This is a genomic window from Sinobaca sp. H24 (assembly GCF_023845525.1).
In genome coordinates, this window is sequence record NZ_JALBWT010000022.1 from 1 (window position 1) to 81,328 (window position 81,328).

The 81,328-nt window shown below is 44.1% G+C and carries 71 protein-coding genes, 20 pseudogenes and 1 other annotated feature; of the genes and pseudogenes, 75 read left to right on the plus strand and 16 right to left on the minus strand.

The annotated features are described in order from the left end of the window. Positions 1-39 precede the first annotated feature (39 nt). From MMY81_RS22020 to MMY81_RS22035, 4 genes are all read left to right on the plus strand, one after another. Entirely contained in the window at positions 40-1,659 is a 1,620-nt protein-coding gene (locus tag MMY81_RS22020; RefSeq protein WP_252314547.1) for a putative polysaccharide biosynthesis protein, read from the plus strand. A 71-nt stretch (positions 1,660-1,730) separates the two neighbouring features. Further along, a complete protein-coding gene (gene ftsW, locus MMY81_RS22025) occupies positions 1,731-2,867 on the plus strand; it encodes a putative lipid II flippase FtsW (protein ID WP_252314548.1) in 1,137 nt (378 codons plus the stop codon). A gap of 57 nt (positions 2,868-2,924) precedes the next feature. After that, a complete protein-coding gene (locus MMY81_RS22030) occupies positions 2,925-3,581 on the plus strand; it encodes a hypothetical protein (protein WP_252314549.1) in 657 nt (218 codons plus the stop codon). Beyond that, complete coding sequence (locus tag MMY81_RS22035) at positions 3,578-4,285, plus strand: pseudouridine synthase (protein WP_252314550.1); 708 nt, start codon at positions 3,578-3,580, stop codon at positions 4,283-4,285. The genes MMY81_RS22030 and MMY81_RS22035 overlap by 4 nt, the downstream gene beginning before the upstream one ends. Positions 4,286-4,363: 78 nt before the next feature. On the opposite strand, the gene MMY81_RS22040 is transcribed toward MMY81_RS22035, so the two are convergent. Both MMY81_RS22040 and cysK read right to left on the minus strand, forming a co-directional pair. Continuing rightward, positions 4,364-4,582: a DeoR family transcriptional regulator gene (locus MMY81_RS22040; protein WP_252314551.1), complete on the minus strand. Its 219-nt coding sequence runs from the start codon at positions 4,580-4,582 to the stop codon at positions 4,364-4,366. A 239-nt stretch (positions 4,583-4,821) separates the two neighbouring features. Further along, on the minus strand, positions 4,822-5,754 hold the full coding sequence (gene cysK / locus MMY81_RS22045) for a cysteine synthase A (RefSeq protein ID WP_252314552.1): 933 nt from the start codon (positions 5,752-5,754) through the stop codon (positions 4,822-4,824). Between the two features lie 75 nt (positions 5,755-5,829). On the opposite strand from cysK, the gene MMY81_RS22050 reads away from it, so the two are divergent. The 3 genes from MMY81_RS22050 to MMY81_RS22060 are packed head-to-tail and all read left to right on the plus strand — an operon-like array spanning position 5,830 to position 7,872. Continuing rightward, positions 5,830-6,195 (plus strand): CidA/LrgA family protein, encoded by a 366-nt coding sequence (locus MMY81_RS22050; RefSeq protein ID WP_252314553.1) that lies wholly within the window; start codon positions 5,830-5,832, stop codon positions 6,193-6,195. After that, positions 6,188-6,877, plus strand: a complete 690-nt coding sequence (locus MMY81_RS22055; RefSeq protein WP_252314554.1) for an LrgB family protein — start codon at positions 6,188-6,190, stop codon at positions 6,875-6,877. The genes MMY81_RS22050 and MMY81_RS22055 overlap by 8 nt, the downstream gene beginning before the upstream one ends. A 50-nt stretch (positions 6,878-6,927) precedes the next feature. Then, positions 6,928-7,872, plus strand: coding sequence for a hypothetical protein (locus MMY81_RS22060; protein WP_252314555.1), 945 nt, complete (start codon positions 6,928-6,930; stop codon positions 7,870-7,872). 24 nt (positions 7,873-7,896) lie between these two features. On the opposite strand, the pseudogene purU reads toward MMY81_RS22060, so the two are convergent. Further along, a pseudogene (purU, locus tag MMY81_RS22065) lies at positions 7,897-8,762 on the minus strand (formyltetrahydrofolate deformylase). Positions 8,763-8,867: 105 nt separating this feature from the next. Between purU and MMY81_RS22070 the strand changes: the two are divergent. From MMY81_RS22070 to MMY81_RS22110, 9 genes are all read left to right on the plus strand, one after another. After that, the gene (locus tag MMY81_RS22070) at positions 8,868-9,803 is read left to right on the plus strand and encodes a hypothetical protein (protein ID WP_252314556.1); all 936 of its coding nucleotides are present in this window, start codon (positions 8,868-8,870) and stop codon (positions 9,801-9,803) included. Next, entirely contained in the window at positions 9,760-11,019 is a 1,260-nt protein-coding gene (locus MMY81_RS22075; protein WP_252314557.1) for an alpha-amylase family protein, read from the plus strand. Before MMY81_RS22070 ends, MMY81_RS22075 begins: the two co-directional genes overlap by 44 nt. 41 nt (positions 11,020-11,060) lie before the next feature. Beyond that, a complete protein-coding gene (locus tag MMY81_RS22080) occupies positions 11,061-11,909 on the plus strand; it encodes a phosphotransferase family protein (protein ID WP_252314558.1) in 849 nt (282 codons plus the stop codon). A 68-nt stretch (positions 11,910-11,977) separates the two neighbouring features. Further along, on the plus strand, positions 11,978-12,919 hold the full coding sequence (locus MMY81_RS22085; RefSeq protein ID WP_252314559.1) for a carbohydrate kinase family protein: 942 nt from the start codon (positions 11,978-11,980) through the stop codon (positions 12,917-12,919). Positions 12,920-12,937: 18 nt separating this feature from the next. Continuing rightward, positions 12,938-13,579 (plus strand): tRNA (guanosine(46)-N7)-methyltransferase TrmB, encoded by a 642-nt coding sequence (gene trmB / locus MMY81_RS22090; RefSeq protein WP_252314560.1) that lies wholly within the window; start codon positions 12,938-12,940, stop codon positions 13,577-13,579. Positions 13,580-13,658: 79 nt separating this feature from the next. Further along, positions 13,659-14,504, plus strand: coding sequence for a YtnP family quorum-quenching lactonase (locus MMY81_RS22095; RefSeq protein ID WP_252314561.1), 846 nt, complete (start codon positions 13,659-13,661; stop codon positions 14,502-14,504). 228 nt (positions 14,505-14,732) lie between these two features. Further along, positions 14,733-15,488 carry a DeoR/GlpR family DNA-binding transcription regulator gene (locus tag MMY81_RS22100; protein WP_252314562.1) on the plus strand — a complete coding sequence of 252 codons (756 nt, stop codon included), beginning with the start codon at positions 14,733-14,735 and terminating at the stop codon, positions 15,486-15,488. Beyond that, entirely contained in the window at positions 15,485-16,399 is a 915-nt protein-coding gene (gene pfkB, locus MMY81_RS22105; RefSeq protein WP_252314563.1) for a 1-phosphofructokinase, read from the plus strand. Before MMY81_RS22100 ends, pfkB begins: the two co-directional genes overlap by 4 nt. Positions 16,400-16,428: 29 nt before the next feature. Continuing rightward, on the plus strand, positions 16,429-18,345 hold the full coding sequence (locus tag MMY81_RS22110; protein WP_252314564.1) for a PTS fructose transporter subunit IIABC: 1,917 nt from the start codon (positions 16,429-16,431) through the stop codon (positions 18,343-18,345). A gap of 75 nt (positions 18,346-18,420) precedes the next feature. On the opposite strand, the gene MMY81_RS22115 is transcribed toward MMY81_RS22110, so the two are convergent. Next, positions 18,421-18,726 (minus strand): PepSY domain-containing protein, encoded by a 306-nt coding sequence (locus MMY81_RS22115; protein ID WP_252314565.1) that lies wholly within the window; start codon positions 18,724-18,726, stop codon positions 18,421-18,423. Positions 18,727-18,875: 149 nt separating this feature from the next. On the opposite strand from MMY81_RS22115, the gene MMY81_RS22120 reads away from it, so the two are divergent. Together MMY81_RS22120 and MMY81_RS22125 are read left to right on the plus strand one after the other, a co-directional pair. Next, complete coding sequence (locus MMY81_RS22120; protein ID WP_252314566.1) at positions 18,876-19,949, plus strand: M42 family metallopeptidase; 1,074 nt, start codon at positions 18,876-18,878, stop codon at positions 19,947-19,949. Between the two features lies 1 nt (position 19,950). After that, complete coding sequence (locus MMY81_RS22125) at positions 19,951-20,457, plus strand: DUF84 family protein (RefSeq protein ID WP_252314567.1); 507 nt, start codon at positions 19,951-19,953, stop codon at positions 20,455-20,457. 42 nt (positions 20,458-20,499) lie between these two features. On the opposite strand, the gene MMY81_RS22130 is transcribed toward MMY81_RS22125, so the two are convergent. After that, positions 20,500-20,940, minus strand: a complete 441-nt coding sequence (locus MMY81_RS22130) for a YtoQ family protein (RefSeq protein ID WP_252314568.1) — start codon at positions 20,938-20,940, stop codon at positions 20,500-20,502. 130 nt (positions 20,941-21,070) lie between these two features. On the opposite strand from MMY81_RS22130, the gene MMY81_RS22135 reads away from it, so the two are divergent. From MMY81_RS22135 to ccpA, 16 genes and pseudogenes are all read left to right on the plus strand, one after another. Further along, on the plus strand, positions 21,071-22,081 hold the full coding sequence (locus MMY81_RS22135; RefSeq protein ID WP_252314569.1) for a PTS sugar transporter subunit IIC: 1,011 nt from the start codon (positions 21,071-21,073) through the stop codon (positions 22,079-22,081). 17 nt (positions 22,082-22,098) lie between these two features. Further along, complete coding sequence (locus tag MMY81_RS22140) at positions 22,099-22,425, plus strand: thioredoxin family protein (RefSeq protein WP_252314570.1); 327 nt, start codon at positions 22,099-22,101, stop codon at positions 22,423-22,425. Between the two features lie 85 nt (positions 22,426-22,510). Further along, positions 22,511-23,311 carry a DUF1444 family protein gene (locus MMY81_RS22145; RefSeq protein WP_252314571.1) on the plus strand — a complete coding sequence of 267 codons (801 nt, stop codon included), beginning with the start codon at positions 22,511-22,513 and terminating at the stop codon, positions 23,309-23,311. A 69-nt stretch (positions 23,312-23,380) separates the two neighbouring features. Continuing rightward, positions 23,381-24,013: a YtpR family tRNA-binding protein gene (ytpR, locus tag MMY81_RS22150; RefSeq protein WP_252314572.1), complete on the plus strand. Its 633-nt coding sequence runs from the start codon at positions 23,381-23,383 to the stop codon at positions 24,011-24,013. Positions 24,014-24,116: 103 nt separating this feature from the next. Continuing rightward, positions 24,117-25,817: a DNA translocase FtsK gene (locus tag MMY81_RS22155; RefSeq protein ID WP_252314573.1), complete on the plus strand. Its 1,701-nt coding sequence runs from the start codon at positions 24,117-24,119 to the stop codon at positions 25,815-25,817. Then, positions 25,798-26,124: an FtsK/SpoIIIE domain-containing protein gene (locus MMY81_RS22160; protein WP_252314574.1), complete on the plus strand. Its 327-nt coding sequence runs from the start codon at positions 25,798-25,800 to the stop codon at positions 26,122-26,124. Before MMY81_RS22155 ends, MMY81_RS22160 begins: the two co-directional genes overlap by 20 nt. Further along, a complete protein-coding gene (locus tag MMY81_RS22165; protein ID WP_252314575.1) occupies positions 26,075-26,320 on the plus strand; it encodes a hypothetical protein in 246 nt (81 codons plus the stop codon). Before MMY81_RS22160 ends, MMY81_RS22165 begins: the two co-directional genes overlap by 50 nt. Before the next feature lie 136 nt (positions 26,321-26,456). Then, positions 26,457-26,600, plus strand: coding sequence for a hypothetical protein (locus MMY81_RS22170; protein ID WP_252314576.1), 144 nt, complete (start codon positions 26,457-26,459; stop codon positions 26,598-26,600). A 202-nt stretch (positions 26,601-26,802) separates the two neighbouring features. Continuing rightward, positions 26,803-26,955, plus strand: coding sequence for a hypothetical protein (locus tag MMY81_RS22175; protein WP_252314577.1), 153 nt, complete (start codon positions 26,803-26,805; stop codon positions 26,953-26,955). Between the two features lie 190 nt (positions 26,956-27,145). Continuing rightward, complete coding sequence (locus MMY81_RS22180; RefSeq protein ID WP_252314578.1) at positions 27,146-28,246, plus strand: nicotinate phosphoribosyltransferase; 1,101 nt, start codon at positions 27,146-27,148, stop codon at positions 28,244-28,246. 17 nt (positions 28,247-28,263) lie between these two features. Further along, positions 28,264-28,923, plus strand: a complete 660-nt coding sequence (locus MMY81_RS22185) for a hypothetical protein (protein WP_252314579.1) — start codon at positions 28,264-28,266, stop codon at positions 28,921-28,923. A 122-nt stretch (positions 28,924-29,045) separates the two neighbouring features. After that, positions 29,046-30,334, plus strand: a pseudogene (gene murC / locus MMY81_RS22190) (UDP-N-acetylmuramate--L-alanine ligase); the annotation flags it as partial. 210 nt (positions 30,335-30,544) lie between these two features. After that, positions 30,545-31,003, plus strand: coding sequence for a DUF948 domain-containing protein (locus MMY81_RS22195; RefSeq protein WP_252314580.1), 459 nt, complete (start codon positions 30,545-30,547; stop codon positions 31,001-31,003). 5 nt (positions 31,004-31,008) lie between these two features. After that, the gene (locus MMY81_RS22200; RefSeq protein WP_252314581.1) at positions 31,009-31,458 is read left to right on the plus strand and encodes a YtxH domain-containing protein; all 450 of its coding nucleotides are present in this window, start codon (positions 31,009-31,011) and stop codon (positions 31,456-31,458) included. 216 nt (positions 31,459-31,674) lie between these two features. After that, on the plus strand, positions 31,675-32,751 hold the full coding sequence (locus MMY81_RS22205; protein ID WP_252314582.1) for a bifunctional 3-deoxy-7-phosphoheptulonate synthase/chorismate mutase: 1,077 nt from the start codon (positions 31,675-31,677) through the stop codon (positions 32,749-32,751). A gap of 264 nt (positions 32,752-33,015) precedes the next feature. Continuing rightward, a pseudogene (gene ccpA, locus MMY81_RS22210) lies at positions 33,016-34,019 on the plus strand (catabolite control protein A). A gap of 65 nt (positions 34,020-34,084) precedes the next feature. Here ccpA and MMY81_RS22215 read toward each other — a convergent pair. From MMY81_RS22215 to MMY81_RS22225, 3 genes and pseudogenes are all read right to left on the minus strand, one after another. After that, positions 34,085-35,256: pseudogene (locus MMY81_RS22215) on the minus strand (acetoin utilization protein AcuC). Then, positions 35,256-35,897: an acetoin utilization AcuB family protein gene (locus MMY81_RS22220; protein ID WP_252314583.1), complete on the minus strand. Its 642-nt coding sequence runs from the start codon at positions 35,895-35,897 to the stop codon at positions 35,256-35,258. The pseudogene MMY81_RS22215 and the gene MMY81_RS22220 overlap by 1 nt, the downstream one beginning before the upstream one ends. Positions 35,898-35,919: 22 nt before the next feature. Further along, positions 35,920-36,552, minus strand: coding sequence for a GNAT family N-acetyltransferase (locus MMY81_RS22225; protein ID WP_252314584.1), 633 nt, complete (start codon positions 36,550-36,552; stop codon positions 35,920-35,922). Positions 36,553-36,784: 232 nt separating this feature from the next. Here MMY81_RS22225 and acsA point away from each other — a divergent pair, with 232 nt between their 5' ends. Continuing rightward, complete coding sequence (acsA, locus tag MMY81_RS22230; protein ID WP_252314585.1) at positions 36,785-38,503, plus strand: acetate--CoA ligase; 1,719 nt, start codon at positions 36,785-36,787, stop codon at positions 38,501-38,503. Between the two features lie 172 nt (positions 38,504-38,675). On the opposite strand, the gene MMY81_RS22235 is transcribed toward acsA, so the two are convergent. Continuing rightward, positions 38,676-41,897 carry a transglycosylase domain-containing protein gene (locus tag MMY81_RS22235; RefSeq protein WP_252314586.1) on the minus strand — a complete coding sequence of 1,074 codons (3,222 nt, stop codon included), beginning with the start codon at positions 41,895-41,897 and terminating at the stop codon, positions 38,676-38,678. 338 nt (positions 41,898-42,235) lie between these two features. Continuing rightward, positions 42,236-42,436: a binding site (T-box leader), on the plus strand. A gap of 76 nt (positions 42,437-42,512) precedes the next feature. On the opposite strand from MMY81_RS22235, the pseudogene tyrS reads away from it, so the two are divergent. After that, positions 42,513-43,786, plus strand: a pseudogene (gene tyrS, locus MMY81_RS22240) (tyrosine--tRNA ligase). A gap of 223 nt (positions 43,787-44,009) precedes the next feature. Here tyrS and rpsD read toward each other — a convergent pair. The 3 genes and pseudogenes from rpsD to hisJ form a co-directional block, all read right to left on the minus strand. Continuing rightward, a complete protein-coding gene (rpsD, locus tag MMY81_RS22245; RefSeq protein ID WP_120192627.1) occupies positions 44,010-44,612 on the minus strand; it encodes a 30S ribosomal protein S4 in 603 nt (200 codons plus the stop codon). Between the two features lie 247 nt (positions 44,613-44,859). Next, positions 44,860-45,321 (minus strand): GAF domain-containing protein, encoded by a 462-nt coding sequence (locus MMY81_RS22250; RefSeq protein ID WP_252314587.1) that lies wholly within the window; start codon positions 45,319-45,321, stop codon positions 44,860-44,862. A gap of 11 nt (positions 45,322-45,332) precedes the next feature. Beyond that, positions 45,333-46,150 (minus strand): annotated as a pseudogene (gene hisJ, locus MMY81_RS22255) (histidinol-phosphatase HisJ). A 279-nt stretch (positions 46,151-46,429) separates the two neighbouring features. Here hisJ and MMY81_RS35645 point away from each other — a divergent pair. The 10 genes and pseudogenes from MMY81_RS35645 to tpx all read left to right on the plus strand — a co-directional run bounded on the left by MMY81_RS35645 (position 46,430) and on the right by tpx (position 54,440). Continuing rightward, positions 46,430-48,117 (plus strand): annotated as a pseudogene (locus MMY81_RS35645) (septation ring formation regulator EzrA). A 175-nt stretch (positions 48,118-48,292) separates the two neighbouring features. After that, positions 48,293-49,386 (plus strand): annotated as a pseudogene (locus MMY81_RS22270) (cysteine desulfurase family protein). Beyond that, positions 49,387-49,836 (plus strand): THUMP domain-containing protein, encoded by a 450-nt coding sequence (locus tag MMY81_RS34455; protein WP_308215442.1) that lies wholly within the window; start codon positions 49,387-49,389, stop codon positions 49,834-49,836. Beyond that, a complete protein-coding gene (locus tag MMY81_RS34460) occupies positions 49,827-50,591 on the plus strand; it encodes a tRNA sulfurtransferase (protein WP_308215443.1) in 765 nt (254 codons plus the stop codon). The genes MMY81_RS34455 and MMY81_RS34460 overlap by 10 nt, the downstream gene beginning before the upstream one ends. 23 nt (positions 50,592-50,614) lie before the next feature. Further along, on the plus strand, positions 50,615-51,247 hold the full coding sequence (locus MMY81_RS34465) for an amidohydrolase family protein (RefSeq protein ID WP_308215444.1): 633 nt from the start codon (positions 50,615-50,617) through the stop codon (positions 51,245-51,247). A 202-nt stretch (positions 51,248-51,449) separates the two neighbouring features. Further along, a pseudogene (locus MMY81_RS34470) lies at positions 51,450-52,192 on the plus strand (amidohydrolase). Between the two features lie 59 nt (positions 52,193-52,251). Next, the gene (gene sppA, locus MMY81_RS22285) at positions 52,252-53,265 is read left to right on the plus strand and encodes a signal peptide peptidase SppA (RefSeq protein WP_252314590.1); all 1,014 of its coding nucleotides are present in this window, start codon (positions 52,252-52,254) and stop codon (positions 53,263-53,265) included. Positions 53,266-53,280: 15 nt separating this feature from the next. Next, complete coding sequence (locus MMY81_RS22290) at positions 53,281-53,631, plus strand: RDD family protein (protein WP_252314591.1); 351 nt, start codon at positions 53,281-53,283, stop codon at positions 53,629-53,631. Between the two features lie 2 nt (positions 53,632-53,633). Further along, positions 53,634-53,753 carry an RDD family protein gene (locus MMY81_RS22295; protein WP_252314592.1) on the plus strand — a complete coding sequence of 40 codons (120 nt, stop codon included), beginning with the start codon at positions 53,634-53,636 and terminating at the stop codon, positions 53,751-53,753. Positions 53,754-53,939: 186 nt separating this feature from the next. Then, positions 53,940-54,440: a thiol peroxidase gene (gene tpx / locus MMY81_RS22300; RefSeq protein ID WP_252314593.1), complete on the plus strand. Its 501-nt coding sequence runs from the start codon at positions 53,940-53,942 to the stop codon at positions 54,438-54,440. Here the strand turns inward: tpx and MMY81_RS22305 are convergent. Further along, positions 54,437-54,913: a PRC-barrel domain-containing protein gene (locus MMY81_RS22305; protein ID WP_252314594.1), complete on the minus strand. Its 477-nt coding sequence runs from the start codon at positions 54,911-54,913 to the stop codon at positions 54,437-54,439. The two genes, tpx and MMY81_RS22305, sit on opposite strands and share 4 nt — an antisense overlap. Beyond that, positions 54,901-55,152: a hypothetical protein gene (locus tag MMY81_RS22310; protein ID WP_252314595.1), complete on the minus strand. Its 252-nt coding sequence runs from the start codon at positions 55,150-55,152 to the stop codon at positions 54,901-54,903. The genes MMY81_RS22305 and MMY81_RS22310 overlap by 13 nt, the downstream gene beginning before the upstream one ends. Before the next feature lie 302 nt (positions 55,153-55,454). Between MMY81_RS22310 and MMY81_RS22315 the strand changes: the two genes are divergently transcribed. The 13 genes and pseudogenes from MMY81_RS22315 to argH all read left to right on the plus strand — a co-directional run bounded on the left by MMY81_RS22315 (position 55,455) and on the right by argH (position 63,192). Continuing rightward, entirely contained in the window at positions 55,455-55,676 is a 222-nt protein-coding gene (locus tag MMY81_RS22315) for a class I SAM-dependent methyltransferase (RefSeq protein WP_252314596.1), read from the plus strand. Between the two features lie 32 nt (positions 55,677-55,708). Further along, positions 55,709-56,077, plus strand: a complete 369-nt coding sequence (locus tag MMY81_RS22320; RefSeq protein WP_252314597.1) for an N-6 DNA methylase — start codon at positions 55,709-55,711, stop codon at positions 56,075-56,077. 82 nt (positions 56,078-56,159) lie between these two features. Next, complete coding sequence (locus MMY81_RS22325) at positions 56,160-56,495, plus strand: class I SAM-dependent methyltransferase (RefSeq protein WP_252314598.1); 336 nt, start codon at positions 56,160-56,162, stop codon at positions 56,493-56,495. A gap of 75 nt (positions 56,496-56,570) precedes the next feature. Then, a pseudogene (locus tag MMY81_RS22330) lies at positions 56,571-57,754 on the plus strand (acetate/propionate family kinase). Positions 57,755-58,025: 271 nt separating this feature from the next. Then, entirely contained in the window at positions 58,026-58,280 is a 255-nt protein-coding gene (locus MMY81_RS22335; RefSeq protein WP_252314599.1) for a Lon-like protease helical domain-containing protein, read from the plus strand. A 71-nt stretch (positions 58,281-58,351) separates the two neighbouring features. Next, positions 58,352-58,507, plus strand: a complete 156-nt coding sequence (locus MMY81_RS22340) for a hypothetical protein (RefSeq protein ID WP_252314600.1) — start codon at positions 58,352-58,354, stop codon at positions 58,505-58,507. A gap of 59 nt (positions 58,508-58,566) precedes the next feature. After that, positions 58,567-58,788 (plus strand): hypothetical protein, encoded by a 222-nt coding sequence (locus MMY81_RS22345; RefSeq protein WP_308215445.1) that lies wholly within the window; start codon positions 58,567-58,569, stop codon positions 58,786-58,788. A gap of 37 nt (positions 58,789-58,825) precedes the next feature. Beyond that, positions 58,826-59,305: an ATP-binding protein gene (locus MMY81_RS22350; RefSeq protein WP_252314602.1), complete on the plus strand. Its 480-nt coding sequence runs from the start codon at positions 58,826-58,828 to the stop codon at positions 59,303-59,305. A 60-nt stretch (positions 59,306-59,365) separates the two neighbouring features. After that, positions 59,366-59,458 (plus strand): annotated as a pseudogene (locus tag MMY81_RS35650) (Lon-insertion domain-containing protein); the annotation flags it as partial. Between the two features lie 34 nt (positions 59,459-59,492). Beyond that, entirely contained in the window at positions 59,493-59,876 is a 384-nt protein-coding gene (locus MMY81_RS22355) for a hypothetical protein (protein ID WP_252314603.1), read from the plus strand. A 13-nt stretch (positions 59,877-59,889) separates the two neighbouring features. Beyond that, positions 59,890-60,252 carry a hypothetical protein gene (locus tag MMY81_RS22360; protein ID WP_252314604.1) on the plus strand — a complete coding sequence of 121 codons (363 nt, stop codon included), beginning with the start codon at positions 59,890-59,892 and terminating at the stop codon, positions 60,250-60,252. 361 nt (positions 60,253-60,613) lie between these two features. Beyond that, positions 60,614-61,827 (plus strand): annotated as a pseudogene (locus tag MMY81_RS22365) (argininosuccinate synthase). Beyond that, positions 61,824-63,192, plus strand: a pseudogene (argH, locus tag MMY81_RS22370) (argininosuccinate lyase). The pseudogenes MMY81_RS22365 and argH overlap by 4 nt, the downstream one beginning before the upstream one ends. Positions 63,193-63,529: 337 nt before the next feature. Here the strand turns inward: argH and MMY81_RS22375 are convergent. Further along, positions 63,530-63,988, minus strand: coding sequence for a universal stress protein (locus tag MMY81_RS22375; RefSeq protein WP_308215446.1), 459 nt, complete (start codon positions 63,986-63,988; stop codon positions 63,530-63,532). A 176-nt stretch (positions 63,989-64,164) separates the two neighbouring features. Here MMY81_RS22375 and MMY81_RS22380 point away from each other — a divergent pair. From MMY81_RS22380 to MMY81_RS22390, 3 pseudogenes are all read left to right on the plus strand, one after another. Continuing rightward, a pseudogene (locus MMY81_RS22380) lies at positions 64,165-64,922 on the plus strand (SDR family oxidoreductase). A 78-nt stretch (positions 64,923-65,000) separates the two neighbouring features. After that, positions 65,001-65,677 (plus strand): annotated as a pseudogene (locus MMY81_RS22385) (metal-dependent hydrolase). 238 nt (positions 65,678-65,915) lie between these two features. Continuing rightward, positions 65,916-67,219 (plus strand): annotated as a pseudogene (locus tag MMY81_RS22390) (DRTGG domain-containing protein). Between the two features lie 108 nt (positions 67,220-67,327). On the opposite strand, the gene MMY81_RS22395 reads toward MMY81_RS22390, so the two are convergent. Further along, entirely contained in the window at positions 67,328-67,609 is a 282-nt protein-coding gene (locus MMY81_RS22395) for a YtpI family protein (RefSeq protein WP_252314605.1), read from the minus strand. 87 nt (positions 67,610-67,696) lie between these two features. Between MMY81_RS22395 and MMY81_RS22400 the strand changes: the two genes are divergently transcribed. The 13 genes and pseudogenes from MMY81_RS22400 to MMY81_RS22460 form a co-directional block, all read left to right on the plus strand. Then, a complete protein-coding gene (locus MMY81_RS22400) occupies positions 67,697-67,885 on the plus strand; it encodes a DHH family phosphoesterase (RefSeq protein WP_252314606.1) in 189 nt (62 codons plus the stop codon). 108 nt (positions 67,886-67,993) lie between these two features. After that, positions 67,994-68,644, plus strand: a complete 651-nt coding sequence (locus MMY81_RS22405; protein WP_252314607.1) for a DHH family phosphoesterase — start codon at positions 67,994-67,996, stop codon at positions 68,642-68,644. Positions 68,645-68,785: 141 nt separating this feature from the next. Beyond that, complete coding sequence (locus MMY81_RS22410) at positions 68,786-71,176, plus strand: DNA polymerase III subunit alpha (RefSeq protein WP_252314608.1); 2,391 nt, start codon at positions 68,786-68,788, stop codon at positions 71,174-71,176. After that, positions 71,140-72,093: a helix-hairpin-helix domain-containing protein gene (locus MMY81_RS22415; RefSeq protein WP_252314615.1), complete on the plus strand. Its 954-nt coding sequence runs from the start codon at positions 71,140-71,142 to the stop codon at positions 72,091-72,093. Before MMY81_RS22410 ends, MMY81_RS22415 begins: the two co-directional genes overlap by 37 nt. A 136-nt stretch (positions 72,094-72,229) precedes the next feature. After that, positions 72,230-73,436: pseudogene (ystJ, locus tag MMY81_RS22420) on the plus strand (NADP-dependent malic enzyme). A 173-nt stretch (positions 73,437-73,609) separates the two neighbouring features. Further along, positions 73,610-74,457: pseudogene (accD, locus tag MMY81_RS22425) on the plus strand (acetyl-CoA carboxylase, carboxyltransferase subunit beta). Between the two features lie 25 nt (positions 74,458-74,482). Further along, positions 74,483-75,472 (plus strand): acetyl-CoA carboxylase carboxyl transferase subunit alpha, encoded by a 990-nt coding sequence (gene accA / locus MMY81_RS22430; protein WP_252314610.1) that lies wholly within the window; start codon positions 74,483-74,485, stop codon positions 75,470-75,472. Positions 75,473-75,579: 107 nt separating this feature from the next. Continuing rightward, the gene (gene pfkA / locus MMY81_RS22435; protein ID WP_252314611.1) at positions 75,580-76,539 is read left to right on the plus strand and encodes a 6-phosphofructokinase; all 960 of its coding nucleotides are present in this window, start codon (positions 75,580-75,582) and stop codon (positions 76,537-76,539) included. Between the two features lie 36 nt (positions 76,540-76,575). After that, entirely contained in the window at positions 76,576-78,330 is a 1,755-nt protein-coding gene (gene pyk / locus MMY81_RS22440) for a pyruvate kinase (protein ID WP_252314612.1), read from the plus strand. Between the two features lie 90 nt (positions 78,331-78,420). After that, positions 78,421-78,810 (plus strand): FxsA family protein, encoded by a 390-nt coding sequence (locus MMY81_RS22445; RefSeq protein ID WP_252314613.1) that lies wholly within the window; start codon positions 78,421-78,423, stop codon positions 78,808-78,810. Between the two features lie 114 nt (positions 78,811-78,924). Continuing rightward, positions 78,925-79,395 (plus strand): DUF441 domain-containing protein, encoded by a 471-nt coding sequence (locus MMY81_RS22450; RefSeq protein WP_252314614.1) that lies wholly within the window; start codon positions 78,925-78,927, stop codon positions 79,393-79,395. 316 nt (positions 79,396-79,711) lie between these two features. Next, positions 79,712-80,806 (plus strand): annotated as a pseudogene (citZ, locus tag MMY81_RS22455) (citrate synthase). 116 nt (positions 80,807-80,922) lie between these two features. Continuing rightward, positions 80,923-81,328, plus strand: a pseudogene (locus MMY81_RS22460) (isocitrate/isopropylmalate family dehydrogenase); the annotation flags it as partial.

Sequence of the window (81,328 nt, forward strand, 5' to 3'; positions counted from 1 at the left end):
CTCAAGGATGAGATTTAGTAACTAATTGGAGATGAATGTATGACCGACTCGAAATTATTACGTGGTACGATGATTCTAACGATGGCAACTTTCGCCTCAAGGATTCTTGGCATGGTGTATGTATTCCCGTTTGTCGCAATGGTAGGACAGCAGGGACTGGCTCTTTATCAGTATGGCTATCAGCCCTATGTGATTCTTCTCAGCCTGGCAACGCTCGGTGTGCCGATGGCTGTTTCAAAATTTGTTTCCAAATATAACGCAATGGGAGATTATAAAACAGGGCAGCGTCTGTTAAAAACCGGTATTTTATTTATGAGTATGACCGGCTTCCTGGCATTTTTAGCATTATTTTCGATGGCTCCTGTTATATCCGGATGGATTATCAGTGATCCAAGTGATTTAGACGGAAATTCCCTGACAGATGTTACTTTCGTTATCCGCATGGTCAGCGTAGCCTTGCTTATTATTCCCGTGATGGCAGTAGTCCGTGGATTTTTTCAAGGAAATCAGTCAATGGGACCGACAGCTGTCTCTCAGGTACTGGAACAGCTTGTTCGTATTGTATTTATCCTAAGCATGGCTTATTCTGTTCTTTACATAATGGATGGAGACCTTGGTACCGCAGTAGGGTTTGCCACATTCGGCGCCTTTGTGGGAGGCCTCGGAGGTTTAGCAGTTCTGCTGTTTTATTGGAAAAAAAGAAAATATTTTATCCGGCAGCAGGTAGAGGAAAGTACGGTAGATCACAATCTCCCATTAACAAAGATGTATAAAGAGCTTATTATGTACGCTCTGCCTTTTTCTTTTGTAGGACTGGCGATTCCGCTTTTTCAGCTGGTGGACTTGTTTACGTTTAACAACGCCCTTACTGCTTCCGGCTACACGCTCGGACAGGCAGAAACGATGTACGGCGTATTCTCTGGTTCGGCGCATCGTTTAATTCTTATTCCAGTAGCTATTGCAACAGCAATGAGTATTACGTTAATTCCAGCTATCACCAAATCTTTTACAAGCCAGAATGATGAGGTGCTGCAAAACCAGATCACCCAGGCTTTTCAAGTTATTATCTTTTTGGCAGTACCAGCTTCAGCCGGCCTGATGATATTGTCTTATCCTACATTTGCGCTTTTGTTTGGTTTAGATGATATTGAGGTTGGCGGCTATATTCTTCGTTACTATGCACCAGTGGCTATTCTATTTTCGCTTTTCTCTGTGAGCGCGGCAATGCTCCAGGGCATTAACCAGCAGCGCTTTGCGGTGCTTTCCCTTATAGTGGGAATTGTAATAAAGCTGATTTTAACTTATCCGCTGTTACTCGCTCTTGGTTCGATGGGAGCTATTATCAGTACATTTGTCGGCTTTACCGCAGCGATTATATTTAACTTAGTGATTATCGCTAAATATGCTGACTTTAACTTTCTTCCGTTAATCAAACGGACCATTTTAATTGTTGCCGTAACGCTTGTCATGAGCCTTGGGGTAATCATCGTAAAGGAAGGCGCAGAGCAGCTGTTTCCACTTGTTTCCTGGACAAACGCCCTCTTAGTGGAAGTATTTGCTATGATCACAGGCATTCTTCTTTACTTTGTCCTTACGGTAAAAATTGGTTTAGCCGGCCATATACTTGGCGACAGATTTTCCATTTTAAAAAAAAAATAGCAGAGCGTAAACGTACGTGATTTCCATGCTATACTCTAAAAAAAGAAGGGCCTTCGAGGTGAATAATCAACGTGCAAAAATATAAAAATTACGATTGGTGGATGATTGGTGCAACGTTTGCACTGGCTATTTTCGGGATGATTATGATCTACAGCGCCAGCTTTCCACTTGCTATTGATTTATATGACAACCCTGCGCACTTTTTTCAAAGACAGCTTATCTTTTTTATTCTGGGCACCGTGTTCTTTATTTTCTTTATGCACTTTCCCTACAGACGGTTTCAGCTATTTATTCCTTTTATGATGCTGGCATCCATTCTGTCACTTGTTCTCGTACTGCTTATAGGCAATGAAGTCAACGGGGCGACAAGCTGGTTTAATGTAGGGCCGTTTACCATTCAGCCTGCTGAATTTGTTAAAATAGCTGTGATTATTTACCTTGCTTATGTATATTCAAAAAAACAAACATATATTAATCGTTTAGTTACCGGCGTGATGCCGCCGCTTGTGATGATTGTCATCGTTTTTGCTCTTATTGCCCTTCAGCCTGATATAGGAACGGCCGCTTCGATGATAATGACGACGGGGGTTATCGTTTATCTGTCGGGAGCGAAATTAAAGCACATTGCGGGACTTGGGGCAGTCGCGGTGGTGGTTATTGGTATTCTTGCTGCAATTGAACCTTACCGGGTTCAGCGTTTGACAGCGTTCCGTGATCCTTTTGAAGTAGCAGAAGCAGCCAGCGGAAGCGGCTATCAGCTTATTCAATCGTATATCGCTTTTGCGCACGGAGGCCTGTTTGGAACGGGACTGGGGCAGAGCGTGCAGAAAATGCATTTTCTGCCGGAGCCTCATACAGACTTTATCCTTGCAGTCGTAGCAGAGGAACTGGGCATTTTCGGTATTGGTTTTATTCTTTTGTGTCTTGGGACGATAGCGTGGAGAGGTTCGTTGATTGGTATCCGCAATCGGAACCAGTTCGGCACGCTGCTGGCATTTGGCATTGTTTTTCAGCTTCTCAGCCAGGCTATTATTAATGCCGGAGCTGCCACAGGGTTAATGCCGATTACCGGTCTTACTTTTCCGTTAATGAGTTATGGCGGATCCTCGCTGCTCGTAACGATGGTTCTACTGGGCATCTTAGCTAATATATCAAAATACACATCACTGGACCGGAAAAAGTCCGTAGAGGAAACAAACGCTATCTAGGTTCATTCAGGTAGCGTTTTTCCTTTTACCATTTGTTTAAATAAAGGAGAATCCGTTATGTTAATTATAGGATTTGGAAAACTCGCAAAAATGATAGTAAATGTTCACCCGGATAAACCACTTCCGGTATACAACAGGACGAAACAGCATGTGGAAGAAGATACAAATGCTTACTATGTGCCAACAGAATCATTTTCAGAATATATGAATGCCATAATAGCCCTGCCGGAGGAAGCGACTTTATCTTTTCTGGAAGCTCATATTCACGAATTTCCGAAGCAGGCGGCAATTTATATTACGTCCACATCGATCCAGACCGAAGAAATAGCGGATCAGTATCCTGATTACAACATTGTCTCTTCAAAATTTGCAGGGCATGCGCTTCAATCTGATCTGGAAAAAAGCGGAGGAACGTTTGTCATTCCACCGGCCTTCTTAAAAGAAAAGAAATACATTGAAAAATGGCTTCAGGACGCTTTTCACGTAGTACACGGAGAAGAAGCAGACGTGCTGGAAGCCAATCAGACAGCGGTAGAGGAAACAGTGGAACTTATTTTGCAGCTGGAGAAAAAGCTTAAAGAGAAAAAACATCCCGGAACCGATAAGAACTGCCGTTATGAAGCAGATTCCGGCGGGAGTGATCCATGCGCACATCCGCGGAGAGCACGGAGGTTTTGTAAAGAAAATCTGGAAGCAGAAGGAGGAGGAGTATGAGGATTGATAAACTCCTGGCCCACACAGGCTATGGTACGAGAAAAGAAGTAAAGAAGTTAGTAAAACAGGGGGCTGTTGAGGCAGACGGCATAAAGATAAAAAGCTTTTCTGCGCAGGTGAACCCGGACAAAGAAGTCATTACAGTAAAAGGGGAGACCGTAGAATACCGGGAATTTATCTATTTAATGATGAATAAGCCGCCGGGTGTGATCTCGGCTACAGAAGATGATATGCATGAGACAGTCGTTAATATATTGGAACTGGAAGATATAGTGCGGCAGCCTTTTCCAGTAGGGCGGCTGGATAAAGATACGGAAGGCCTTCTGATTTTGACGAATGATGGAAAGTTTGCCCATGGCATTACGTCCCCTAAAAAGCATGTGTCGAAAGTATATGAAGCGGTGCTGGATCAAACAGTTACAGAGGAAGATAAAAAACGATTTGCAGAAGGTATTGTTCTCGACGATGGATATGAGACGAAGCCTGCCCGTCTGGAGCAGATAGACAGCGAAAAAATGCTGGTGCATATTACCATTTCGGAAGGGAAGTTTCATCAAGTGAAGAGAATGTGCCATGCTGTAGGTAAGGAAGTGCTGTTTTTAAAAAGAATTCAAATCGGCGGCATTGTGCTCGATCCTAAACTTGAAACCGGGGAATACAGAGATTTACGGGATGAAGAAATCGAGGAACTGCAGAATTCATAACAGACAGCAACCCTCCGGCTGCGCGCAGGAGGGTTGTGTGCTTTACAATCAGTTTAGGATAAATCAGCTTTCGGTGTGTCAGGATGCTTTAACGCGCTTTCGGGTAGTTGCCCACTTTCCTCTGGAAGGACTGTGAACAAGATCATTGTACTCCAAAACATTTAAATCTCTCTGAATCGTCCGCTGTGTGATTCCGAACTCATCAACCAATTCTGTCGTTGTCACTGTCCCTTTCTGCTTAATATAAATATAGATGGACTTTACTCGTGTGATCATACGGTCGGTTGAAGTTCTCAAAAAACCACTCCTTATCCATGATTTATAAAGCGCTGTGTACAGGGAGCTGCTTTACGTAATAGATCGATGGGTTATGGGTCTGCTGGTATAATTAGAGTGTAGGCAATAGAGAATTGGTAGTACATTTTACAAAAAATAGCACCCTTTACTCTTTTATTGTACAATAATTCCGAAGCATTTCCAATTTTCTAAAAAAAACTCCATATAATCTTAATATATGGAGTCTTTTTACATATCATTTATTCAAATTCAAACAAATCAGTGCTTAAATATCGTTCTCCGGTATCACATGCAATGGCAATAACCATTTCATCAGAAGAAAGCGTCTTTGCTTTTTCCAAAGCGGTATAGCAGGCTGCGCCTGATGAAGGACCAACAAGAATCCCTTCTTCTTTGGCCAGTCTTCTTGTGATATGATAAGCATCTTCATCGGTAACTGTATCGATCCGGCTGTAAACCTCCTGATTGAGTATCGGGGGAATAAACCCTGGACTAGTACCGACCAGCTTGTGTGGACCTGGTTTTCCACCTGAAAGAACGGGTGATCCAAAGGGCTCCACAACCAGCACATCAAGTTCCGGATAGAATTCCTTTAATTTTTCGCCGGTGCCAGTAATGGTTCCGCCGGTACCGGAAGCGGCAACAAACGAAGCCAGCGGCCTGCCTATTTCTTCCACAGCCGCCCGGATTTCCAATGCGGTCGTCCGGCGGTGGGCGTCCGGGTTGGCTTCGTTTTCAAACTGCATAGGCATATAGGCATTAGGAATTTCGCTTACAAGCTCATGGGCGCGTTCAATAGCGCCCGGCATTTTTTTGTCTCCTGGTGTGAGCTCCACCTTTGCTCCATAAGCCTTGAGCAGGTTAATACGTTCGAGTGACATGGTATCCGGCATTACTAAAATAGATTGATAGCCTCGGGCTGAGGCGGTCATAGCAAGTCCGATTCCGGTATTGCCGGATGTAGGTTCAATGATTACGGTATCCTTATGGATGAGACCCTGTTCTTCTGCCGTTTTAATCATATTTAAAGCCGCCCGGTCTTTTACGCTGCCGCTTGGATTCTGATATTCCAGCTTTAAGTACACTGCAGCGCCCCCTGGATCGGGCAGTCTGTTTAATTTAACGAGTGGCGTGTTTCCTACCAATTCTGATACATTGTTTACAACAAGCATGCAATCCCTGCTTTCTACACATTTTATCAAGACTTCAACAGAATTTTACCATATCGTAAAGAGGTGTCCCACTAAATGGCTTTATTTCGCGTTATTCTGCATGTTGCTGTTCTATTTCTATTTTTTGGTGCGGGCTCTCTGCTTCAGCAGTGGCTTCAGCTGCCCGTACCAGGAAGCATACTTGGTATGATTCTGTTATTTTTGGCATTTTCGGCACGTCTCCTAGACCCACGCTGGATACGGGAAGGAACCGCATTGGTCCTTCGGAATATGCCGCTTATTTTTCTCCCGGTTACTGTCGGTATCATGCAGTATTATTCTTTGTTTACAGGATCGGGTCTATGGCTCATAATCATAACGCTTGCGAGCACGTTTATCGTAATGGCTCTTACAGGTGTCACCGCACAGCAGCTGATGGGGAGGAAGCAAAAACATGAATGACGTAGTAACTGCTGTCATAATGATCGTATTGACGATAGGGATGTATTTAGCAGCAAAACAGCTGTATAAACGCTTTCCATCCCCTTTTACGCTTCCTGTTCTTATAGGAACTATACTCATTATTGTCGTGCTGGAAACGGGAAATGTGACATACACGGTTTATATGGAGGGAGGACGGTGGATTGAATATTTTCTTGGACCTGCCGTTGTCGCTCTGGCTTATCCGCTTTACAGTCAAAGAGAAGTATTGAAGCGCTATTTGATTCCTATCCTCTGCAGTTCCGCGGTAGGAGCTGCTGCAGGAACGGCCTCAGGATGGGGTCTCTCTATATTAGTCACGAGGGAGCAGGAGCTGCTTGCTTCTGTTCTGCCTAAATCTGTTACGGCCCCCATTGCAATGAGTGTAGCAGAATCTCTGGAGGGCATACCAGCCCTGGCTGCGGTCTTTGTAATGATAGCCGGGATCGGAGGCGTCATGATGGCACCGTACGTTACCAAATGGTTTCATATCACCCATCCATTTGCCAAAGGCATGTCAATGGGAAGCGGTGCGCATGCTATCGGAACTGCTAAAGCTCTTGAAAACAGCGAAGAGGAGGGGGCGGCCAGCTCTGTTGCCATGACTGTCAGCGCAATTATCGTTTCTATTATTGCGCCTTTACTTGCTTTTTTGGTTTTTTGAATAGTCAGAGGGAAGATTGTGTATACTATATATAAGAGAGGAGAGCGATTATGGCCCAGCTTTTAAAACTATCTGATTATGCCTCGCGGTATGAGCTTGATATGTACCATTATTCCAGCCAGTTCTCCAGATTCAAACAGGAACGCTGGAAAAAAATGAAGGCGGCCTGGCTTGAAGCCAATACTTCTTCTATTAATGAAACATTGGAGGAACCGGAAGCGGTTGAAGAGGAATGGCCCGAATCTAAAACTGGATTTTTCAGGCGGACAATTTTAAAGAAACGCCGCCGGGCGGCTGAACAACCTGCTTTATTGGTAAATACACCGCCAGCTCAGGATAAACTTGCTTTTTACCGCGGGAAAACAAAAGAACAGCTTATAGAAGCATTTTACGAAGAATTGTTTCAATCCCAGCTGCGCTGGGCAAGCTCTTCTCTTCTGGAAGAGTCCACGATCGCACCGGTGCTGCGTTATAACCAGCATCTGAAATATTTCTTAAGGGAATGGCCGGATAATTTCTTTGTGTTATTCCGTCCCGTTTTCTATGTAAAAAATGCGCCGGTAGAATTGGATATTATTGTGATAACCCCAACAGAGATCATCTGTATGTTTTTACTGGAAGGGAAAATGAACAGCGTATTCGATACATCCACAGGGAGATTTTGGAACGAATACGCAGAAGGAAAGATTACAAAAACCCTTAATCCGGCTATCCCGATGCAGCGGATGAGCAGTATGGCGGCGACGATTATGGAAGCCGATGGGATTGAACTGCCGATTCGAAAAGAAATCATTGCTCCCGGATCTATTATTGACCGGAAAGGATACGCCGGATCGTCTGAATTAATAGATAAGCAGACGCTTCCCGCCTGGCTGGAAGCAAAAAAAAGAAACCCGGCTCCTGTGAAACTCGCTCAGATCCAGGCTGCAGAAGCTCTTTTTAAACACACGTCCACGCAGTCGCGTATGAAAATTCGGCCGCCCTCTAATCAATAAAAGAGGACGGCCGATTTATCATATTTATGGGAATACAATGGTTTTATTCTGGTTTACGAGCACTTTGTCTTCCGTGTGCCATTTTACCGCACGGGCGAGAGCCAGTTTCTCTGCATTTCTGCCTGCTACTCTTAATTCTTTTACAGAATAGCGGTGGTTTACGCGGAGAACATCCTGCTCAATAATAGGGCCTTCGTCCAAGTCATTCGTTACATAGTGGGCAGTGGCACCAATTAATTTAACGCCGCGGTCAAACGCTTTCTGATAGGGATTGGCGCCAATGAACGCCGGAAGGAAAGAATGATGAATATTAATGATTTTATTTTCCAGCGATTCTACAAAAGACTCGCTGAGAATCTGCATATAGCGTGCAAGAACAACGACATCGATCCGGTGGGACTCAATTAATTTTAGAGCTTCAGACTCCGCAGACTGTTTATTCTTTTTATCAACAGGTATATGATAAAAAGAAATACCATAGCTCTCCGCGACATCTTTCATCGTTTCATGATTGCTGATGATAAGGGGGATTTCCACATCCAGTTCACCGGAACGCCAGCGCCATAACAGTTCGAGAAGACAATGATCTTCTTTTGATACGAATATGGCTATTCTCTTTTTATTTGTGCATCTTCAAGACGCCAGTCCATCTGAAACGGAGCCGCGACTGTGGAAAAAGCTTCCCGAAGCTCCTGGACAGATGCTTTCTGATTTGTATCAAGTTCAATCCGCATAAAAAACATACCGTTTTCCGGATCGGTCGTATATTGGTCTGACTGAACGATATTAGCTCCCTGTGAAAAGAAAAAATCGGATACAGCGGCTACAATACCGGGCTGATCGGTGCACGAAATAAGAAGCCGTGCTCTATGCTGAGATGATTTACTCATAAATATCCTCCTGTTTGCTGGAACTGCATTTTTATAATGGAACGGATAATACTATATCACTCTTTCTATAGAAAAAAAAGATTATCATATAAGGAGCAAAAGAAGATGAATGCATCTGCTGCGACAGAGAGTCAAACGATTAGAGCCTTCATGAACGACATGCAGACCATTACGATTATTCCTGCCTCAGGAATCAACAGCGAAGCGCTTTACATCACACAGGAGTTTCAAAACCTTAAGCTCGAAATAGAAAAGGTGGAAAGTGTGGAAGAACGAGCTATTTTCTATTTAGTGGATGAGCTTGAAGCCGGAACGGTATATAGAGTTCGATCAGAAGAAGATGAAGAGCTGAATATTATGGTGGAAACAGGAGAGAGCCCAAGATCACAGGCTTTTGAAGAGAAATACTATTACGATGGCGAAGACCTGGGGGCTTTTTGTGAAAAAAACAGAACCACTTTTGCTGTCTGGACACCGGTAGCAGAAGAGGCGTACGTTCTGTTAGTAAGTCTGGACAATACGGATATCGTACTTGAAAGGCTTCCGATGAAGCGAACGGAAAAAGGGGTGTATCGTTTTTCTACTATCCGCTCTCTTCACGAAGCCGCTTATCAGTACGAAGTGCTTATTAATGGAGAGTATAAACGAACTGCAGATCCATACGCCATATCCTCAACAGTGAACGGCCGTGCCTCTGTCGTGGTGGATTCTGAAAAGCTGGGACTAGGAAAACCTGTTTCTCTTCCTGCCTTTTCCAGTCCTGTTGATGCCGTTATTTACGAAGTGCATATGAGAGACTTCAGCGCTCATTATAACAGCGGAATGTATCAAAAAGGAAAGTACGGAGCCTGGACAAACATGGGCAAAAATAGAGAGGCAGTCTCTCCCGGTCTGACTTATATTAAAGATTTAGGAATTACCCATGTGCAGATTCTGCCGCTGCAGGATTTCGGCAGTATAGACGAAGCAGAATATCCGCCGGCCTATAACTGGGGATATGATCCGATTCACCATTTTCGTGCCGGAAGGGAGTTACGCTGACGATCCTCTTGATCCGACGGCCAAGGTTGAAGAATGCTGGAAGTTTATTAACCATCTCCATGCTCATGGGCTTCGGCTGGTGCTGGATGTTGTATATAACCATTTTTATGATGAAAAAACGTCACCGCTTTCGCTTCTCGTTCCCGGCTATTATTTCAGATATACGGAAACGGGAGAGCTTTCCAACGGCACAGGCGTTGGAAACGATACGGCATCTGAACGTGGAATGATGCGCAAATATATATTAGACAGTTTGAAGCATTGGATGGATTTTTATCACGTTGATGGATTTCGTTTTGATCTTATGGGCATCCACGACATGGAAACGGTACGCCAGGCGAAGGAACTTGTATCTGCACGCAAAAAAGACAGCTTATTTTATGGAGAAGGCTGGGATCTTGATACAAGTCTTCCGCCGGAGCAGAGAGCCACTCTTCATCACGCCGGAGAGCTTTCGGATGTTGGTTTTTTCAATGATGGCCTGAGGGATTTTTCCAAAGGAAGCCACATGGACATGGAAACACCCGGATTTGTAAATGGATCTGGGGAGAATGCGGCAGGTCTTCCCTTTTATTTAAGCGGTTCGGTATTGGAAGAAATGGATCAAGGCCCATTGTTTCAGTTTCCTATGCAGTCGATTAATTATGTGGAGTGCCATGACAACTATACCCTTTGGGATCAGCTTACTAAGTCCAGGCCCGATCTGGCAGAGGAAGATATTAAACGTATGCATAAACTGGCCTCTGCTCTCGTTATCCTATCGCAGGGCGTTCCTTTTCTTCATGCGGGCCAGGAGTTTTACCGGACCAAGTTTGAAGTGGAAAACAGCTATAAATCCCCTATTTGGATTAACCAGCTGGACTGGGAGCAGAAAGAACGCAATGGAGACGCCGTGAGCTTTATTAAAAACCTGCTTGAGATACGAAAAAAGTACGAGGTTCTGCGGCTTAATCATAAAGAAGACATCCGTGATGCCTTTGAGATATTGTCCACTGAAAATGGCTGTACGGCAGTGAAATGGGAGAATGCAGAAGAAGAGCTGCGGCTGTTTTTCAATGCTTCCCCGTTTGAACAGACCCTGCCGCTTGAAGAAGAGAAAACGTTTCATATGATCGTTGACGGAGATATAGCTTCTTTGATACCATTAAGAACGATTCGCTCTAATAGGATAACGATACCGCCATTAAGTACGGTAGTTCTTGCTGTGCACGTATAAAATAAGCCTCTACAGGCGAATAAATAATAAAGGATTCCATTATGAAAAACTCAGATGACACAAACAAAACGAGAGTGAATATATTGGAATTTCAATTAGGAGACGGATGGAACGTAAAGCCGGCAGGAGGATCAAGCGGAGAAGCCTATATTGCCTGGCTGGGCGAACGGAAAATTTTTCTAAAAAGAAATTCCTCCCCTTTTCTGGCTGTTCTTTCTGCGGAAGGCATTGTTCCGAAGCTTCTGTGGACAAAGCGTCTGGAGAATGGAGATGTCATTACAGCACAGAAGTGGGTTAACAGTAGAGAGCTGCGGGCAAAAGATATGGGCGAACCGCAGGTGGCGGAACTTCTCTCCAAAATTCATTCATCGGCAGAACTGCTTGATATGTTTCAGCGGATTGGCAATAAGCCGAGAACGCCGGAACTTATCGTCAGAGAACTGGAAAACAGTTACAAGAATCTTGTGGAAAAGCACCCGGCGATGGCAGAGGCCCTGTCTTATATGAAAGAAGAACTTCCCCATATAACCCCGGCTAAAATGGTCGTATGTCACGGAGATATGAACCATAATAACTGGATCGTCAATGGGCGGGGAGACCTTTATCTTATAGACTGGGACAGCGCTTCAGTAAGAGACCCGGCCTATGATGTCGGTCTGCTGCTTCATGAGTATATTCCCGAGAAAGAATGGACCGCCTGGCTTGATCATTACGGTTTATCGTTGACAGAAACCCTGAAAACAAAAATGAACTGGTATGTTGTGTCGCATGCTCTTGAGCAGGCAATAGAGCATCAGCGGAAAAATGATCTGCTGACTGCCTCGCAGTGGGTTACGTATTTACAGACTGCTTCTTTTAAAACAACCGCAGAAAAAAAGCGGGAACAATAATAATATCTATGCCTCTCTGATTTTCAGAGAGGCATATTTTCCAGAATCATACATAAGGGGGAGCTTTAATGAAAAAAGGCGTTATTTGTTTAGGTGAAGCACTAATTGACTTTATTCCTGCAGACAGCAGCAATTCTCAATTTATAAGAAGCCCGGGGGGCGCTCCGGCCAACGTGGCTGTAGGTCTTGCAAAAATGGGGATCGATTCCTATTTTGCCGGGAAGCTTGGAAACGATGTAATGGGAAGATTTTTATTTGATACGCTGCAGCATTTCGGCGTCAAAACAGATATGATTTCTTTTACCGAAAAAACAAAAACGGGCGTCGTTTTCGTTACCAACAGCAGCAGCGGTGAAAGATCGTTTGATTTTTATATTAACCCCGCTGCCGATCAGCTGCTTGAAGAAGCAGACATTAGCGAAGAGCTGTTTGAACAGGCGTCTGTTCTGCATTACGGCTCTATTTCATTAATAGGGGAAAGCACCCGCCTTGCCACGTATAAAGCAGTCAATACAGCGAAAGAAAAGCAGATGCTGCTTTCGTTTGATCCCAACATCCGACCAGCCCTATGGCCGTCAATAGAAGAAGCCGTGAAGCGGATTAAAGATATGCTCCCTCAGGCAGATATCGTTAAAGTGTCAGAAGAAGAGCTGGAGCTGATCAGCGGAGAGCCGGAAGAGGAGCAGGCTCTTCGACAGATGGAGATGTATAACATCCCGGTTCTTATTATTACAAAAGGGGAGCTGGGCAGCACACTTGTAACAGGAGGAGAAAGATGGGATATTCCTGTTGAAAAAGTAGATGCGGTAGATACAACAGGAGCAGGGGATGCCTATGTATCCGGACTGCTGAGTGCCATCATTGAACAGGGCCGTCCTCTTGCAGAATTATCAAAAGAAGAATGGCTGGATATTGCCCATGCGGCAAGTGTATCCGGCGGCCTGGCCGCTTCGGTTAAGGGAGCGATGGCGGCTCTTCCAACAAAAGAAGACGTCAACAGCCGTAAATAAAAAAACAAGGAGTATGCTATGAGATTACGATATAAGCCGTGGGCTTCAGATTATATAAACGAAAATAAAAAGTATGTAAAACTAGCTGAAGATGCGCCCGCAGGCCGGTGGAAAGAAGAGTTTGGAAATGAGCGGCCGCTTCATGTGGAAGTTGGGACCGGCAAGGGAAAATTTTTAAATGACATGAGCCTGGCCAATCCGGATATTTCTTATGTTGGCGTGGAAGTGTACGACAGTGTGCTTGTAACTGGTGTACAGCGTGCAGTTGAGGAAGAACCGGATAACCTATGTTTTATTAATGGGGATGTGTTTTTTTTAGAGGACATGTTTGCTGAAAACGAAGTGGACCAGCTGTACATTAACTTTACGGATCCGTGGCCGAAAAAGAGGCATGAAAAGCGAAGGCTCACCTATTCTTTATTTTTAGAACTTTATAAGAAGGTGCTGAAATCGGATGGTATCATTCAATTTAAAACCGATAATCAAGGGCTTTTTGAGTACTCGCTGGAAAGCATGAGCCAGTTTGGAATGAAGCTTGAAACCGTGAGGCTGGATCTGCATCATAGTGAAGAGGCGGAAGGCAACATAATGACAGAATATGAAGCTAAATTTTCTGAAAAAGGACAGCCGATTTATATGGTGCGTGCCCGTTTTCAATAGATTGGGAGAGGCTTAGGCCTCTCTTTAATGATATACTAATTAATGTTAACGATTACATATAAAGAAAGGGGACAGCCATATGGAAACACTTCATATTGGAGATTATACATTAACCTGGCTCCGCGGCGGCGTCACGCATCTGGACGGAGGAGCAATGTTTGGGGTCGTACCGAAAGCCCTGTGGTCTAAAAAATATCCGGTTAACGAAAAAAACCAGATTGAATTAAGGTCCGATCCGATACTTATTCAGGGACACGGAAAAAACATTCTGCTGGAAGCTGGGCTTGGTAATGGAAGATTTAATGAAAAACAAATGAAAAACCTTGGTATTACAGAAGAATCCTTCGTAGAAGAAGATTTAAAGTCTCTTGGGCTGAAGCCGGAAGACATTGATGACGTATTAATGACACATATGCACTTTGATCACTGTGCGGGACTGGTGAAGTGGGAAAATGATAAAGAAGTACCCGCTTTTGAAAAAGCAGAAGTTCATATTTCACGACCAGAGTGGGAGGAACTCACAAATCCAAATATTCGTTCAAGAAGTACTTATTGGGAACATAACTGGAAGCCTATTGAACATCAGGTGAAGCTTTTTGATACAGAGCTTGAACTGCTGCCGGGATTAAAACTCGAGTGGACAGGCGGACACAGTGCAGGTATCAGCCTGCTGACAATCGAGCAGAAAGACGATATGCTGATTCATATGGCTGATAACATGGGCACCCATGCCCATCAAAATGTATTATGGGTCATGGCCTATGATGATTATCCAATGGATTCCATTGCTGTAAAGCAGAAGTATATGGATATAGGCTATAACAATGAAGCGTGGTTTACTTTTTATCATGACTACAAGTACCGGGCCATCCAATATGACAGCAGCGGACAGCCTAAACAGATGATAGAAAAAGAGATTAAATAAAAGCCTCTACTCCGGAACAGTCATTCGACTGTTCTTTTTTTGATTAAATACTGGCTGTTTTTGAATGAAAATGAATGATATTTAAAAATAATTATGTATATTTGATTATTTTTGATTGATTTTGATTGAAAGTGATGCTATTATCTTTTTAAGAGTTCATTAATTCATGCAGAGGATCAAAAAGTAAACGCTTACTTTATGAGAGCTGTATGTGAAGGAGAGAAAGAAATGCTGCACGCTCAGAGAAAAGAAGCGATCATTCAAGAATTAAAGCTCAAAGAAGTCGTGTCTATTCAGGACCTGGTTGATAAAACAGGTGCTTCGGAGTCAACGATAAGAAGAGATTTAAATGATCTTGAATCAGAGAACTTCATTAAACGCGTGCATGGCGGTGCTTCTTTATCCCGACAAAAAATATACGAACCGACGATCGCAGAAAAAGAAGCCGCGAATCAGCCGGAAAAATATAAAATTGCTGAATGGGCTGCTTCGCTGGTAAAAGAAAAGGAAAGTATATTTCTTGATGCCGGAACAACGACGCTTGCACTTATTCCTTTTCTGGAAAACAAACAGGTGACCGTTGTTACCAATGGCATCACTCACGTTCCGCTTCTTTTACAGTATAATATTCGAACGTATGTGACCGGAGGCCTCGCTAAACCCGGAACAGCAGCGCTGGCAGGCGAAAAAGCAGCTTCCTCCCTGAAGGAATTCCGATTTGATACAGCATTTGTAGGCATTAATGGCATTCATCCATATTACGGGTATTCCACTCCGGATCCTGATGAAGCTCTTGTCAAAAACGCGGCAATTTCTTATTCTACAAGGTCAGTGGTTATTGCAGATCATTCAAAAATCTACGACGTTTCTTTTGCAAACGTAGGGAAGCTTTCAGAAGCCCAGATTGTCACCAGCAGCTATGCAAATAAAGATCAGCTCAGAAAAATTCAGCAGGAAACTAGAGTAAAGGTAGTGGACATATGATTTATACAGTTACGCTTAACCCCGCAGTCGATTATGTTATTGAAGTACCTCATTTTAAAGAGGGAAGCGTCAACCGGACAAGCCGGGAATGGAAGTACCCCGGTGGTAAAGGAATTAACGTATCGAGGGTGCTTCAGAGAATGGGCGCGCCGAGCAGAGCACTGGGTTTTGTCGGCGGCTTCACCGGTGGATATGTCGAGAAGGCTCTGGCTGCAGAAGATATTACATCCTCCTTTATTCAAGTAGAAGGGGATACCCGCATTAATATAAAAATCAGCGGGGACACGGAATCTGAAATAAACGGAGCTTCTCCTGATATTTCAGACCGAAATAGAAAAGAGCTGGAAGAACAGCTTTCCGGATTAACATCCGACGATAGTGTGGTTCTGGCAGGCAGCGTCCCGGCCAGCCTTCCAAAAACAATCTATAAAGAAATGATCACCTTGTTAAAAGAGAGAGAGATTACCTGCTACCTGGATACGAGTGGAGAAGCCTTGAAGGAAGCATTAAAAGCAGGACCTGATTTTGTAAAGCCCAACCATCATGAACTGGCGGAGCTGTATGACGCGGAAGTGGAAACGATGGAGGAGGCTGTTCACTACGGTAATAAGCTTCGGGAAGACTTCGGTGTGAGCCATGTAGTGATCTCTATGGCAGGAGAAGGAGCTTTGTATTTGCATGACGGAGGCCGTCTTATCGCAAAGGTGCCGCCTAGAAAGCCGCTTAATTCAGTAGGAGCCGGAGACTCACTTGTAGCGGGGTTCATTTATGAGCACCAGAAAAAGGGGACGCCGGAAGATATTATCTCCTTTGCGGTCGCGACAGGAAGTGCCACTGCATTTTCAGAGACGTTTTGTACGAAAGAGCAGGTAGAAGAACTGTTAAAACAGATGGAGTGTACCACGGTATAACATTAAGTAACTTGGAGGGGTGAAAGGTTATGAAAATTACAGAACTATTAAAGAAAGATACGATTATTCTTGATCTGCGGTCCACAGAAAAAAGCGGAGTCATCGATGAGTTAGTGCAAAAACTTGACGACGCCGGCCGTCTGAGCGACAAAGAACGTTACCGTGAAGCTATTTTAACCAGAGAAAGCGAGAGTACTACAGGAATTGGGGAGGGCATTGCGATTCCTCATGCGAAAACAAGCGCTGTGCAGACGCCTTCTATTGCTTTCGGACGTTCAAAAGGCGGTACCGACTATGAATCTCTTGATGGCCAGCCGGCTCACTTGGTATTTATGATCGCTGCAAGTGAAGGCGCGAATGAAAGTCATTTGCAGACACTTTCCAGGCTTTCCACGTTATTAATGGATGAGGGCTTCCGCGAGACGCTGCTTCAGGCGTCCAGTGAAGAAGAAATTCTGGAAGCGGTAGACCAGAAAGAAAAAGAAAAGCTTGGAGAAGATGAAGCAGAACAGACGGCCCAGGCGTCCTCTGCAGGAGATGCAGCGGATACTACGGTGCCGACTTACCTGGCAGTAACAGCATGCCCTACCGGTATTGCCCATACGTATATGGCAGCTGACTCTCTAAAAGCAAAAGCCAAAGAGATGGACATGCGTCTGAAAGTAGAAACAAATGGATCGGACGGTGTAAAAAACCGCCTGACGGATGAAGATATTGCTAACGCGGATGCGATTATTGTAGCGGCTGATACAAAAGTAGAAATGGACCGCTTTGATGGAAAGCCCGTTATTTCTGTACCGGTAGCAGACGGTATCCGTAAGCCGGAGCAGCTGCTTAACCGTGCCAAACAAAAAGACGCTTCTATCCATAGATCTTCGGGATCTGATGTAAAATCAGAAAACACCGGTGAAAAACGCGGCGTGATTAATACGATTTACCGTCACTTAATGAACGGTGTTTCGAATATGCTTCCGTTTGTTGTCGGTGGTGGTATTTTAATCGCTATCTCCTTCTTATGGGGTATTGAGCCGGAGAATACCTTTGCTGTAGCACTGAACGCCATCGGCGGCCAGTTTGCCTTCGGACTCTTTATTGCTGTACTTGCTGGATTTATTGCAATGAGCATTGCTGATCGTCCAGGCTTTGCCCCGGGTATGATCGCTGGTTTAATGGCAACCCAGGGAGTCGGGGAAGATCCGGTTACAGCTGGATTTCTCGGTGGACTGATTGCTGGTTTCCTTGCAGGTTACATGGCCCTTGGTATCAAGAAGGCGCTTGCCGGCCTTCCGAGAATCTTTGATGGTATTAAAACGATTTTGTTCTATCCTGTTCTAAACATTATGATTACCGGCTTGATTATGTACTTTATCATTATCCCTCCAGTAGCTACTTTGAACCTATTTCTTCAGGATTGGCTCGGTGGACTGGGTACAGGAAATATTATTCTTCTCGGTATTCTTCTCGGTGGAATGATGGCAGTCGATATGGGCGGCCCGATTAACAAAGCAGCCTTTACATTTGGTATTGCCATGATTACAGCAGGCAATTTCGCTCCTCATGCAGCCGTTATGGCTGGAGGCATGGTTCCGCCAATCGGAATCGCGCTTGCTACGACCTTCTTTAAAAACCGTTTTACAAAAGAACAGAGAGATGCAGGTTTCTCCAACTATTTGATGGGCGGATTCTTTATTACAGAAGGGGCCATTCCCTTCGCAGCAGCAGACCCGGCACGGGTTATTCCAGCAGCTGTGGTTGGTTCGGCTACAGCCGGCGGGCTGGCAATGTTCTTTAATTCAGAACTGCTTGCTCCCCACGGCGGATTTATCGTATTCTTCCTGAATGCTGTACAGGGTGGCGGTCCATGGCTGTATGCCTTGTCGATCTTAATCGGTTCCGTTGTAACGATGATTTTGCTTGCGATTCTTAAAAAACCAATACGTGCATAAGAAAAAGAGCTTCCTATCGGAAGCTCTTTTTTTGCATAGAAAATCCTCCCCTGCGAAGGGAGGATCATTGTTTATTTATGAAGAAAGTTCAAGAATAGTGCCTGTTTTGGCATCTACAATAAAGTCCATCTGGTTGGTTCTGCCTTCTTTAGTGCTGGAAAGGCCGCCGCGGTAAACACGGTACTCCAGCTGATCTTTCTTGTAGTTCTCCGGCGTCATGTGAATCCAGGAACCGTTAATGGAAATATGATCTTTCACATTTTCCTTCACCTTTTTTAAAGCTTTTTCGGGCGAGATTTGGTCCTTTGCAGTGCATTCACTTAAAGCATAGCCGGCTACAATTCCAACGCCAACCCCTACTAGAATATCGCTTGTTTTCATTATTCAAACCTGCCTTTCCTCTTCTCGTTTCCACTTATTATAGCGTATGGAATGATTTTTTCCAATGTCTATATATTCCCAAGGTAGATAAAAAGTTAAACCTTCGGTAAAATAAAACCAAATCGTTAGAGTCACGAAAGGGGTCCAACATGAATCAGGAAACAATGGATATGTTTAAAACACTGACAGAACTGCCCGGTGCTCCGGGATTCGAACACCAGATCAGAGACTTTATGAAGACAGAGCTTTCCAAATACAGCGAAGAAGTTATCCAGGATAATCTGGGCAGTGTTTTCGGCGTAAAAACAGGAAATTCAGATGGGCCTAAGGTGATGGTGGCCGGGCATATGGATGAAGTAGGTTTTATGGTAAAGTCCGTAAACGAAAAAGGAATGATACGTTTTCAAACGCTGGGCGGCTGGTGGAGCCAGGTGCTTCTGGCGCAGCGCGTGCAGGTTCTTACTGAGAACGGTCCGGTTACCGGAGTAATAGGTTCGACGCCGCCTCACCTTCTCGAGGAATCCCAGCGGTCCAAGCCAATGCCTTTAAAAAGCATGTACATAGATATTGGAGCAGATGATAAAGAAGATGCGGAGCAGATTGGTATCCGCCCCGGTCAGCCGATCCTTCCGATCTGCCCATTTACACCTATGGCCAATCCGAAGAAAATTATGGCAAAAGCGTGGGATAACCGCTACGGAGTGGGTTTATCCATTGATTTACTAAAAGAACTGCAGCATACCGAGCTGCCTAACCGGTTATATTCCGGCGCTACGGTCCAGGAAGAAGTAGGACTTCGTGGAGCGGCCACTGCATCACAGATGATCAAGCCGGATGTGTTTTATGCGCTGGATGCGAGTCCGGCCAACGATGCCACTGGAGGTAAAGACGCATTCGGACACCTTGGAAAAGGAGCCCTGCTTCGATTGTTTGATCGGACGATGATCACCCACCGCGGCATGCGCGATTTTGTATTGGATACTGCAGAATCGAATAATATTCCTTATCAATTTTTCATGTCACAGGGTGGAACGGACGCTGGACGAGTGCATACATCAAACGAAGGAGTTCCCTCTGCCGTCATCGGCGTCTGCTCGCGTTATATTCATACCGCAGCATCAATCATGCATATAGACGATTACGCAGCAGCAAAGGAGCTGATCGTAAAACTGGTCCAAAATACCGATCAGTCCACACTTGATACGATCAGGAACCAGTCATAACATGGTACCGGCTTCATTGATTACCGTCGGTTCGTTAAATGAAACAAAGATCCAAGCCGTTCGTTCAGTATATCCGGATTCTTTTAACGTAATAGGAAGAGACGTAGAGGTAACGATCAGTGAACAGCCGATGAGCGACCAGGAAACGAGGCAGGGAGCGATTGAACGGGCTGAAGCATGTTCCGGGAAAGACAGCATCGGAATCGGCCTGGAGGGTGGAATAATGGTCATTGAGGGCACGTTGTATTTATGCAGCTGGGGCGCTCTAGCTGAGGGGAGCCGAATCGTTACAGCATCTGGTGCCAGGCTGGCTCTGCCCGATTCTTTTTATGCTTCTCTTCTAGAGGGCAGAGAGCTTAAAGATGTTATGGATAGCTATACCGAACGCAGTGGTGTGAGCCATAAAGAAGGAGCTGTAGGCGTGTTTACGAATGGGCTGATTTCAAGAACGTCTATGTTTTCCCATATCGTGCAGCTGCTCGAGGGCCAAAGACAGTATCACCAATAGTAAAAAACGCTCCTCTTTATAAAGGGAGCGTTTTTTCGTCGTTTAATCGAAAACGTAAGCCAGTGCCTGCAGCGCCTGTTCCGGTGTTTCCACAACTGCATTGGCTTTATTGGCTAATTCTTTAACAGGGTGGTGCAGTTCTTTCGGACGTATAATAATCAGCGGTTTCTGCATTGTCAAAGCCGCACTTGCATCCATGGCGGTATTCCACTGCTTGTACTGCTCGCCAAACAGAGCAACCACTACATCGGCTTTTTGCATCAACAGCTGGGTCCGCAGGTTGTTAAAGCTGGAAGCTGCCTCGTCTTTTGCTATTGAATCTGCCTGCTCTCCCAGAATTTCTTCTCCAATATTATCAGAGCGGTGATGATTTTCCATTGGGCCGTAAAAAGTAAGCGGCAGGTTTTTTTCTTCTGCTTTTTGGCGAAAAGATTCTCTCCAGTTACTGTGAATCTGTCCTGCCAGATATACGTTTAGTTTCATGAAAACATTCCTCCTTCTGTCTCTTTCTATTCATAGCCTTTATCCAATTATATAAAACCTGCTTGTAATCCGGCTGACGGATTATTATAATGGAGAAGCTGAAGAAAAGTAAATGACAGGAGGCTCTTAGATGAAGTCCTTTTTTTTGCGTAAGGGTGTAAATATATCTGTAAAGACATACGGGGTTACGGCACTGAGCTACATGGCTTTAGGATTATTTTCCTCCCTTATTATCGGTTTAATTATTCAAACTGTTGGTGAACAGTTAAATTGGCCGTTTTTTGTAGACATGGGTACTCTTGCCATGGGGCTGATGGGGCCGGCTATTGGAGCCGCAATTGCTTACGGCTTAAAAGCACCGCCGCTCGTTTTGTTTTCGGCCGTAGTAACAGGAGCCGCAGGCGCTGAGCTCGGCGGTCCTGCCGGAGCCTTCATAGCTGCGCTGCTGTCTATAGAAATCGGAAAACTTGTTTCGAAAGAAACCAAGCTTGATATTATTGTAACGCCGTTCGTAACCATTGCGTCCGGATTTACGGTCGCTTCGTTTATCGGGCCGGCTCTGCAGAGTGCGCTTGTCTCTTTCGGTGAGTTGATTATGTGGGCAACAGCCCAGCAGCCGTTTATAATGGGAATATTAGTGGCTGTATTAATGGGACTTGCGCTTACGGCTCCTATTTCAAGTGCGGCGATAGCTATTATGCTAGGTTTGGAAGGAGTAGCAGCTGGAGCTGCCACTGTTGGATGTGCCGCACAGATGGCAGGGTTTGCTGTAAGCAGCTACAGGGAAAATGGTGTAAGCGGCCTGGCGGCTCTTGGAATTGGAACCTCTATGCTGCAGGTACCAAATATTATTAAAAACCCATTAATACTCATTCCGCCTACAGTAGCCGGAGCAGTATTTGCTCCTCTATCAACAATGGTATTTTTAATGGAAAATAACGCTGCCGGAGCGGGGATGGGGACAAGCGGCCTGGTAGGACCTATTATGACGCTGGAGAGCATGGGCTGGACGTGGGGAGTTGTCGGTCTCATTTTTCTACTGCAGATTGCAGGACCGGCGGTAATAAGTCTCAGCCTTTCTGAGTGGATGCGAAAACGAAATTGGATTAAACTAGGGGATATGAAAATAGATCAAGGATAAAAGGAGTGCCGCAAAAAATGAAAAATATACAAACGAGAGACGAATGGAACAGTGCGATTCAGGATGAAGCCGCCGTTATTATGTTCTCAGCCGGATGGTGTCCGGACTGCCGTGTTATTGAGCCGGAGCTTCCGGCTATTGAAAAGGAATATTCTTCGTTTACTTTCTATCATGCAGATCGCGATGAACTTATTGAGATCTGCCAGGAACAGGGAGTTATGGGGATTCCAAGTTTTTTAACATTTTCAAAAGGTAAAGAATTACACCGGTTTGTAAGCAGAGACCGGAAAACGCCTGAAGAGATCAAGCAGTTTCTGGATGAATCTTTAAAAGAAAAAGCGTAAAATAAAGAATAGGATAAACGGCGCTCTCAACAGCAGGTTCTGTGAAGCGCCGTTTGTATGTAATAAGGTCAAGGAGGCCGTTAGTATGGAAATTAATGAATTGAAATCAATACTTGAAAAAGAGCTGGCCGGCAAAAACCGTGTCATGTCTTATGATGAAGAAACAACGACCCTGCGTGTAGATCACACGACGATTAAAAAAGGGGTGGAGCTGGATCTGAATAAATGGCTCGCCAAGCATGGAGAAAAAGCGGAGGAATCAGTAGAAGATGCGGTGCGATTCATTACTGTTTCTTTAGAAGCAATGGAAAAAGATATTAAAATCAAAGGCCGCGAATCTTACATTTATCCAGTTATCCGCTCCACTTCCTTTCCAATGGAAAAAGGGACCGGGCAGGAGCTGCTGACATCGGAGCATACTGCAGAAACGAGAGTGTATTACGCGCTGGATATGGGAGAAGCCTATACACTTCTTGATAAAGAAGCGTTAGCGGCAGAAGGGTTGTCAGAACAGTCCATTAAAGAAGCAGCGCTGTTTAACCTGCGTTCTCTTGATGTGTCCTACAAGACGGAAACCGTAGCAGGAAACACATTTTATTTTGTGAATGCAAAAGATGGATACGATGCAAGCCGGGTGCTGAACGAAAAATTTCTTGAAGAAATGGACGTAAAAACGTCAGGTGAACTTGCAGTAGCTGTGCCGCATCAGGACAGTCTGATTTTTGCTGATATTCAAAATGAACAAGGTTTTGACGTGCTGGGTCAGATTGTTTTCCGCTTTTTTCACGACGGCAAGGTGCCGATAACGGCACTCTCATTTACCTATGCCGCCGGAAAGCTCGAGCCTGTCTTTATTCTGGCCAAAAAGAAGCCTGACCGCAATTAAAGGCTTACCTTTCAGCAGAGCTGTGATACAATATGGAACGAATGTGCAGAAAAAGGAGAGCTTATAATCATGAACGTTTTTTATAACAAGCAGGGTATAGGAGACACACTACTCGTCTCTTTAAAAGAAATTGCGAAAGAAAAAAGAAAAACAGAAGTACATGGTAATGTAGCAAGGCTGTATCATGAACAAACAAAGGAAACGACCGGGTATACGATCTTTTCCGCTTCATCGTATGGCGCTATTCATGGAGAAGGAATGCTCGCTGTAGATGCTGAACTTATAGCTTTAATTCAAAAAGCGCTCGATGAAAATGATATTAATGAAACGGCAGCCTTACCGGAGGCGCCTTCCTTTGTGGTGGGATACCTTGAGGAAATTGAAAAGCATCCGGATGCAGATAAGCTGAATGTATGTCAGGTGAATATAGGAAATGGTACAACGCAGATTGTCTGCGGGGCTTCTAATATTGAAGAAGGACAGAAGGTACCTGTTGCTCTTCCCGGCGCCTATATGCCGACTGGAATGAAAATAAAAAAATCAAAACTCCGCGGCGTTGCGTCCAATGGAATGATCTGTTCTGCTAAAGAACTTGTTCTGCCGTCCCATCTCCAAAAAGAAGGAATTTATATTCTGGATGAGGAGTATGTGACCGGAGAAGACTTTTTATCCCAATATCATGCAAAAAAAAGTGAAAAATAATGAATAAATCCACTAGCGGGGCTAGTGGATTTTTTGCTGCTCCTTTACAATAGAGAAAGAACGGCTGATACTTAAGCTTAACACTGACAGGAGTGAGATATAAATGGCCGGATCATTTCAAAGATGGATGCAGTCCATTCAATCATTTTTTCTTGGCGAAGATGAAAATGAATATATAGAAGAAAAAAAGGAAAAACCAAAAAATGAACCTACCCAGGAAGCCCGCACAAAGCAGCCTCCTTCAACTCCTATAAATATGGCAGATAAAAAAACGAAGCACGCTGAACCGATAGAACCGTTTAAAAGAGAAGAAAAAGAACAGCGGGTGCTCCACCACTATCCACAGAAGGGACAGTTTCGTTTCCCTTTAACTCTGGATCATTCAGAGGCAGAAATGGAACCGCAGGATTCGGGAAAGCAGGACGTAAGCGAGGCTCCGAGACAACGCAGGCAGAATGTATACGATACTCCCGCGTTTGAGCGGAATAATAAAGACCGCCCGTCGTTTGTACCGAAAGCGGAAAAACGTTCTTCTAATAGAGCAGAAAAGCGTCCAACAGAGCCCTACCAAAAACCAAAACGTCCGGAAAAACGGGCAGAGTCAGTTAAAGAGCCCGCAGCTTCCGAGAAGCTGGAATCCGGATATTTTCAGGGAAGGGACTTTAAAGCCCGTCACATTCCTTCTCCTGTATTCGGTTATGAGAATTTTCCCCTTCACCGTGATTCGTTAAAGAAAAAGCCGGAGCATAAAGAAGAAAGCATTCCGGAATTTGAGTCTGTAAATACTTCGGAGAATTTTCAGAAGGAGAAAGCAGCTCATTCTGCTTTCGAAGAGAAGGAACTTAAAAAAAAAGCTTATCATTATCCGGAGGAACAAGAAGAGCCGCCTTCCGAACCACCCGCCGCTGAAAAAATAGAAATACCAAAACCGAATGAAAAGCGAAAGATAGAAGCCCGGCGGGCCCCGGTAATTGAAGTGAAAGATGAAGTGAATGATCAGACAGGCAGAAAAGAGGAGTCTAAAGTACGGACTTTATCTTTTGAAGAAACCGGAAGCCGGGAAAACCAGAAACCCGGTGAAATGAAAAAAAAACTGGAAAAACAGGAGAAAAACCCGTATAACGTACTGATGCCTGCCAAACGCCGCTTGAGCCAGCAGCCAGCAGATAGAAAAAACAAAAGTGGTTATATCTATCCTTCGCTGTCCTTGTTAAATCCTCCGCCTCGGGCAACAAACGATGATGAGGCATCCCTGGCAGCGCAGCAGGAGCAGCTGGAAGCCGCTCTCCGCAATTTCAACGTAAAGGCTACTGTATCTGAAGTGACGAAAGGTCCTTCTGTTACGAGGTTTGAGGTGCAGCCTGCACCTGGAGTGAAAGTTAATAAAATCACCAACCTGACCGATGATATTAAGCTTGCCATGGCTGCAAAAGACCTTCGTATGGAAGCGCCGATCCCGGGAAAAAATGCTATTGGTATAGAAATACCCAATGCTGAAAGCCAGCCTGTATTTTTAAGGGAGATTCTGCGCCGCGATGTCTTTATCCGCAGTGCCTCTCCTTTAACGGTAGCACTCGGGCTTGATATATCAGGCGCACCGATAACAGCAGATCTGCAGACAATGCCGCACGGCTTAATTGCGGGAGCAACCGGCTCCGGTAAAAGTGTCTGCATAAACTCTATATTAATAAGCCTGCTCTATAAATCGTCACCTGAAGATTTAAAGCTGATGCTGATCGATCCAAAATGGTGGAGCTTGCTGCCTATAAAGACATTCCTCATTAGTGACACCGGTGATTCATGATGCAAAAGAAGCAACCGCCGGTTTAAAATGGGCGGTTCAGGAAATGGAAGATCGCTATAGAAAGCTGGCTCATGAAGGTGTGAGAGACAGCAGGAAATACAATGAAAAGATGGCAGAGCAGGGAAACTATGCTTCTAAAATGCCATACATTGTTATTGTCATTGATGAGTTGGCTGACTTGATGATGGTATCTCCTCAAGAAGTAGAAGACTCTGTCTGCCGTATTGCGCAGAAAGCGAGAGCATGCGGCATTCATCTTGCTTGCCACTCAGCGTCCGTCTGTAGACGTTATTACCGGTTTAATTAAATCCAATATTCCTTCCAGAACAGCCTTTGCGGTTTCATCCCAGATTGATTCCCGCACGATTCTTGATATGGGAGGCGCAGAGAGACTGATCGGTAAGGGTGATATGTTATTTTTATCCGAACGGCGCACCAAAGCCGATGCGGGTTCAGGGGACATTGTGACAGATGAAGAATCGAAGCTGTTACGGACTTTGTGAAAAATCAAAGCAGCCCGCGATTAATTTTATCGAACAGGATGAACTTATTAAGCAGACGGAAACGGTTTGAAGTTCAGGATGACTTGTTCGAGAGGCCTGCTTATTTGTAAGCGAGCACCGCGGTGCTTCTTCTTCTTTGCTGCAAAGAAAATTTTTCGATAGGAATAATAGAGCTGCCAAGCTGATTGATTTGATGGAGCAAAAGGGTTGGTATCGGAGGCAATGGGAAGCAAGCCGAGAAAAGTACTGGTATCTCCAGAGAACTCGAAAATACCAGTAACTCCTAACCGGTATGTATAATCCGGATTCCCCCTTTTAAATGCAAAGTCTTGTCAATTACTTTAAGGTTCTATATGATAAGAGGTAACAAACGTAACAACCAATTTCCTAAGGCTTCAAACAAACAGGCAGAGCCGCTCCAGCGGAACTGCCGCCATGCTTTCCAGGCAAGCTGATTTCTTACAACCAGGGAGGGAGCTCTTATGGAACAGATTCAGCTCGATATTCTTTTGGAGTTTGTTTATCCAGAGGTTTTGGCTTTGTTAACTGATTACGAAAAAAATATTTCGATTGTGCTGCAGTATGGATTTGGCAGTGTAAAACTAGAAGACGCACAGGAAATAGTAGAAGCATAATTATGGGAACAAGGAAAACCGCCTTGATTCACTAAAAAAATATGATTAGGCGGGCGCCATATTCAGTATGCTGCCTATAAATCAAATGAAGTCCGCGGCCTTATGCGCGGACTTCATTTTGAGATTATCCATTAAATAACGATACGGTCCGTAAGTAATGATAAAGGTCCAGTATACAAGGAGTCTGTTTATGCCAAAAGAAATAGAATATAAGATGCGCGGAGAGATCAGCCGATTAACAAATAAGACATTTAAATTTGATGAACGGGTGGGCGAAGGATGGTTCTCTGCTGTTTATTTTTTGAAAACAAGAGAAATCGCCAAAAAATATAAAACCAATGATATCGTTACTACCCAGTTTTTCCAGAAAGAAAATGCTGTCCTCTGCGGTACAGACGAAGTGATTGCCTTGATTAAAACCTTTGCTGAGGATCCGGAGAATCTGGAAATTATGTCCTTAAAAGATGGAGACAAAATTGCTCCTTATGAGACAGTGCTTTCCGTTACCGGACCTTATCAGAATTTTGGATTTTTAGAAGGGGTTATCGATGGCATTTTCGCCAGAAGAACTTCTGTTGCTACAAACGTATATGATGTCGTAAAAGCAGCAAGACGCTCCGGCTCTCAAAAACCTGTTATCTTCATGGGAGACCGGGATGATCATTTCACACAACAGGCAGGAGACGGTTATTCAGCTCATATTGGCGGGTCTACCGCTCAGGCGACACACGCGATGAGCGAATGGTGGGGAAAAAAGGGAATGGGAACTATGCCCCACGCGTTGATCCAGCTTTTCCGCGGTGATATTGTAGCTGCCACACAGGCGTATAAGGAAACATATCCGGAAGACGAATTGATGGCGCTGGTTGACTACAATAATGATGTAATTACAGATGCTTTAAAAGTAGCGCGGGAATTTGGAGCGGACTTAAAAGGGGTGCGTGTGGACACATCTAATGGAGTGGTGGATCAGTACTTCTGCAGAAATCCGGAAGTGATGGGTGCCTTTGATCCCCGTGGTGTTAATCCCGAGCTCATATTTGCCCTGAGAGAAGCGCTCGATGCGGAAGGCTATCAGCATGTGAAAATTGTGGCAAGCGGCGGCTTTACAGTCGATCGTATTGCTATGTACGAGGATCAGCAGGTTCCGATTGACATGTACGGTGTTGGAGGAAGCCTCCTTAAGATTCATATTGGTTTCACAGGAGACAACGTGCTCCTAAACGGAGAACACGAAGCAAAATCAGGAAGAAAGCACCGTCCGAATCCACGATTGGAAAAAATTAATTAGAAAAGCAGGGGTGTCTCATGTCAAATGAAATTCCTGATTTTCAAGCATACAAAAAACAGCAGCAGGCGGAAGCCGATGATGCCCTCTTATCCCTGCAGATACAATTTTCTAAATGGACCGATCTGCATATTAACCTGCGTGAAAAAGTAAGGGCAAAGCATTTATTTGAAGACTGGACAGGCTGTCCAACTGCTTTTTTGGAAGAGGGACCTTGGAACACATATTTTTTGGACTGGATGAAATATGACTACAAAAGCGTGGCAGGCTCCCGGCTGTTTGATCAGTTTATTAAAGCAGAAGCTGCTTCGCTCTATTCCGTACAGCGCCAGCTTGCTGCATTGATTATGGTATCAGCCCTGGAACCATTTAAAATAGAAACGTGCGAAGAGTCCGTTATTAAAGGGCGCTTTTTTCTGGATAACGCTTCCACGTCAACGGTACATCTTTTTTCGTATGGGAAAGAAAAACCCCGGTCTGGTTCAATAGTTTTGGTAAGGGCGATTACATACCGTGGCAAAACATATTCCATCCATACGCCGGCGCCGGCTTATTTAAATGAAACAGAAGCAGATTATTTTTGGTCTGAAGAAAAAAGCGGACGTTCTTCAGCAGAGTTCAAGAGACTTTTTGCAAAAGATCATGGTATTATATGGTACAGACATGTTCTAGGTCATTAGCAGGATTATAGGGAGTTTTATTGGACGCAGAACGCCTATCTGCTATAATGATGAAGTGTTTGTCCAATGTTTGATTTAAAGGTCCCTGCCCTACAGCAGGATGAATACTGGAGGTATTTAACATGAATACGCACCATCTAATTGGAATTAAAGGATCAGGAATGAGTGCTCTGGCACAAATCCTGCATGATATGAAGATACCAGTACAAGGCTCAGATGTAGAAAAGCCTTTCTTTACCCAGCTTCCTCTCGAAGAAAGAGGAATTCCTATTTACCCTTTTCAGGAAGAAAATATTAAAAAAGGGCAGGTACTTATCTCTTCAGCTGCTTATGGTGAAAAGCATGAAGAAGTAAGACGGGCAAAGGAATTAGGTATGACCGTTATGGAATATCCAGTATTTCTTGGAGAGTTTGCAAACCGATTTACATCTATTGCAGTAGCAGGTTCTCACGGAAAGACATCAACGACAGGACTTCTTGCCCACGTACTTAGAGCATATAAGCCGACTTCTTATTTGATAGGCGATGGAACCGGAAAAGGGGAAGAAAACAGTGCTTTTTTTGCTTTTGAAGCCTGTGAATACCGCCGCCACTTTCTCGAATACCAGCCGGATTATGCAATTATGACAAATATTGATTTCGACCATCCTGATTATTTTAAAGATGTAGACGACGTAGTGGATGCTTTTCAGGAAATGGCTCAAGGCGTCAAAAAAGGAATCGTAGCCTGTGGCGATGATGAGCATCTGCAGACCCTGCACGCCTCTGTGCCGATCATGTATTATGGTATTGACGGCAAATACGACTTTAATGCAGACAACATTCAGACGAGCGAAGCAGGTACTTCATTTGATGTTCATATTAGGGGAGACCGCTACGGCACATTCTCCATTCCTGGTTTTGGACGCCATAATGTACTTAACGCGCTTGGAGTCATTGCTCTGTGCCACTATGAGGAAATGCCCGCTGATCTGATAAAAAAGCAGCTGGAGAGTTTTGGCGGTGTGAAACGCCGATTTTCAGAGAAAAAAGTCGACAACCAGATACTCATTGATGACTATGCACATCATCCAACTGAAATTAAAGCGACAATTGAATCAGCCAGACAAAAATACAGCAGCAGAGAAGTTATCGCTGTTTTCAACCCCATACGTTTTCAAGAACCCAGGCATTTCTAGATGATTTTGCGGAATGTCTGAAACAGGCAGATCATGTTTATCTTTGCAGCATTTTTGGATCTGCCCGTGAGCAGGATACAGAATTAACCATTGAAGACCTTCAGAATAAAATTCCAGGGGCTTCACTAATTTCCGAAGAAGATATGGATCAGCTCTCCAAACATGAAAATGGCGTCATTTTATTTATGGGTGCCGGCGATATCCAGAAGTTTCAAAAGGCTTATGAGAACGTAGCAACGTCTCAGAGTAAAAATCAGGCACTTGCTGCGAAGCAGGTGCTTTTTTCAGTGGGGAAGATAAAGGCCGCCATTCAAAAAAAAGATAAAACCTTCTTTTCTTATAAGAAAATTTAGTTACAATAGAGAAAGAATGATAATATTAATGTTTCACTTTCCACTAAGAGTGGTATTAAAAATAGGTAAAGAAGGAGGTGCAGTACGTTTATGGAAATCTTACTCTACATAAGCGCATTAATCGTTGCAATCGCATTTGCTGTGCTTGTGATATTCATTGTCCAGACGCTGAAAGCTGCTTCAAGCACCATGAAAAATGTAGCAGGTACGCTGGATCGTGTAGAAAAACAGGTAGAGGGCATCACAACGGAGTCGGAACATCTGGTACAGAAATCTACACTCATTGTGGATGATGTTCAGCAAAAATCCCAATCTTTAAATGGATTGTTTGAGTCGTTAAAAGATGTAGGAGATTCGGTGCAATCTATAAATTATACTTTTAAAGAAATGTCAGACACAGTGACGCTGCAGTCCAAGCAGCAGTCCGAACAGGTGGCCCGCGCAATGCAGTGGGGTAACGCTGCGATTGATCTGTATACGAGATGGCAGGCTAGACAGCCGGATCCTGAGGCAAAAGCTCAAAATACAAATACGACGACAGGGGGATGAATAATATGGCAGATACTAATTCAAAAGACTTTTTGATTGGAACGCTGATCGGCGGTATTGCAGGCGCCTGCGCAGCACTGCTGCTTGCGCCTAAGTCGGGCAGTGAGCTGCGGACAGATATTACTGACAGCACAAAGTCAGCTACATCCAAGACGTCAGATTTTACTACTACGGCTTATGACAAAGGATCCCAATGGGCTTCATCAGCTAAAGAAAAGTCGTCAACTATTGCTAAAAGCGTTAGTGAAAACTCCAATGAGTTTTACGACAAGGTAAAAACAGCTGCAGCGGATGCAGCAGGCAACGTAAAGCAGGATACGGAGAAAACAGCAGATGAATTGGCTGATGAATTAACAGAGGAACTCGAACATGCAGACAGCGAGCAGTCCTCAAAAATTAAATCAGAAGTAGAAAAGCTCCAATCCAATATCAATAATAACAAACCATCAAACTAAACAGAGAAACCCGCATTGAGAGATGCGGGTTTTGTTATGGAAAAACAACAAAATATAAAAAATATTTAATGAAAAGTCCGATAAATAAGCACAAAATACTTTAGTGCTTAAAAGCGTCTAATTAATAAAGAAAAAAAGGCTGACATCGTAAAGAACTTCGTTTATAATAGCAATATAATCATAAAAAGCAGAAAAGACTAGGGAGTGGAGCATGTTATGAGTAACGAACAGCTGGATGCACTAAGAGACGAGCTAGATAAGGTAAATCTTCAAATTTTGGATTTGATTAACGAAAGAGCCACTTTGGCTAAAGAAATCGGCCAGGTGAAAAATACAGCAGGTCAGAAAAGGTTTGATCCGGTAAGAGAGAGAAATATGCTGGATTTAATTGCTGAAAACAACAAAGGTCCTTTTGAAACCTCAACGGTTCAGCATCTGTTCAAGCAGATTTTCAAAGCGAGCCTGGAAATTCAGGAAGATGATAATCGTAAAGCACTTCTTGTATCACGTAAAAAGAAGCAGGAAGATACCATTGTTGATCTTAAAGGAGAAATGATTGGGGACGGCAATCAGCGCCTGATTCTTGGACCATGTTCAGTAGAAAGCTACGAACAGGTATACGAAGTAGCGAAAGCAATGAAGGAACAGGGCTTGAAGCTGCTTAGAGGCGGAGCGTTTAAACCAAGAACATCTCCTTATGATTTCCAGGGGCTTGGTAAAGAAGGCCTTGAAATCCTAAAAAGAGTAGCTGATGAGCTTGATATGGTTGTCATCAGTGAGATTGTAAGCCCAAAAGACGTACAAATGGCTACAGAGTACATTGACGTCATTCAAATTGGTGCAAGAAACATGCAGAACTTTGAGCTCTTAAAAGAAGTGGGCGGAGTAGATAAGCCTGTTCTTCTAAAAAGAGGACTGTCTGCCACTATTGATGAATTTGTTAATGCCGCAGAATATATTATCTCGAAAGGTAATTCGAATATTATGCTTTGTGAGCGCGGTATCCGTACGTATGAAAAAGCAACACGGAACACGCTTGATATCTCAGCAGTGCCTATTCTGAAGCAGGAAACACACCTTCCGGTACTTGTGGATGTAACGCATTCTACAGGCAGAAGAGATCTGCTTCTTCCAACAGCGAAAGCAGCACTCGCTATTGGAGCTGACGCTGTCATGGCAGAAGTTCATCCGGATCCAGCCGTAGCGCTTTCCGACTCTGCCCAGCAGATGAACATTCCGCAGTTCCAGGACTTCCTGACATCCCTGCGTGATTCAGGCCTGTACAAATACTAAAATAGTGTAAAAAACAAAAAGAGGAGAGCAATCGACCTGGTTCGATTCTCGCCTCTTTTATTTTTGTGTGGATAAAACGCTTTATTATTTGCTATGCTGAAGAAAATAGAATAAGATCAGGTAGGAAATATTTTATGAAAAAATTAATAAATTTTCATAAAATACACAAGAATACGGCTTAAAGGAATTGCAGAACCTCCTTAAGTTATAATATGATAGCAATAAATGTATGAAAGTAAAGAATGAAAAAAAGGAGGCCTTTCATTGAATACAACTATTTATGATGTGGCAAGAGAAGCCGGAGTATCGATGGCTACGGTATCCCGTGTAGTGAACGGAAATCCGAACGTAAAGCCGGCAACAAGAAAAAAGGTGCTGGATGCTATTGAACGGCTTGGCTACCGTCCTAATGCAGTAGCAAGAGGACTTGCCAGCAAAAAAACAACCACAGTAGGAGTTATCATCCCAGATATTTCAAATATCTTTTTCGCTGAACTTGCCCGGGGTATTGAAGATATTGCGACGATGTATAAGTACAATATTATTTTGTGCAACTCGGACCAGAACAAGGATAAAGAGATCAGTCTGATTAATACGCTCCTGGAAAAACAAGTGGATGGTATTTTATTTATGGGCGGCGAAATTACAGAAGAACACGTCACACAGTTCAAACGTTCTCCTGTTCCGGTAGTGCTGGCTGCTACAGTAGACCAGGACGGCGAACTGCCTTCGGTAAACAAGACTACCAGCAGGCTTCGTTTGATGCAGTGACAGAGCTTATAGAAGCCGGACACACCCGTGTAGGTATGGTATCTGGTTCGCTGGAAGATCCTGTGAACGGATTCCAGAAATTCAGCGGTTATAAGAAAGCTTTTACAGAAAAAAACATGACCTTTGATGACTCTCTGGTAGCCATTGGAGATTACACGTATGATTCCGGCATTCAGGCAGTAAATACTCTTATGAATGTGGATAATCCGCCAAGCGCTATTTTTGCAGGAACAGATGAAATGGCTTTAGGGGTCATTCACGGACTGCAGGATGAGGGCAAAAAAGTCCCGGAAGATGTAGAAGTAATTGGTTTTGATAATACAAGGCTTGCTACAATGGTAAGGCCGACGCTGACTACAGTAGTTCAGCCTATGTATGATATTGGAGCTGTATCCATGCGGCTTCTAACAAAGTATATGAACAAAGAAGAAGTGGATGAAAAAGTAGTAGTGCTTCCGCACAGATTGGAATACAGAAATTCAAGCACACTGAAATAGAAAACGCGAAGCACCCATACAAAAAAGCTGCAGCCCTTGATAAAGAGCGCAGCTTTTTTTTATGCTTATTTTTTCTTTGTTTTCTGTTCGTTTCGAATATAATAAAGCGATTTTTCGAGAGTTTTTTCATTTTTCCCGGTAATCTCTGCCTGGCGCGGGATATGTTCATACATATCTGCAGGATCTGTCCACTTATCCGGTAAGGGGTGTGGTGATTTTTCCTGCCAGTCCTCTATCCATTTCGGCGGAATAGGGTGGTTTAGAAGATCCTGTCGGTTTGTCATTTCCAGCCAAAGCATAGACCATGCCCGTGGGACGACCCCCAAAATCGTAACCGCCGCCGCTACAGCAACCCATTTCCCTCCCAGTATTTGTGAGCAAGTTTATGAGCAAGGCGTGGTATCATTTCGAACGTTTTAATAGTAGATGATAAGTGAGTCAGAGGATCGTAGTAATGGGCATCTGCACCATTCTGGGTGAGAATGACGTCAGGCTTAAAAAAAGCAGCCGCTTCCTCAATAGCCGTTTCGTAACAGGAGAGAAAAGAATCATCTTCGGTAAAAGCATCCACAGGAATATTAATAGAAAAACCAAATCCCTGTCCCTGTCCTTTTTCGTTAACGCTTCCGGTACCGGGAAATAAATACCTGCCGGTTTCATGAATGGAAAGAGTGCAGGCATCGGGAGTATCGTAAAACGCCCACTGCACGCCATCACCATGATGGGCATCGGTATCAATATAAAGAACCCGGGCTCCGTAATGCCTCCGCATGTACTCAATCGCGATAGCACTGTCGTTATAGATACAAAAGCCGGAAGCACGTCCGCGAAAGCCGTGGTGAAGACCGCCGCCGAGATGCAGGGCATGCTGTGCTTTATTCTGCATAACAGCGTCTACAGCTGTTAGTGTGCCTCCTACCAGAAGAGCGGAAGCTTCATGCATGTTTTTAAAAATAGGCGTATCCTCTGTACCAATCCCGTAGTTGGCAGCAACACCTTCACTTAATGTTCCTTTACCGGCTGACTGGACAGCTTCAATGTAAGCGTCATCATGAAAGAGTTTAATTTCTTCATCTGTTGCCATGCGCGGTGTAAGAATGTCGTCTTCCTGAATAGCGTCCAGAGCAGTCAGAAGATCATAAGTTAAACGAAGACGCAGATGATTGAATGGATGGTCATCATTAAACTTATATTGCATTTGGTCTTCTGAATAGACAAAAACAGCATCCTTATTCATTACTCTATCCCCGGAAAATGCGGGCGTTTCACATGATAGCCTGCTTCTTCAATCATGTTCATGATCGGCCTTGGGTCCATCGTCTGTACCCGGAAAGTAAGCACTTTATGTGTAAGGTCTTCACTTGGATACACAAGCACACTGGTTATATTAATTTTATGTTGTTTAAACAAAGCCGATAAATCTGCAAGATGCCCATAAATGTTTGGAACGACCACTTCAATCTGAGAAGATGGCTGGTGGGCTCCTGTAAGTTTTACAATCGTATGAAGCACATTTGTTTCGGTCAACATGCCGACCAGTTTATCGTCAACAGCTACAGGAAGTGCGCTTATGTCATTTTCAAATAATACGACGGCTGTTTCTTCGACAAAATCCAAAGGATGAGCTGTGATAACGGGATATTTCATAATATCCGAAACAGGGCGGTTTAGTTCTTCTTTTATAGCGTCCAGCTGAAATACAGAAGGGCTTGCATCTCTTATATCCCGGTCAGATACAATGCCGACGATCAGCATATCTTCATCAACGACGGGTATATGGCGGATACGATTTTTCTGGAGAAGATCCATTGCATCCTTAATAGTAGTTTCTTTATTGATTTTTATCATGTCTGTTTTCATAATTTCTTCAACGAGCATTGCTATATCCTCCTCTACGCAATTAATACATAAATCGGTTTGTAAATCGGATGGCGTCGAATTTCTGCATCGAAGACTGAGAAACTCTTTTGCCGACACGCACCATCAGGCAGTTGGCCGGGTGGGAGCTTATTTCCGGATCGTCTGTTGCCATCCATTCGAGTCCGCCGGCATTCATCATTTTTTCCATCACTTTTCTATACTCCCAAATACTCAATCCGCTTCCTTTTAAGTCCCAGTGCCAATAATATTCTGTTGTAATAATGATGAAATCTTCCACAGCATCATCAAGCATGGAGAACGTAAGCAGGTTGGATCCAAGCTTAGCACCGCGATAATCTTTTGCTACTTCAATAGCACCCAACTCCAGCAATTCTTCCATTTCTGCTTCAGACCATCGTTCCAATGGATCCGGGTATACAAATGTTACATAGCCGACTATCGTATTATCGTCCACCACGACATTAATACGGCCTTCCGGAAGATCGGCAATACTAATAAGCGCTTTCTTTTGTTCGGAAGGAGAACGGAATGCGACAAGTCCTTCGTGCAGTTCATAATCATGAATTTTTTTCCCGGATATTGGACCTTCGATCAGCAGGGTTCTGCCGTTAAATTCCAGTTCCTTTGAATAGTATTTCTTCTTATGGTTCATCCAAGTACCACCTTTTAGCATATAATGAACTAATGATAGAATTCCTTTTATTATACAACACCTGAAAAAAATATTGGGGATTTAAGGGAATTTCTTCGTAAGAATCCCTACAGTAACTAATCGTCACCGTCAGTATGCCCTAATTCAGCAGATTATAAATTGAAGAAATATTCATATTATATTATAATGTGTAATAGAACACATATCATTTAGCAGAAGGGGTCGATCACTAATGCAACTGAAAGCGCTTCCTCCAAGAGATGGAGATCACAATTTAAAGAGTTATGAAGATACAGCTAAGACGTTTAAATGGGAGGATATCGAAAAAGAATTTTCCTGGTATGAAACAGGGAAAGTAAACCTGGCTCATGAAGCGATTGATCGTTACGCCGATATGCCGGAAAAGAAAAATCAGGTAGCTCTATATTATAGTGATGCAGAGCGGAATGAACAATATACATTTGAAGAGATGAAAAAGCACACAAATAAAGCAGCTAATATGATAAAAGATGCAGGCATTGAAAAAGGAGATCGTTTATTCATCTTTATGCCACGATCTCCTGAACTGTATTTTGCTATTCTTGGCGCTATTAAAGCAGGAGCTATTGTAGGGCCTTTATTCGAAGCCTTTATGGAAGGTGCGGTAAGAGACCGCCTGGAAGACAGCAGTGCAAAAGGTCTGCTGACGACACCTACTTTAATAGAGAGAGTACCGGTAGATGATCTGCCTGCGCTTGATACAGTATTTATTTATGGAGAAGACGTAAAAGAGGAAGGTCCGTATCTGGACTTTACTGCCAGAATGGAAGCAGCGAGCGAAGAGTTTGAGCCTGAATGGATGGATAAAGAGGATGGAATGATTCTTCATTATACCTCTGGCTCAACCGGTAAGCCAAAAGGGGTGCTGCATGTTCATAATGCTATGCTGCAGCACTATCAGACAGCTAAATGGGTGCTTGACCTGAAAGATGACGATGTATACTGGTGCACTGCCGATCCCGGCTGGGTAACAGGAACCTCCTACGGCATTTTCGGTCCTTGGCTTGCTGGAGCAACAAATGTAGTAAGAGGCGGGCGTTTCAGTCCTCAGGACTGGTATCAGACACTGGAGGATTATAAAGTTACCGTATGGTACAGCGCCCCAACAGCATTTAGAATGCTTATGAGTGCGGGGGATGAAGTAGTAAAGAAATATGATCTTTCTAAACTAAGACACATTCTAAGTGTAGGGGAGCCTTTGAACCCTGAAGTAGTAAGATGGGGTGAAGAAGTATTCAACCTTCGTATTCATGATACGTGGTGGATGACAGAGACAGGCGCGCAGATGATCTGTAACTATCCATCAATGGAAATTAAGCCAGGCTCTATGGGCAAGCCTATTCCAGGTGTAAAAGCCGCTATTGTTAACGATCAGGGAGAAGAACTTCCGGCGAACAGAATGGGTAATCTTGCGATAGAAAGCGGCTGGCCTTCTATGATGAGAACGATTTGGAATAACGAAGAAAAGTTTAACAGTTATTTCGAAGTAGCAGGCTGGTACATCTCAGGTGATTCCGCTTATATGGATGAAGACGGATATTTCTGGTTCCAGGGCAGAATCGACGATGTTATTATGACTTCCGGGGAGCGTGTAGGTCCGTTTGAAGTAGAAAGCAAGCTGGTGGAACATCCTGCTGTAGCTGAAGCTGGAGTAATAGGAAAGCCTGACCCGGTAAGAGGCGAAATTATTAAAGCATTTGTTGCCCTTCGTGATGGATACGAAGTAACAGATGAGTTGAAAGAAGAAATTAGAGTCTTTGTTAAAGAAGGGTTAGCGGCACACGCCGCACCACGTGAAATTGAATTCAGGGACAAGCTCCCTAAAACAAGAAGCGGTAAGATTATGAGACGAGTGCTTAAAGCATGGGAACTTGATCTGCCAACTGGTGACCTATCTACGATGGAAGAATAAATATATCCTAGAAAAAGCACCATTCCCTTGTGGAATGGTGCTTTTTTATCTTCAAATAGTATTCCACTTTATGCTTTACAGCGTAAAGTTATGATGTTTCTTGATTTATAAAAAAACAGCCTTATTCCTAAACGGGAATAAGGCTGTTTAATATAAGGCAATCAAGTAGATGTTACTCCTCTTCCGCTTCTGATCCGTTCTCTGGTTCCGGACTTTCTTCCGTATCAGAAGTATCTTCTGGTTCTGGACTGGAATCCGGTTCCGGGCTGGAGTCGGGTTCAGGATCCGGATCAGCTTCCGTATCTTCTTCGACTTCTTCATCCTCTTCCCGATTTATTGGGGTAGAGCCGCCGCCTTGAGAGCTTGTTTCCTCTTCTGATTCCGTACTGGCGCCGTCATTGTCTTCGGGAGGAGCCTCTGGAGCGGCATCCTCTTCTGTGCTTGAACCATTGGTGTCTGGTTCTTCAGCGGGAGCTTCTTCTTCAGGCTCCGGTACAGATGGCGTTTCTTCTTCAACAGGAGCCTCTGGTTCAGAAGGAGTCTCCTCAGCAGGAGTTTCTTCTTCTGGAGACGTCTCTTCTTCAGCTGGTGGAGATGTACCATTATCAGAAGGGGATTCGGAATCGCTGCCGCCGTTTCCGTTAGAGCTTTCTTCTTCACCGGCAGAATCATCGCTTCCGGCATCTTCTCCGTTGGAAGAATCATTTTCCTGCTGATCTGCTTCGTCAGGACTTTCCGGTGAAGCATCCTGTCCTTCATCAGCACCATTAGTGTCTTCTTCCGGTTCTGTTGAACTCTCATCAGATGAATCTTCCTGGGTTTCCGAGTCTTCCTCATTAGTGGCGGGGGAGGACTCATTATTATCCTGGCTTTCTTCTTCTGAACTGCTGTCACTGCCGTTATCATCCTCATCCTCTGACTCATTTGTACCGGAGGAAATTCCTGTACTTGCAGAGTCGGAGGACTCTCTTCCACGTGTGTCTACAGCTCTAACTGTATAGGAGCCGGAGCCCGGGGAAGCAGAGGTGTTGTCTTTTCCTACAATGGTATCTTCTACACTGCCGCCTTCATAAACTCTGTAGCCGACAATATCATCATCCGAATGTTCCGACCATGTAAGATCAGAGCCGCTGCTTGATACACCTGAAACAGCATCAGGGGTGTTTTCGTTATCCGGTGCTTCCCGATCGACGGTAATATCACCGATGTCTCCAGGGAAGTACTCTTCCGGATTATCAATGTCGTCGAAATAATCTTCATTCATGATAATTCCCGATAGAGTAAAATCTTCAGGTGTTTCTTCATAGGCAGTATACGTACTTCCATCAATTTCAACGAGTTCGCCTTCCTGAAGGCTGTCGTCTTCTTCTGTCGGTACAAATTCTTCATTCATTAGATCTGTTACAGCTAATCCGGCTTCTTCACACATTGGAGAAACAAGCAGGCCGGATAAACCGCAGATTTCCTGTTCAACGATGCCGTCCGGCTCGTCAAACGTGCTGTCTGTATTAACAGCATCCGGATTGGCCTCATTGGCAGCATTCATTAAATCAGCCCATATGTTCTGGGTTCGCTCGCTGTAGGAATATCCGTTATAAGAGTTTTCCAGCTGATTTTGCTGCTCTCGGTTATCATAACCGAGCCATAGTCCCATAGTGACTTCAGGATTCATTCCTACAAACCAGGCATCTACCTGATCAGAGGTTGTTCCTGTTTTACCAGCCCAATCGCCTTCTGCATCCAAATAGGAGGAAAGCTGGGATGCCGTTCCGGGAGACTCAAGAACATCACGAAGCATATCAACCATTAGATAGCTCGTCTGTGGAGAAAATATCTCCGTTTCCTCTGTTTCATGCTCGTAGGCGACTTCACCATCGCTTTTCTTTTCAATTCGTTCTACCATATAGCTTTCGTGGTACTGGCCTTCATTGGCAAACGTAGAGAAAGCGTTGGTGTTCTGCGAAACAGTCACCCCGTTTTCAAGTCCGCCTAAAGCGGTTGATTCTACAGGTTCTTCCTCCGAGAGCCGGGTGAAGCCGAGGCTTTCTAAATGTTCTTTAGCTTCCTCCTGCTCCAGCTCCCAGAAGCTTCTGACGGCAGGGATATTTTGAGAGCGCTGCAGCGCCTCCCTTACTGGAATAAATCCTTCAAAGCCGCTGCCTGCGTTATTAATCTCTGTCCCTGTCGTATAATCTGTCGGCACATCGGCTACAGTAGAACCAGGGTGCAATTCTCCTTCATCCATCAATGGGCCGTAGGAAAGAAGCGGCTTCATCGTGGAACCATTCTGCCGGAAAGTCTGTGTAGCGTGATTCAGGTTTTGTGTATCGTAGTCTCTTCCGCCGACAAAGCTGATGATGGCTCCCGTTTCATTATTAATCATCATTGCGCCGACTTCTTCCTGCTCTGTTATATCTCCATTGGTACGATCCGGACCGAACCAGGTGGAGCTTTCAATGGATTCCTGCATGCCGTCGTAAATACTTTTGTCGATGGTAATATGAATGTCGTACCCGCCGATTGCAAGGTCTTCCCGTGCATCTGTCGTGTACTGTTCAAGCGTCTGTTCACGCTCTTCTTCATCCATTGCATCAAGATCTACCTCATCTTCTTCAAGCATTTGATCGCGCAGCATAGTAGATGCTTCCCGCTGAACTTCGCTTGTGATATAAGGATACTCATCTGTAACGGTGTCACTTGGTTCTGTTAGATTTTCCTCGATATCATAAGCCATTGCTTCTTCATGCTCTTCTTCTGTAATGTATCCTTTTTCGTGCATATCATTTAATACTCGATCCTTACGATTAAGTCCCGCTTCGAATTCTTCTTTAACGGTTCCATTATTCTCGAATGGAGTATAACCGTAAGGATTTTGGGGCATCCCTGCAATAAAGGCAGCCTGGGCAATATTAAGCTCAGATGCATCTACACCAAATACCCCTTCAGCTGCAGATTGAGCGCCTGCTATATTCAAGCCGTTCGCATTACGTCCAAACGGTACAAGGTTAAGGTAGGCTTCCAAAATTTCTTCTTTGTTCAAGTATTCTTCAAGACGAAGTGCAAGCAGGATTTCTTTTGCTTTTCTATCCAGGCTTACTTCATTTGTCAGAATTTGATTTTTAATAACCTGCTGGGTCAACGTGCTTCCCCCGGTCTGGACACTTGCATTGCTCATTTCCTGGTATGTAGCCCGGAATAAAGCAGTAGGCACGATGCCGTCGTGATCATAGAAATTTTCATCTTCTGTTGCAATAATGGCATGTACCAGATTATCGGAAATGTCTTCAAGCGGTACCTGCTTTCTTTCAATGTCAGCCGGAACGTTACCCAGTGATTCACCGCCGGCAAAGTACATATCGCTGGCTTGTTCATAATCATAAATCTCTGCGCGCATTTCCTCTTCATTTAGTGCTTCCTGGTCATCCACCAGCGATACAAAAAACCGGCACCGACTGAGCCGATAAATAGGATAAAAGAAATAAAAGCTATAACAGCAACCAGCACAATATTTATAATAATATTAGAACGGGAATAAGACTCTTCTCCAGCTGTTTTCCTCTAAACCAATCCACTCGTTTATTCGCTTTGTATAAAAATTTTTCATGCAGTGACCCCCTAAATTTCTAGATCATTATAGCATATAAAAGACCTATATTTAAACCGAAGGCATTCGGAAGCGAAGCTTGACATTGCTGAAAAAACCGTGTTAAATGAAGATTATCATAAAATAATAGAAAAGCGCAGACGAAATGAAGTAGCCTTTTTATCCCTGTAACAGAGAGCCGGCGGGTGGTGGAAGCCGGTACATATAAAAAAGCGAATTACGTTATCCGAGCTTCTTTAGTATATAAAGACGGCGGCCGCCGTTAACGGTTTGAGTGAAAAGCTTTGCTTTTAAAAAAGGGTGGTACCGCGGTAAACATCGTCCCTTTTATTAAAAGCGGGCTTTTTTGTTTGTCCGGTACCTGCGGCAGATGCGTTTAGGGTTCATTAAAAAAGGAGAGACACAATGACTATTTTACAGGATTTAGAACAAAGAGGATTAGTAAATCAGGTGACGGACCGTGAAGGATTGGAAGCTTTACTGCAGAATGAATCAATAACGCTTTATTGTGGATTTGATCCGACCGGCGACAGCCTTCATATTGGACATCTTCTCACCATTATTACAATGCGCCGTTTTCAGCTGGCGGGTCATAAGCCGCTTGCTCTAGTTGGCGGAGCTACAGGATTTATTGGGGATCCGAGCGGAAAGAGTGTTGAACGGTCGCTGAACGAAGAAGAAGTAGTGAAAATGTACAGTGATAGAATCCGCACTCAGCTGCAGAGACATCTTGATTTTACAGGAGACTACGGGGCAGAAATTGTAAACAACTTTGACTGGATAGGAGAAATGAGTGTTATTACTTTTTTACGAGATGTTGGAAAGCACTTTGGTGTGAACTATATGCTCTCCAAAGAATCCGTGGAATCCCGTATTAAAAACGGTATCTCTTTTACAGAATTCAGCTACCAGATTCTTCAGTCTCTGGACTACCTTCATCTTTTCAAGGAGAAAACTGCCGTCTTCAGATCGGGGGCAGTGATCAGTGGGGTAATATCACTGCAGGCCTGGAGCTTATTCGCAGGAAAAGCGCAGATGAGGAGCAGAAAGCCGAAGCTTTCGGTTTTACTATTCCTCTTGTAACAAAAGCAGATGGTACTAAGTTTGGTAAAACTGAGGGAGGAGCAATCTGGCTCGATCCTTCTAAAACGACCCCCCTATGAGTTCTATCAGTTCTTAATCAATACCGATGATAGAGACGTGATAAAGTTTTTGCATTACTTTACATTTCTTCCGGCAGAAGAAATAAAAGAATATGAGCAGAAGATGCAGGAAGCGCCGGAAAAAAGAGAAGCCCAGCAGAAGCTGGCCGAAGAGCTGACAGCATTTGTCCACAGTAAAGAAGCGGTGCAGCAGGCACAGAATATCTCCGCTGCTCTTTTTGGCGGGGAGATGTGAAAAAGCTTTCCGCAGATGAAATTGCTCAGGGATTCAAAGACGTTCCTACTCATGAGGTGGAAGCGGACGAGGAGCCCGGCTTAATTGACACGCTTGTCGAAGCAAAACTTTCTCCATCTAAACGACAGGCGAGAGAAGATATTACGAATGGAGCCGTCTATATTAATGGGGAACGCTGCACGGAACTGAAAAAGCAATTATCTAGTGCAGATAAAATCGGCAGCAGGTACACTATTTTACGAAGAGGTAAAAAGAAGTACGCACTTGTATCATTTAAATAGAACAAAAAAAGCAGCCGGCTGGCTGCTTTTTTAGGCTGTTGAAAAGGTAAAGACATATTTTTATACAAATACCGAAGAGGGCGCTTTTGTCGGCTCGTTTGACCATCATGCTGCGAGGGAATCGTTACTTTTTTTAACATTATAAGAATTCAACATAATGGATAGAAAGGAAGCAATGGCTTCCCGGCAATAAAAAAAAGCAGCCAGCCGGCTGCTTTTTTTATTAACGGGAGTACCACTCAACGATAAGGGCTTCCGTAATTTCTGCAGGAAGTTCAGAACGCTCTGGGTAACGATCAAGCGAACCTTCCATTTTTTCTTCGTCAAAGCTGACAAAGTCAGGCTTGTAGCTGTTTACATCCAAAGCTTCTTTAATAGAAGTAAGGTTGCGTGACTTTTCGCGAAGACCAATAACCTGGCCTGGCTTTAAGCGGTAAGAAGGGATATCTACGCGCTTACCGTCAACAGTTACATGACCGTGGGAAACGAGCTGGCGTGAACCACGGCGTGTGCGTGCAAGACCGAGACGATACACGATGTTATCAAGGCGTGCTTCAAGAAGTACCATGAAGTTTTCACCGTGAACACCCTGCATTTTGCCTGCGATTTCAAATGTGCGGTGGAACTGACGCTCATTTAAGCCGTACATGAAACGAAGCTTCTGCTTCTCTTGAAGCTGAAGGCCGTATTCTGTAAGCTTCTTGCGCTGTGTAGGGCCGTGCTCACCTGGTGCATAAGGTCTTTTTTCTAATTCTTTTCCTGTGCCGTTAAGAGAAATTCCATAACGACGTGACTTTTTCCAAGATGGTCCTGTATAACGTGACATACAAGTAATCTCCTTTATAATAAAATAGTTGAAAAAAGAGCAACGTTGGTAATCTCCCGCTATGCCCATTTTATTTTCATGTATCTTCACCTCGACAGCTGGAGGGTACGCAATACACCTTACACTCCTAAGAGTAGCAGGAATAAAATGTAGAAAGATCGAACATGGCAGGCTTACCCTGGCTGTCTTTTTGCACAAAGATCATTATATCCTTTTAAAGCTGTCAAGTCAATAGAGATCAGACTTATTAAATATGCTTCAGCAGTACAGAGGCAAACTCTTCAAATATCTCCTGGTCTTCTTTTGTAAATCGGTTCTGCTCCGGGCTGTCAACGTCGAGTACGCCGAGAAGCACACCATCCTTTACAAGCGGCACAACGATTTCAGAAGCGGAGGCACTATCGCAGGCAATGTGACCAGGAAAAGCATGGACATCCGCGATACGCTGGGTTTCAAGGTTCTGCGCCGCAGTTCCGCATACACCCTTCCCCATTGGAATGCGGACACAGGCTGGCAGTCCCTGAAAAGGACCTAGAACGAGTTCATTTTCTTTTGGGGCATATAAATAAAAACCGGCCCAGTTTACCGAAGAAAAATGCTGGTATAAAAGAGCAGAAGCATTAGCCAGATTGGCCGTTTGCTCTGTCTCTCCTTCTAAAAGGGAATCAAGCTGTTTATTTATAAGGTGCATTGGGATCGTCTGCATCATCGATCTCTCCTTTATCTCTCATTATATAATGCGGCAGGGTGTAGTTCTGTCATTCCCTGGAATAATTCGGCGGGCTGATGGGCATCAGATCCATAGACCAGAGGGATGTGCTCGTTCAATGCTTCTTTTATGATCCATTCCGGCGGATAGGGCTCCGGCAGAGGGGTTTAGCTGTACCGGCTCCGTTATAATCAAGCTCCATATTTTCCTTTTTAACGGCGTGGAGAATCTGTTGAACCAGCTCGGTCGGATAGTGATTCATCGGGAATTTGCGCTGGAATTTGTGAACGAGCGTCATATGGCCGAGACGGCCGGGTTTAAATGGACCGAGATCAGTCTTCACGGAAAGCAGGACGGTTTGAAAGTATAATTGTGCCACAGCCTCTACCGACCCTGTCCGGGCTGCTAATGAAGCAAATACATCAGGACTGTAATCCATGCACGTGTATTCTCCATCAGCTAACAGAAAATGAGTGGAAAGAATACTGTCATCCAGGTAAGGGCCGTATGCATGAAGAAACTGTTCCGTTTCCTTTTCGTATCGTTCGATAAAATCAATTTCAAGTCCGGTTAAAATAGTAATATCGTTTTTGTATGTCTTTTTAACGCTTTCCAGCTTCAACAGGTAGTCTTCCAGATCGGACATGGACATCGCGCTGTCTTTATCCGGCACAGTATCTGTAAACCCCTCCGGGAGCGGCGCATGTTCGGCAAAAGTTAAAGTGGTAATACCGCCAGCTGCCGCTCTTTCAATGTATTCTTCGAGAGGTCGGTTTGTACCATGCGGACAATATGGCGTATGAACATGACCATCGCGCTTTGGTCTCATAAAACATCCTCCTTCCCGGATTTTTACTAATTAGATAATATTTCTGAAATATTTATGTAACCAACTCTCACACGAGAGCCTTTACATGTTATCATAAAGTCATTGATTAAAAAAATAAATAAACCATGAATACACGTCTTACAATGGAAGATGGCGTTCTTTGATAGAGAAGAAACAGCCGCTTCATTATTTATTCGTGTGTACATATAAAGATACAAGTAAGACCGCAGTAAAAATATATTTCAAACATATGTTGTTGAAACTGGAGTGAAAAATGCAATGGAGTTTATCCTTTTAGCTATTTTGGTGATAGTAGTAGCTGTTGTTATTTATGGAACCTTATCAAGAAGAAAAATATACAAAGATGTAGACAGGCTGGAAAATTGGAAAATTGAACTGGGAAGCAGGCCTGTTGCTGAAGAAATCGCCAAAGTAAAAGGATTGAAAATTTCCGGAGAAACGGAAGAGAAATTCGAGCTGTGGCGTAAGGATTGGGACGATATAGTCGGCGTACACATCCCCGATATTGAGAAAGCCCTCTACGACATTGAAGAACAGGCGAACAAGTATCGTTTTGGAAAAGCCAGAGAGCTGATTCATGCGGTAGAAAATCAGCTTCAGGACATAGAAGCACAAATTGACGCCATCTTTAAAGAAGTAGACGAGCTGGTTCATAGTGAAAAAGAAAATGAGGCGGGGATTACCGAAACGCAGGCAAGATATGATGCCATGTCGAGACATCTGCTTCAGCATTCTCTTTCTTTTGGAAAAGCTGCTCCAGTGTTTGAAGAGCGTAAAGCTGAAATGAAGCAGGCTTTAATCTCTTTTAACGAAGACAGGGAAGCAGGCAACTATACGTCAGCCAGACAGACCTTAAAACAGGTCGATCACGACCTGGAAGTACAGAATCAGCAAATGAAAGAAATCCCTGTATTATTGAAGGATATTGATATGGAGCTGCCTTCTGAACTAAGAGAGCTGCAGCGCGGGGTGGAAAATATGGAAAGCCAGGGCTACCCGCTCGGCCACCTTTCCCTGCACGAACAGATCGAAGAATACAAGCAGGAGCTTCCCGCTTTAAAGGAAAGCTGCGAAGAGTTTGAATTGGAAAAGGTAAAAGACAGAATCGAAGATATAAGAAAATTTATGGAAGCCACCTATGAAATGCTGGAAAAAGAAGTAGATGCCCGCGAAGGGGTCCAGGCAGAAATACCGCAGCTGGAAGAACAGCTGCGTAAATTAAAAGAAAAGCTGGCTGATCTGCAGCGTGAAGAAGCAAAAGTCGAAGTCAGCTATTTAATCCAATGGAAGACAAAGAGCAGCACGACAGGCTGGCAGTGAAGATGGATGAAGCGATTAGAAACTGGCGTTTGTTCCAGGATTCCAATATTAATCAAACCCAGACATTTTCAGAACAGCGCACCCAGCTTGAAAAACACCGGAAGGAATGGAGCGGTCTTACAAAAGAAATACAGCAGCTTAAAGACAGGCTGTATACGCTTCGTAAAGACGAAAAGAAAGCGCTGGATACTTTTGCATCTGTAAAGCGCCAGCTGCTGGAAGATGAGATGCTGCTGCAGCGCTCCTTTATGCCGAGAATTCCTTCTCCGCTTTTAAATGATCTGGATGATGCCGATGAACACGTAAAATCAGCAGAGCAGACGCTCGATGAGGTACCGGTGGAAATCGCACGTGCTAATGCAGATGTTGAAGAAGCAGATAAAAGCGTACGGCGTTTTCATCAGCGCCTGATTGCTACTCTCGAACAGGTAAAGCTTGCAGAACTTGCCATTCAATACGGGAATCGTTACAGAAGCAGCGATCAGGAGCTTCATGAACAATTTAATGAAGCGGAAAAACACTTTCATAAAGGCCGCTATGATGATGCTGTAAACACAGCTATTGGGGCAATGGAAAAAAAGAACTCGAATATACGTGAAGTGCTTCTTGAATTTGGAAAGCAGTAGAAAAAAGCCGTCTGGGAAAGACGGCTTTTTTTGCTGCGTGAAAACGCACATACTTAGTGAAATGTGATAGGATATTACGTTGAGAAGAGTATAATAAATGCTCATATAGATAAAACGGGAGGACGCCATGATTTATTTAGATAACAGCGCAACAACCAGGCCATGGCCGGAAGCGATGGAAACATTCGTAAAAGCGTCCACGGATTATTTTGCCAATCCCTCTTCCATGCACCAGCTTGGCCAGGATGCGGGGATGCTTCTTCATAAAGCAAGAGAGTCTGCTGCCGGCATGCTTGGAGTAGAAGGAGAAGAAATTGTCTTCACCTCAGGCGGAAGCGAATCCAATGCTCTGGCCGTACAAGGGACGATGTCCGCTCTTGCTTCCAGGGGGAGACATGCTATTACGACAGTGATGGAACACCCGTCTGTGTTGAAACAGTTTCAGCATTTAGAAAAGCAGGGGGCGAAGTGACATATCTACAGCCGGGACGTGACGGAAGGATTGACCCTTCTCAGGTGATGAAGGCGGTTCGTCCAGATACCGTGCTTGTATCGATCATAAGAGTACAAAATGAATTAGGAACCATACAGCCGGTAGAAGCAATTGGCAGGAAGCTTTCTGCTTTTCCAAAAGTATATTTCCATACAGATGATGTACAGGGAGCAGCAAAGCTTCCGATTGACCTGACCCACATCGATTTATACTCCCTGTCTGCCCACAAATTTCACGGGATCAGAGGCGCAGGTATTCTTGTGAAGAAAAAGCGGAAAAACCTCGTACCTCTCATTTCAGGAGGCAGCCAGGAAAACGGAATAAGAGCCGGAACGGAAAATGTTGCAGCGATTGCAGCGATGGTAAAAGCTCTCCGCCTAAGCCGGGATAAATACGAAGCATCGGGGGAAAGGCTGGCTGTGTTCAAACAGAAGATGATCCATCACTATGAGAAGATGGCAGGAGTGACAATAAACACTCCGGATAACGACAGTGCTCCTCACATTTTGAATATTTCTGTGGAACATACAAAACCGGAAGCAGTCGTGCAGGAGTTATCGAACCGGGGTATCTATATATCCTCGAAGTCGGCATGTTCATCTAAAGAAAAAAGTACCGAATCTATACTCGGGGCATGCGGATTTACAAAAGAACGTGCAGAAACAGCAATTCGGATCAGTTTAAGTACAGAAACAACAGAAGAAGATATAAAGAATCTGCTTGCTGCGTGCAGCACTATCTTTCCTTCTGTTCAACTAGTCGTAGGGGGAAAATAAATGATATTTGATCATATAATCGTACGGTATGGAGAGCTCGCTTTAAAGGGAGAAAATAGAGGCTTGTTTGAAAAGCAGCTGCTGCACAATATCCGTCAGGTATTAACCGTATTTCCGAATGTCAAAGCGAAAAGAACATACGGAAGAATTATTATTGAACTGAATGGAGAAGAGGGCACAGCCGTAGCAGAAAAAGTACGATTTGTCTTTGGCCTTTCTTCCCTGAGCCTGGCCGCGAAAGCAGAAAATAGTGTGGAATCGATACAAAGTACGGCTCTGGCCGTATTTAAAGCGTACGATGGACCAAAAGAGACGTTTAAAGTAAGCGCCAGAAGAGCATATAAAAATTTCCCCGTATCTTCCCAGAAAATAAACCCTGCCGTGGGCGGCTGGATTCTTGAACATACCGAGGGATCTCGGTCGACGTTCATCAGCCGCAGGTGGAATTAACTATTGATATCCGCGAGCAGGGAACCTATATAAGCTGTGGACGGATACCTGGAGCGAAAGGTCTGCCGGTAGGATCCGGCGGACGCGGTTTGTTAATGCTTTCAGGTGGTATTGACAGCCCGGTAGCCGGCTATCTTACGTTAAAGCGCGGGGTAACGATTGAAGCTCTCCATTTTCACAGCCCTCCCTATACAAGCCCCCAGGCTCTTCAAAAAGTAAAGGATGCGGCCGAAGTGCTGGCTTCCTATGGAGCAGATGTCAAGCTGCACATTGTGCCGTTCACCGATGTTCAAACAGGCATCAGAGACCATATTCATTCAAGCTATCAAATGACGGTAACAAGACGAATGATGCTTCGTATTGCTGAAAAAGTAGCCGGGAAAGAAAAAATTCAGGCGATCATCAATGGAGAAAGCATCGGTCAGGTGGCTTCCCAGACGATTGAAAGCATGTACACCATTAACGAAGTCACAACGATGCCTGTTATCCGCCCGCTTGCCGCCATGGATAAAGAGGAAGTAATGAAAATTGCCGAAACGATTGGTACTTATCCAATATCGATACGCCCGTATGAAGACTGCTGCACTATTTTTCTGCCAACAGATTCTGTCACGAAGCCAAATCGGGAAAAAACCGCCCGTTTTGAAAAAGTATTTGCATATGAACCTCTTGTAGAAAAAGCGGTTGAGCAGACGGAAACAACAATTATAAAGGCCTCGTCTTCACAGTACAGTGATATGGATGCACTTCTTTAATTATACGCAGGGAGGAATAAACAATGGGGACACTTTGGCACGGCGGGACAATCTACACAATGAAGAGGGAGAATGAAACAATAGAGGCGGTCTACACAGAAGAAGAAAATATCATCATGACCGGTTCGAAAGAAGAATTGGAAAAAAGGTATGCAGACCGTATAAAGCATGTAGAAAATCTGGAAGGAGCTGTTCTTTATCCCGGGTTTACAGATAGTCATCTTCATATGATCGGCCTTGGAGAAACGATGCTTACTATGGATTTGTCTACTTGTGAAACCGCTGAAGAAATGCAGGAGCTGATTGCAATTAAGGCGGGACGCCTGGAAGCGGGGGAATGGCTCATTGGAGAAGGCTGGAATGAAAACAAGTTTCCGGACCGCAAAATTTTTCACAGACAGGAGCTCGATCAGCTCGTCCCAGATAACCCGATGATTCTCACAAGAGTGTGCCGGCACGCGGCTCTTGCCAATACTCAAGCCCTGCAAAAAGCTTCCATTACTAAAGAAACGCCTGATCCGCCCGGTGGAATGATTGTAAAAGATAATGAAGGAATCCCTACCGGGTATCTGCTCGATCAGGCAGCCGATACGGTGAAGGAAGTCATGCCGCCCGTTACAAAAGAATACTTGGAAAAGCACTTACGCTTGCAGTAGACCGAATGCTTTCCATGGGTTTAACCGGAGGCCATACGGAAGATTTAAATTACTACAACAGCTTTAAAGAAACATATGAGACCTTTTACAAGGTGATTGGAGAGAAAAAGCTCTGAGAACGAATCTGCTTGTGCATCATGAAGTAGCCGAAGAACTGTTTGCAGAACAGCCGCCAACGCATCCGTTTGTCTCATTCGGGGCCGTGAAAATTTTCTCGGACGGTGCTCTCGGCGGCAGAACAGCCTGGCTGAAGCAGCCTTATAACGATGCGCCGGACACATCCGGCATGGCCATTCATCGGGAAAATGATTTTTTTGAGATTGTCAAACGAGCCCGGGAAGCCGGTAAAGAAGTAGCAGTCCATGCGATAGGAGACAGAGCATTGGAGCTGACGGTTACCGCTATGGAAAAATACCCGGTTTCTGACGGGAAAAGAGATCGTATCATTCATGTTCAAGTCGCAGATAAGCAGCTGGTTGATCGTCTGAAAAAGCTGTCTGTTATTTTGGATCTGCAGCCAAGCTTTGTCCTTTCAGATTTCCCATGGGTGGAAGAAAGGCTTGGATCGGCGAGAATGCCTTACTCTTTTGCATGGAAAACACTGCTCGATGCGGGTATTATCTGCGCTGGAGGATCAGATGCTCCTATTGAATCCGCAGACCGCTGGAAGGTATATTTGCAGCAGTGGCAAGGCGTCTGCCGGAAGAAAGTCATGCCGGTTATCTGCCGGAGCAGAAATTGTCTATGTTTGAAGCTGTAAGGCTTTATACTACAGGAAGTGCAGAGGCCGTCGGACGCGAGAACGAACTGGGCTCTATTGCTCCCGGCTATAAGGCTGACTTTACGGTGCTGGATCGGGATTTGTTTTCGATTCCGGTAAATGATGTCTTAAAGACAAAGGTAATTGGCACGATCGTAGGAGGAAGCTGGCAGTACAGAGCATAATGGAAAGAGACTGGAAATAACGAAATGGCTGTGAGAGAATAACAAAGAGGAGGGATAGCATGAATTTTAAAAGATGGATTGCGTTAGTCGTAGCAGCCATTGTAATTGTCGTTTCTATTGGGTTTCAGGCTGTTTCCTCACTTGCAAGCGCTAATTGGAGCGAATTTGCAGGAGGAGGAAGCCAGACCGGAGGAATGGAAGGAATTGAAGAGGAAGAGCTCCAGCCGGGAGACGGTTCCGGCAGCACGATTGCCGTACTGGATCTGCAGGGTGTGATTCAGGATACTGGAGAAGGTTCTTTGTTTGATGCAGGAGGGTACAATCATCAGGAGTTTTTGTATATGCTGGAACAGGCGGGAAGCTCTAATGATGTAGACGGAATCATCTTAAAGGTAAATACCCCCGGCGGCGGCGTAGTGGAAAGTGCGGAAATTCACGATGCGATTGTCAACGTTCAGGAGGAATACGATAAACCGGTGTATATTACGATGGGAAGCCAGGCAGCTTCCGGCGGTTATTACATAGCAGCTCCTGCTGACAAGATAGTCGCTCATCCTGCCACTATTACAGGATCAATAGGTGTTATCATGCAAAGCATCAATTATTCGGAACTGGCCGATAACATTGGAATTGAAGAAAATTCTATTACGAGCGGCGAATTCAAGGATATTATGTCCCCTGGAACCGAAATGTCCGAAGAAGATGAAGCTATCCTGCAATCCATAGTCGATGACATGTACGATGATTTTGTACAGGTTATTGCGGATGGACGAGGAATAGCTGAAGAAGAAGTGCGTGAAATCGGAGACGGACGTATTTATACTGGTGACCAGGCGCAGGAGATTGATCTTGTAGACGATCTTGGCACTATGGATGATACAGTAGCATTTATGGAAGAGGAACAGGATCTCGAAGGGGCTCGTGTCGTACAGTATGGAGCCAGTTTTTCTTTTAACTCATTTATAGGAGCCGGAGCGAGAAGCCTGTTTGTACGCGACGCAGAGCTGCTTGGTATAAAAGAACTTCTGACAACATCCAATTCTCCCCGGGCTATGTATTTATACACAGACTAGAGAGGAGGAACAGCAGTGGTTGATGAAAAAAACAGGGAAGAAAGAAACGAAGAGCCCGGCGAAGTAAAAGGTACGGAAGAGTATCCGGAGAATAGAGAAACACAAACTGAAACAGCAGGCGTTAGTACAAACCGTCCGCCGGAAGATTCTCCTGCCGTATCGGCAGAAGGAACGAAACCCATCCAGCGTTACGCCGGTTTTTGGATGAGATTCTGGGCTTATTCTGCAGATCTGGTGATCGTGTTTGCTGTGAATGGTATTCTGCTCAGCCCGCTGGCATTTTTAAATTCCGGCTCTGTAACGCTTTTGGAGTTCTTTACCTTACAGGGGCTGTTAAGCGGTCTTGTCATGTACTTGTACTTTTAATTATGACAAAGCTGACTGGACAGACGCTCGGAAAAATGATTTTCGGGCTCAAGGTCATACGTAAGACAGGCTGCCGCTTCGCTGGAGTGATCTGTTTTTCAGGGAAGTGGTCGGTCGTTTGATTCACCGGCTGCTCGTTTTTACCAATGTTTTATATCTGGTGGTAGCTTTTACGGACGAAAAGCAGGGAATTCATGATATTTTCTCTGATACAAGAGTTATTCACGCAGAGAAATAACAGCTTTTGTTTATTCCAATCGGATAACAGGGTACAGTATGAAATAAACAAAATAACAGGAGGAATTCCCATGGCTAATGTTACATTCAAAGGAAATCCAGTTACGCTTCGAGGTTCAGAGGTGAACGAAGGCGATCTGGCGCCGGATTTTACGGTTCTTGCTAATGACTTATCAGAGGTGAAAATGTCTGATTTTGAAGGCAAGGTGCGATTGATTAGTGTTGTGCCTTCTATTGATACAGGGACATGCGACAAGCAGACAAGACGTTTCAACGAAGAAGCGGCTGAACTGGATAATGTCGAGATACTAACGATCAGCAACGACCTGCCGTTTGCCCAGAAACGCTGGTGCGCGGCAGCTGGAATAGACAATATACAAGTAGTATCTGATCACCGCGATCTATCTTTCGGAGAAAGCTACGGCGTAGTCATTGATGAACTCCGTCTGCTGGCACGCTCCGTCTTCGTGGTCGACAGTGAAGGAGTAATCGCTTATAAGCAGGTAGTGCCTGAAGTATCCGAGCATCCCGATTATGAAGCGGCATTGAAGCATGCAAAGACTTTGATTTAATAATAAGTAAGCAGACGAAAAGCCTCTACAGCATTGTAGAGGCTTTTCATATGAAAAAAGAAAGATATTCTAGCTGTGGTTTTATAATGATCCGTAACGTGCGTATCATACTCTTCTGTGAGAGCAGTATTTTCATCATATTCCGGTGCTTCTTCAATAACAGAACGTGCCGCACGAATTTCTGCTATTTCATTAACAGGATCAAATTCTTTAAATTGTTCCACAGGTACTAACGTTTTGTTTTTGGAAAATAACCCCGCTGTATCGATTTCCACAAAGCGGATCTGCCAGGTGGAAGTATCAAAAACGATATCGGTTACTTTGCCGGCATCTTTTCCTCCGGCGGAAACGGAGTATCCTTTAATATCCTCGGTACTCTGCAGGAAATATTCTTCATTATCGTTCGTAGATTCGTTTGGCTCTGTTTCCATATCAGACTGTCCGGGCACAAGCGGACCTCCTACGGGAAGCATTGCTCCTCCGGCTCCTGCTGCAGGGGCATCCAATAGCTTCCCGCGTTGTAATGATCAGATAGTTTGGTTTCGTAGGAACGGGAAACCGGTTTATGATCTTCTGGTTTAGGACTGTTTTTAATTTGTTCTTTCGTCGCCTGCACGCCAACAAACTGTTCTGCGAAGTTTAAATTATTGATTAATTCGGGAGTGATCAATACCCGGCCTCCGGCGAGAAATGCCCTTGTGTCTGCGGCCATGTAACGAACTTCCAGTCCCCTGCTGAATCGAAATATACATCAGCTACAGAGCCGAAACGGTCATCCTCCGCGGAAATGGCAAATTCCCGGAACATTTTGTACGTAATAGCATAATTTTACCCCTCCATTAATTAAAAACATTTAGCCTGACTAATTTCCCTATTTCCATCAAACCGCCGGTTAAAACGTGTAATATTTTCCAAGCCCCACTTCTTCAAAGCTGGAGGATAGACTCCAGGTCTGATATACTATCAAACGTTGCGAAACAAAGGTGTAAAGCTTGAACTATGGGAGGAAAGAACATGACAGAACAGACAAATACGGAATCGTTATACGAATGGATAGATCAAATGGCCGGAGCCGTTCAAAAAAATATGGGCTTAACATATTTGGAAGCACTGGCTGAAGCGGGTGAGAACCTTCTGCAGCAGGACGTAGTGCAATCCCTTCCCGATGAAAAAAAGGAGCAGCTGCAGGAAAAACTAAAAACAGACCTGCCTCCTGAAATGAAACGTGAGGAATAAGAAAAGCTTTTCAGCTTGCTGTTATAAAAGGAATGAAAGAAAATGTGCAGCCGCACCATGCGATGACACCAGATGCAGTAGCTATGTTTATGGGATATCTGGCAGAAAAACTTACAGCCAAGAGAGAAGTAAAAACAGTGATGGATCCGGCCGTTGGGACTGCTAATCTTCTCACCGCGGTATTAAACCAGCTGAGCAGAGAAGTGGTAGCTTACGGAGCGGAAGTAGATGAAACGCTGCTGAATATTGCATACGTTCTCTCCAATCTACAGGAACATACGGTGGAATTGTTTCACCAGGACAGCATTGAAAAACTTCCAGAGGTTCCAGCAGATCTTATTGTGACCGATCTCCCGGTAGGCTATTATCCTAAACCGGAAGCAGCAGAGCCTTTCGATTGAATGTAACGGAGGGCCAGCCTTACGTTCATCATTTAATGATGAGAGCAGCCTTAAAGAATTAAAAGAAAACGGAACGCTGCTTTTGCTTGTACCTAATTTTATATTTGAGAGCGATCAGGCCGACGAGCTGCAGCGCGTGATCAAAAAATATGCATTTACTTTAGGACTGCTTCAGCTTCCCTCTTCTATGTTTAAAGATCAGCAGTTTGCCAAAAGCATCTGGATCATACAGAAAAGAGGCCCGAACGTCCGACAGCCGGGTCAGGCACTTCTTGCTGAAATGCCGTCATTTTCAAATCGGGAAGCAATGATTGAAATGATGAAAAGTATTGACAACTGGTTTAAGGAAGAAGGATTTCCTAATATACTGCGCTGGCAACCGCTTACAATTATGAGGTTCTATGCCTTGGTACAATAGGATTTTCTTGCTTTTTTTCTGACGGAATGTTTAAATAGAAAAGGTTTGAAAGAAAGAGAAAAAGGGGCGCTTTACATGCCGAAAATTATGGCAATCAATGCTGGAAGTTCATCGCTGAAGTTTCAGCTTCTTCATATGCCTGAAGAAAAAATTATCGCAAAAGGATTAGTCGAACGCATTGGTATGGACGGTACCGTTATGGCAGTTGAATTCGGAGAAGAGGAACATACCGTTCATCCTTCTATCGAAGACCACGCTGACGCTGTAAGAGAAATGCTTTCGTTTCTTACGGACAAGGAAGTTATTCAATCACTTGATGACATTAATGGAATAGGCCACCGGGTTGTGCATGGCGGGAGAAGTTCTCTGCTTCCGCTCTAATGACTGATGACATGATAGTGGAGATTGAAAAACTGAGTGAGCTGGCGCCGCTCCACAATCCGGCTAACATTATGGGAATTAAAGCGTTTAAGCAGGTGCTCCCTGATGTTCCTTCTGTAGCCGTATTTGATACAGCTTTCCATCAAACGATGGAAAAGGATAAGTATCTATATAGTATCCCTTACGAATATTATGAAGAATACGGTATTCGGAAATATGGTTTCCACGGCCTTCTCATCAGTATGTAGGAGAGAGAGCTGCGGCAATGCTTGGCAGAGACCAAAAAGATGTGAAAGTAATCTCCTGCCATATTGGAAATGGCGCAAGTATTGCAGCAATAAACGGAGGAGTATCCGTTGATACATCGATGGGTTTTACTCCTTTGGCTGGAGTAACAATGGGCACTCGTTCCGGTAACCTCGACCCTGCTCTTATTCCTATATTATGGAAAAGACAGGAAAAAGCGCAGAAGAAGTTATTCACGTATTGAACAAAGAGAGTGGTATGCTTGGCCTTAGCGGATTTTCCAGTGACCTTCGTGATATTGACGAAGCGGCAAAAGGTGGAAATGAACGTGCAGAAACAGCAATGAACGTTTTTGCTTCTCGTATCCATAAATACATCGGTGCTTATGCAGCAAGTATGAATGGAGTAGACGCTATTGTCTTTACAGCAGGCGTTGGCGAGAACAGTATAACTGTAAGAGAAAAGGTAAGCAAAGGTCTTGGTTTCATGGGCGTTCATTTTGACGAAGAGCGCAATAATACACGTGGAAAAGAAGCAGAAATCAGTGCAGAAGGTTCGCCTGTAAAATCTTTGTTATCCCAACAAATGAAGAAGTAATGATCGCAAGGGATGCTCTTGCATTCAGCGAGTAAAATCATCCGATATAAGCTGCACCTCATTGTCCGGTATATTCAACAATGAGGTGCAGCTTTTTTTGTAGAAAGGCAGGAAATAAAGGAAGGGAGGAGAAAGGTATATAGATACCATACAAAGGGGTGATCGTATTGATCTGTCGTAAAGATCTGCTGCTTTCTTCACCACAATTAGCCGCTAGATGCGATCCGGACAGCTTTTTTTTGAAACAACAGAGGAATTAAAGAAAACACCTATGGAATTAATCGGCCAAATCAGGCGCAGGAAGCGATGGAATTTGGTCTGCAGATGAAGCAGGAGGACTATCATATTTTCCTGGCCGGACCAGGTGGTACAGGAAGAACAACATTTGCCAGGTTAAAAACGGAACAGTCCGCAGTACAGGAAAATACCCCAAAAGATATTGTATATATACATAATTTTGATTCTCCCGATGCTCCTGCCTTCATCGAATTTCCAGCAGGAGAGGGAAGTCTATTTGCAGGCAATATAGAAGAGATGATGTATGAAATAAAGGAAGATTAACAAAGCGCTGACAGGCGACCGGTTTGAGCAGCAGAAAATAGATATGGCCCAGACACAGGAAAATGAGCTTCATGATAAGTGGCAGCAGCTTGAAAAAGAGCCCCGACCAGCAGTTTGCGCTGGACAAAAAGCAGCAGGGAGTAGTCGCGGTACCGCTGACGAAAGAAGGTGTACCGCATTCGGAAGAATCATTTGAGGAACTGGATGAAATAACAAACAGCAAATAATGGGGAAAAGCAAAATTCTTACAAAAGACGTTAACGCAACGTTGAGGCAGCAGCAGATCATGAGAAAATCTCTTAAAAAGAAATGGCAGGATGCAGAGGAACTCATGGTAGGCCAGTCGATTTATGGACCGCTTGAAGAAATGATAGAGGCCTATCGCGAGATACCAAAAGCAATATCTTATATCGAAAGTATACGTAAAGAAATAATAAAGAAATGGAAGATTCTTTTTCAGGAAACCAAGATAAGAACAGCCGTGTTATTCCCGCAGAATTTTCGGTGAATGTTCTGGTAAGCCGTAAAAGCGGCCGGGTGCTCCTGTGATTCATGAAACATACCCGTCCTATTCCAATCTGTTTGGAAAAATCGACCCCAAGCCAACGCTGCCATCTCTGGAAGCGGATGTCAGCATGCTCACAGGCGGAGCTCTTCATAGAGCAAACGGAGGTTATCTTATTCTAGAGGCAGCTGAGCTGCTTTCTCATCCATACTGCTGGCAGGCTCTAAAGCAGATGCTGCGCTCCGGTCTGCTGCGTATGGAAGCTCTGGCCAATGAAGCGGCAGGGGGATTCCGCAGTCCTTTGAAACCGGAACCGCTTCCGGTAGACATAAAAGTAATATTAATAGGAACGTTTTCTCAGTTTGATTACCTTTTTCAAATAGATGAGGTCTTTCGAAAGCTGTTTCGTGTCAAAGTGGAGTTTGAAACGAGCATGGAGCGGACATTTTCAGCACATAGAGGAGTATGCCGCATTTATTGCTTATATATGCCGTCGCAATCAGCTGCTGCACGTGCATAAACAGGCATTAGCGAAAATTATTGATTACAGCACGAGGCTGGTTAATGATAAAGAAAGCTTTCCGCCCGTTTTCATCTTATTACAGAGGTATTAATGGAGGCTGATTACTGGGCTCGTAAGATAAAGCAGCTTTTATTGAAGCCGGACATGTGAGACTGGCCGTAATAAAAACAAGCCGTACGAATCAATGGAAAAAGCGATGCAGGACACAATAGACGATGGAACGATCATGATATCCACCGAAGGATCAGCAATCGGCCAGATTAATGCGCTGGTTGTTTCAAAAAGAGGAGATATGTCATTCGGCCTGCCGACAAGGGTTTCTGCAAGAACGTATGTCGGAGAAAATGGAATTGTTAATATCGACAGGGAATCTTTTTTAACAGGACCGATCCATACAAAAGGCCTTCATATTTCTCCGGTTACCTTCAGGCGGAGTTTGCCCAGGATGATCCGCTGCCGCTGGCGGCAAGCATCACTTTTGAACAGTCTTATAATATGGTGGATGGAGACAGTGCCTCGAGTACAGAGTTATATGCGCTGCTGTCTTCTCTGGCGGAAATTCCGCTAGACAGGATGTTGCGGTGACAGGCTCAGTTAATCAATTTGGTGATGTGCAGCCGATCGGAGGCGTGAATGAAAAAGTGGAGGGTTTCTATTCCGTTTGTAAACGAAGAGGCCTGACCGGAAGCCAGGGAGTTATTATTCCGAAGCTAAACAGCACAAACCTGATGCTTCGCAACGAGATTTTGGAAGCAGTGGAGCAGGGGATGTTTCATATTTGGGCCGTGTCCTCCATAAAAGAGGGAATGGAAGTACTGACTGGCGTACCTGGAGGAGAAAGAACGTCAGCTGGCGTATATGAAAAGCAAAGTGTATTCGGCATGGTGCAGGAGCGGATTACAGCTATGGTGAATAAAATGAAAAAAATAGAAGGAGAGCAGTAGAAAACGGAGCGGTGCTTCTTTTTATAATAAAAAATACGTATTTATGCATATTGTTTTATAAAATAGAGAGCTGCATAGTCTGGGGATGTACAGAAATCCCTTATTTGAAAAGAAATAAACTGCTTTTTAAATCGGTTGTAAAAAAGTATAAATAAATTTTTATGCTTTTTTATGAATAAGTGTTGCAAAAGCGAATAGAACTTGTTAAAGTAATAAATAGCAAAGGGCGCCGCTGAGAGCGCACCGAAATAAGAGGATAAAACCTCTTATATTTTTTGCAGAAGAATGTATAAAAATAATAAAGTCAGTATGAATATTCAATCACACATGGATAAGAGTTATATAAATGGAGGGAAAGAGAATGGCAAAGAAGAAAGTAGTACTAGCATATTCCGGAGGACTTGATACATCAGTAGCGATTCAGTGGCTGAAAGATAACGGCTATGATGTTATCGCAGTAGGATTGGACGTAGGAGAGGGCAAGGATCTTCAGTTTGTAAAAGATAAAGCGTTAAAGGTCGGTGCAATTGAATCAATCAGCATCGACGCGAAGAAAGAATTTGCGGAAGACTTTGTACTTCCCGCCATGCAGGCACACGCTATGTATGAGTTAAAATATCCGCTCGTTTCCGCTTTATCAAGACCGCTTATTTCCAAAAAGCTTGTTGAAATTGCAGAAGAATACAATGCCGATGCGGTCGCACACGGCTGTACTGGAAAAGGAAATGACCAGGTGAGATTTGAAGTTTCCATTCAGGCGTTAAACCCAAATCTGGAAGTTATTGCTCCGGTAAGAGATTGGGGATGGTCCAGAGATGAAGAAATCGACTATGCTAAGCAGCATAACATCCCTGTACCTGTAGATCTTGATAACCCCTACTCTGTAGACCAGAACCTATGGGGAAGAAGCAACGAGTGCGGAATCCTCGAAGATCCATGGGCTACACCACCGGAAGGTGCTTACGATTTAACAACACCGCTCGATAAACACCGGACGAAGCGGACATTATTGAAATTGAATTCAAACAGGGTAAGCCGGTAGCTATTGATGGCAAAGCCTATGAGCTTGATGAGCTTATTCTTCACTTAAATGATGTAGCAGGTAAACATGGCGTTGGCAGAATTGACCACGTGGAAAACAGAATGGTCGGCATTAAATCCAGAGAAATCTATGAGTGTCCTGGCGCAACGACGCTTTTGACTGCTCATAAAGAGCTTGAAGATATTACGCTTCCTAAAGAGGTAGCACACTTCAAGCCTGTAATAGAGAAGAAAATTGCGGAGCTTATTTATGAAGGTCTCTGGTTCTCCCAGCTTAGAACAGCACTTCTGGCTTTCCTCGAAGAAACGCAGACAAGTGTTACCGGACTGGTAAGAGTTAAGCTGTTTAAAGGACACGCTATTGTAGAAGGAAGAAAATCCGACTTGTCCCTTTATAACGAAAATCTTGCCACTTACTCTACCGGCGACGAATTTGACCATAGTGCAGCGGTTGGATTTATCAGTCTTTGGGGTCTTCCTACAAAAGTTCACAGCCAGGTCAACAAGAACGGCGTGAAGGGTGTTAAAGTATGACAAAGCTTTGGAGCGGAAGATTTACTAAATCAGCAGAAGAATGGGTGGATGCCTTTGGGGCATCCATCTCTTTTGATAAAGAACTGGTAGAAGAAGATATTGAAGGAAGCCTGGCACACGTGGAGATGCTGAATAAAACCAGTATTCTAACAGATGAAGAAACCGAGACGATAAAAAAAGGCCTTCATACTGTAAGGGAAAAGGCGAGAGCCGGAGAGCTGGAGACAGCGTTCAAAATGAGGACATTCATTTAAATATAGAAAAATTTCTTACCGATGAAATCGGTCCGCTCGGCGGAAAGCTCCATACGGGAAGAAGCCGAAATGATCAAGTGGCTACCGACATGCACTTGTATTTAAATAGGCAGACTAAGGAATAATAAAAAGCATTAAAAACATGCAGACAGCGCTCGTCACCCAGGCAGAAGCCCATGTAGAAACGATTATTCCCGGTTATACGCATCTTCAGAGAGCGCAGCCGATATCTTTGCCCATCATCTGATGGCTTATTTCTGGATGCTTCAGCGTGATGCAGATCGCTTTGAAGATAGTTTTGAAACGTGTGAATCAATCTCCACTTGGAGCCGGTGCACTTGCGGGAACCACGTTTCCGATTGATCGTCACTATTCAGCTGAACTGCTTGCTTCGATGGGATTTATGAAAACAGCCTCGATGCCGTAAGTGATCGTGATTTTAATTGATTTATGAGCGCCTCTGCCATGAGCATTATGCATTTATCCAGACTCGCAGAAGAGATGATTCTCTGGTCGAGCCAGGAGTTCCGCTTTGTGGAGCTCGATGATGCATTTGCTACTGGAAGCAGTATTATGCCGCAGAAGAAAAATCCGGATATGGCTGAATTAATCAGAGGAAAAACAGGCAGAGTCTATGGAAATTTATTTCTATGCTTACCCTGCTGAAGGGTCTTCCGCTTGCCTACAATAAGGACATGCAGGAAGATAAAGAAGGTATGTTTGATACGGTGCATACGATAAAAGGATCATTAAATATTTTTACCGGGATGATTGAATCAATGACGGTTAATACAGAAGTCATGAACAAAGAAACTCATTCCGATTTTTCAAATGCGACGGAATTAGCGGATTACCTCGCAACAAAAGGAATGCCGTTCCGCGAAGCCCATGAAGTAGTTGGGAAACTGGTGCTGACCTGCATTCAGCAGAACATCTTCCTATTGGATCTGTCTTTGCAAGAGATAAAGCAGCCAGCTCCCTATTTGAAGAAGATATCTACGAAGTATTAAAACCATCCACTGTCGTTTCTAGAAGAAACAGCGCAGGAGGCACAGGGTTTGACCAGGTTCGTCACGCTATTGGTCTTGCTAAGGGTAAACTAAAGGAATAGTAATATACAGCAAAGACTTCACCGGCAGGGTGAAGGTCTTTTTTTAGGCTGTTGAAAACGAAAAAAAATACGTATTTCAATACAAAAGTATTTACAGGGATCGCTTTCCACAGACCATACCTCAGCTAAAGAAGAAAAAGAGGATCTTTATTTTCACCGATGGCTGTTCTTCTGGAGTCTCTTCCTGTTTCTTTTTTATTCTATTTCTTTCCAATAGATTGCATAAATCTACTAAACAAAGCGTTTTCTGGATACATTAAGAGATGTTTAGACAGATGCTTTTCCGTATTCACCTCTACTATTATCATATATTTAAAATAAATCCGATTCTTCGATTCTACGCCTGAACCTGATCCTGAGGTTCGCAGTCCGTACGATGAGAACATCGCATTTGCCTGTCTGGCATAGCTTCGGATACACTGCCAATAAATATTCGTTCTACAGCATTTAAGCCTGTAGCTCCTGTAATAATCAGATCCGTTTTTGTTTTTCTGGCGATATCTTTTGGTATTTTTACTTTTGGGGAGCCGAAATCGAGAACAGTCGTTACATTGGTTAATCCTGCTCCTTTGGCTTCTTCGGCATATTTGTCGAGAAGGTCCTGCCCGTATCCTTCCGCTCTGGCGACAACCGCTCTGTCGTAATGTTCTACAGTGGCGAAAGTCCGTGTATCGATAATATGAGCAATTGTTAATGCTGCCTGGTATTCGTCCGCAAGCTCCATTGCTTTCTTAAATGCTGTTTTTGCCTCCTGCGAGCCGTCTACGGCTACTAGTATATGCTTATATTTGCCCATGGTCATCCTCCTTTTAAAGAGTGTACGACTGCCTCATACTTACAGTATATCACAAGGATGTAAGCGCTGAACATGAGCGCAATATTTTTACGGAAGACATAAAGCATAGTATGATAATGAAGGATTGTTAAATATAAGAGATACATAGAATGATCGTGTTACGAGGAGGATTAATCATGCGTCATGCACTAGTTACAGCAGGATCAAAAGGACTGGGACGGAAAGTAACAGACATGCTGATAGAACGCGGATATGCTGTTACAGTGAGCTACAGAAACGATTCACAAGCAGTAGAAAAATTAAAGTCAGATTGGGCAGAAGCAGAGGATCGGCTGTTATGTATAAAGGCAGATATTACAAAACCTGCAGATATTAAGCAGCTCGTTCAAAAAGCCAAAGAAAAATTGGAAGGCTGGATCTGCTGATCAATAATGCGGGTCCGTATATTTTTGAACCAAAAAAGCTGATGGATTATACACCGGAAGAATGGCATGAAATGATAGAAGGGAACTTAAGCTCGATGTTCTACCTGCTTCAGGAGACAGTGCCTATTATGAGAGAGCAGCACTACGGCAGAGTGATAGCCTACGGATTTCAGGGCGCGGGTTCTGCACCCGCCTGGCCTTACCGCTCTGCTTATGCTGCAGCCAAATCAGGTCTTGCTTCGTTAGTGAAAACGGTAGCGGTGGAAGAGGCGGAAAATGGGATAACGGTAAATATGGTGTGCCCGGGCGTCGTAACATCAGATTACAAAGAAGCGCGAATAGAAGACGCAAGGCCGGTGAAGGATACAAGCATTCCAGTAGGGCGTCCGAGTACCGGCGAAGATATAGCCCGCACTATTTTATTTTTATGTGAAGAAGATTCCGACATGATTACCGGGACGATTATGGAAGTAACCGGAGGGGTGGACGTATTACATAAGCGCAGGTAGCTTTTGTTTAAAATCAGCGGAAGAAAGGTATACGGAAAAAGAGAAACAAATCGAGTGAAATCAAAAGGAGTGTTAGCATTGAAGGTAACCTATCATGGACATTCAGTAGTGAAAATTCAGACGAACGGCAAAACGATTCTAATTGATCCTTTTATAACGGGTAATGATTTAACAGATCTGGAAGCAGAAAAAGTAGAAGCAGATGTTATTCTGCTGACACATGGGCACAACGACCATCTCGGCGATACAGAAGATATTGCAAGAAGAAGTGATGCATTGGTTATAGCACCATTTGAGCTGGCTACTTACTTAGGCTGGAAAGGCCTCAATACCCATCCGATGCATATCGGAGGAGCCTATACGTTTGGGGAAAGTGAAATTCACGCAGGCTTTTCACGGTTCTGCGTTTATGGATGAAGAAACACAAACGATCACGTAATGGGAATGCCGGCCGGGATTCTTTTTGAAGCAGAAGGAAAAACGATTTATCATATGGGAGATACCGGATTATTTTCAGATATGAAAATGATAGGAGAACGAAACAATATGACCTTCTATTCGTCCCTATTGGTGACAATTTCACGATGGGTCCGGAAGATGCGAAGCAGGCAGTCGAATGGATAGGACCGAAGTTCACCGTGCCGATTCATTACAATACGATGCCGCCGATTAAGCAGGACCCGGAAGCATTTATTTCTTCCATTTCGCCGGCTGAAGGCGCGGCGTGGAGCGCAGGCGAAGGCACCGACTTATAAAAGCAGAAAAGATAGAGCTGTTTTCCGGAAACGGGAGGCAGCTTTTTTGTGCTGTATGACTCTATCTGTGTTAATAGCATCTAAAAAGACAGCCTGCTGTTTTATATAAATAACAGTAGAAACGCCTGTTGGAAAGAGGTTAGTTGAATTGTATATAACAGAAACGTATAATAAGAGTAATACAGTTTGAAGCGGCAAAGAAAAAGTGTACAGATTTGGGAGAAGAGGAGGCGTGAATATGACAACAAAGCATGAACAGATTCTTCACCATATTACGGATCTGGATGTAGGGGAGAAAATATCGGTACGCCGAATAGCGAAAACACTGGAAGTAAGTGAAGGTACCGCCTATCGTGCGATAAAAGAAGCGGAAAACCAGGGACTTGTCAGTACGATTGAACGTGTTGGAACGATACGAATTGAAAAAAAACAAAAAGAAAACATAGAAAAACTTACTTATGCGGAGGTAGTCAACATTGTAGACGGCCAGGTACTGGGAGGACGAAACGGTCTGCATAAAACACTCAACCGGTTTGTAATCGGAGCTATGAAGCTTGAAGCCATGATGAGGTATGTGGAAGCTGGAAACCTGCTGATCGTAGGAAACCGCTACCAGGTACATAAGCTGGCTCTGGAAGCAGGCGCAGCTGTGTTAATTACAGGCGGATTTGATACGAATGAAAATGTTATTTCGCTTGCCGATGAGCTGGGACTTCCAGTAATTACAACAAGCTATGATACGTTTACTGTCGCAACAATGATTAACCGTGCTATTTATGATCAGTTAATTAAAAAGAAATTGCCATTGTTGATGATATTCTGATCCTCTTCAAGATACGTACTATATGACGACAGACAACACGGTGGATAAATGGCATGAAATGAAATGGACGTACCGGTCACAGCCGCTATCCTGTCATTAGGAAGATATGAAAGTACAGGGAATGGTCGCTGCTAAAGACGTTCTGGGAGCGCAGATGAGCACGTCGATTGAAAAGGTTATGACTAAATCTCCTATTACGGTAAACGAGCGGACAAGTATGCTGTCGCTCATGTTATGGTGTGGGAAGGAATTGAGCTGCTGCCGGTTATTGATGACCACCGTCATCTTCTGGGAGTCATCAGCCGTCAGGACGTGCTGAAAGCTCTGCAGATGGTCCAAAGACAGCCTCATGTTGGAGAAAACGATTGAAGATCTAGTAACAAGCCGTTTTCATGAAACCGAGCCTGGGTCGGAATATGTCTACAAGTGCGAGCTCAGTCCACAGATGACCAATCATCTGGGGGATGCTTACGGGTGCTGACAAACGCTCGTTACGGAAACGGGAAGCCGCCTGCTTAAGCAGTATAAGCGCGGCGATATATCTGTTGAAAATATTACGATATATTTTTATTAAGCCTGTTCAAATTGAAAGTACGATCGATTTAAAAGGGAAAATGCTGGATGTTGGAAGGAAAAACGGAAAAATTGATGTAGAGCTTTATCATAAAGGAGCCATCGTTGGAAAGGCATTAATAATGGCTCAGCTGCTCGACCGCTAGAGCATAAAAAAGGCAGCCGGTTCCTCGGGTAGGACGGCAGCCTGAAATAATGACGAAGAGTGAAATAGTCAGGAGGGCTCTCGTTGGTTGCGCTCCTTTTCTACTTCTTCAGCGGCATACGGTTTTGTACAGCTTATAGGCGCGCATTCCTAGCAGAATATTTGCAGCGCCAAGCAGCGTAAAAATACTTCCAATAATGATATCCACCAGACCCCGATTCGTAAACAAAAGCAGCAGTCCTACGGAAGCAAGAGCTGTGCCGAGACTGATATTTGCTTTTGTCTGCGCCAGCGTTTCAGGCCGGGAGAAGTGGCGCGGAACGCTTTTACTTTTTGAAAAAGATAAAAAACAACAGAAACGAACAATAAGTATGATAAAAAGCTGGGACAAATAAATCTCTCCTTCTAAGCAGATTCATTGTACCTTTTATAAAGACGCCGCAATACTCATAACGCAACAATAGAGAGGAAGAAGAAAATGAACAGTATCATGCAGGAACTATACGAAACAATTAAACAATATGAGGAAATAGTTATATTAAGGCATGAAAAGCCGGACCCGGATGCTCTTGGCTCGCAGGGAGGGCTTGCTGCCTTAATTAAACATAATGAGCCGGCAAAGCATGTGGTTATACAGGGAGAGATGAGCCTGGATTATCCTTTTTAGTGTCGATGAGTGAAGAAGCAGCTGGATCACCTGAAAATGCTTTATATCTAATCTGCGAACAGCAAAAAAGAGCGAATTGATGGATCCGGCTGGGAAAAAGCCGCTCAAATGGCAAAAATTGACCATCATCCTGAAGTAGACGTGTATGGGGAACCATCCTGGGTGGATACGAAGTCAAGCTCGACCTGTGAAATGTTGATGTCATTTGCCCTGTGGCTGAAAGCGGAAAAAGACTGGGAAATCCCTGCGGAAGCGGCAAGGCTCTTTTACGCCGGCATAATAGGGGATACTGGACGTTTCCAGCATTCAAATACCACACCCAAAACGCTGCAGATGGCGGCAGAAGCATTGAAATATCCGATTGACCCGGCTTCTCTCTTTGCCGGTTTCTACAGCAGTGACGAAAAGCTGGTCCGCCTAAAAGGCCGGGTATTATCTGATTTTGAACTATCTTCAAACGGTGTAGGAGTAATGTATTTAACACAGGAGCTGCTGCAGAAGTATAACGTTACGATAAACGGCTCCTCGGCTATGATGAATGTGTTCGCTGAAGTGGAAGGTATTAAAGCCTGGGTCTTTTTCGTAGAGAACGAAGATGGCAGCTACCGGGTAAGACTCCGCTCCAAAAAGGTAGTCATTAATGAATTAGCAGCCCGTCATAACGGAGGCGGTCATCCTAACGCTTCCGGGGCTAAAGCGGAAGACCTGGCAGAAACAAAAACAATTATTGAAGAACTCAACAGTCTCTGCCGCGAGTAACAGTAAGAAACTCCAATAAACTGCTTTTTGTTAATCCAGCCGCCTATTATAAGGCGGCTTTATTCAAAATGTATGACTTGTTTTTGGAAAAAAAGCTGGGCATACTAAAGAAAAGTACGGCACTGGAGGAAGGAGGAAAATATGAAGGAAGTAAGGCTTCACATACATAGCGAGTACAGCCTGCTTTACAGCACTGCCCGGATCAATAAGCTGGTGGAAACGGCACAAAATCAACAGATAGAAGCGTTGGGACTAACAGATACGAATACGATGTTTGGAGCTGTGCCCTTTTATAATGCCTGCATAGAGGCGGGAATCAAGCCTGTCATAGGTTTAGAGCTTACGGTGAAAGGGGTTCATCAGAATGCTTTCTGTCTTTCTTTATATGCCGAAAATGATAAAGGCTATCAGGAGCTGATGCGCCTGTCCTCGGAAAGCCAGCGCATTTCCCTGTCCCTAGATGATATAGCCGGCAGAACAGAGCATCTATTTGCTGTGCTTCCATGGGAAGAAAGTGAAGCGGCGTACTGGCTTAGACTCAAAGAAAAAGACTGGGCCAGGGATACGCTGGAAAAATATAAACAAACCATAGCAGCGGGAAGGTTATACCTGGAATGGCCGGAAGAAGAAGGAACAGCCGGGCTGGAAGAATGGAAGGAAGAAGCGCGTGCCTTCGATCTTCCACTGACAGCAGGAAATAACATCCGAATGGCGGATCGTAAAGAATATAAAGCGTTATTGGCGCTTCATGCTGTGAAACAAGGTATACCTGTCCGTGAAATGAATCAGAAGGAAATTCCTGAGCATGCTCTTACTTCTTATAAACAAGAATCGGAAACCCAGAAGGAGGCTGCAGCGAATGCTGTCCAAATAGTGGAAGCCTGTTCGGTAACTATGCAGCCTTCGGTTCCTTCTCTTCCTTCTTTTCCCCTTCGCCACACAAACAGCTCTGCCGAAGAACTGAACTATCTATGCAGAGAAGGGATGAAAAAGCGGTTTGGTTCCCCGTCAGTGGAGGCGGAGGAGCGCCTTGCTTATGAATTGAACATAATAGAAAACACCGGATTTGCCGATTATTTTCTTATTGTTCAGGACTTCATACATTTTGCAAGAAACAGCGGTATTGCTGTAGGACCGGGCAGAGGCTCGGCAGCGGGTTCCCTGGCAGCTTATGTGCTTGAAATCACAGATGTTGACCCGCTGTACCACGAGCTTTTGTTTGAACGGTTTTTAAATCCGGACCGGGTCAGTTTCCCGGATATAGATATTGATTTTCAAGACGATCGGCGAGATGAAGTAATACGATACGCAGCTGAAAAGTATGGAACCGCACACGTTGCACAGATTGGAACATTCGGAACGTTTGGAGCAAGAGCAGCTATCCGCGATATTGGAAGAATTCTGGAGAGCCCGCAGGCTCTTATCGAGAAGCTGGCAGGCTATATTCCGGCTCAGCCGGGAAAGCAGACGACGATAGCGGAAGTACTCCGCAGTAATACAGAAATGAAAGAATTTATTATCAGAGAAAAGGCAGCCGGTGCGGTTGTGAAGCTTGCAGCTCAGATCGAAGGCATGCCCCGGCACACTTCCGTGCACGCGGCAGGAGTTATAATCAGCAAGCATGAGTTAACAGACCATGTACCGCTTCTGTATAAAGAAGATGCTGTACCTGTTACACAGTATCCGATGGGGGTTCTGGAAGCACAGGGATTAACGAAAATTGATTTCCTCGGTCTCAGAAATCTTTCGATGCTTCAACGGATGGAAGAATTGATAAAACGAAAAAATCATCGTTTTTCGCTGCGGAACCTTCCGCTTGATAATGATGCTGCATTTGCCCTTCTGGCTGAAGGGAATACAGATGGAGTATTTCAGCTGGAGTCCGACGGAATGAAAAAAGCCCTGAAACAGATTCATCCCGACCGCTTTGAAGACATTACGGCAGTAAATGCATTGTACCGGCCGGGTCCAATGGAGTTTATTCCAAATTATGCGGCGCGTAAACATGGCAGCGAACAAACAGAATTCCCGCATCCGGATTTACAACCTATTCTTGGCTCCACATACGGAGTTATTGTATATCAAGAACAAATTATGCAGATCGCTGCATTGATGGCAGGCTACACCTATGGCCAGGCTGACCTGCTCCGGCGGGCGGTAAGCAAAAAGAAAAGAGAAGTACTGGAAGAAGAAAGGGAAGCCTTTACGGCAGGAGCCGTGCAGAAAGGATATACGAAAGAAACCGCCTCAAAGGTGTACGATACGATAGTCCGTTTTGCTGATTACGGTTTTAACAAAAGCCATGCGGTAGCCTACAGCGTAATTTCCTATCAGCTGGCTTACATTAAAGCGAACGAGCCGTCTGTTTTTTATACTGTGCTGCTTGCACTGCATGTGCATAAAAAAACAAACTTGGACAGTATAAAAGAGCGGCAGAAAAAAGTGGAATATCTTTTCTGCCCCCTTCTATTAATAAAAGCTATTCTACGTTTAAACTGGAGCAGGAAAAGATTCTTTTTGGATTTAATATGATCAAACAGGTTGGAAATAAAGCGGTGTATTCGTTGATAGAAGAAAGAAAAAAAGGACCGTTTACGGATTTGATCGACTTCTGCATGCGCGTGAGCATAAAAGAGTTCGGACGTACCGGCCTGGAAATGCTCATTAAGTCAGGATCCTGCGATGAATGGAAGAAAGACCGTGCAGTTCTGCTTGCTTCGATGGATCGTGCAATGGAATTTGCGGAATTTCAAAAAGAACTCGGCGGCCTGGTGGAAGCCGGAGATGACGATTTTCGCTATGTGGACGCCGAGCCTTATACAACAAAGGAAGCCTATGAAGCGGAAAAAGAAGCAACCGGTCTTTATTTAAGCGGACATCCGCTGGATGAATATACCCATTTCCTTCCTTCCTTTCATCCCGAGGAACTGGGAATGATTACAGAAGGCAAAAAGAAAATGTGGGCTGCCGGCATTGAAGAAGAATGCCGGGAAATTCGTACGAAAAAAGGTGAAAAAATGGCTTTTCTTACCATCACGGATGGTGATGCTTCGGCAGAGGTAGTGATTTTTCCTTTTGTCTACCGGAAAGTAAGACCCCTGATCGAACAAAAAGTCCCTATGCTTATTCAAGGAAGATCGGAAGCGAAAGGACGCAGCCTGCAGATTATTGCCGAAGCTGTTTTGAGCCTGCCTGAGCTTAACGAGCAAAGCCGGTCCATGCTTTGGTTGAAAATAGATGACCGCCTGGAAAAATCCGGTGTAATCACACAGGTGAAAAAAATAGTGAACCGCTTTCCAGGTTCCGTTCCGGTGAACGTTTTTTATGAACGAACAAGAGAAACCGTCCAGCTCGGAAATCATTTGAAAGCGTCACCGGATCCCCAGTTTATGAAAGAAATGGAAAAGTGCATTCCTAAAGAATTTATTGTCTTTAAGCCTTCTGAATGATGAACTACTCTGCTTCATCTGTTATAATAAAAGAAGTTTTGCAAGTTATCGAAAAACTTGCTCTAATGAGTAAAAGCAGTTATATAAAAGAGAGAGAGTTGCGTTACGTGCCAACGACAGAGAAGAAGCCCTTCATATTCATCGAGTAAATCAGGGGAAGCTTGAATCAGGAATTAAAGTTCCTGTTCGTAATTCCAAAGATTTGAGTTTAGCTTATTCACCAGTGTTGCTGAACCATGTAAAGCTATCTTTGAAGATAAGCAGAAAGTATTCGAATATACAATGAAGGGAAACATGGTAGCTGTTGTTACAGATGGCACGCTGTGCTGGGACTGGGTAATATTGGTCCGGAAGCTTCTCTTCCAGTTATGGAAGGAAAAGCCGTTCTCTTTAAATCATTTGCCGGCGTAGATGCTTTTCCAATATGCCTTGATACAACAGATGTAGATAAAATTGTGGAAACCGTTAAATTGATGTCACCGACGTTCGGCGGCGTTAACTTAGAAGATATAGCGGCTCCTAACTGCTTCATTATAGAAGAGCGTTTAAAGAAAGAAACGAACATACCTGTATTCCACGATGATCAGCACGGAACGGCAATTGTGACAGCAGCCGGTCTGATCAACGCGCTTAAACTCAACGGCAAGCCTATATCCGAAATCCGCGTTGTTATCAACGGAGCAGGCTCTGCCGGTATTGCTATTATTAAACTTCTGCAGCGTCTTGGCGTACGTGACGTTATTCTCTGCGATTCCAAAGGTGCTATCTATGAGGGCCGTTCATTCGGAATGAATGATGTAAAAGCAGCTGTGGCAAAAGTAACCAACAAAGACAGAGCATCTGGTGAACTTAAAGATGTGATCAAAAATACGGATGTATTTATCGGAGTATCTGTTGCCGGCGCCTTAACAAAAGAAATGGTTCAGTCAATGAACGAAGACCCAATTATTTTTGCAATGGCCAACCCGGATCCGGAAATTATGCCTGATGAAGCCAAAGAGGCCGGCGCTCATGTGATTGGTACGGGAAGATCCGACTTCCCAAATCAAATAAACAACGTTCTTGCATTCCCGGGTATCTTCAGAGGAGCCCTTGATGTAAATGCTACCCACATTAACGAAGAAATGAAAAAAGCAGCTGTTTATGCTATTGCTGATTTGATTTCAGACAACGACCTCTCGGAAGATTACGTGATTCCTAATCCATTCGATGGAAGGGTAGCTCCTGCAGTAGCAGCAGCCGTTGCAAAAACAGCAATGGAAACAGGAGTGGCACGCAAAGAAGTGGATCCGGACGAAGTGGCTGAAAAAACACGCCGTCTTTCCATTATCGATAAAGAATAATTTAAAATTTATTCCCATATATAACGGGCTACGTGATAAAATAAAGAAATGTTTACGGAAAGAAAGCGATCGTTAACGCATATCGGTCGCTTTCTATCCGTTTATTTGTGAATCTGCTTATTTATGTTTTAAAAAATAGACATTCTTTATAGGAAAGCAAAGAAGGTGTACGCGTGTTAAAAGATTTTTTCAATAAAAAAGAAGATATGCTACGGTACCTCCTGAAAGACAGCAGCCTACCAGTATGAATGAAGGAGTTATGACGAAATGCCCGTCGTGCAAAACCATCGTTTACACTAAAGAACTGCGTAAACACCAAATGGTATGCATGAACTGTCAACATCATATGCCTATTACAGCTCCGGAACGAATTGAAGGTTTGTTTGACGAAGGAACATTTTCCGAAATTAACACATATTTGGTTTCCTCGGATCCGCTTGATTTTCCTGATTATCAGAAAAAAGTAGAGCAGGACCAGAAAAAAACAGATCTGCATGAAGCGGTTGTGACCGGAAAAGGAACCATTAACAACCATCCCGTTGTAGCCGGCGTTATGGATTCAAGGTTTCGTATGGGGAGCATGGGATCGGTCGTAGGAGAAAAAATTACCCGGGCCATTGAAGAAGCCGTAGCTGACGGCATTCCGTTTATTATGTTCTCCTCTTCAGGCGGGGCTAGAATGCAGGAAGGTGTTCTTAGTTTGATGCAGATGGCTAAGACAAGCGCTGCTTTAAAAAAGCTGGACCGTGAAGGACTACTATTTATATCGGTTATGACGCATCCAACGACCGGCGGCGTTTCAGCGAGCTTTGCTTCGCTTGGCGATTATAATTTTGCGGAGCCGTGTGCGCTAATTGGATTTGCCGGGCGCCGCATTATTGAGCAGACAATCAGACAGGATCTGCCGGAAGATTTCCAGACAGCTGAATTTCTTTTAAAGCACGGACAGCTTGATGGTGTTATATCAAGAACGCATATGAAAGAAAAGCTGGGTACGATTCTTGCTATTCATAGAAAGTAACATATAGAGAAAGGAGGAGGCTGCATTGAACCATCTTCCCTTTGAGAAGCCGGTAATCGAGCTTCGTGAAAAAATTAATGAACTAAAAGAATTTACGAAAGATAAAGAAATTGACATGAGTGGCGAAATTGATAAGCTGGAAAGCCGCCTGGAGCAGCTGGAAGATGAAATCTACGGCAACTTAAAGCCATGGCAGCGTGTGCAGATCGCAAGACACGCAGAGCGGCCGACTTCGCTTGATTATATTAATGAGCTTTGCACAGATTTTATGGAAATGCACGGCGACCGGCTGTATGGTGATGATGAAGCTATCGTTGGCGGTATTGCGTTTTATCATGAAATGCCGGTTACCGTTATCGGACATCAGCGTGGTAAGGATACCAAAGAAAACCTGCGCCGTAACTTTGGAATGCCGCATCCGGAAGGCTACCGTAAAGCATTGCGCTTGATGAAACAGGCAGAAAAATTTAATCGGCCGATCATCTGTCTGATTGACACCAAGGGTGCTTATCCAGGAAAAGCTGCAGAAGAACGGGGCCAGAGTGAGGCTATTGCCAGAAACCTTCTGGAAATGGCAGGATTCAGCGTGCCTATTGTCAGCATCGTTATTGGAGAAGGCGGAAGCGGAGGTGCTCTCGCTTTAGGAGTGGGCAACCATATTCATATGCTGGAGAATTCTACATACTCCGTTATTTCTCCAGAAGGTGCAGCGGCGCTGTTGTGGAAGGATTCCGCCCATGCGAAAAAGGCAGCAGAGACGATGAAAATCACTGCCCCGGATCTTAAAAAAATGGACATTATTGATGAAGTGATTCCTGAAATCAGAGGAGGCGCCCATCATAATGTAGCAGAGCAGGCGAAACAGATAGATAAAGTACTGAAGGCCTCAATAGATGATTTGAAAAAGATGAGCGGAGAAGAGCTCATTGAACAGCGCTACGTAAAGTTCAAGAATATCGGGGAATTTAACGATGATAGCGTTACCATTCCTGCAGATAATCCTAGTGCTTTCTGACTTAACAGCAGAAAGCACTTTTGCTTTTGAATTCCAAAAAGAAAAAGCTACATTTTTCATGAATGAGATGGTAACGTATAATACGATGTGGAAGGGGACAGTTTAGGATGAAACGTATTGGTGTATTAACAAGTGGAGGAGATTCCCCGGGCATGAATGCTGCTATTCGAGCAGTCGTAAGAAAGTCTATTTTTCACGGACTTGAAGTGTATGGTGTTAAAAACGGCTATGCGGGACTGATCAGTGGAAATATCGAACAAATGCAATTAGGTGACGTTGGCGACATTATTCACAGAGGCGGCACAAAATTATATACAGCTAGATGTGAAGAGTTCAAAACCCCGGAAGGCCGGGACATTGCAGTAAAAGAATTGAACAAAAAAGGAATTGAGGGTCTTGTCGTCATTGGTGGCGATGGTTCCTTCCGCGGAGCGCAGAAGCTTACAGAACTAGGATTTCCTACTATCGGTGTTCCTGGCACGATTGATAATGATATACCAGGTACTGACTTTACCATAGGATTTGATACAGCTCTCAATACCGTCATTGACGCGATAGATAAAATCCGTGATACGGCAACCTCGCACGAGCGGACATATGTAATCGAAGTAATGGGAAGAAATGCCGGCGACCTCGCTTTATGGGCAGGACTGGCTGACGGAGCGGAGACTATTATTATCCCGGAAGAACCTTATGATATGGAACAGATACTCGCCCGTCTGGAACGAGGACATCAACGCGGGAAGAAGCACAGTATTATTATCGTAGCCGAGGGAGTAGGCAGCGGCCCGGAATTTGGTAAAAAGATTGAAGACGCAACAAATCTGGAAACAAGAGTTACCGTTCTGGGGCATATTCAGCGCGGAGGCTCACCTACCGGCTCGGACCGGGTACTGGCAAGCCGTCTTGGAGCTAAAGCAGTTGAGCTTTTAATTGATGGCAAGCAGGGCGAAATGGTAGGCATCCGTGAGAATAAGATTGTGTCGCAGAGTATCGAAAGTGCGCTTCAGGAAACTCATCAAATTGATAAAGACGTATACCGCCTGTCTCAGGAACTATCTATATAACCCGACATTCTGTATTAAATAATTAGGAGGAATAAGATGAGAAAAACGAAAATAGTTTGTACGATAGGACCAGCAAGTGAAGACCCGGTGATCCTGGAAAAATTAATGACAGCAGGCATGAACGTGGCCAGGCTGAATTTCTCCCATGGGGATTTTGCTGAACATCAGGCACGAATTGACAACATCCGCGAAGTATCTGCAAGGCTGGAGAAAAACGTAGCAATTCTTTTGGATACAAAAGGACCGGAAGTTCGAACCCATACGATGGCCGGCGGTGCGATCAACCTAGTAAAGGGTCAGGATCTGATTGTATCTGCAGAAGAAGTAGAAGGAACTACAGAAAAAATTTCTGTAACGTATGATGGTCTTTCTGATGATCTGGAGCCCGGCAAAAAAATTCTGCTTGATGACGGACTTATTGAACTGGAAGTACTTGAAATACAAGGAAAAAACCTTCTTACCAGAGTACTCAATAATGGAGAGCTCAAAAATAAAAAAGGGGTTAACCTTCCGAATGTCAGCGTGAATCTGCCGGGTATTACCGAGAAAGACGCAGCTGATATTGAATTCGGTATTGAACAGGGCGTGGACTTTATTGCTGCTTCTTTTGTCAGAAGAGCATCGGATGTCCTTGAAATAAGAGAGCTTCTTGAAAAGCATGGAGCAGAGGACATTCAGATTATTCCAAAGATCGAAAACCAGGAAGGAATCGACAACATTGATTCCATTCTTGAAGTGTCAGACGGATTAATGGTAGCACGTGGAGACCTTGGCGTAGAGATACCGCCGGAGGATGTTCCATTGGCCCAGAAAGAATTAATCAAAAAGTGCAATACGCTGGCGAAGCCGGTTATTACAGCCACACAGATGCTTGATTCAATGCAGCGCAACCCGCGTCCAACAAGAGCCGAAGCAAGTGATGTAGCTAATGCTATCTTTGACGGTACGGATGCTATTATGCTTTCGGGAGAAACGGCAGCCGGTGATTATCCGGTGGAATCTGTTCAGACGATGAGTAATATAGCACGTAAAACAGAAACAGCATTAAAGTACAAAACTATTTTAAGCCAAAGAACAAAAGAAAGCCGGGTTTCGATTACAAACTCAATCAGCCAGGCTGTTTCCCACACGGCTTTTAATTTGAATGCGGCTGCCATTTTGTCTGCTACAGAAAGCGGAAATACAGCGAGAATTGTATCTAAATACCGTCCGGAATCACCTATCATTGCAGTGTCAAGCAATCCTGGCGTGGTAAGAAAGCTTGCGCTCGTCTGGGGTGTTAAAGCCATCCATGGTGCCGCAGCGAAAACAACAGATGAAATGCTTGATATTACAGTAACGGAATCGTTGAAAAGCGGCCGTGTAGAACATGGCGATCTTGTTGTTATAACAGCAGGTGTGCCTGTTGGTGAGTCAGGAACAACAAACATTATGAAGGTTCATGTTATTGGAGAGGTAGCTGCAAAAGGCCAGGGAATTGGCAGAAAAACAGCTTCCGGTAAAGTAGTTATTGCTAAAAACGCAGAAGAAGCAAAACAGAAAATGGTACCAGGCGCTATTCTTATCACGTACGGTACAGATAAAGATATGATGCCGGCATTCGAACAGGCGTCTTCTGTTATTACAGAAGAAGGCGGATTGACTTCGCACGCAGCTGTTGTTGGCCTTACGCTTGGCATTCCGGTCATCGTTGGTGTAGACGAAGCGACAGATCTATTTGAAGATGGCGAGGAAATCACAGTGGACGGTGCCCGCGGCGATATTTACCGTGGTCATGCAAGTGTCCTTTAAAGAGAAATACGGTAAAAAAGCCGCCCTGGTATACGGGGCGGTTTATTCCGTATATAATGATAAAATAAGAGAAAAAAAGGAGAGAAATAAATGAAATGGCTCCTCTTGCTGCTCATCATTGTTCCAGCCGCTGAAGTAGGCGTGCTTATCCTGGCAGGAAATGTAATTGGCATCTGGCCGACGATTATTCTTATTATCCTTACTGGTATATTAGGCGCATGGCTTGCTAAAAAAGAAGGCCTTCAGACGATCAGAACCGCCCAGCTGCAAATGCAGAACGGTGAAATTCCAAGCAGTCTGGTAATGGATGGGGCATGTATTCTGCTCGGAAGTGCGTTTTTGCTTACGCCCGGGTTTATTACAGACTTAACAGGCTTCTTGCTGCTCCTTCCAGCAACACGTGGATCAGCCAAGGCACTTTTCCAAAAAATATTGAACCGGATGCTGCGGAACGGAACCGTTGTCGTTACAAGAAGGTAAGTGAAAAATTCGGCTCGCTTGGAAAAGCGGGCTTTTTTTTGCCTATAAAAGCGAATAATTCAGGTTTTAGATTACATAAGAAAGCACAATATTATATAGAGAGAAGGGGTTGGGATGTTTTCATCAGGTTCACTTTTTATGCTGGCTCTTCTTGCAGTCAGCATTATTGCAAAGAATCAGACGTTGATTATTGCTATTGTTGCCCTGCTCATTGTCCATTATGCAGGCCTGGGCGATAAAGTATTTCCATTTATGCAGGCTAAAGGTATAACCATAGCCGTTACGATTCTTACATTTACGGTTCTCATTCCTATTATGACCGGCGAAATTGGCTTCAGCCAGCTCGGAGAGGCAGCCAGGTCTTCCTATGCATGGATCGCGCTTGCAGCCGGCATTGCAGTAGCCCTCATAGCAAAAGGCGGGGTGGTCCTGCTTGCTAACGATCCTCATATTACAGCAGCTCTTGTAATTGGAACGATTCTGGCTGTTGTTTTGTTTAATGGATGCGTCGGCCCGCTTATCGGAGCGGTATTGCCTATACTGCATGAAAGTGGTGGAATTTTTTCCTCATCCGGAGCCGGTTAAAAAGAAAGGCTCGTAACCATCGTCAAGGTGAATGTGTTTTTTTTCTGTACTTTGATTCACAAATTCATGAAATATGGTTATAATGAGTAGGTGAAAGTCCTTCCTACATAGTTAGCTTATAATGAATCTCGCCTATACAGGAATGGAATGATGATGATTATGATCGAGCCTTTAAGGGAAGGGTACTCTGTGTAGTAAACAGACTAACCATTCTAGTTAAAAAAGAGTGGCATTTTACAATTCATGGAAATGTAAGCATTTTCGATTTTCAAAGAATTTGGAAATCATACTTTAAGGTAAAGGAGATGTTTTTAAAATGAGTACAACACGCGGTCTTGAAGGGGTAGTAGCAACTACCTCAAGCGTTCAGTTCCATCATTGATGATGTCCTGACTTATCAGGGATTGATATTGATGATCTTGCAGATAATGCACATTTGAGGAAGTGATTTATTTACTTTGGAATGGACTTGCCAAAGGAAAATGAATTAAACGAACTACAAAAGATCTTGCTGCAAATATGGATGTTACCAAAAGAAATATTTGACTTTCATGAACAGTATCCAATCAAAAAGTACATCCAATGGCTGCACTTCGCACAGCTGTTTCCACAGCTCGGCCTGTTTGATGACGAAGCAGATGAAATGAATGAGGAAGCAAATAAGCGTAAAGCAGTAAAGATTCAGCGCAGATTCCTGCAATCGTTACAGGTTTTTCCCGTATTCGTGAAGGCAAAGAACCCGAGCACCAAAGCAGATCTTGGTTTTGCAGCTAACTTCTTTATATGCTTAATAACGAAGAGCCGGACGAAACCTATTACAGCATTTAATAAGCACTGTTCTTCATGCAGACCATGAATTGAACGCTTCCACATTACTGCACGTGTCTGCGTAGCAACACTCTGATATTTATTCCGGTGTCACATCGGCTATTGGAGCTTTAAAAGGTCCGCTGCACGGCGGTGCCAACGAAAAAGTTATGGCTATGCTTTCTGAAATCGGAGAGCCGGATAAGGCTGAAGATTACATTAAAAAAGCTATGGCAATAAAGAAAAAATCATGGGATTTGGACACCGTGTCTACAAGCAGGGCGATCCAAGAGCGAACATCTGCGATATGTCGAGCGCCTTACGAAAGTAACCGGCGAAACGAAGTGGTATGATATGTCTTGAAAGTAGAAGAAGTTGTAACCAATGAAAAAGGCCTTCTTCCAAACGTGGACTTCTATTCTGCTTCTGTTTATCACAGCCTTGGCATTGATCACGATTTGTTTACCCCTATCTTTGCAACAAGCCGTGCTTCCGGCTGGCTGGCCCATATCTGGAACAGTACAGCGACAACCGCTTAATCCGCCCCCGCGCTGATTATGTAGGACCGGATAAGCAGAAGTACGTGCCGATGGATCAAAGATAATAGCGGTATTGCAATAGCAAGAGAATAAAGGATTTCCTTTATTCTCTTTACTCTGCCGCAGGACAACATTAAAATAAATAGTGGTTCACTTATTCTAAGTAGGAGGTTTTTTTGAAATGGCTAATGGAGAAAAAATTACAACAAATGACGGAGTATTAAACGTACCAAATAATCCGGTAATTCCTTATATTGAAGGTGACGGTATTGGACCGGACATCTGGGCTGCATCTGAAAAAGTATTGGATGCTGCCGTTGAGAAAGCTTACAATGGCGAAAAGAAAATTCACTGGAAAGAAATTCTCGTTGGAGAAAAAGCATATAACAAAACAGGAGTGGCTTCCGGAAGAGTCCCTTGAAGCAATCCGTGAATACCTTATTGCTATCAAAGGACCATTGACTACTCCAATCGGCGGAGGCATCGTTCATTGAACGTAGCCCTGCGTCAGCGTCTGGATCTTTTCATGCCTTCGTCCTGTTCGTCACTTCACTAACGTACCTTCTCCTGTTAAGCGTCCTGAGGAT

What these genes read in the sequence shown, in the direction of transcription:
- MMY81_RS22020 (WP_252314547.1), top strand. Translation starts at nt 40, where the DNA reads ATGACCGACTCGAAATTATTACGTGGTACGATGATTCTAACGATGGCA.
- MMY81_RS22030 (WP_252314549.1), top strand. Translation starts at nt 2,925, where the DNA reads ATGTTAATTATAGGATTTGGAAAACTCGCAAAAATGATAGTAAATGTT.
- MMY81_RS22035 (WP_252314550.1), top strand. Translation starts at nt 3,578, where the DNA reads ATGAGGATTGATAAACTCCTGGCCCACACAGGCTATGGTACGAGAAAA.
- cysK (WP_252314552.1), bottom strand. Translation starts at nt 5,754, where the DNA reads ATGCTTGTTGTAAACAATGTATCAGAATTGGTAGGAAACACGCCACTC.
- MMY81_RS22050 (WP_252314553.1), top strand. Translation starts at nt 5,830, where the DNA reads ATGGCTTTATTTCGCGTTATTCTGCATGTTGCTGTTCTATTTCTATTT.
- MMY81_RS22055 (WP_252314554.1), top strand. Translation starts at nt 6,188, where the DNA reads ATGAATGACGTAGTAACTGCTGTCATAATGATCGTATTGACGATAGGG.
- MMY81_RS22060 (WP_252314555.1), top strand. Translation starts at nt 6,928, where the DNA reads ATGGCCCAGCTTTTAAAACTATCTGATTATGCCTCGCGGTATGAGCTT.
- MMY81_RS22070 (WP_252314556.1), top strand. Translation starts at nt 8,868, where the DNA reads ATGAATGCATCTGCTGCGACAGAGAGTCAAACGATTAGAGCCTTCATG.
- MMY81_RS22075 (WP_252314557.1), top strand. Translation starts at nt 9,760, where the DNA reads ATGATCCGATTCACCATTTTCGTGCCGGAAGGGAGTTACGCTGACGAT.
- MMY81_RS22080 (WP_252314558.1), top strand. Translation starts at nt 11,061, where the DNA reads ATGAAAAACTCAGATGACACAAACAAAACGAGAGTGAATATATTGGAA.
- MMY81_RS22085 (WP_252314559.1), top strand. Translation starts at nt 11,978, where the DNA reads ATGAAAAAAGGCGTTATTTGTTTAGGTGAAGCACTAATTGACTTTATT.
- trmB (WP_252314560.1), top strand. Translation starts at nt 12,938, where the DNA reads ATGAGATTACGATATAAGCCGTGGGCTTCAGATTATATAAACGAAAAT.
- MMY81_RS22095 (WP_252314561.1), top strand. Translation starts at nt 13,659, where the DNA reads ATGGAAACACTTCATATTGGAGATTATACATTAACCTGGCTCCGCGGC.
- MMY81_RS22100 (WP_252314562.1), top strand. Translation starts at nt 14,733, where the DNA reads ATGCTGCACGCTCAGAGAAAAGAAGCGATCATTCAAGAATTAAAGCTC.
- pfkB (WP_252314563.1), top strand. Translation starts at nt 15,485, where the DNA reads ATGATTTATACAGTTACGCTTAACCCCGCAGTCGATTATGTTATTGAA.
- MMY81_RS22110 (WP_252314564.1), top strand. Translation starts at nt 16,429, where the DNA reads ATGAAAATTACAGAACTATTAAAGAAAGATACGATTATTCTTGATCTG.
- MMY81_RS22115 (WP_252314565.1), bottom strand. Translation starts at nt 18,726, where the DNA reads ATGAAAACAAGCGATATTCTAGTAGGGGTTGGCGTTGGAATTGTAGCC.
- MMY81_RS22120 (WP_252314566.1), top strand. Translation starts at nt 18,876, where the DNA reads ATGAATCAGGAAACAATGGATATGTTTAAAACACTGACAGAACTGCCC.
- MMY81_RS22125 (WP_252314567.1), top strand. Translation starts at nt 19,951, where the DNA reads ATGGTACCGGCTTCATTGATTACCGTCGGTTCGTTAAATGAAACAAAG.
- MMY81_RS22130 (WP_252314568.1), bottom strand. Translation starts at nt 20,940, where the DNA reads ATGAAACTAAACGTATATCTGGCAGGACAGATTCACAGTAACTGGAGA.
- MMY81_RS22135 (WP_252314569.1), top strand. Translation starts at nt 21,071, where the DNA reads ATGAAGTCCTTTTTTTTGCGTAAGGGTGTAAATATATCTGTAAAGACA.
- MMY81_RS22140 (WP_252314570.1), top strand. Translation starts at nt 22,099, where the DNA reads ATGAAAAATATACAAACGAGAGACGAATGGAACAGTGCGATTCAGGAT.
- MMY81_RS22145 (WP_252314571.1), top strand. Translation starts at nt 22,511, where the DNA reads ATGGAAATTAATGAATTGAAATCAATACTTGAAAAAGAGCTGGCCGGC.
- ytpR (WP_252314572.1), top strand. Translation starts at nt 23,381, where the DNA reads ATGAACGTTTTTTATAACAAGCAGGGTATAGGAGACACACTACTCGTC.
- MMY81_RS22155 (WP_252314573.1), top strand. Translation starts at nt 24,117, where the DNA reads ATGGCCGGATCATTTCAAAGATGGATGCAGTCCATTCAATCATTTTTT.
- MMY81_RS22175 (WP_252314577.1), top strand. Translation starts at nt 26,803, where the DNA reads ATGGAACAGATTCAGCTCGATATTCTTTTGGAGTTTGTTTATCCAGAG.
- MMY81_RS22180 (WP_252314578.1), top strand. Translation starts at nt 27,146, where the DNA reads ATGCCAAAAGAAATAGAATATAAGATGCGCGGAGAGATCAGCCGATTA.
- MMY81_RS22185 (WP_252314579.1), top strand. Translation starts at nt 28,264, where the DNA reads ATGTCAAATGAAATTCCTGATTTTCAAGCATACAAAAAACAGCAGCAG.
- MMY81_RS22195 (WP_252314580.1), top strand. Translation starts at nt 30,545, where the DNA reads ATGGAAATCTTACTCTACATAAGCGCATTAATCGTTGCAATCGCATTT.
- MMY81_RS22200 (WP_252314581.1), top strand. Translation starts at nt 31,009, where the DNA reads ATGGCAGATACTAATTCAAAAGACTTTTTGATTGGAACGCTGATCGGC.
- MMY81_RS22205 (WP_252314582.1), top strand. Translation starts at nt 31,675, where the DNA reads ATGAGTAACGAACAGCTGGATGCACTAAGAGACGAGCTAGATAAGGTA.
- MMY81_RS22220 (WP_252314583.1), bottom strand. Translation starts at nt 35,897, where the DNA reads ATGCTCGTTGAAGAAATTATGAAAACAGACATGATAAAAATCAATAAA.
- MMY81_RS22225 (WP_252314584.1), bottom strand. Translation starts at nt 36,552, where the DNA reads ATGAACCATAAGAAGAAATACTATTCAAAGGAACTGGAATTTAACGGC.
- acsA (WP_252314585.1), top strand. Translation starts at nt 36,785, where the DNA reads ATGCAACTGAAAGCGCTTCCTCCAAGAGATGGAGATCACAATTTAAAG.
- MMY81_RS22235 (WP_252314586.1), bottom strand. Translation starts at nt 41,897, where the DNA reads ATGCGCGCAGAGATTTATGATTATGAACAAGCCAGCGATATGTACTTT.
- rpsD (WP_120192627.1), bottom strand. Translation starts at nt 44,612, where the DNA reads ATGTCACGTTATACAGGACCATCTTGGAAAAAGTCACGTCGTTATGGA.
- MMY81_RS22250 (WP_252314587.1), bottom strand. Translation starts at nt 45,321, where the DNA reads ATGATGCAGACGATCCCAATGCACCTTATAAATAAACAGCTTGATTCC.
- MMY81_RS34455 (WP_308215442.1), top strand. Translation starts at nt 49,387, where the DNA reads ATGATATTTGATCATATAATCGTACGGTATGGAGAGCTCGCTTTAAAG.
- MMY81_RS34465 (WP_308215444.1), top strand. Translation starts at nt 50,615, where the DNA reads ATGGGGACACTTTGGCACGGCGGGACAATCTACACAATGAAGAGGGAG.
- sppA (WP_252314590.1), top strand. Translation starts at nt 52,252, where the DNA reads ATGAATTTTAAAAGATGGATTGCGTTAGTCGTAGCAGCCATTGTAATT.
- MMY81_RS22295 (WP_252314592.1), top strand. Translation starts at nt 53,634, where the DNA reads ATGACAAAGCTGACTGGACAGACGCTCGGAAAAATGATTTTCGGGCTC.
- tpx (WP_252314593.1), top strand. Translation starts at nt 53,940, where the DNA reads ATGGCTAATGTTACATTCAAAGGAAATCCAGTTACGCTTCGAGGTTCA.
- MMY81_RS22305 (WP_252314594.1), bottom strand. Translation starts at nt 54,913, where the DNA reads ATGCTTCCCGTAGGAGGTCCGCTTGTGCCCGGACAGTCTGATATGGAA.
- MMY81_RS22310 (WP_252314595.1), bottom strand. Translation starts at nt 55,152, where the DNA reads ATGGCCGCAGACACAAGGGCATTTCTCGCCGGAGGCCGGGTATTGATC.
- MMY81_RS22315 (WP_252314596.1), top strand. Translation starts at nt 55,455, where the DNA reads ATGACAGAACAGACAAATACGGAATCGTTATACGAATGGATAGATCAA.
- MMY81_RS22320 (WP_252314597.1), top strand. Translation starts at nt 55,709, where the DNA reads ATGAAAGAAAATGTGCAGCCGCACCATGCGATGACACCAGATGCAGTA.
- MMY81_RS22335 (WP_252314599.1), top strand. Translation starts at nt 58,026, where the DNA reads ATGGAATTTGGTCTGCAGATGAAGCAGGAGGACTATCATATTTTCCTG.
- MMY81_RS22340 (WP_252314600.1), top strand. Translation starts at nt 58,352, where the DNA reads ATGATAAGTGGCAGCAGCTTGAAAAAGAGCCCCGACCAGCAGTTTGCG.
- MMY81_RS22345 (WP_308215445.1), top strand. Translation starts at nt 58,567, where the DNA reads ATGAGAAAATCTCTTAAAAAGAAATGGCAGGATGCAGAGGAACTCATG.
- MMY81_RS22355 (WP_252314603.1), top strand. Translation starts at nt 59,493, where the DNA reads ATGGAAAAAGCGATGCAGGACACAATAGACGATGGAACGATCATGATA.
- MMY81_RS22375 (WP_308215446.1), bottom strand. Translation starts at nt 63,988, where the DNA reads ATGGGCAAATATAAGCATATACTAGTAGCCGTAGACGGCTCGCAGGAG.
- MMY81_RS22400 (WP_252314606.1), top strand. Translation starts at nt 67,697, where the DNA reads ATGAACAGTATCATGCAGGAACTATACGAAACAATTAAACAATATGAG.
- MMY81_RS22405 (WP_252314607.1), top strand. Translation starts at nt 67,994, where the DNA reads ATGGCAAAAATTGACCATCATCCTGAAGTAGACGTGTATGGGGAACCA.
- MMY81_RS22410 (WP_252314608.1), top strand. Translation starts at nt 68,786, where the DNA reads ATGAAGGAAGTAAGGCTTCACATACATAGCGAGTACAGCCTGCTTTAC.
- pfkA (WP_252314611.1), top strand. Translation starts at nt 75,580, where the DNA reads ATGAAACGTATTGGTGTATTAACAAGTGGAGGAGATTCCCCGGGCATG.
- pyk (WP_252314612.1), top strand. Translation starts at nt 76,576, where the DNA reads ATGAGAAAAACGAAAATAGTTTGTACGATAGGACCAGCAAGTGAAGAC.
- MMY81_RS22445 (WP_252314613.1), top strand. Translation starts at nt 78,421, where the DNA reads ATGAAATGGCTCCTCTTGCTGCTCATCATTGTTCCAGCCGCTGAAGTA.
- MMY81_RS22450 (WP_252314614.1), top strand. Translation starts at nt 78,925, where the DNA reads ATGTTTTCATCAGGTTCACTTTTTATGCTGGCTCTTCTTGCAGTCAGC.